83 protein-coding genes, 1 tRNA gene and 1 pseudogene are annotated in these 82,039 nt (G+C 35.1%); 20 read left to right on the forward strand and 65 right to left on the reverse strand.

Annotated features, from left to right (window positions below):
- Positions 1-400 precede the first annotated feature (400 nt).
- The 11 genes from lysS to spoIIE all read right to left on the reverse strand — a co-directional run bounded on the left by lysS (position 401) and on the right by spoIIE (position 13,614).
- Positions 401-1,885 carry a lysine--tRNA ligase gene (gene lysS, locus WKT09_RS04915; protein ID WP_340414978.1) on the reverse strand — a complete coding sequence of 495 codons (1,485 nt, stop codon included), beginning with the start codon at positions 1,883-1,885 and terminating at the stop codon, positions 401-403.
- Positions 1,886-1,986: 101 nt separating this feature from the next.
- Positions 1,987-2,484: a 2-amino-4-hydroxy-6-hydroxymethyldihydropteridine diphosphokinase gene (gene folK, locus WKT09_RS04920; protein ID WP_340414979.1), complete on the reverse strand. Its 498-nt coding sequence runs from the start codon at positions 2,482-2,484 to the stop codon at positions 1,987-1,989.
- Entirely contained in the window at positions 2,481-2,846 is a 366-nt protein-coding gene (gene folB / locus WKT09_RS04925) for a dihydroneopterin aldolase (protein WP_340414980.1), read from the reverse strand. Before folB ends, folK begins: the two co-directional genes overlap by 4 nt.
- Positions 2,839-3,669, reverse strand: a complete 831-nt coding sequence (gene folP / locus WKT09_RS04930) for a dihydropteroate synthase (protein WP_340414981.1) — start codon at positions 3,667-3,669, stop codon at positions 2,839-2,841. The genes folB and folP overlap by 8 nt, the downstream gene beginning before the upstream one ends.
- Before the next feature lie 156 nt (positions 3,670-3,825).
- Positions 3,826-4,746, reverse strand: coding sequence for a cysteine synthase A (cysK, locus tag WKT09_RS04935; protein ID WP_340414982.1), 921 nt, complete (start codon positions 4,744-4,746; stop codon positions 3,826-3,828).
- Between the two features lie 146 nt (positions 4,747-4,892).
- Entirely contained in the window at positions 4,893-5,759 is an 867-nt protein-coding gene (gene hslO, locus WKT09_RS04940; RefSeq protein WP_340414983.1) for an Hsp33 family molecular chaperone HslO, read from the reverse strand.
- Positions 5,760-6,539: a type III pantothenate kinase gene (locus tag WKT09_RS04945; RefSeq protein WP_340414984.1), complete on the reverse strand. Its 780-nt coding sequence runs from the start codon at positions 6,537-6,539 to the stop codon at positions 5,760-5,762.
- Positions 6,540-6,895: 356 nt separating this feature from the next.
- Complete coding sequence (gene ftsH, locus WKT09_RS04950) at positions 6,896-8,911, reverse strand: ATP-dependent zinc metalloprotease FtsH (protein WP_340414985.1); 2,016 nt, start codon at positions 8,909-8,911, stop codon at positions 6,896-6,898.
- Positions 8,912-9,037: 126 nt separating this feature from the next.
- The gene (hpt, locus tag WKT09_RS04955; RefSeq protein ID WP_340414986.1) at positions 9,038-9,589 is read right to left on the reverse strand and encodes a hypoxanthine phosphoribosyltransferase; all 552 of its coding nucleotides are present in this window, start codon (positions 9,587-9,589) and stop codon (positions 9,038-9,040) included.
- A complete protein-coding gene (tilS, locus tag WKT09_RS04960) occupies positions 9,582-11,009 on the reverse strand; it encodes a tRNA lysidine(34) synthetase TilS (protein WP_340414987.1) in 1,428 nt (475 codons plus the stop codon). The genes hpt and tilS overlap by 8 nt, the downstream gene beginning before the upstream one ends.
- 190 nt (positions 11,010-11,199) lie before the next feature.
- A complete protein-coding gene (gene spoIIE, locus WKT09_RS04965; RefSeq protein WP_340414988.1) occupies positions 11,200-13,614 on the reverse strand; it encodes a stage II sporulation protein E in 2,415 nt (804 codons plus the stop codon).
- A 232-nt stretch (positions 13,615-13,846) separates the two neighbouring features.
- Here spoIIE and WKT09_RS04970 point away from each other — a divergent pair.
- Positions 13,847-13,920: transfer RNA gene (locus WKT09_RS04970), tRNA-Met, on the forward strand.
- Positions 13,921-14,174: 254 nt separating this feature from the next.
- Here WKT09_RS04970 and WKT09_RS04975 read toward each other — a convergent pair.
- The 24 genes from WKT09_RS04975 to metG all read right to left on the reverse strand — a co-directional run bounded on the left by WKT09_RS04975 (position 14,175) and on the right by metG (position 38,978).
- Positions 14,175-14,558: a S1 domain-containing RNA-binding protein gene (locus WKT09_RS04975; RefSeq protein ID WP_336267963.1), complete on the reverse strand. Its 384-nt coding sequence runs from the start codon at positions 14,556-14,558 to the stop codon at positions 14,175-14,177.
- A gap of 74 nt (positions 14,559-14,632) precedes the next feature.
- Positions 14,633-15,016, reverse strand: coding sequence for an FtsB family cell division protein (locus tag WKT09_RS04980; protein ID WP_340414989.1), 384 nt, complete (start codon positions 15,014-15,016; stop codon positions 14,633-14,635).
- Positions 15,017-15,037: 21 nt separating this feature from the next.
- Complete coding sequence (gene yabQ / locus WKT09_RS13790; protein WP_445323984.1) at positions 15,038-15,598, reverse strand: spore cortex biosynthesis protein YabQ; 561 nt, start codon at positions 15,596-15,598, stop codon at positions 15,038-15,040.
- Positions 15,595-15,894 carry a sporulation protein YabP gene (yabP, locus tag WKT09_RS04985; RefSeq protein WP_340414990.1) on the reverse strand — a complete coding sequence of 100 codons (300 nt, stop codon included), beginning with the start codon at positions 15,892-15,894 and terminating at the stop codon, positions 15,595-15,597. Before yabP ends, yabQ begins: the two co-directional genes overlap by 4 nt.
- Before the next feature lie 53 nt (positions 15,895-15,947).
- Positions 15,948-16,214, reverse strand: coding sequence for an RNA-binding S4 domain-containing protein (locus tag WKT09_RS04990; protein WP_340414991.1), 267 nt, complete (start codon positions 16,212-16,214; stop codon positions 15,948-15,950).
- 5 nt (positions 16,215-16,219) lie between these two features.
- Positions 16,220-17,644, reverse strand: coding sequence for a nucleoside triphosphate pyrophosphohydrolase (mazG, locus tag WKT09_RS04995; protein WP_340414992.1), 1,425 nt, complete (start codon positions 17,642-17,644; stop codon positions 16,220-16,222).
- A 1-nt stretch (position 17,645) separates the two neighbouring features.
- Positions 17,646-19,253 carry a putative polysaccharide biosynthesis protein gene (locus WKT09_RS05000; RefSeq protein WP_340414993.1) on the reverse strand — a complete coding sequence of 536 codons (1,608 nt, stop codon included), beginning with the start codon at positions 19,251-19,253 and terminating at the stop codon, positions 17,646-17,648.
- Positions 19,254-19,395: 142 nt separating this feature from the next.
- Positions 19,396-19,932 (reverse strand): stage V sporulation protein T, encoded by a 537-nt coding sequence (spoVT, locus tag WKT09_RS05005; RefSeq protein ID WP_340414994.1) that lies wholly within the window; start codon positions 19,930-19,932, stop codon positions 19,396-19,398.
- A 161-nt stretch (positions 19,933-20,093) separates the two neighbouring features.
- Entirely contained in the window at positions 20,094-23,636 is a 3,543-nt protein-coding gene (gene mfd / locus WKT09_RS05010; RefSeq protein WP_340414995.1) for a transcription-repair coupling factor, read from the reverse strand.
- A gap of 147 nt (positions 23,637-23,783) precedes the next feature.
- Positions 23,784-24,014 carry an anti-sigma-F factor Fin family protein gene (locus tag WKT09_RS05015; protein WP_336267955.1) on the reverse strand — a complete coding sequence of 77 codons (231 nt, stop codon included), beginning with the start codon at positions 24,012-24,014 and terminating at the stop codon, positions 23,784-23,786.
- 76 nt (positions 24,015-24,090) lie between these two features.
- Positions 24,091-24,654, reverse strand: coding sequence for an aminoacyl-tRNA hydrolase (gene pth, locus WKT09_RS05020; RefSeq protein WP_340414996.1), 564 nt, complete (start codon positions 24,652-24,654; stop codon positions 24,091-24,093).
- 184 nt (positions 24,655-24,838) lie between these two features.
- Complete coding sequence (locus WKT09_RS05025; protein ID WP_340414997.1) at positions 24,839-25,465, reverse strand: 50S ribosomal protein L25/general stress protein Ctc; 627 nt, start codon at positions 25,463-25,465, stop codon at positions 24,839-24,841.
- Between the two features lie 20 nt (positions 25,466-25,485).
- A complete protein-coding gene (locus WKT09_RS05030) occupies positions 25,486-26,439 on the reverse strand; it encodes a ribose-phosphate diphosphokinase (protein WP_340414998.1) in 954 nt (317 codons plus the stop codon).
- A 45-nt stretch (positions 26,440-26,484) separates the two neighbouring features.
- The gene (gene glmU, locus WKT09_RS05035) at positions 26,485-27,849 is read right to left on the reverse strand and encodes a bifunctional UDP-N-acetylglucosamine diphosphorylase/glucosamine-1-phosphate N-acetyltransferase GlmU (protein ID WP_340414999.1); all 1,365 of its coding nucleotides are present in this window, start codon (positions 27,847-27,849) and stop codon (positions 26,485-26,487) included.
- Positions 27,850-28,085: 236 nt separating this feature from the next.
- Complete coding sequence (gene spoVG / locus WKT09_RS05040; RefSeq protein ID WP_336267950.1) at positions 28,086-28,382, reverse strand: septation regulator SpoVG; 297 nt, start codon at positions 28,380-28,382, stop codon at positions 28,086-28,088.
- Positions 28,383-28,494: 112 nt separating this feature from the next.
- Positions 28,495-29,307, reverse strand: a complete 813-nt coding sequence (purR, locus tag WKT09_RS05045) for a pur operon repressor (RefSeq protein ID WP_340415000.1) — start codon at positions 29,305-29,307, stop codon at positions 28,495-28,497.
- 209 nt (positions 29,308-29,516) lie between these two features.
- Complete coding sequence (locus WKT09_RS05050; protein WP_340415001.1) at positions 29,517-32,294, reverse strand: UPF0182 family membrane protein; 2,778 nt, start codon at positions 32,292-32,294, stop codon at positions 29,517-29,519.
- Positions 32,295-32,393: 99 nt separating this feature from the next.
- Positions 32,394-32,636, reverse strand: coding sequence for a hypothetical protein (locus tag WKT09_RS05055; protein ID WP_340415002.1), 243 nt, complete (start codon positions 32,634-32,636; stop codon positions 32,394-32,396).
- 129 nt (positions 32,637-32,765) lie between these two features.
- Positions 32,766-33,011 carry a biofilm formation stimulator Veg gene (gene veg / locus WKT09_RS05060; protein ID WP_340415036.1) on the reverse strand — a complete coding sequence of 82 codons (246 nt, stop codon included), beginning with the start codon at positions 33,009-33,011 and terminating at the stop codon, positions 32,766-32,768.
- Positions 33,012-33,158: 147 nt separating this feature from the next.
- Positions 33,159-34,034: a 16S rRNA (adenine(1518)-N(6)/adenine(1519)-N(6))-dimethyltransferase RsmA gene (gene rsmA, locus WKT09_RS05065; RefSeq protein ID WP_340415003.1), complete on the reverse strand. Its 876-nt coding sequence runs from the start codon at positions 34,032-34,034 to the stop codon at positions 33,159-33,161.
- A gap of 9 nt (positions 34,035-34,043) precedes the next feature.
- A complete protein-coding gene (rnmV, locus tag WKT09_RS05070; protein ID WP_340415004.1) occupies positions 34,044-34,592 on the reverse strand; it encodes a ribonuclease M5 in 549 nt (182 codons plus the stop codon).
- 87 nt (positions 34,593-34,679) lie between these two features.
- Positions 34,680-35,876: a ubiquitin-like domain-containing protein gene (locus tag WKT09_RS05075; protein ID WP_340415005.1), complete on the reverse strand. Its 1,197-nt coding sequence runs from the start codon at positions 35,874-35,876 to the stop codon at positions 34,680-34,682.
- A gap of 231 nt (positions 35,877-36,107) precedes the next feature.
- Positions 36,108-36,875: a TatD family hydrolase gene (locus WKT09_RS05080; RefSeq protein ID WP_340415006.1), complete on the reverse strand. Its 768-nt coding sequence runs from the start codon at positions 36,873-36,875 to the stop codon at positions 36,108-36,110.
- A 165-nt stretch (positions 36,876-37,040) separates the two neighbouring features.
- Positions 37,041-38,978: a methionine--tRNA ligase gene (gene metG / locus WKT09_RS05085; RefSeq protein WP_340415007.1), complete on the reverse strand. Its 1,938-nt coding sequence runs from the start codon at positions 38,976-38,978 to the stop codon at positions 37,041-37,043.
- A gap of 340 nt (positions 38,979-39,318) precedes the next feature.
- Here metG and WKT09_RS05090 point away from each other — a divergent pair, with 340 nt between their 5' ends.
- A complete protein-coding gene (locus WKT09_RS05090) occupies positions 39,319-39,600 on the forward strand; it encodes an AbrB/MazE/SpoVT family DNA-binding domain-containing protein (RefSeq protein ID WP_340415008.1) in 282 nt (93 codons plus the stop codon).
- Between the two features lie 165 nt (positions 39,601-39,765).
- Here the strand turns inward: WKT09_RS05090 and rsmI are convergent, their stop codons facing one another.
- The 15 genes from rsmI to hprK form a co-directional block, all read right to left on the reverse strand.
- Positions 39,766-40,638, reverse strand: a complete 873-nt coding sequence (rsmI, locus tag WKT09_RS05095; protein WP_340415009.1) for a 16S rRNA (cytidine(1402)-2'-O)-methyltransferase — start codon at positions 40,636-40,638, stop codon at positions 39,766-39,768.
- Positions 40,638-40,907, reverse strand: a complete 270-nt coding sequence (locus WKT09_RS05100; protein WP_340415010.1) for a GIY-YIG nuclease family protein — start codon at positions 40,905-40,907, stop codon at positions 40,638-40,640. The genes rsmI and WKT09_RS05100 overlap by 1 nt, the downstream gene beginning before the upstream one ends.
- Positions 40,897-41,640, reverse strand: coding sequence for a tRNA1(Val) (adenine(37)-N6)-methyltransferase (locus WKT09_RS05105; RefSeq protein ID WP_340415011.1), 744 nt, complete (start codon positions 41,638-41,640; stop codon positions 40,897-40,899). Before WKT09_RS05105 ends, WKT09_RS05100 begins: the two co-directional genes overlap by 11 nt.
- A gap of 248 nt (positions 41,641-41,888) precedes the next feature.
- Complete coding sequence (gene yabA / locus WKT09_RS05110; RefSeq protein WP_340415012.1) at positions 41,889-42,227, reverse strand: DNA replication initiation control protein YabA; 339 nt, start codon at positions 42,225-42,227, stop codon at positions 41,889-41,891.
- 15 nt (positions 42,228-42,242) lie between these two features.
- The gene (locus WKT09_RS05115) at positions 42,243-43,070 is read right to left on the reverse strand and encodes a PSP1 domain-containing protein (RefSeq protein ID WP_340415013.1); all 828 of its coding nucleotides are present in this window, start codon (positions 43,068-43,070) and stop codon (positions 42,243-42,245) included.
- 12 nt (positions 43,071-43,082) lie between these two features.
- Positions 43,083-44,075, reverse strand: coding sequence for a DNA polymerase III subunit delta' (holB, locus tag WKT09_RS05120; protein ID WP_340415014.1), 993 nt, complete (start codon positions 44,073-44,075; stop codon positions 43,083-43,085).
- A gap of 20 nt (positions 44,076-44,095) precedes the next feature.
- The gene (locus WKT09_RS05125; RefSeq protein WP_340415015.1) at positions 44,096-44,530 is read right to left on the reverse strand and encodes a YaaR family protein; all 435 of its coding nucleotides are present in this window, start codon (positions 44,528-44,530) and stop codon (positions 44,096-44,098) included.
- Between the two features lie 12 nt (positions 44,531-44,542).
- A complete protein-coding gene (locus WKT09_RS05130; protein ID WP_340415016.1) occupies positions 44,543-44,872 on the reverse strand; it encodes a cyclic-di-AMP receptor in 330 nt (109 codons plus the stop codon).
- Entirely contained in the window at positions 44,869-45,510 is a 642-nt protein-coding gene (tmk, locus tag WKT09_RS05135; protein ID WP_340415017.1) for a dTMP kinase, read from the reverse strand. The genes WKT09_RS05130 and tmk overlap by 4 nt, the downstream gene beginning before the upstream one ends.
- Positions 45,511-45,680: 170 nt before the next feature.
- On the reverse strand, positions 45,681-45,947 hold the full coding sequence (locus tag WKT09_RS05140) for a pro-sigmaK processing inhibitor BofA family protein (protein WP_340415018.1): 267 nt from the start codon (positions 45,945-45,947) through the stop codon (positions 45,681-45,683).
- Positions 45,948-46,013: 66 nt separating this feature from the next.
- Positions 46,014-46,226 (reverse strand): YaaL family protein, encoded by a 213-nt coding sequence (locus WKT09_RS05145; protein ID WP_340415019.1) that lies wholly within the window; start codon positions 46,224-46,226, stop codon positions 46,014-46,016.
- A gap of 116 nt (positions 46,227-46,342) precedes the next feature.
- Complete coding sequence (gene recR, locus WKT09_RS05150) at positions 46,343-46,939, reverse strand: recombination mediator RecR (protein WP_340415020.1); 597 nt, start codon at positions 46,937-46,939, stop codon at positions 46,343-46,345.
- A 30-nt stretch (positions 46,940-46,969) separates the two neighbouring features.
- The gene (locus WKT09_RS05155) at positions 46,970-47,284 is read right to left on the reverse strand and encodes a YbaB/EbfC family nucleoid-associated protein (RefSeq protein WP_340415021.1); all 315 of its coding nucleotides are present in this window, start codon (positions 47,282-47,284) and stop codon (positions 46,970-46,972) included.
- Positions 47,285-47,311: 27 nt separating this feature from the next.
- Positions 47,312-49,012, reverse strand: coding sequence for a DNA polymerase III subunit gamma/tau (dnaX, locus tag WKT09_RS05160; protein WP_340415022.1), 1,701 nt, complete (start codon positions 49,010-49,012; stop codon positions 47,312-47,314).
- 223 nt (positions 49,013-49,235) lie between these two features.
- The gene (hprK, locus tag WKT09_RS05165) at positions 49,236-50,159 is read right to left on the reverse strand and encodes an HPr(Ser) kinase/phosphatase (protein ID WP_340415023.1); all 924 of its coding nucleotides are present in this window, start codon (positions 50,157-50,159) and stop codon (positions 49,236-49,238) included.
- A gap of 271 nt (positions 50,160-50,430) precedes the next feature.
- Between hprK and rlmH the strand changes: the two genes are divergently transcribed.
- On the forward strand, positions 50,431-50,910 hold the full coding sequence (gene rlmH / locus WKT09_RS05170) for a 23S rRNA (pseudouridine(1915)-N(3))-methyltransferase RlmH (RefSeq protein ID WP_340415024.1): 480 nt from the start codon (positions 50,431-50,433) through the stop codon (positions 50,908-50,910).
- On the opposite strand, the gene WKT09_RS05175 is transcribed toward rlmH, so the two are convergent.
- Positions 50,854-52,554, reverse strand: a complete 1,701-nt coding sequence (locus WKT09_RS05175) for a recombinase family protein (protein WP_340415025.1) — start codon at positions 52,552-52,554, stop codon at positions 50,854-50,856. The genes rlmH and WKT09_RS05175 overlap by 57 nt on opposite strands.
- A gap of 212 nt (positions 52,555-52,766) precedes the next feature.
- On the opposite strand from WKT09_RS05175, the gene WKT09_RS05180 reads away from it, so the two are divergent.
- From WKT09_RS05180 to WKT09_RS05190, 3 genes are all read left to right on the forward strand, one after another.
- Entirely contained in the window at positions 52,767-53,135 is a 369-nt protein-coding gene (locus WKT09_RS05180) for an ArsR/SmtB family transcription factor (RefSeq protein ID WP_040047916.1), read from the forward strand.
- Positions 53,128-55,524, forward strand: a complete 2,397-nt coding sequence (locus tag WKT09_RS05185; RefSeq protein WP_340415026.1) for a heavy metal translocating P-type ATPase — start codon at positions 53,128-53,130, stop codon at positions 55,522-55,524. Before WKT09_RS05180 ends, WKT09_RS05185 begins: the two co-directional genes overlap by 8 nt.
- 70 nt (positions 55,525-55,594) lie before the next feature.
- Complete coding sequence (locus tag WKT09_RS05190) at positions 55,595-56,212, forward strand: CadD family cadmium resistance transporter (RefSeq protein WP_040036845.1); 618 nt, start codon at positions 55,595-55,597, stop codon at positions 56,210-56,212.
- A 409-nt stretch (positions 56,213-56,621) separates the two neighbouring features.
- Here WKT09_RS05190 and WKT09_RS05195 read toward each other — a convergent pair whose 3' ends face one another.
- Positions 56,622-56,861, reverse strand: coding sequence for a hypothetical protein (locus tag WKT09_RS05195; protein WP_040036846.1), 240 nt, complete (start codon positions 56,859-56,861; stop codon positions 56,622-56,624).
- Between the two features lie 457 nt (positions 56,862-57,318).
- On the opposite strand from WKT09_RS05195, the gene WKT09_RS05200 reads away from it, so the two are divergent.
- Together WKT09_RS05200 and WKT09_RS05205 are read left to right on the forward strand one after the other, a co-directional pair.
- Positions 57,319-57,504: a hypothetical protein gene (locus tag WKT09_RS05200; RefSeq protein ID WP_146937149.1), complete on the forward strand. Its 186-nt coding sequence runs from the start codon at positions 57,319-57,321 to the stop codon at positions 57,502-57,504.
- A 29-nt stretch (positions 57,505-57,533) separates the two neighbouring features.
- Positions 57,534-57,761 carry a hypothetical protein gene (locus WKT09_RS05205; protein ID WP_340415027.1) on the forward strand — a complete coding sequence of 76 codons (228 nt, stop codon included), beginning with the start codon at positions 57,534-57,536 and terminating at the stop codon, positions 57,759-57,761.
- Between the two features lie 146 nt (positions 57,762-57,907).
- Here the strand turns inward: WKT09_RS05205 and WKT09_RS05210 are convergent, their stop codons facing one another.
- The 7 genes from WKT09_RS05210 to WKT09_RS05240 all read right to left on the reverse strand — a co-directional run bounded on the left by WKT09_RS05210 (position 57,908) and on the right by WKT09_RS05240 (position 65,257).
- The gene (locus tag WKT09_RS05210; RefSeq protein ID WP_040037828.1) at positions 57,908-58,435 is read right to left on the reverse strand and encodes a CueP family metal-binding protein; all 528 of its coding nucleotides are present in this window, start codon (positions 58,433-58,435) and stop codon (positions 57,908-57,910) included.
- Between the two features lie 155 nt (positions 58,436-58,590).
- Positions 58,591-59,295: a cytochrome c biogenesis CcdA family protein gene (locus WKT09_RS05215; RefSeq protein WP_340415028.1), complete on the reverse strand. Its 705-nt coding sequence runs from the start codon at positions 59,293-59,295 to the stop codon at positions 58,591-58,593.
- A gap of 33 nt (positions 59,296-59,328) precedes the next feature.
- Positions 59,329-59,904 carry a thiol-disulfide oxidoreductase ResA gene (gene resA, locus WKT09_RS05220; protein ID WP_040047918.1) on the reverse strand — a complete coding sequence of 192 codons (576 nt, stop codon included), beginning with the start codon at positions 59,902-59,904 and terminating at the stop codon, positions 59,329-59,331.
- 196 nt (positions 59,905-60,100) lie between these two features.
- The gene (locus tag WKT09_RS05225; protein WP_340415029.1) at positions 60,101-62,284 is read right to left on the reverse strand and encodes a copper-translocating P-type ATPase; all 2,184 of its coding nucleotides are present in this window, start codon (positions 62,282-62,284) and stop codon (positions 60,101-60,103) included.
- Between the two features lie 173 nt (positions 62,285-62,457).
- Positions 62,458-63,138, reverse strand: a complete 681-nt coding sequence (locus tag WKT09_RS05230) for a response regulator transcription factor (protein ID WP_147666865.1) — start codon at positions 63,136-63,138, stop codon at positions 62,458-62,460.
- The gene (locus WKT09_RS05235) at positions 63,131-64,519 is read right to left on the reverse strand and encodes a sensor histidine kinase (protein WP_226370782.1); all 1,389 of its coding nucleotides are present in this window, start codon (positions 64,517-64,519) and stop codon (positions 63,131-63,133) included. Before WKT09_RS05235 ends, WKT09_RS05230 begins: the two co-directional genes overlap by 8 nt.
- A gap of 12 nt (positions 64,520-64,531) precedes the next feature.
- On the reverse strand, positions 64,532-65,257 hold the full coding sequence (locus tag WKT09_RS05240) for a cytochrome c biogenesis CcdA family protein (protein WP_226370783.1): 726 nt from the start codon (positions 65,255-65,257) through the stop codon (positions 64,532-64,534).
- A 312-nt stretch (positions 65,258-65,569) separates the two neighbouring features.
- Between WKT09_RS05240 and WKT09_RS05245 the strand changes: the two genes are divergently transcribed.
- The 3 genes from WKT09_RS05245 to copZ are packed head-to-tail and all read left to right on the forward strand — an operon-like array spanning position 65,570 to position 68,455.
- Positions 65,570-65,821, forward strand: a complete 252-nt coding sequence (locus tag WKT09_RS05245) for a metal-sensing transcriptional repressor (RefSeq protein WP_046128617.1) — start codon at positions 65,570-65,572, stop codon at positions 65,819-65,821.
- Positions 65,822-65,834: 13 nt separating this feature from the next.
- Positions 65,835-68,219, forward strand: a complete 2,385-nt coding sequence (locus tag WKT09_RS05250; RefSeq protein ID WP_340415030.1) for a heavy metal translocating P-type ATPase — start codon at positions 65,835-65,837, stop codon at positions 68,217-68,219.
- Positions 68,220-68,248: 29 nt separating this feature from the next.
- Positions 68,249-68,455, forward strand: a complete 207-nt coding sequence (copZ, locus tag WKT09_RS05255; RefSeq protein ID WP_340415031.1) for a copper chaperone CopZ — start codon at positions 68,249-68,251, stop codon at positions 68,453-68,455.
- A 144-nt stretch (positions 68,456-68,599) separates the two neighbouring features.
- Here the strand turns inward: copZ and WKT09_RS05260 are convergent, their stop codons facing one another.
- Together WKT09_RS05260 and WKT09_RS05265 are read right to left on the reverse strand one after the other, a co-directional pair.
- Entirely contained in the window at positions 68,600-68,989 is a 390-nt protein-coding gene (locus tag WKT09_RS05260) for a hypothetical protein (protein ID WP_040037995.1), read from the reverse strand.
- Between the two features lie 282 nt (positions 68,990-69,271).
- Positions 69,272-70,786 carry a multicopper oxidase domain-containing protein gene (locus WKT09_RS05265; RefSeq protein WP_204798080.1) on the reverse strand — a complete coding sequence of 505 codons (1,515 nt, stop codon included), beginning with the start codon at positions 70,784-70,786 and terminating at the stop codon, positions 69,272-69,274.
- A gap of 439 nt (positions 70,787-71,225) precedes the next feature.
- Between WKT09_RS05265 and WKT09_RS05270 the strand changes: the two genes are divergently transcribed.
- Positions 71,226-71,858: a YdhK family protein gene (locus WKT09_RS05270; protein ID WP_340415032.1), complete on the forward strand. Its 633-nt coding sequence runs from the start codon at positions 71,226-71,228 to the stop codon at positions 71,856-71,858.
- 271 nt (positions 71,859-72,129) lie between these two features.
- Positions 72,130-72,481, forward strand: a pseudogene (locus WKT09_RS05275) (P-type ATPase); the annotation flags it as partial.
- A 166-nt stretch (positions 72,482-72,647) separates the two neighbouring features.
- Here WKT09_RS05275 and WKT09_RS05280 read toward each other — a convergent pair.
- Complete coding sequence (locus tag WKT09_RS05280; protein ID WP_040037801.1) at positions 72,648-73,601, reverse strand: arsenic resistance protein; 954 nt, start codon at positions 73,599-73,601, stop codon at positions 72,648-72,650.
- 296 nt (positions 73,602-73,897) lie between these two features.
- On the opposite strand from WKT09_RS05280, the gene WKT09_RS05285 reads away from it, so the two are divergent.
- From WKT09_RS05285 to WKT09_RS05315, 7 genes are all read left to right on the forward strand, one after another.
- Positions 73,898-74,242, forward strand: a complete 345-nt coding sequence (locus tag WKT09_RS05285) for an ArsR/SmtB family transcription factor (RefSeq protein ID WP_087941717.1) — start codon at positions 73,898-73,900, stop codon at positions 74,240-74,242.
- Between the two features lie 15 nt (positions 74,243-74,257).
- Complete coding sequence (locus tag WKT09_RS05290) at positions 74,258-75,556, forward strand: arsenic transporter (RefSeq protein WP_040037802.1); 1,299 nt, start codon at positions 74,258-74,260, stop codon at positions 75,554-75,556.
- Between the two features lie 15 nt (positions 75,557-75,571).
- Positions 75,572-75,991 (forward strand): arsenate reductase (thioredoxin), encoded by a 420-nt coding sequence (gene arsC, locus WKT09_RS05295; protein WP_340415033.1) that lies wholly within the window; start codon positions 75,572-75,574, stop codon positions 75,989-75,991.
- 89 nt (positions 75,992-76,080) lie between these two features.
- Positions 76,081-76,314 (forward strand): arsenic metallochaperone ArsD family protein, encoded by a 234-nt coding sequence (locus tag WKT09_RS13795; protein WP_438819050.1) that lies wholly within the window; start codon positions 76,081-76,083, stop codon positions 76,312-76,314.
- Positions 76,315-76,523: 209 nt separating this feature from the next.
- Positions 76,524-76,916 (forward strand): Hg(II)-responsive transcriptional regulator, encoded by a 393-nt coding sequence (merR, locus tag WKT09_RS05305; protein WP_040037804.1) that lies wholly within the window; start codon positions 76,524-76,526, stop codon positions 76,914-76,916.
- 24 nt (positions 76,917-76,940) lie between these two features.
- Entirely contained in the window at positions 76,941-78,581 is a 1,641-nt protein-coding gene (merA, locus tag WKT09_RS05310; protein WP_040037805.1) for a mercury(II) reductase, read from the forward strand.
- Between the two features lie 209 nt (positions 78,582-78,790).
- On the forward strand, positions 78,791-79,099 hold the full coding sequence (locus WKT09_RS05315) for a nucleotidyltransferase family protein (RefSeq protein WP_062351127.1): 309 nt from the start codon (positions 78,791-78,793) through the stop codon (positions 79,097-79,099).
- A 100-nt stretch (positions 79,100-79,199) separates the two neighbouring features.
- Here WKT09_RS05315 and WKT09_RS05320 read toward each other — a convergent pair whose 3' ends face one another.
- The 3 genes from WKT09_RS05320 to WKT09_RS05330 all read right to left on the reverse strand — a co-directional run bounded on the left by WKT09_RS05320 (position 79,200) and on the right by WKT09_RS05330 (position 81,378).
- Entirely contained in the window at positions 79,200-80,696 is a 1,497-nt protein-coding gene (locus WKT09_RS05320; protein WP_340415034.1) for a recombinase family protein, read from the reverse strand.
- Complete coding sequence (locus WKT09_RS05325; protein WP_157796311.1) at positions 80,693-80,857, reverse strand: hypothetical protein; 165 nt, start codon at positions 80,855-80,857, stop codon at positions 80,693-80,695. The genes WKT09_RS05320 and WKT09_RS05325 overlap by 4 nt, the downstream gene beginning before the upstream one ends.
- Positions 80,858-81,120: 263 nt before the next feature.
- Entirely contained in the window at positions 81,121-81,378 is a 258-nt protein-coding gene (locus WKT09_RS05330) for a hypothetical protein (protein ID WP_340415035.1), read from the reverse strand.
- Positions 81,379-82,039: the final 661 nt, after the last annotated feature.

The following is an 82,039-nucleotide window of genomic DNA, read 5'->3' on the forward strand; positions in this document are numbered from 1 at the left end:
TTTCTTTGACATTTATTGTCTTTGTTCAGTTTTCAAGGAACAAATGTTCGCCTCTCTTGAGGCAACTTCTATACTATATCATGCTGATATTTCTTTGTCAACAGTTTTGATGAAGTTTTTTAACTCGTTTTTCGTTCGCTAAAATAGCGACCTTTATAATATAGCATACATGCCATGTTGATGTCAACAACTTTGTTGAATCTTTTTTTCGAAAAAGTTTTCAAAATGAATACCTCTCTCGAACGGCATAAATAAATATAACAAATTCCAAAAATGTTTGCAAACAATATGATAACAAAAATGAAAAACACAAGGCGTAAATTACAGAAACATTGATATATCAACGATTCACCTAATCGTGATAGAGGTTTCTGTTCGCCTTGTGTTTGATCTACTATTATTATTTAGTTTTCATTTGCGGGAATAATAATACGTCTCTAATAGACGGTGCGTTTGTTAATAGCATAACTAAGCGATCGATTCCGATTCCTAGTCCTCCTGTTGGTGGCATTCCATATTCTAATGCTTCTAAGAAATCTTCGTCCATTAAATGTGCTTCGTCATTTCCAGCTTCACGTTCTGCAACTTGTGCTTCAAAACGTTGACGTTGATCAATTGGGTCATTTAACTCTGTAAATGCATTTGCATGTTCTCTTCTTACAATAAACAATTCAAAACGATCTGTAAATCTCTCATCTTCTCTGTTCTTCTTGGCTAATGGAGAAATTTCTACAGGATGTCCATAAATAAATGTTGGTTGTACAAGTTGTTCTTCCACCTTTTGCTCAAAGAACTCATTTACGATATGTCCATATGTCATAGCATCGGTGATTTCCACACCATGCTCTTTTGCTAATGAGCGTGCTTCTTCATCTGAAATATTTCCCCATAAATCTACACCGACATATTCCTTAATAGCATCTACCATATGAAGTCTTGTCCATTCTGGTTTTAAATCAATCGTATCCTCGCCATATTGAATGGTTGTCGTTCCTAATACTTCCTCTGCTATATGTGCAACCATATTTTCTGTTAGCGACATAATATCTTTATAATCTGCATAAGCCTCATATAACTCAATCATCGTAAATTCTGGATTATGTCTTGTAGATACCCCTTCATTTCTAAACACACGGCCAATTTCATATACTTTTTCTAATCCACCGATAATTAGTCGCTTTAAATGTAATTCAATTGCGATTCGCATATATAATTCCATATCTAAAGCATTATGATGTGTTTCAAATGGACGTGCAGCAGCTCCACCTGGAATAGAGTGAAGCATTGGTGTTTCTACTTCTAAAAATCCTGCATTATTTAAATAATTTCTCATCGATTGAATAATTTTACTTCGCATGACAAACGTTTTGCGACTCTCTTCATTTGTAATTAAATCTAAATAACGTTTGCGATAGCGTAATTCAATATCTTGTAAACCATGGTATTTATCTGGTAACGGACGTAATGATTTGGTTAGTAATGTAAATTCCTTCGCGTGAATCGATAATTCCCCAACATTCGTTTTAAAAACAACACCTGTTACACCGATAATATCACCAATATCTACCGACTTAAAGATTTCGTAAGCCTCTTCTCCGATATCATCTTTTCTTACATATAGTTGAATTTGATCTGTCGCATCTTGAATATGCGTAAATCCTACTTTTCCTTTTCCACGTTTGGTCATTACTCGACCAGCTATTGTAACTGAAATGTCCTTTTCAGCTAATGCTTCTTTTGAAAATTCCTCATATAAATCATGCAATTCCTTTGCGTTGCTCGTTCGTTCAAACTTACCACCAAAAGGGTCTAGTCCTTCATTATAGTAGGTCGCTAATTTTTCGCGACGCACTCTCATATGTTCATTTAGTTCTTCCGACAACATAATCACTCCATTTAATCATATTCAAGTTCATTCGAATCTGTTCTATATTTTACGAATCATCGTTCTATAAAGCAAGTCAATTTACATATTTTGTTTAAAAATTATACCTTTTCCCATTTTACAACTGTCGCCTTTTCTTTGTCCGATATTTTTTGCAATAAATCTTCAATTAATACACCAGAAGTTGGTAATGCTAATTCAGGTGCAATTTCAAATAACGGAATTAGAACAAAAGCTCTTTCATGTAATCTTGGGTGAGGAATTCGCAATCCTTCAATTTCTCTATTCTCAGAATTGAAGAGCAATATGTCTAAATCCATTGTACGTGGTCCTTTATCTATCGTACGTTCTCTTCCTAGTTCATTTTCAATTTGTTGGCATACACGTAATAACTCGATATTTTTTAATGAAGTTTCTACTTCAATCACCATATTTAAAAATTGGTCTTGGTCTAAATAATCAACCGGAGCAGTTTCATAGATTGTTGATTTTGTCACAATAGTTATTTCTTTATGTGCTTCCAACTTTTTCAAAGCATCCTCCATATATTGTTCACGAGGCTCGATATTAGAACCTAAACTTATATATGCTACATTCATTTTTCTCGCTCCCTATAAATTTCTACCGCAACAGACTCATACTGCCCATGAATTGGTGGATTTGGTTTCACTACTCTAACCATACACGCATGTAACATTGGAAACTGATCAAATAATGATTTTGCAATTGTTTCTGCTACTGCTTCGATTAATTTTTTTGGTTTACCTTCGACGATATCACGAATAAGTTCATAAGCATGACCATAATGAATTGATGCATTCATTTCGTCTGTCATCCCAGCTTCTTTTAAAGAAGTATACAGCTCACAATCAACTGAAAAGCGTTGCCCTAATTTATTCTCTTCTTCAAATAAACCATGATATCCATAAAATTGCAGATCTTTTAAAATTATTTTATCCATGTAATCCAACCCCATGTACCATCGCATCCATCATTGTCGTTAGCTCTTTCGTCTTTTTCACTTCATGTACACGAACGATATGAGCACCTTGTGCAATGCCATAACAAGTTGTAGCACCTGTTGCATTATCCCGTTCTTCTGCCGGTAAATCTAACACTTCATTTATAAATCTTTTTCTTGAGGCACCTAGTAAAAGTGGGTACGGTAACTTTGCTACAATTTCATGTAAATGCCTCATAACAAAAAAGTTATCTTGTACCTCTTTACCAAAACCGATTCCAGGATCGACAATAATTTGTTTGTCTTGAACACCAGCCTGTTTCGCAATATCAATACTTTCTTGTAGTTCTGTTACTATATCCTCTATCATGTCATGGTAAGATGTATGATTTCGATTATGCATTAACACAATCGGAACATTATAAGTTGCTGCAACCTTTGCAATTGCTGGTTCCTTTTTTGCACCCCATACATCATTTATAATGTCTGCTCCTGCCTTCACAGCCGCTTCTGCTGTTTTTGCTTTATACGTATCAATCGATATCGGAATATTTATATGTTCTTTCAATGCTTGAATAACAGGAATAACGCGCTCTATTTCTTCCTCTTCTGAAACAGGATCATGACCTGGTCTCGTCGATTCTCCACCGATGTCTATAATATCTGCCCCATCTTCGACCATCTGTTTTGCTCTCGCAATGGCAAGATCCACCGATGTATAGGAACCTCCGTCCGAAAAAGAATCAGGTGTGACATTTAAAATCCCCATAATTAATGTTCGTTTGGATACATCTATTTTTTTTGAAGGTGTATGTATATACATAAAATCTTCCTCTACATGTAAAAATTCAACTATTTCCCCATTTAGTTTACCATAAATAAATAGCGATGTAAGATAATTCGTACGATAAATAGACAAAAAAAGACCATGATTCAATATTTGTTCAAATTGAATCACGATCTATTTTTATTTCTTCTATTATTCCTCGAACTGATATAATGCTGTTGATAAGTAACGCTCACCATTATCAGGTAAAATAGCAACTACTTTTTTGCCTGCACCTAATTCTTTTGCGACTTTTTTAGCGGCAGCAATTGCAGCTCCAGAAGAAATACCACCTAAAATTCCTGTTGTTCTAGCCGTTGTACGTGCAGCATCAAACGCTTCTTCGTTTTTCACTTTAATAACTTCATCATAAATTTCCGTATCTAGTACATCCGGAACAAAACCAGCACCGATTCCTTGAATTTTATGTGGACCTGGTGAACCTCCTGATAATACCGGTGAATCTTCTGGTTCTACTGCATATACTTTTACACCGTCAAAATTTTCCTTTAATACTTTTCCAGCACCTGTAATCGTTCCACCTGTACCGATTCCAGATATAAACCCATCTACTCCATCAGGGAATTGTTTTACAAGCTCTTGCCCTGTTGTACGAGCGTGTACTTCTGGGTTTGCTACATTTTTAAATTGCTGAGGCATGAAATAACCGTTTTCTTCTTTTAATTCTTCTGCTTTTGCGATTGCACCCTTCATCCCGTCTGCACCAGGTGTTAAATATAATTTAGCACCGTAAGCTTTTAATAAGTTACGACGTTCTTGACTCATCGTGTCTGGCATCACTACGACTAAATTGTACCCTTTTGCAGCAGCGACCAATGCTAAACCAATACCAGTATTTCCACTCGTCGGTTCAACCAATGTATCTCCAGGCTTAATAAGTCCTTCTTCTTCCGCTCTTTCAACCATTGCTAATGCAATACGGTCTTTCACAGAGCTTCCTGGGTTAAAGTATTCTAATTTCACATATATTTCTGCACTATTTTCATCTGCTTGTGGTAATTTAACGACTGGTGTTTCTCCAATTAACTGAGCAATATTTTCTGTCACTTTCATATTCGATCCCTCTCAATTCATAGTATTTTTATAGGATTTATTTATAATATACCTTTCCGTTCAGTGTTTGTCAACTATAAACAACAAAAAAGTAGAAGTTTTCCATATTCTCATATGTTACTTCTACTTTTTCTCTTTCTAATACTTTATAATAATGCACGTAATTCGTCTTCTGTTAAATGATACACCTCATTACAAAAATGACAGGTCGCTTCTGCACCATGATCCTCTTCTATCATCTTTGTAATTTCCTCCGACCCTAATCCTTTAACAGCATTCTTCATTCGCTCTTTGGAACATTTACATTTATATTGGACATCCATTTTTTCTAATACTTCAATTGCTTCATCATCAAATAACTGTTGTAAAATTTCTTCCGGGCTATTTCCTGCTTCAATTAAGGAAGAAATAGGGGGGAAATTTTCTAATTTTTGTTCAAGTTTTGTCACTACTTCTTCTGTTGCACCTGGCATTAATTGTACGATAAAACCACCTGCCGCTTTAATCGTATAATCAGTATCCACTAATACCCCTGCTCCAACTGCCGATGGTGTTTGTTCCGATGTTGCAAAATAATAAGTGAAATCTTCACTAATTTCTCCAGATACAATTGGGACTTGTCCTGTAAAATAATCTTTTAAACCAAGATCTTTTACAATGCTTAATGTCCCTTCTGTTCCAACAGCTGCTCGAACATCTAATTTCCCGTATTCATTTGATGGGAAATCAACATGTGGATGAATCACATATCCACGTACATCTCCATGCGCATTTGCATCGACAATAATTGCGCCGATTGGTCCACTTCCTTCTACTTTTACCGTTAAGGAATCTTCTCCTTTTAACATTGCTCCCATCATGCTCGTAATCGTAAGTGTTCTACCTAATGCTGCAGATGGTGTCGCCCATGTATCTTGTCTACGTCTAGCTTCTTCTACCATATTCGTTGTAACAGAAGCATATGCACGAACCATTCCGTCGTACAGTGTTGTTTTCACTAAATAATCTTGCATTTACATGTTCCTCTTTTCTTCATGTTGATATATATAATATAACCCTTTTAATGTTAAGTGTTGTTCAATATGTTGAATGGTTTCAGATCCTTTTGCAATTAAGGAAGCAAAGCCTCCTGTTGCAATAACTGTTGGATTAACACCAAGCTCCCTTTTCATTCGGCGAACAATCCCATCAATTTGTGATACATATCCATAATATACTCCTGATTGCATCGCTTCGACCGTCGACGATCCAACGACTTTTTCTGGTGGCGCAATTTCAATTTTTGGTAACTTCGATGCTTTATCGTACAAAGCATCCATGGAAATTTTTATACCTGGTGTAATAATTCCTCCGTGATATCGTTTCTGACCATCCACATAACAAAATGTTGTGGCTGTACCAAAATCAATAATAATCATCGGTTCATCATATAGATGAATGGCTCCAACAGCATTTACAATTCGATCTGCTCCAATCTCTTTCGGGTTTGGATAGGCTATTTCTAATGGTGCCGTCAATGTATCCTTTCCAACTACATATGGTGTAAGGTGGAAATATTCTACACACATCGTTTCTAATGAACGCATAATTGGTGGTACAACAGAAGATATAATAATACCTTCTACTTCTGAAAAAGATAATTTTTTAAACTGAAATAGGGATTGAATGAGCATCGCAAACTCATCTTTCGTTTTATGGATGTCGGTTTGGATACGCCACTCATATATTAGTTTGTCCTCTTCAAAAATTCCTAGTACTGTATTTGTATTCCCGATATCAATAACAAAAATCATACGTCTGCTCACTCCTCCATCATTTTGCTCCCATTTATAAACGAACTTCATCTTGATTTATTATGACGGAACTACACACTTTTTACAAAAATTTAGTCTCATTAAAATACTCTTTAAAAATCGTTCCCGAAAAGATGTGGCTAGACTGACTTCGCTTTTACAATGACGCCACTTCGGAAATGTCCTCCGCTTTCCGCGTACGGCTTTCTAAGCCAAGTTCAGGATTTGCCTTCCCTTGCCTTATCTAGGCATTTTTTACACCAACACCATCTATTGTAGAGCCATTTATATCCTTTTACTCTCCATTAAAAAAACACAAGAATCCATACGATATGGACTCTTGTGCTTTTATATACTTACTTATCTTTTTCGTCCTCTTCCGATTTCACGTCTGTGGACGTTGTGTCTTCTTGCGAGTCAGAAGCATTTGTATCCATCTGTTCTTCTGATTCTTCGAGCTTTTTCGCTACTTTTTCTTTCGTCTCTTCGTACGTTTCAAGTTTTACGTCTTCTTCTTCTACTTCAGAAGTCGTATTTTCCGCAGGCATTTCACCTGTATCAAATAAAGACTTAATTTCGTTTGCATTTAATGTTTCTACTTCTAATAATTTTTCAGCAATTAACTCTAGTTGTTCACGGTGCTCTGTTAAAATATCTTTCGCTCGTTCATAACAACTATTAATGAAACTCTGTGTTTCTATATCTATTTCATGTGCAATTGCTTCACTATAGTTTTTCTCAGATGATAAATCTCTTCCTAAGAACGGATCTTTTCCACCATCCGCAAATTGAGTAGGTCCGATTTTTTCACTCATTCCATACTCTGTGATCATTTGTTTTGCAATCGCTGTTGCACGTTGGAAGTCATTTGACGCACCAGTACTTACGTGATCACGTCCAAATATGATTTCCTCTGCGACTCGACCTCCAAGTAATCCTGTAATACGATCGAATAACTCTGGACGAGTTGCTAAGAAGCGATCTTCTTTTGGTAACATAACTGCATATCCACCAGCTTGCCCACGCGGAACAATGGTTACTTTATGAACGGTGTCTGCATCATCTAACACCATACCAATAATTGTATGCCCACTTTCGTGGTATGCAACGATTTGTCTTTCTTTTTCTGAAATGACACGGCTCTTTTTCGCTGGTCCAGCGATGACACGGTCAATAGCTTCATCTACTTCTTTCATTGTAATGACTTTTTTATCATGACGTGCAGCAACTAATGCCGCTTCGTTTAATACGTTCTCTAAGTCTGCCCCAGCAAACCCTGGTGTACGAGCTGCGATCGTCTTTAAATCTACATCTTCAGCTAAAGGTTTATTACGTGCGTGTACCTTTAATACAGCTACACGGCCTTTTAAGTCTGGTCTATTTACAGGAATCTGTCTATCAAAACGACCTGGACGTAGTAATGCAGGGTCTAAAATGTCTGGACGGTTCGTTGCAGCAATCATAATGATTCCTTCATTTCCTTCAAATCCATCCATCTCTACTAATAACTGGTTTAATGTCTGTTCACGTTCATCGTGACCACCACCAAGACCAGCACCACGTTGTCTACCTACTGCATCAATCTCATCAATGAAAATGATACAAGGTGCATTCTTTTTCGCATTTTCGAATAAGTCTCTTACACGGGAAGCCCCAACTCCGACAAACATTTCAACGAAATCTGAACCACTAATAGAAAAGAATGGCGTTCCAGCTTCTCCCGCAACCGCACGAGCAAGTAATGTTTTACCTGTACCTGGAGGTCCGACTAATAGTACCCCTTTAGGAATTCGTGCTCCTAATTCAGAGAATTTACGTGGATCTTTTAAGAACTCTACTACTTCTATAAGCTCTTGCTTCTCTTCATCTGCTCCTGCTACGTCTGTGAAGCGTACTTTCGTTTGTTCTTCTGTATATAGTTTCGCTTTACTTTTACCAAAGTTCATTACACGGCCACCGCCGCCTCCACCTTGAGCTCGCGTAAAAATAAAGAAGAAAATTAATCCAATTAATAAAAATGGTAACATCATCGTCAGAAAACTAACGAACGCACTCGGCTGTTCTTCCTGTTCAATCTTCAGCACACTTTTCTCATTCGCTGTTTCTGTAATATTAGCGATAATATCGTTATTATCTGGTACTTGTACGACGAATGGTTTATCGTCTTTCTTTAATTCACCAGTAATTCTAATAATTTTATTCTTTGGCTGCATCGTCATTTCCGCAATCTTATCATCTTCTAAAGCACTTATGAATTCTTTTACATTCATTTCTTCTGACGGTTCATTTTGTCCTTTAAAAAGACTGATCACTCCGATTAACACGACGAATATTAATGCATATGTTAGTACATTCCGAAAAATTCGGTCCATTTACAAACCTCCCCCCCTCAACGGGAAAACTCCATAACATAGTATCATATTAAATTTATCCAATACAACTAAATGCTCTTTATTTTACTTATTTTCAAGAAAAGAAAATAAAAATTTGTTCACATTTTATTTTTCAATCTCATCTTGATATATTTCAGGCTTTAATATACCGATATACGGTAAATTACGATATCGCTCATTATAATCTAAACCATACCCAACAACGAACTCATCTGGTACTTCAAAACCAACCATATCAGCTTTAATTTTTGCCGTTCTTCCAGAAGGTTTGTCTAATAATGTCACAATTTTTACTGATTTAGCTTTTCGATATTTAAATAGGTCGACTAAGTAACTTAACGTTAATCCACTATCAATAATATCTTCTACAACGAGTACATCTCTTCCTTCTACCTTCGCATCTAAATCTTTGACAATTTTTACTTCTCCAGATGAACGCATACCACTTCCATAGCTCGATACGTCCATAAAATCCATTTCGACATGTGTATCGATATGACGTATAAGATCAGCCATAAATGGGGTTGCTCCTTTTAACACACCGATTACAAGCGGAAATTTCTCTTTGTATTCTTTTGTTAAGCTTTCCCCTAATTCTTCACATTTCGCTTTTATATCTTCTTCCGTTATTAATACTTCTAATATTTCATCACGCATAATTGTCCTCCTCATTTCCTTTTCCATGCTGCTCATAGGTGAGCATGATACATAGGCCTTGTTTCTTTTTGTTTATTTTTTCATTTTTTCTAATGCCAATTAACCATAAAATCTCACCAGTATGATCTGTTACAATGAATTTGTCATCGCGTAAATGACGTGGCACTTTTTCGTCCATAAAAATATCTTTTATCTTTTTTGTACCGTCTAGTCCATTATACGTCATTCTATCTCCATCACGTCTCGTTCGAATATGTAGTGGGAAGACAATCTCGTCTTTCCTACAAAGGTATGTAAACTTACTACGAGGTATAGCATCTATATGATCTATATAGGCTAAGCTTACACGAGCACCATTCGGTAAGGTGCATATTTGTTCTTTATCTTCCAGTAACCATTCTTGTTGTGCCTTTTCTACTGCACATTCCTTGTATACATATACTGTACGATACGCTTTTTCAACGTATACATTTTCAGGAAACTGTATACGTTTATTTGGAATATCAGATTGTAATAATTCCATAAATAGACCTTCATGTACATGGGATAAATTTTGTGACGGTTGTTTATATAGATAGTCTAATGTTAGTCGATAACAACGCCTTTGTAAAGAGACGGGGTATGACATAAATAGGTCGAGTTGGATGGCAATTTCTGCTTTTTCCTCTCGGATTGTACACACATCACGGAACATCTTTTTTGCTTCTGCTTGTAAAAAACGTTCATCATCTTGAACACTTTCCGTATAACGTTGTACCGTCCGATGTAATTGATCATACCGTTCTTTCAACGGAGGAACGATTGTTTTTCTTATGTAATTTCGTTCATAAGAAGGATCAAAATTCGATAAATCAATTTGGGCATGAATGTCTTCATTTTTACAATATTGTTCAATCATTGTTTTAGTGACACATAATAACGGGCGAATAATATGCCCTTCATGAAAAGGACGTTTCACTGGAATGCCTAGCATACCATTTAAAGTGGTTGCACGTGTTAAGCTCATTAACATCGTTTCAATTTGGTCATCTCCATGATGGCCCATCGCGACAGATGATGCACGATACTTTTCCATCATTCGGTGTAATGCTTCATAGCGTAATGTACGGGCAGCGACTTGTGTACTTAATTTATTTTGTGCCGCATAAGAACGTACATCGATACGCACCGATTCATGGGTGACTCTCCAATCGTTACAAACAGATGCAACATATGCTACATCTTCTTCTGACGCTTTTCCACGTAATTGATGATCTACTGTCACAGCAATAAGGGTTAAAGCTAATTCTTCTCGCATTTGGCATAATAGATGTAATAATGCCATAGAATCAGGCCCACCCGATGTTGCTACAATAATCGTTTCATTTTCGTTTACCATATGATGTTGTTTCATAAAATTACGTACCATTTGCTTCATCATAAATCCAATCTCATCCTTTTCTTTATTATAACGATGATTGATCCTAAATGTCATTTAATAGGACGTTATTTTTGAAAAAAGGTATGATTCTCGACATATTTCCGTTGCACATACCAAATTGGTGAAAAAAAAACGAATAAAGTAGGTATGATATGTTATCCATTCCTCCCTTTATTCGTTTACAAACCTTTTAGGATGTAGCGATTTGTTCCATCACCGGTATTGGTTTCCATTTTGGGCGATATTTATCGATTTTAAAAACGACGACCGTCATATCATCTCTTATCGTTCCCCCGTTATCACGAACCACATCTTCTAAAAGTAAATCTGCGATATGTTGGGGATCATCAGTTTCGATTTGTGCAATTTTTTGTTGTAATTGTTTTTCATCATGTGCCACATGTACAATCCCATCATACAGTCCATCACTCATCATAATAACGATATCTCCCTGTTTTAATGTTTGTTGAATCATATCTACTTCTACTTGTTGGATAATCCCTATCGGCAAACTACTTCCGTCAACTTGGATAACCTCCTTACCACGTTTTAAAAAACTAGGGACAGAACCAATTTTTACAAATCTTAATGATGCATTTTGTAAATTCACAATTGCTAAATCTAATGTTGCAAAAATTTCATCCGAAGTTCGCAACGCTAAGATTGAGTTAATCGATTCAATTGCGACGCTTTCTGATATACCTGTTTGCAATAACTGTTTTAATAAACGTAATGTTTCACTACTTTCCTCCCGTGCACGTAGTCCATTCCCCATGCCATCACTAATGGCCAAAGCATATTTACCCTTTCCTACCTCTGTTAATAGATGGCAATCACCAGAAATGAGTCCACCGCCTTTTGCTGCTGTTGCAACACCTGTTTCAATCGTATATTGCTTTGCCGAACGAAAGGTTAAAAAGCTAACCCCATTTGGAAAAGGAGATATTTCTTCTTTTTCTACGACAATCGTTTCATTTAACACATGAGACAATAGGGGAGCAATGACTTTCGCACCTTCACCATGATAATCGTGAAAAATAAGGGCTAATTCCATATCGATATTCCCTTTTTCTAATTGGTAAATATCAATTTTCTCTAATGAAATATGCATTTGTTGCAGAGCTCGTACAATTTCGATTTCCTTTTGCTCATGTCGATGGCGCTCTTTCACAATTTCTTTTGCAAAATTATCCATCATTTGGGACACACCTTGTAGTTGATCTGCGACGATCTTTTTACTTTCTGCGACTTGTTCTTTTAATTGCTTATTTAAAGATAATAATGATATTTCGTTTTTCATCACTTCAATGACTTCTGTTGATTTTACACAATGCCTATCAAATTTTGCCCGCTGCATATCGTGTATATTTCCACCGTGCAATAGGACGTCCTTCATGTTTTCCATTAATACGTACGTATCTTCAAATTCCCGTACCCAACAACGTTGCTTCATAAAACAATTTTGACAAGTCTTTTCCGTAACGAAACTTAAAAAATAATCTGTTTCATTTAGGGATGCTGGTTGCTGCTCTTTCATACTTGAGGATAAAAAACTTTCCGATAACGCTTCAAACACATCAGAATATTGTTCTACTCGCTTCGCTGTCACGTCGCGCATTTTTTGCAGATGTTTTCTTTCTTCATACGTATAAGCTGCTGTACCCGGAATATATTTGGATAAAGTATAGAGTAATTGTTTTGGCATCATATAAAATAGACAAACTGCGACAATAGATGCCATCATATTTGACCCAATTGCCCCTATTTCTCCATACGCACTTACGAGTAAGGTGCCAATTAAAAGTCCTGAACTTGTTCCAAATTTCTTCCCTTCATACAATAACCCACCTAACAAACCTGCAAATGCGAGTAAACTCATTTCATATAAATTAGTTATATTAGATAAGGCCAATATTAATCCTGTTACCACCCCAACTGTAGCACCAATCGCCGCCCCTCCCACACAGGCGATGACTAACACAATCCATCTAGCAAAAACAGAGGCTAAAGATACGTCGTATATATTCCAACCAATAAAACCAGTTAAAACAGAAGCTAGTAATATAATAATGGAAATAACTTCTTCATTTTTCAATGTCACTGTATATGATTTAAAAGAGAATAAAGCCATACTTTGTGTAAAAATCATCCATAATATAAGTGCCAAACATGCTTCTACGATAAAACTTACCCCATGATAAATCGTCAATTTCATTTGTACCGTATGTATTAGGAATCTCGTTGTAACCATTGCAATAAATAAACAGGTCATGACCCACTTTGTTTGCCGTTGTTGTGGAAGAAGCTTCATTAAAAAAACGAACAAGCTAAGGGATAGAACGATAAATATTGCTTGTTCTATAGAATACGTACATGCACCAAGGATCATCCAAAACGATAGGATCGATAATCGTTTCTGACCATATACCATGCATGCAGCAAAAAATGGTAGAGCAAAAGGGGATAATTCAAATAAAATGACTGCTCGTCCCAATAATAATGCAGTAGCCCATAGAAAAATATTTTTCTCCATTAAAAATGTATAGAACATCATGTAGAGGTTTCTATCTTTTAACGCCATATTGGATTGTACTGTTTCACTCACAATATTCCTCCTCCTATCATAGTACGTTCATTACACCACATATATGTCGTTTATTTTGTCAAAATAGAGAAAGGGAAAGGAAGAACTTTTCGACGGATTATACGAACATGTACATATATAAGCAAAACTTCTACAAAACTACTCTATTTTTTGGAATAAGGACATTTGTTGACTTCATTTTAAAAGTGTTGTATTATATTTCATGTTGGTTGAAAAACTACTAGGCTTATATGGCGGTGTAGCTCAGCTGGCGAGAGCGTTCGGTTCATACCCGAAAGGTCGTGGGTTCGACTCCCTCCGCCGCTATCGATGAAAAACGGTCATGTTTATCTTATTCTGATAAACATGACCGTTTTAGTTTTATTATGACGCTTTGTCCAATAGGGTTGTCGCCGACACTTCTAAGCTATTTTGCACGCTGTTTTGTTCGCAACTCTTTTGATGATTGGGATCAAGCTTTTCCGCCCTTTATATAGAAAAAGACAAGTGTATAAAATACACTTGTCTTGGATCGCCTTATATTCATTATAATAAGAGCATTATTACGTAAACAGCAATTGCTATCCTCTTTTAGCACCTCTTCCGCCACGTCGAGATTCAGTGTGCTTCTTTAATGATGCTAAACGGTCCTCTGAATCTTTTAAAAAACGATTCATTTTAGATTCGAAGTTTTCCGTTCTCTCTCGAGTTTGTTTTTGACGTACAGGTCTTTCTTTCGCCTTTTTAATAGATAATCCAATTTTACCATCATCTTCTACATTAATTACTTTTACTTGTACTTCGTCTCCGACAGTTAAATGTTCATTGATATCCTTTACGTAATTGTCAGCGACCTCACTAATATGAACAAGTCCTGTCTTACCTTTTTCTAATTCTACGAAAGCACCAAAATTTGTAATTCCAGTTACTTTCCCTTGCAATTTGCTGCCTACTTCAATTGACATTAAAAAATGCTCCTCCTTGATAATTTTAAAAATGTTTCCATTTGTTCATAGTATACGAATTATCCAAAAATATGTCAATAAGAGAGACTATCGTCATCATCTAATTGAAAAATTAACTCTCCCTCTTTAGATAAAAAGTAATTGGTTCTAGCAATTTCTAAAATATAATCATCATCTTTTAGTAGATTCACTTCTTCTACTAACTTTTCCTTTTCATGCTGTAATGTTTCCTTTTCTTCCAAGAGCTTTTCATGCTCATTTAACTTATCTGCATATGTAGCTCGCTGTGACATATGATACCAAAATAATGAGCCTGAAATAACGACCATCACAATAGCGGAAAGTATGAGTCTTTTCATTAATCGTCTCTTTTTACGTTGTTCCCGCTTCATTTGTTTTTCATATTGTTCTACGTAATTTGATTTAATTTTTGCGATTGAACTACCTTGCCTTTGCATGAGAGACTTCCCTCCTCTAATTTACCGCTTCCATTTATCCATCAATTTAGTATATATTGTACTATAAAAGCGACATAAAATGGTAATTATATTACTATTTTTTCGTAAAATGAATCTCTTTAACCGTCGCAAACGTTGACCAAATAATTTAAACCATACTTTATACATGCATTTCTTCATAAAATTATATACATAGAGCAAACACCTCATACAAAAGTACAGTATATAGGTAATTGGTTTCACGATCAACAGGTATAGAACACGCCAAACAAATCGAACCATGTGCATTATACATTGTAAACATTTCATATAAAAGGTTTGAATAAAAACGATATACGCACTATACCCAAGCAAAACTGCTAATAAAAAGTAAAACCGCAATATACCGTTATTCATTTTATATAAAATGTAATAAACGATTGCGGTTTGACAAAGCCAGTACAATACGAACAAAAGACGATAAAGAAGTGCGTTTCGTAATAGTGGCATGATCGTGTGGCGTAAAGTGTCTGTCGATATTCCGATATAGACACCCGTACAAATCATCACACTTAAAAAGACCCACTCTTGGTGGACGGTCATTTAAAGAGCTTGCTAAATAAACTTTTAGCTGACTCCGGTTGTGTATCATCCATATACGAAAAGTCATCGATCTTTCCGTGAATGATGACAAGTCCTTCTTGTACATTTAATGTTTTTAATTGAAGCTTTTCTCCACGCACAATCACGTATCCCATCACCGTTTGTAATAAAAATTCCTCTTGGTCAAAACTATCGATTTCCTTTACACCGGTTACTTCAATTTCTTTGCGGTTTTTAATTTTTATGTCGTGTGTTCCTGTCGTTATTTCTTTTTCAACTTTTAATGTATCTTTCATTCCTCTCACCCCTTATTCATAACGTATGTGTAAAGGGACAAGTTTAGAACGAATTATTCTGCAGATGTCACTTTCTCTTCACGAACAACTTCATACAATGTCGTTGCCTCGTCTTTTTTCACATGTTCTTTTACATGTAACACTTTTACTGTTAATGTTGTTTGTCCAAAGTATATTGTAATCAAATCCCCCACATCGATAATGACAGAAGGTTTTGCTACTTGGTCATTTACTTTAATTCTTCCTTGTTCGGCAATTTCCTTTGCTAATGGGCGACGTTTTATGATTCGTGATACTTTTAAAAATTTGTCTAAACGCATATTCATCATTCCTCTTTCTTTGCTTCATTCCAAAAATGATCTAGCTGTGATAACGTAAAATCACGGAATTCCTTATTGGATTCTTTCACACATTGTTCCACATAACGAAATCGGCGGATAAATTTTTCGTTCGTTTGTTGTAATGCATGTTCTGGATATATGTCATAAAAGCGCGCAATATTTACCAGAACGAACAACATATCTCCAAACTCCTTTTCCATCTCTTTTCCATCATTCGCTTCCACTGCCTCTTTAAATTCCTGTAATTCTTCCTCCCATTTCAACCATACGTCTGCTACTTCATCCCAATCAAATCCTACTTTTGCTGCTTTCTGCTGGACTTCCTCAGCTACTTGTAATGCTGGAGCAAAAGTGATGATATCTTCTAGGATAGAATGGTTCGGTTTCCTTTTTTCCTCCCGCTTTAATTCATCCCAAGATTTATTATTTTCTCCATCTCCAAACACATGTGGATGACGGTGGATCATTTTTTCTGTAATCGAACGAATGACATCATCTACTGAAAAATAACCGTTGTCTTCCCCAATTTGGCTATGAAGCATCACTTGCAACAATACATCCCCGAGCTCTTCTATAATTCCTTCATCATCTTCTCTTTGAATCGCATCAATTAATTCATATACTTCTTCTTGTACATATTTTCTTAAAGAAGCATGTGTCTGTTTTCGATCCCACGGACACCCATTTGGTCCCCGTAAAATTTGAATCGTTTCACGCAATGTTTGGAATTGATGTGGTAAAGCTTTTTTTATCGGCGGAACATAAACAGATGTTAAATTGCTCATTTCCATGACTCTATCTAATTCTTCTAATGGAACAGTGACCAATTTTTCATCCTCCGCTCCTGCCGCTTCGACAATCGTTACCTCATAATGAGCTGGTAAATCTTCTAGTAGCGCAAGTTTTACCTCTGATGCTATAAATGCATCATATACTTGGCAAAAAATAATATGCTGTTTATATTGTAATGATGTACGATCAAATGATGTTCCATCCACAAATTGAAAACCTTCAATCGGATCCATTTTCAACGCTGTAAATAAATCATCTAAATAACTTTGCCCACCTAAAAGATGTACATCTGCTGTCGGATCGTCTAATAATAACTGAACGGTGCGTTCCGCTAGCATCGGGTGACCAGGTACCGCATATAATATATCTCCTGTTTCCGCTTGTTGTACTAATATGTCTACAATTTCTTCATATACGGCATCAAATTGGTTATGTTTTTCATATATCGTATCAAAACTTTCAAAATGTACCCCTTCATCTTGTAAATAAGTTATAACAGGGTGGTCTAACGTTCTCGCATAAATAGTCGTAGGAGCATTTTTTAATGTTTGATACAATCCAAACGGCAATTGCTCGATATTTCCTGCCCCTAGACCTATTACTTCAATTTTACCCACTTCATTTCCTCCCAATTTCTTCATCTTTTTTTCGGACAATTTTCTCCAAACGTAAAAATAATCGTGAAAAAGGTAATGCTTCATATTGATGTTTCGACAATACATGATGTCGAATAAGACAAATCATATATGTAAGTGCACCAATAACTACTGTCCCTAGTACATATACCGCTAAAGTGAAACGTGTAAACGGAAGGAAGAAAGCAATGCCTTTTAATAGCCCGACAACCATCGTCATCGTTACCGTAGCAATTAGAAGCCCTTTCCATTTTACGTGATGCATCATGCGTAAATTTGGCAATAATTTTCGTAGTAAACGTGCCACGATGATACATAAAAATAATAAGCTACTTGATGTTGCTAGTGCACTCCCCATTATCCCAAACCGAGGAATTAATAATATATTCAGCCCTGTTTTTAAGATAACCGTGACCAAAATATAGACCGCCGTTACATTTGTTTTTCCTGTCGTTTGTAGAATCGCAATCATCGTAATCGTCATTGCTGCCATTAATATCGATAAAGATAATACCCGTAAACTGTTTGTCCCTAGTTCATTTGTAAATAATACGATGTTTACTTCTTTCATTAATAAAATGAGCCCTACAGTTGCTCCGACAGCAATATACATACTAAATAAGACAGCTTCTCTTACATAAACAAGATGTGCGGTATTTTCTTTCACATCTTTCGTAATGACGGATGGGATTAATGCTAATGCAAAAGAAGAACCAAATACGATGCCGAATTGTATCAATGGTTGCCCACGATCAAAAACTCCCTTTTGTTGCATTGCTTCTTCTAAGGATAAGTTATGTTGCAATAATCCCGGAATCAATGTAAATACATCGACAAACTGTAATAGTAATAAAATCATATGATTCAATGCTGCGATAAATCCTAACATGAATATAGTCGAAAAATAATCTTTCCACGGAATATGACGAGGTTGTATGTCGAGGTGATCTACTTCCAAACGAAAAGATATTCGTAAAGTAAGCAAACCAAAAAACATCCCCATCATCGTCGCCAACACCGCAAAGATACCAATATCATATAATTGCAATGTACCGGTGTAAACGAAATAAGCCGCTACAATAATAATCGTTACACGAGTGAATTGTTCTACTATCTGCGAATATGCGGTTGGCTGCATACGTTCATACCCTTGTGATACCCCTCTAAAAAGAGCTACAAAAGGAACGAGTAAAAATAAAAATGCCGCAAAGAAAAATGTACGTTCTAATTGTACATCCCCAATCCATGATGCAATATATGGTGCGAAACAAATGGTAACCCCGAATAATATCCCATTCATAAAGAGCAAAACAACAAAAATCGGCAAATAAAAATGTTTATATGTCATGGGGATATTATTGGCCCGCTGCTTCGCCGTCAATGTTGATACAGCTGCCGGAAAACCATATAAAGATAACATCATCACCATTCCAATTAATGGGTATATTTGTTGATATACATAAAAGCCAATATCACCTGTTAAATTTTGCAGTGGAACACGGTATATCGCACTTAATACTTTCCCGAATAAACCTGCAATCGTTAATAAAAGTGCCCCTTGGACAACTTGATTTGTATCCGTTTGTTTCATGGTAAACCTGCCTATATATTATAGTAAATATATGTATTATATCATAACTCATCTGTCCACTACGATTGGTGTATTCTGATTCACACAAAAAGGCTGTTCAAATAAAACAATGTTTATTTGAACAGCCTATAGTATGACATAATTATTCCATTTGTTTTCCTAAAAAACTGGCAGCCGCTGCGACTACTTTTTGTTCGGCTTCCGTTACTTTCATATCATCTGTTGCAATCATTAATACCGCTCCAATTGGATCACCATTCGCCACAATCGTACTAATGGCATAATTACCAACAGTCTCTTCTTTTCCACGAATAATTTCTAGCGATTCCATCGTTTCCTCTAGCGAAGATATTCTTTCTGTAATTGCCTCTTCTATATGTAATCCAATTGGGGCTTGTAAGTATCCCTTTTTCGCACGCCCACTTACAGCGATGACCTCATCTCGATCTGTAATAAATACAGGTAAATGAACGACATCAAAAATAGCTTCCGCGTACATTTCAGCAAAATGCCCTAACTCGTTGATTGGAGAATATTTTTTTAAAATAACTTCTCCTTCACGTTGTACGAAAATTTCTAATGGATCTCCTTCGCGAATACGAAGATTTCTTCTTATTTCTTTCGGTATAACGACACGTCCTAAATCATCTATACGTCTTACGATTCCTGTTGCTTTCATACGATGAACAACCTCACTTTATGTCTACTTAAAACGTTATTGTTCATAGTATGTTACAATTTAGCAGAACTATACATGATTCATCATTGGCCTATACGTACTTGGAAATTTAATTTTTTTATCGATCACGAAAGAATAGAAGTTCCATGCATTTGTATATATTATACCGATGTTTCTGCTATCTTTTCTTGATGGACACCTGATAATTTATCGATAAACTTTGCAACAAGATCATATCGCTGTTGTCTCGTTTCATTTTTCCACTTCATTTTTACTTTTAATTTATTTCCTACTGTCCCTAACTGAACGTTATTACCGAACTCCATCGCAACTTCAAATAATTTGGATCCATCGATGTTTTGACTACGTTCTTCTTCTACTATAAACTCTATCAAATTCGGCTTCTCTTGGACCGATTCCACACGTTCACGTTTCGCAAACATTTTTATATGGGAGACTAAAAACAATTCTTCTACCTCTTTTGGATAATCACCAAAACGATCGATCATCTCATCTTTTAAATCACGTAATTCCTCGATCGTCTCAATCGTTTGGAATCGTTTGTACATATCGATTTTTTGTTTTTCGTCTTCAATATATGTTGCTGGAATATAAGCATCAACCGTTAATAATAATTCTGGGTTAAATGGTTGTACCGCTTCTACTGGCTTACCTAATTTTCTTGAATCAATTGCTTCTTTTAACATTTGCGAATATAAATCAAATCCAACCGAATCAATAAATCCATGTTGTTCTGCTCCAAGTAAGTTACCTGCACCACGAATCGATAAGTCACGCATTGCAATTTTAAATCCAGAACCTAATTCTGTAAACTCTTTGATTGCTTGTAATCTTTTTTCAGCTACTTCGGTTAAAATTTTATCTTTTCGATACGTGAAATAAGCATATGCAATTCGATTCGATCTACCAACACGTCCACGTAATTGATATAACTGGCTTAATCCCATATGGTCAGCATCATATACGATGAGTGTGTTTACATTCGGAATATCCACCCCTGTTTCGATGATGGTCGTACTTACGAGCACATCGCTTTCCCCTTCTAAAAAGCGCATCATGACATCTTCTAGTTCATTTTCCGACATGCGTCCATGTGCGACAGAGACTTTTGCTCCTTCTACAAGATTCTCTACTTCTCTAGCGACCTTTTCTATACTTTCAACACGGTTATATAACAAGAACACTTGACCACCACGAGCCATTTCTCGTTCAATAGCTTCCCGTACGAATACAGGATTATGTTCCATCACATATGTTTGTACTGGAAAACGATTTTCTGGTGGTGTTTCAATGACAGACAAATCACGAATTCCTAACATCGACATGTGCAATGTACGAGGAATTGGGGTTGCCGTTAATGTTAATACGTCTACATTTGCTTTTAGTTGTTTAATTTTCTCTTTATGTTTTACACCGAAACGTTGCTCTTCATCTACTACGAGCAATCCTAAATCTTTATATTGCACATCTTTTGATAATAAACGATGAGTCCCGATGACAATGTCAATGGTTCCTTCTTTGATTCCTGCAATGGTTTCGTTTTGCTGTTTCCGAGTTCTAAAACGACTTAATAATCCAATATTGATCGGATAGTCTTGGAATCTTTCTACCATCGTCTGATAATGCTGTTGCGCTAAAATAGTTGTTGGCACAAGGACAGCTGCTTGTTTTCCTTCCGCGACAGCTTTAAAAATAGCACGAATAGCTACTTCCGTTTTTCCATATCCTACATCTCCACATAAAAGACGATCCATCGGTCTTTCTCTTTCCATATCTCGTTTTATTTCTTCAATCGATTGTAACTGATCTGCCGTTTCTTGGTATGGAAAGGCATTTTCAAAATCATGTTGTAAAGATGAATCTTTTTCAAAGGCAAATCCTTTTTGTGCTTCTCTTTCAGCATATAATTTAATTAATTCATCTGCAATATCCTCTACAGAAGACTGTACTTTACGCTTTACCTTCGTCCATTCTGTGCCACCCAATTTATATAAACGTGGCTCTTTCCCTTCAGACCCAACATACTTTTGCACTAAATCAATTTGATCAATCGGAACATACAGCTTGTCGTCTCCCGAATATTGAATGAGTAAATAATCTTTATGCAAGTTATTTACTTTCAATGTATCAATCCCGACATATTTCCCGATTCCATGATTTCGGTGTACAACATAATCGCCAATTTTTAATTCTTGGTAATTTTTAATTCGTTCCGCATTAGATATATGTTGGTTTTTACTCCGACGTTTTTGTTGTTTTTTAAACAATTCATTTTCTGTAATAATTGCTAATTTATGCATCGGAAATTCTATTCCCTTGCTAATGAACCCTTCCATAATAACAGGTTCTAATGCCGGTAAGGTAATATCCTTTTGGATGACGGCATCCATATGATAATCACGTAAAATAGCCTGTACTTTTTCAGCTCTCTTATCATTCATCGTCATAATAATGACAGAGTAATCTTGCTTCTTCCAACGTTCTAGTTCCGTTTGGAATAAGTTCATTTGGCCATGGAATTCTTGCATCGTTCGCGTCGATAAATTAACGATGTTCGATGGCTTTGTATTCGCAATATGACGCATAAATACAGACATATAAATCTTTTGTCCGTTCATTTTATTCGTTAACGTCGTCCAATCAAGCGAGAATTCGACATCAGGTAATAGTTCATGCTGTTCTATTAATGCCTTTCGAAACTCGGCTTCTTCTTTATCTAAATAATCTGCTGCTTCCTGCACTCTACCAATTTCATCGAACAAGAGCACATGATCATCTTCTATATAATCTAGTAAACTAGACGGCTCTTCATAAAATAGCCCACTATATTTATATATTCCTGGAAAAAGTTCCCCGTTATCTAGTTTCTCTATTTCCTCGTTCATCGATTGTAATAATGCTTCTCGATGTTCAGAGGCTTTCATTTTCTTTAGTACTTTTGCCAATTCTTTTTCAAGTCGCTCTTTTGCGCGCAACATATCTTCTTTTTTCAACAATAATTCTGTCGCAGGACCAACCGTTATATGCGTCACTTTATCTAAGGAACGTTGCGAGTCCGCATCAAAATATCGAATAGAGTCTACTTCGTCATCAAATAATTCAATACGAATTGGATTTTGTTCGGTGACAGGATAAATATCGATGATTCCACCACGTATACTAAACTCTGCAGGTGCCGTTACCATATCAACACGTTCATATCCCATCTCAAATAAGTTTTTCGTATAATTATCTACATCAATCGTCCCTAATTCTTCAAAATACAGTTTATATTGATCCCAATAATGTTTCGGTGGCAATATTCTTTTCAATGCTGCAACAGGTGCAATTAATAAGCCCTCATCTTTATGCAACCACTCTGTTAGTGCTTTAATACGATCTGCTCGTAGCTCTGGACTAGAAATAGCCATCTCCGAAGCGATGAGCTCATTGACAGGATATAGAAAAACGTTTTGCTCGTCTGAATATTCTATCAAATCGTCATATAACTGTTGGGCATGTAAGAGTTGATGTGTAATGATAATTCCTTTTTTCTTTGTTGCATCTTGAATTGCCGCGACAAATAAACTTCTTGCGGAATTTGCAACTCCTGCAACAAGTTGTTCTTTCATTCCACCTTCTAATCCTTGAATGATGGACTGTATATCATTTGTTCGTTGTAAATATCGAATGATTTCTTTCATTTCAGTTCCCCCACACTATATCCCCTAACTTTTAAACATTCATATATTGCTATATGTATGAAGTACTACGTCAATTATTCAAACAACTTTAAGCACAAAAATGAATAAGGACTTTATGTGCACTCCTTATCTTTTTGTGCTAAGTTTTTAATGTAAAAAATAATCTAATTCATAATAGTTTGGATGTGATTGTAACGTATCTTCACAATTTTCACAAATGGCATGAATATGTACATCGCCATTTTCTTTATAATGAACCATCTTTTCTTTTTCCTTCGTTGTTAACACATCTATTCCTAGCATAGATGTCGATACAATTTGTTGTCGTAAAGTGCCTATCGTGTATTTACAATGGCGACATTTATATACAATCGACATCAGATGTCCTCCCTTCGAACAAACAATCTGTTTATATAAAGTTTGCCCGAATAACGAGTTCATATGCATTTTCTTACTAAGATTGATTAAATTGATTCATCGCATCATTAAATGATGACTGCAAAAATGTTTCAAATGCATCGGCAGACAATGTCACCGCTAATTGTACATCTTCTTCTTCCTCTTTTGCAAAAGGTTGTAACACGTAATTCACAATCGGTGTATGGTTCGTCGGACGACCAATACCAATACGAATTCGTTTAAAGTTTTTCGTTCCTAAATGATCAATTAATGATCGGATTCCATTATGTCCACCATGGCCACCCTTTTCACGCAGACGAATTTTCCCTGTTGGTAAATCGAGGTCATCATATACGACAACGATATCTTCCACGTCAATTTTATAAAAGTCTAATAATGGACGAACTCCTTCACCTGAAAGGTTCATAAAGGTTTGCGGTTTTACAAATAACACCTTTTCTGACCCAACAAAATCAAGTGCATACGCACAATTAAATTTTGTTTTATTACAATCCAAATTAAAGCGGTCCATTAATTCATCTACTACAAAAAAACCGACGTTATGTCTTGTTTTATCATATTTCTTACCTGGATTTCCTAATCCGATAATACATTTCATTCTATCTCACTCTTTATTATAAATTATTTTTTTATGGAACGATAATAATCCGTTTGGTCTTCCCGATATTACTATCGACTATCCTATTTATTATTTTCTCATTTGTTTATTTTATAAATGAAATACAAGAATCCCTCCTAAGTAACGTTACTTAGGAGGGTTTGCTTGTTGATATATACATTTATTAAGCTTCTTCGTCTTCTTCAGCGCCAACTAGTTCTGGTTCCACACTAGTATCCGCGTCTCCTTCTTCCACTTCAGCTTCTGGTGGTAATACAGAAACAATTACTGTGTCTGCATCATCTAAAAATTCGTATTCTGACTTCACTGGTAAGTCTGAAACAGAAATACTGTCACCGATTGCTAAATCAGCTACATCAATTACAATTTCGTCTGGAATATTTGCTGGTTTTACACGGATTTGTAGTTCCATTGCAGGTTGCTGTAACACGCCACCTTCTTTTGCTCCAACTGCTTCTCCTTCTAAACGCACAGATACTGCGACATCTAATTCTTCCGCCATATCAACAATGAAGAAGTCCGCATGAGTAATATTTTCTTTAATCGGGTCTACTTGATAATCATGTAACATAACATCAACTTTACTTCCACCCTCGATTGCTAAAGAAATAATTGCGTTTCTACCTTCGTCACGAACTGTTTTTAAAAGTTCAATTTCGTCTACACTTACTGTTACGGAATCTTTTCCTTTTCCGTATACAACTGAAGGAATTACCCCTTCACTTCTTAATTTGTTCGTTGCTGCTTTCGTTAGATTTTCACGTTTCTTTGCATTTAATGTAATAGCCATTTTTATTCCTCCATAAATTTTTAATCAAATAATATACTTACTGATTGGTCGTTATGAATTCTAATAATCGCTTCCCCAATTAATGGTGCAACAGAAAGTTGTGTAATCTTATCAATACGCTTCTCTTCCGGAAGGTTAATGGAATTTGTCACAACTAATTCTTTAATTTTTGAGTTTTCGATTCTTTCAATTGCTGGCCCTGATAATACTGGGTGTGTGACACATGCATATACCTCTGTTGCGCCTTTTTCAATTAGAGCGTCTGCAGCAAGTTGCATGGTTCCTGCAGTATCAATCATATCATCAACGATAATAGCAGTTCTTCCTTCTATGTCACCAATGATGTTCATCACTTCTGCAACATTCGGTTTAGGTCTACGTTTATCGATAATTCCAATTGGTGCTTTTAATAAATCTGCCATTCTACGAGCGCGAATCACGCCTCCATGGTCTGGCGATACGATGACAACATCTTTTAAATCCTTTTTCTTAATATAGTCAGCCAGTAATGGTACTGCCTGTAAATGGTCGATTGGAATATCGAAGAAACCTTGGATTTGTGGTGCGTGCAGATCTAATGTTACCACACGGTCTGCACCTGTTGTTTCTAATAAATTCGCCACTAATTTCGATGTAATTGGTTCTCTTGAACGTGCTTTACGATCTTGGCGTGCATATCCATAATATGGCATGACAATGTTGATCGATTTTGCAGATGCACGTTTTAATGCATCAATTAAGATTAAAAGTTCCATGATGTTTTCGTTTACTGGTTCAGAAGTAGATTGAATAATATACACTTCATATCCACGAACACTTTCTTCAATGTTAATCTGTGTTTCTCCATCGCTAAACTTCGTTACCGTACACTTTCCTAGTGGAACACCAATATGATCCGAAATTTCCTGTGCTAATGGGATGTTTGAATTCAAAGCGAATAGTTGCAGTTTCTCATCATTATACCCTGATGACATACGTGAAGCCCTCCATTTAATTTACTTAATAATTAATTTCTTTGTTTATTTAAATTTTTTTGCATAGCCTTCTTTGTTCACTTGAGGTGTTCGAGCAATTGCTAATGCATCTTCTGGAACATCTACGTTAATAGTCGAACCAGCTGCAATGAGTGATCCTTTCTTAACAGTGACAGGCGCAATTAAATTTGTGTTACAACCGATAAAACTATCATCTTCAATGATTGTTTCATGTTTATTCTTTCCATCATAATTTACTGTAATGGAACCACAACCAACATTGACATCTGTTCCTAAAGTTGCATCACCAATATAGCTTAAATGCGATACTTTCGAACGGTTATCAATAGTTGATTTCTTTACTTCTACAAAGTTTCCAACCCTTACTTCATCACCAATGTTTGTTTCTGGGCGAATATGTGCGAATGGACCAATATTCACATTACTTCCTATTTTACTATTAGTCACTACACTTTGTCTAATAACCGAGTTATTTGCAATATGACAATCGACAATTTCCGTATTCGGTCCGATCGTCGATGATGCTCCGATATATGTTTTTCCTGTTATAACGGTGCCAGGATAAATCGTTACATCTGATTCAATTGTTACTTCTGGTCCGATGTATGTATTGTCTATGTCCATTAAAGTAACACCATTACGTAAATGCTGTTCATTAATTCTTCGTTTCATCACATTGCTCGCTGTCGCCAATGCTACTCGATCATTGATACCGATGATTTCATCTTCATCTTCTGTCACATATGCCGTGACCATTTCTCCAGCATTTTTCATTATTTCGATCACATCTGTTAAGTAGTATTCTTCTTGTGCATTATCATTACTTACTTGCTTTAATGCTGCAAATAATGCTTCATTATCAAAACAGTATGTGCCTGTATTAATTTCATTTATACGTTGTTCTGCTTCGTTTGCATCTTTTTGTTCGACAATTTTTTCTACATGACCTGTTTCATCACGAATGATTCTACCGTATCCTACTGGATTTTCTACTTTCGTCGTTAAGATGGTCGCCTTTGCACCTTTTTCCTCGTGATAGTCAAAAATCGCCTGATACGTTTCAGCCGTAATTAACGGAGTATCTCCACAAACGACAATTGTTGTACCACGCTTATTTTCCAAAAGTGCTTCTGCTTGCATGACAGCATGTGCAGTCCCTAATTGTTCTTCCTGCATGACAAAATCTACTTCGTCATGGATTGCTTTTTTTACTTCGTCAGCACCGTGACCTACGACTGTTACAAGTTGTTCTACCTTTGTAGGTTTCAACGCTTCAATTACGTATTGAATCATTGGACGGTCTAATATTGGATGAAGTACTTTATATAGCTTTGATTTCATTCTCGTACCTTGACCTGCAGCTAAAATAACTGCATAACGATTTTTCACAAAGTTACCCTCCAATCTTATGTTCACCATTATAAGATAATATCGTAAAAAACCAATGAATTCAACTAAAAAATGTATTTTTCACAAAAAAAGACCGAGTTAAAAGAACAGCCACCTAAAAATTATTGAATGAAAAATTGGTAGAAATGGTGAAACGCTTACATTTTACCGTGTTTCTTTTTTTCAAACCACAATTTATCAAGGCTTTCTTTTCTCGGTCTTCTCTTTTTTTCATATTAGGAAACGCCCGCGTTTTCTAGCTCTAATACGTCCGCTTCTTCCCCTTTTTCTTCATATGTTTTTAATACAGCAGTCTGTATTTTTTCCCTCATCTTTGAATTGATAGGATGAGCAATATCTCTAAATTCTCCGTCTGCAGTACGTTTCGACGGCATTGCAACAAACAACCCATTATTACCATCAATTACTCGTACATCATGTACAACAAACTCATCATCAAATGTAATTGAAGCAATTGCACGCATTTTTCCTTCCGTACTAACACGACGTAATCGGACATCTGTTACTTCCAATTATTTCACCACCTTTTGCTCAAAAAAACTAGTATGTATATTATATTCTCTATATAAATTAAAAATCCTGCCTATTTTCAAAATTATTTTAAAAATAAGCAAGATTTTTCTACTATTCGTAAAAACTTCCCCGATGTACATCAATATGTTTCTTTCGATAATCTACATTTGATACTTTTATAAGCGATGTATATTGATCGATCATGCGCTCATCTTCTTCATCTTCCGCTTCTGCAAACACACCGATACCGACAACCGTCGCTTTAAATTCTTCTAATAGGTTCATCATCCCAGATACCGTACCACCATTTTTCATAAAATCATCAATAATGAGTACATTTTTTCCTTCTTGTAAGTTCCGTTTCGGTAATACCATCGTTTGAATTTTTTGTGAACGACCCGAAACATAGTTAATACTTACGGAGGATCCTTCTGTCACACGCATGTTTCGACGAATAATAACGACTGGTACTTGTAAGTAATCTGCTACCGCATATGCTAAAGGAATCCCTTTTGTTTCTACCGTGACAACTGCATCAATTTTTTCATGTTGAAATGCTGAAACAAATGCTTGACCAATTTCCTTAATAATGGCTGGATTACCTAACAAATCACTCATATATAAATAACCACCAGGTAAAATACGAGAGGCATCTTGTAAGTCTTCACATACTTTATCAATAAATGAACTGCTCGCTTCTTTCGAAAATGCCGGGACATACTCTACCCCACCAGCAGCACCAGAAACTCTATGTAATACACCTATTCCTTCGTATTGAAACATCTCATGGATCATATCTAAATCTTCACTAATCGATGATTTGGATGCATCAAATCGATCTGTAAAGTATGTTAATTGTGTCAATGTTCTTGGATGATTTAAAAAATAATTTGTCAATCCGATTAATCGATCACTACGTTTCATACAGTCACCCCAAAAGCCGAATATTTACTAATAATATAGCACTTACATACGGTTTTCATCAAGTTAATGACGTTATGAACGATAAAAAAAGCCCTTTTCTAGCTCGTTTTTGAACAAATAAAGAACAAATCCGAACAATACAAATACATGTATCATTCGGATTTTGGTAAATATGATAGAACAACTTCTCATATATATGTCATACTCAGTTATTCTACTGTCTGTAACCTTGCTTCGATTTGTTCCATAATTTCTCCTGCTTCAGCCCAGTTCCCATCTTGCATTGCTTTTTGATAATCATCAAACAAGGTACTTATTTCTTGTAATGTTTCATCTGCATTCATTATTGGAGGTACTTCTTCAGATCCATCTTGCTCTTCGTTACTTTCATCTGAACCTTCCTCTACATCTTCGTCTAATGGTTCTTCTGGAACATCTTCTGGTTTTACGCCTGATTCTACCAGTTTCAATATTTTCTCTACTGCCTTATCGAACGTTTCTTCCATCACGATATGGTCTTCATACGCCATAATCACCTGTTTTACTTCTGGTAATGATGTTTCGTTCGATGATTCGATATATACCGGTTCTACATATAACACGGTATCTTCTATCGGGATGACGAGCAAGTTCCCTCGTATCACTTTTGAGCCACCTTGTGACCATAAATTTAATTGTTGTGAAATATAACTATCTTGGTTAATTCTGTTTTCAATTTGTTGTGGTCCATATACGTTTTTCTGTTTTGGGAAACGATAGACGAACATGTCGCCGTAATTTTCTCCGTCATTTCGGACACCCATCCAAGCTATCATGTTTTGGCGTTTTTTCGGTGTATATGGCATCATCAAAATAAATTCTTCCTTATCCTCTTCCGCCATTTTCATCGTAATATAGTATGGGTCCATTTCAATATCTTCATTGAAATATTTTTCTGTTGGAAATTCCCAATAATCTTCACGATTATAAAACACTTCTAAATTCGACATATGATAGGTTCCGTACATTTTTGCTTGAATTTTAAATAAATCTACAGGATAACGGAAGTGTGCATGAACATCTTCTGGAATTTCCTCTGTAAATAAATCTGGGAACATTTTCGCATATGTTTGAACGAGTGGATCTTCTTCATCCACCATATAAAAGTTCACTTCTCCAGAGTAAGCATCTACAACAGCCTTTACAGAGTTTCGAATATAGTTTTCCTTCCCATCATATGCTTCAGAATATGGATAGCCGTCAGAACGAACATATCCATCAATAATCCATGCTAATGACCCATCTTCACGAACGATTATATATGGATCGTCATCATACGTGAAAAACGGCGCAATTTCATTTACACGATCGATAATATTTCGATGTTTCAACAACTGACTTTCCTTCGTCAACTGATCAGAGAACAGTGTTCTAAATGAACCTTCTTTTATGGCAAATAATACTTTATTAATACCTTTTAATGGAATACCTAAATCCGCTTCATAACGATTTGTCGCATTTTCATCCCCTGTTGGATAGTCAAATTCATCTACTTTCGAATTCGTAATAACAGAAGGATAGTCCTCTTCCCCAAAGTAAATTTGTGGCTGTGTTACTTCCAATGATCCTTCCACCGGAATATTTCGTAACATATATTCAGGTTGACCCTGACCTGTTACTTTGTTTACGTGACTCATCGAAACCCCATATCCATGTGTATAACGTAAATTTTTGTTGACCCATGTTTTAGCCTGATCTGGTAAATCATTCGTACTTAATTCACGAGCCCCGATAAATACTTGCTCATACTCTCCATCCACCTCATAACGGTCGATATCCATATCATTAAACTGATAATACGTTCTGAACGTTTGTAACTGATTATAAATATCCAACAGTGGTCTCGAATCATTTAAACGAACATTATGTAATGTTAAATCGTTTCGTTCCACCATTTCTTCTGTTAACGTTGCATCTCCAGGGCTTTCCTTTTGCTCAATATCATCTAGCCCATATGCTGCACGTGTTAATTGTAAATTATGTTCTAAAAACGGTTCTTCACGAGAAAATTCATTCGGCGACACCATAAAGTTTTGAACTCCGAATGATGCTAATTGACCAAGTACGATAAAAATAACGTACATCAATATCGGCCGGATTGCTGACATAATTTTTCCTTTAAATAAAACTACCATCATCCATATAGCCGCAATGATAGCGACTGCTGCTAAAACATATGCTTTCGGTATGTTTACAAATTTATCTGTAAAACTTAAACCGTGTACGACACTCTTTTGAAAAATATTTACTTGATCTGTAAGCAATGTATTATAACGGCCTAAATAATGAATACCGGCTAATAATAATCCGAGAACACCAAATGTTGTTGCTAAATGAATTTGTGCGGAGCGACTGACTCGATACATATAAAAGACCGAATAAGCTGCGATTTGCACAATTAAGAAAAAGAAAAATAAATTAACGAGCGTATATAAAATAAACTCAATAAATGGCAGTTGGAACATGTAAAAAGAAACATCTTTTCCGAAATAAGGGTCGACCTCATTAAATGGTACAAAATACAAAAACTTTAACGCCTTTTCCCAGCCGACTCCTTTAACGATGACACTACCTATCACCCCTACAATCGCTGAGGCAATGATTATGAGGCTATACGCCATTTTTCCTTTCGCAATAAACGATGGCAATTGTACGGGAGTAAATTGCCTCAAAAAACTAAAGCGAATAAAATAAAATGTAAGAAATGATAAGATGAAAAATAAAATAAACCCGGCAACAGCTAGTAATACTTTACTGGATAATATCGTCATGAAAACTTGCGAAAAACCAATAGAATCAATCCAAATATAATCTGTAAACAACTGGAATCCAATCGTCACAACGATAAAAAGAACAAATATAATTGCTAGCCAAATGAGTGGCGTTTTTATTTTTTTAATATACGCTTCCATCTGTTCTGGTGAAATTGATTGATTTTGTCGTTTCAACATTCTCCCCCCTTAATTCTGTTTATATATATTTGTTGAAATAGTTTTCACACATCTATATAGATAAGTCTATCGTTTATCATAACAGACTTGACCGCTTTATTTCATGTATTTATTCATTTTTCTTACAATGTTTGTTTTTGGTTCTTGCAACTTTGGGCTGGATTCTTGCAACTTTGGCCTGGATTCTTGCAACTTTGCCATATATTCTTGCAACTTCAGCATGTATTCTTGCAACTTTGGCACGTATTCTTGCAACTTCGACCTATATTCTTGCAACTTTGGGCTGTATTCTTGCAACTTCCACACGGATTCTTGCAACTTTGCCCCATATTCTTGCAACTTCCTATTTCCATATTTGTACGTTACATTTGTTGAAGGAGCAAAAATTCATCAAGATAGAGGCATTTTTAATACCACGCTAAAAGCTATTTAGAAACTAAAAAAGAGTAGTACAACAATAGGGTTGTACTACTCTGTTACTGCCTTACCTTTATCTTCTAAAAAATTAATTTCTACCGCTTCTGTCAACACATCCGCGTAGCTATAAGAGACTCGTTCAAATGCATTCTCTTCTTTATCAAGTTCTACTACGAAAACAGCCGGATACGTTTCAGATAAAACACCTGAACGACTTATTGTCTTACGTCTACCACCATTTGCAGTTAGTTTTAACCGCTTGCCAATCTGACCTTCAAGACCTTTTTTAATTTCCATTATTGTTTTCAATAGGACTCCACCTCTCTGTGTATCATTATAACACAATTAGGCATTATCGTCAAATAAAGGTTTAATTATACCAATTTCCTATTTATAAAGTCAACTACTTAGACAATTTATTTTATTTTTATTTTTAAAAAGGTATTATGCACTATAAATCGTATTTGCTAGTCGTGCAAATTCTTCAATTGTTAAGGATTCTCCTCTTCTCGTCCCGTCTATATCTGCTTTTCGTAAAAATGCATCGATTTGCGCTTTATCCAATGTCCCTTTAAAGTACGTTTGTAAATTGTTCCGTAATGTTTTTCGACGATGTTTAAAGCTCGCTTGCACTAATGCAAAAAACTGATCTTCATCATGCACATGTACGAGAGGTTGGTCACGGCGTACTAATCGTAATACACTAGAAATAACATTCGGTTGTGGGATGAATACCGTTTTCGGTACATCCATCACAATACTAGCCTCCGTATAGTATTGAACCGCAATCGACAATGAGCCGTATGCCTTCGTATTAGGCTTAGCAGCCATCCGCTCCGCCACTTCTTTTTGTAACATAACATTCATGCTTTCAATCGATGTACGTTGTTGTAACACTCCCATTAAAATCGGTGTCGTAATATAATATGGTAAATTAGCGACAATATGAACCGCCTGGTCTGGGCTAAAATGTTTTTCGATTATTTCCGTTAAATTTACTTGTAAAATATCTTGATTAATTACTTCTATATTATCATAAGCACTTAATGTATCTTCTAAAATAGGAATTAATCGCTGGTCGATTTCAAATGCCACAACATTTTTTGCACTAATAGCTAACTGCTCTGTTAACGAACCAATTCCTGGTCCAATTTCGATTACTCCACTCGTTTTATCAATATGTGCATATTCAATAATTTTGCGCAATATATTGCTATCAATTATAAAATTTTGCCCTAAACTTTTCTTAAAGGAGAAATCATATGTTTGTAAAATTTCCTTCGTTCTTTTCGGTGTTGCGATATAATCGTTTTTCGTCATAGTATCCCCCTATAATAGTATACGTTTCATTGCCTCATCTAATTCTTCTTTTTGAATATGAAACATATGTAATCGATATAATAATTGTTTTCCGTTCGTATATCCTATATGCAATAATTTTCCTATTTGTTCTCTACGCTCTTTTGCTCCGCTTCCGCCAATTAACCCGTAACGAATTAAATCTGCTTTCGTTATCGAAGATTCTACAGTATCTTCGAGCTCATACACATGACGTAATGCTTTTTGAATGGCCGGAATGGAAGCATGTTCAATTCCGATGCTTTTGATCGAAGACTTTGCCTTTGCCTCTTCTCGTTGCAAAAATGCATGTTTGCATCCAGGCACAGCTTGATCGATGATATGACGTATTCTTTCTCCTGGATAATCAGGATCCGTAAATATAATGACTCCTCTTTTTTCCTTCGCATGTGCAATGAGTGCTAATGTTTCCTCATTAATCGCCGAGCCATTCGTCTCTATCGTATCTGCATCCACAGCTAGTTTTATTTTTGTCGTATCACTTTTTCCCTCCACGACGATTATTTCCTTTATCCTCATAAAGCGCCTCTTTCTTATTTCATTCTTATTTCTATTATAATAGAAAATGCTCTCGTCATGTTAATAATGACAAGAGCATATTAAAAATTAGTCTAAAATCTTCACTTTTACCGTACGACGGCCCCAATTATCAGCAGCATATGCTTCCGATTCTACTAAAACATCAATAATATTTCCTTTAATGGCGCCACCAGTATCTGCCGCAATTGCTTCTCCGTATCCTTCTACCCACACTCGTGAGCCTAATGGGATCACATTCGGGTCAACAGCAATTACTTTAGGTGTCGGACTACCTCGTAAATCCATTCCAGTAGCAGAAATTCCTGAACATCCAGCACAATCAGCTCCATATGCCGTAGCTTCCATCGTTAATTCTTTTCCACCTGATGGTTCTTGTGAATTGGAAGTGGAGACTGTTTCAACTTCTTCTTTCGTTCCAATCGCAACTTTCTTATTTTTCGGCTTTTGTACTACATTTTCTTCTAATAATGTGCGATCTACTTCTTCACCATTTTCATAGACGATTTCATACGTTCTTTCTACTTTACCTTCTTCCCCTTCAGAAATCGTACGTGATTTGCCTTTTTCTAGTTCACTATCTTTCTCTTCATCTGTGTTGAAAGAAAGTGTTTCTGTTACTTCTTTCGTTTCTGTTTTCACTTTTGTTACCGTAACAGTCATGCCTTCTTTTAAATCTTTATCTAAAGCTGGTTCAATTTTATCTTGTTTATTATATGCTATATCTTCATCTTGTAACAGCTCTTTTACCGTACTAGCAGTAGCCCATACATCTTCTTTGTCGCCACCATTATTTAAAGTAACTTTAAATGCTCGATCTATATCTATGAACATATCATCTTGTAAAACTGCCATATCATTATACGATACAACATCATGCTTTTTCACTTCAATGTTCTCTTCTTCTAGGAATTCTCCTACTGTTTCCGCAGTAGAATTGTATACTTCTTCTTCTCCATCTATATTTACAGTTACTTTATTCGCTGATTCCACTACAATTTCCATTCCGTCAACAACCTCTGTTGTTGCTTCATGTGATAATTCATCGTGTTGCTCAAAATCTACTCCAACGTCGTCAAGTAATTCTCCAACTGTATCAGAGGATGTTTTTACTTTTTGTACATCTCCGTCAGCCGCAATTACCACTTCTGCTTTTGCCTCATCCAGAAAAACCCATACTGAAAATAAAGCTACCACTACTGCCGTTAAAATCGAATATCCTACTTTCGTTTTAAGTGCACGTAATGGATTTAACAAATTTTGCATTTTTTTTCCTCCTTAATTACGATACTCATTATAGAAACGATTCAAAATGTAGTCAAAATCAATCTAGTAACAAAAACGTTACAATTCCATTACATGGAAACTCTATTTTCTGACTATTTTGAATGTAAGCGAATTTACGGCTTTTTCTTGTTTTCACGTTACTTTATCGTTATAACGTTGCAACAATTCCGTAACATTTGCCCGTTTTTATAAAGTATCGACGAAGGAAGATTATTTTAAACGGAAAATTTTTAAGGCGTTTTCTGTCGTAATCCGGGAAATATCTTCCAAGGACATTTCTCGTAATCGTGCAATTTCTTCCGCAACAAGTTTTACATATGCAGGTTCATTTCGTTTTCCACGATATGGATGTGGTGCTAAATAAGGTGCATCTGTTTCAATTAATAATCGATCTAATGGAACTACTTTCGCAACTTCTTTTACTTCTTTGGCATTCTTAAATGTGACCGGCCCTGCCAATGAAATATAAAAATTCATCTCTAAACAGGCTTGTAATTCTTCTCTTGTCGCACTATAACAATGCATAATGCCGCCTACTTCCGCAGCGTTTTCCTCTTGTAAAATTTTTATAATATCTGCGGTCGCCTCACGATTATGAATAATAATTGGCATATGTACCTTTTTCGCTAAGCGAATTTGTTTACGAAACACATCCGCTTGTACATCTTTTGGAGAAGTGTCCCAATAATAATCAAGTCCCATCTCACCTAATGCAACTACCTTTTCGTGTTTCGTTAGTTCTTCTAACCATTCCAAATGTGCTTCTTTATAATCAATCGCATCAACAGGATGCCAACCAACTGCCGCATAAATAAAATCATACGTTTCAGCAATTTCAATTGCTAAACGAATCGTTTCTTCATCAAATCCGACAACGACCATTTTTGTCACACCCGCTTCTAATGCACGGGCGATCGTTTCATCTCGATCTTCCAAAAATTGATCTGCATTTAAATGAACATGTGTATCAAATAACATTCTATGCACTCCTTTTTTTAATCTCATGGAACTATATTAGATAAATTCGTATATTTCTCCATCTACTATCGACATTCATAGAAAGAAAAAAGGAAGGTGAGAATGGAATGATTCGCTAAGTTGTAGCATCATTTTCCATTCCCCCATCCTTTCCTCTATTTATTATTATTTTACGACAGAACCATTTGGTAATGCATCACTGACTGTTGCAAGTGATAATGTACCATCTTCATCTTCTCCAGAAAGAATCATGCCTTCTGACATCTCGCCACGAAGTTTTACTGGTTTTAAATTCGCTACCACAATTACTTTGCGACCAACTAAAGCTTCCGGTTCATAATATTGTGCAATACCTGAAATAATTTGACGTTGTTCGCTTCCTAAGTCGATTTGTAGTTTCAGTAATTTATCAGCATTTTTCATTTTTTCTGCTTGTAACACTTCACCAACACGTAAATCAACTTTCGTAAATTCATCAAATGTAATTTCATTTGACGCTTCTTCTACTTTTTCTTCCGGTTTACTCATTTTCGCTTTAATAGAGGCAACTTCTTCCTCCATTTCTAAACGAGGGAAAATCGGCTTCCCTTTTTGTACTTTCGTACCAGCTGGAACAATGCCATGTTCTGTGAGAGACTCCCAAGTTTGATATGCCTCATCTGTGATGCCTAATTGTTCAAACATTTTAACGGGCGTTTCCGTTAAAAATGGACGTATCATAATAGCAACCACACGTAATGCTTCTACTAAGTGTGCCATCACATTCCCTAAACGATCATACTTTGTCTCATCTTTTATTAATTTCCAAGGCTCTGTTTCATCAATATACTTATTCGTACGGCTAACTAAATGCCAAATAGTACTTAATGCAACAGAGAATTCCATTTTATCCATCGATGATTGAACTTTTTCGATCGTCTCATCCATTAATGTTTCTAATGATTCATCTACCGCTTCTTCTTTGGAACGGAATGCTGGAATTTCTCCATCAAAATATTTCCCAATCATTGCGACCGTACGATTTAGTAAGTTCCCTAAATCATTCGCTAAATCAAAGTTAATCCGCTCTACAAATCCTTCTGGCGTGAACACTCCATCGGATCCGAACGGAACTTCACGTAATAAATAATAACGTAATGCGTCTAATCCGTAATCATCAATTAAAGTAACAGGATCAACGACATTCCCCTTCGATTTAGACATTTTTCCATCTTTCATTAAAAGCCAACCATGTGCAAATACCTTTTTCGGTAAAGGTAAATCTAACGCCATTAACATAATTGGCCAATAGATCGTATGGAAACGGACAATTTCCTTTCCAACTAAATGGACATCCGCCGGCCAATACTTTTTATACTTCTCTTCATTATCTGATCCATACCCTAGTGCCGTAATATAGTTCGTTAATGCATCAATCCATACATAAATAACATGTTTTGGATTTTCAGGCACTTGTATTCCCCAATCAAATGTTGTTCGAGATACTGCTAAGTCCTCTAACCCAGGCTTAATAAAGTTATTAATCATTTCATTTTTACGTGATTCTGGTTGAATAAAGTCCGGATTCTCTTCGTAAAACTGCAATAAACGATCTGCATATTTACTCATTCTAAAAAAGTATGACTCCTCTTTTACTTTTTCAACCGGACGATGACAGTCTGGACATTTTCCATCATCTAACTGTCTTTCTGTAAAAAATGATTCACATGGTGTACAATACCAACCTTCATAAATATCTAAATATATATCATCTTGGTCCACTAACTGTTGGAAAATCTTTTGCACAACATCTTTATGTCTTGTCTCTGTCGTTCGAATAAAATCATCATAAGAGATATCAAGCTTTTTCCATAAGTCTTTAATGCCCGCAATCATTTCATCTAAATAAACTTGAGGGGTTTTCCCAACCTCTTTTGCCGCCTTTTGGATTTTCTGACCATGTTCATCTGTTCCTGTTAAATACATTACATCATAGCCACGTAATCGTTTATATCTTGCCATCGCATCTCCAGCAACCGTTGTATATGCGTGACCGATATGTAAATTACCACTCGGATAATAAATCGGCGTTGTTAGATAAAACGTTTTGTTTTCATTTGCCATGTCTCAATCTCCTCTTTTATAACAATTATCTACATTTTACTATACTGATTAGCTATATTGTAGCGATTTTTCAATCATTTATAAAGTATATTACATTATTTCTCAAATAAAATATTCGTTTTTCTTATATAAGTATTTTTACCTAGTTTTGTTGAGCGGAAATTGCCATTTAAGACTCAATACAATAATATATATTGGTTAATCTGAATTATTTCTGAAATTTTTGCTATTATTTAAGTTTTTTATAAGTATTTTCCTTCTCATATATATAAATTCATGTATAATATGTATATAATAAATTCTTATAATGAATATTTTGGAAAGGAGATTGAAGATTACAATGAAATCTACTGGTATGGTTAGAAAAGTAGATGAGCTAGGTAGAGTCGTTATTCCAATTGAATTAAGAAGATCATTGGATATTAAAGAAAAAGATGCGATTGAAATCTATGTAGATGGGGACCAAATCGTTCTGAAAAAATACGTACCTAATATGGCTTGTCACATTACAGGTGAGAGTACATCTGATAACATCGCTCTTGCAAACGGCAAACTAGTTTTAAGTCCGAACGGTGCTAAACAGTTAATGGAAGAACTAAGCGACATTTTTCAACTAGTATAACTAACATACTAGATAGGTAGAATATTGCACATGCTATAAAGTCTATAAATATAAATATTTTATCTATCTTCAATCAAAAACATGGATACAAGCTGAGATTTCGTACAAAACGTCCTATCAATGCACGTGTTACTTATCTCAGCTTAAATTTTAACCGTTTACACACTATTTAACATGGATATGTTGATACACTTCTCTTTTGGAAATACGACGATCTTTTGCCACTCGTTTCATGGCTTCTTTATTTGATAATCCTTCTTTTGCTTCATAAGCTTGTACATGTGCTTCTATCGAAAGACTTTCCCACCATATATTTTCATCTTCCAACATTTCTTCTTTTACACCTTCTATAAGGATACAACATTCGCCTTTTATTTCATTTGTGTCTAACCAATTGATTACTTCTTCCATCGATCCTCGAACAAATTGTTCATACAGCTTCGTTAATTCCCTTGCTAACACCATATTACGATTGCCAAGTATTTTCTTCATCATTTTCATCGTATCTTTTATTCGATATGGCGATTCATATACAATAATGGTAGCTGGTAATTTCCCTATAAAGGATATAGCATCTTCTTTTTCTTGTTTTTTACGTGGTAAAAATCCATAAAAATAAAACGCATCTGTCGGTAATCCCGATGCAATTAATGCCGTTGTAGCAGCATTTGCTCCCGGAAGTGGAATAACATGTATCTGTTTTTCCGTCGCCGCGCGAACTAATTCATACCCTGGATCAGAAATAGCCGGCATCCCAGCATCACTTACTAATGCAATCGTTTCTTTCGCCTCAAGCCGTTGTAATAATTGTGGTATTCTTTCCATCCGATTATGTTCATGGTAACTAATCAATTCTTTTTGAATTTGAAAGTGATTCAATAACTTCTGTGTATGCCGTGTATCTTCCGCTGCAATAACATCTACTTTTTTCAATGTCTCTAGTGCACGAAATGTAATATCTTCTAAATTTCCAATTGGTGTGGGTACTAAATATAAAATACCTTCTGCTTCTTTTTCAAAACTATTTTGTACGAACATTATGTTTTCTCCCCTTTTTCATATTGTTGGATCATCATATCCTTCTCCTCACGACGCATTTTTTTAATGTCATATTCTCTTTTTAATGCGGCCGATTTAGAAGAACATTGCTCCACATAAACGACTTCAAAAGGGCCTCGACCTCTCGTATATTTTGCACCTTTTCCACTTTCATGCACTTTTAACCGTTTCTCAACATCTACTGCATAACCAGTATATAACGTATCATCTTTACATTGTAATATGTAAACGAAATGATCATTTCCCATAGATAATCTTCCTAGCCTCTTCTGTATATGTTTCGTCATTTTCATAAATATATAATGGGGATAAAATATGTAAACCAGGTTTTCCATCTCTAACCCCTTCTATTAACAACGTATTTGCAGGTTTTCCCATCTTTGGATAAACGAGCTGCATTCTTTTCGGTTCTATTTTATATTGTCTAAACAATGTTATTAAATCTGTTAAACGCTCCGGTCTATGAACGATCGATATTTTTCCACCCGGTTTTACATACAGTTTACACGCTTTAATCACATCTTCTAACGTACATAATACTTCATGTCGTGCAATCGTTAAATGTTCGTTTACATTATGTTCTGTATCTTTCGGTGTCGCGAAATAAGGTGGATTACAAGTAACCACATCATAAAAGCTTTGCTTCATTGCTGCATGTCGCTCCTTTAAATCTCCTTCCACGATATGAATGCGATCCTCCAAATGATTTAAAGCGACACTTCTTCTTGCCATATGTGCTAAACGTGGTTGAATTTCTAATCCAGTGATCGTTCCTTTTGTACGTTTTGATAGTAATAGAGGGATAGCACCATTCCCTGTACATAAGTCTAAAATATCGCCACGATTAATTGGCATGTATGCAAATTGTGCTAATAATACTGCATCTAAAGAATAAGAAAAAACGGTAGGACTCTGAATTATTTTCATTGATTCATCCATCAATAAATAGTCTACACGTTCATCCCCAATTAATGTTTCCATTCTGTCCCTCCTAACAAGCATAAAAATGACTCATAAAGGTTCCTACGTGCAACATCTCCTGACAAACTTTCCATTGCACGTTTATTTCCTTGTAATCATACGAGCGAGTGTAACGTTATATGTACACTTCCTATACGTATGTACTATTATATTTCATTCTCATATGTACTTCTAGCGATTATCCGCTTCTACATTATCATATAAAAAACACTGCTTTCCGTATATAGAGAGCAGTGTTTCGTGTACAATTAGCCAAATAATTCGAGGCAAAACAAACAATCTTCATCTGTTCTGGGACTACCGAATTGCATATGACAAATATGAAAACCTTCTTTATAAATTCGCGCTAAATTATCGAATCCCTCACCCGGTAACGCTGTGCCATTTCCAGATTCTGACGTATCTGTTTCTGGCTCCCCATTTTCTTTATTTAAATACTGTCGTAAATGGTTATTTTCGATTTCTAGACGGTGATTTTCCTCAATAATATCGCTTAAATCTTTTTTTAAGTTTCCTAACTGTTCATATAGTTCACCAATTTGTGTTTCCATATGTGAAACTTGATCAAAAATTTGCCTCTTATTCAATCCTACCCACCTCTTTTACTCCGTTACTGGTATTGAAATAAGTTCTTCACTAATTAATTCGTTCAATGTATAATCGATGATTGCTTCATTTTCAAACAATTGAATTTGCACAATGTTTTCCAATAAATTTATTCCTACGACCTTCCCAGTTCCTTCCGTCGTATGAATTTTTTCACCAACGTCTGGTAACTGTTGCTTCGCCGTTTCATAATGGTCATTTTCATATTTCAAACAACACATGAGACGACCACATAGGCCTGATATTTTGGCAGGATTTAAGGATAAACTTTGGTCTTTCGCCATTTTTATCGATACAGGATCAAAGTCTCCTAGAAATGTGGAACAACATAACATTCGACCACAAGGACCTATACCACCTAATAACTTCGCTTCATCTCTTACACCAATTTGACGTAATTCAATACGTGTTTTAAACTTCGCAGCTAGGTCTTTTACTAAATCACGAAAATCGATTCTACCTTCTGCAGTAAAGTAAAATATAACTTTATTTCGATCAAACGTATATTCCACATCGACAATATTCATATCTAATTTATGTGTTTGTACTTTACGAATACATAAAGATAATGCTTCACTTGCCAATCGTTCGTTTTCTAGAACATTTTCTTTATCTTCTGTCGTTGCAATACGTAATACCTTTTTCAACGGTAATACGACATCCTCTTCTTCTACACCTTTATTTACGAGAACAACTTCTCCAAACTCTATGCCTCTTGCTGTCTCAACAATTACGTAGTCATCTATATCAACTTGAAAGTCATTCGGATCAAAATAGTAAATCTTTCCCGCCTTTTTAAAACGGACTCCGATTACTTCTATCATCATAACCCACCCCTAAAAACGTAATACGAGCTGCTCCATTACTAATGTTGGATGAACATTTTGATTTAATTTTTGCTTCGCTTCTAATATAGCTTGTAATATATGAAGTAATCTTTGCTCTGAAAATCGCTCGATTGCTCTATTTAACAATCCATCATTTGATTGGAAAAATAATAATTGCTCTACTCGTTGATTACGAAAATTCAATATATCTTTAAAAGCTAGTAGCATTAAATCTAAACCTAGTTCTTGGTCTTGTTTATCTTTTACTTTAGGCAAATATGATTGGTGCATAAATAAATAACGATCTTCATAATTAGCAATTAATTGATAAATGAGCTGATATACTACATCTTTTATGTCATATACTTTTTCTTCTTCATGTAATATTCTAGCTTCACTTATGTTATTCGTTAACGCACTAATAAGTCGCGACTGTGATTCGTTCATCGCGATATCATTATCTGCCATTAATCTATGAATAAAAGCCTTCTGTTGTAACGGCTTAAGCTCCAATATTTGGCACCTGGACTGAATCGTCGGAATAATGCTTTGACCGTTATCTGTTAACAAAAGTGCTGTTGTTTCTACTTCCGGTTCTTCTAAAAACTTTAAAATACGATTGGACGCATTCACTGTCAATGCTTCTGCATTCATAATAATATATACCTTCTTGGCACTTTCCATCCCACGATATCCAAACTCATGTTGTAAAGCACGTATTTGTTCGGTTTTAATTGATTTCCCTTCTGGCTCAATCCAATGAACATCTGGATGGTTTCCCGATAAAATACGTTTACACGTATGACAAGACTGACAAGGTTCTATTTTATTTACATTCGGGCAAAAAATCGTCATTGCAATCATCGTTGCAAATGTCTTTTTCCCCGTCCCTCTCGTCCCTTGAATTAAATAAGCATGAGACACGCGATTTTTTAAAAAGCTATTCATCATAATTTTCCCTGCAAGTGGTTGTACCTCCCGCAATTGTTCCCATGATTTCATGCTAATTACTTCCTTTATTGTTAAGTATATACATTAATTAAAAGTCCTTCAATTTCCCCTATTAGTCCTAACAAGTCAACGCTTTTCTTTTCTTGGTCCATGACTTCTTCTGTTAATTGGACTAATTTCTCATCAATTTGATTCACCGTCGTTAGCTTATGATGAAAACGATTTACATGGAAGCTTCTCGATTCATGCAAAGAAAGCCCGTCATAAACAGTTTTTTGTAAAAACTCTTTCACCATTCGCTTAAATTTCGCCAAATCTTTAAACGAACGAAAACGGGCTATTTTTTTTCCTTGTTCTGTAATATCGTCTATTAATTTCTTTAGTTCTTTTTCTTCTAAATGCTGTGTTTGTGTTTGAATGAGTTGCTGGAAATCCTTTTTTCCTTCTTGTACTCTTTTTGGCGTAACTTGTTCCACTTTCGAACGTATTTCCTGCCCAATTTTCATGTTATAGCTCCTTTAAAAACGATAAAAAGATTCAATTGGTAAAATAAACACCGTCGCCCCGCCTACTTCTACTTTTACAGGCTTCGGTATGTAAGAATCCGCATTACCGCCCATCGGTGAAATTGGTGCTACCATTTGTTCGCGTTGTGAACAATTTTCTTTAATAATACGTAATGCATCATCAATATGTTCATCTTGGCATCCGATCATTAAAGTCGTGTTACCTTCTTTTAGAAATCCACCTGTCGTTGCTAATTTTGTCGTTTGGAAGTTTTCTTCCGCTAACGCGTTAATTAGTCTATTCGAATCTTTATCTTGGACTACGGCAATAATTAATTTCATCTTGAAGCCACTCCTTTCAAATGAGTAATAATTTTTGTATATACTTCATCTGTCACTTCTTCGATTGTCTTCATCGCATCCACTGATTGGATACGGTCTGAAAATTGCTGTAATAACAACTGATAACCATCATATACCCTTTGATGAAAATCTATTTTTTCCAAGTCTAAACGATTTACTTCTCGTTTCTCATTCGCATGGATCCTTTTTAACCCTTCTTCGGGTGTAATATCAAAGAAGATCGTTAATGCTGGCATATATGTGTCAATTGCAAATTCATTTATTTTATATACTTCGTCTATGCCAATACCACGTGCATACCCTTGATAAGCAAGACTACTATCAAGGAACCGGTCACATAGAACAATTTTTCCAGCTTCAATGGCTGGCTTTACCTTCTGTACTAAATGTTGGCGTCGGGCCGCTGCAAACAATAACGCCTCGGTCCTTTCTTCCATCTCGTTTGGTGGAGAATGTAATATGATCTCCCTTATTTTTTCAGATGTACTTATTCCACCTGGCTCTCTCGTTACTAACACTTCATATCCAGCTTGCTTAAGTCTTTCCTCTACAAGCTTTATAACAGTTGTTTTCCCTGCTCCTTCGCCACCTTCAATAGTAATAAAGTTATGTTCCACAACCTTAGCTCCCTTTACATCCATCATCTTACACGTATTGGTTACAGACGATTATATTTCTATAAAAATACTTCCTTTCCTTCCTTCTATTGTACCATGATTTCTTCATATATTTAAATAATCAAGGACGTTTTCCTGCTTTCTCTATAAATATTTTCTATGAAAAATTCTTACAAGACAAAAATATGAACCGCAGCAATAGATATAATGCCTAAAGGACCTAGTACCGTCGTAACTACAACGGTAAATATGTTAATAGGAATATGTAGCCCTAATTGACCACCAAATACATTAAAGAAAAACAACAGCAACAAACCAATCGTTAAGCGAACAGCTCCCTTTCCTACAAACGACATTGCCCCTTTTGGTGCTCGTACAATCATATAAAATAAGATAAAAATAAAAAGCCCTACAATGGTAACGGTAATCGTATTCATGCTTCTCTCCCTCTTCCCTTTTTCATCAATATATGAAAGAGAGAGAAGAAATAGAACAAATACCCGCTAATACTGTAGGACACTCACTTTTCTTCTTTTTGCTTCTTTTAATAAAAACATATATTTTGCTTCTGCTAATTTCATATGTTGCTCTGTTTCTAACAACGGATCGATACTATTTTCCACGATACGGCGTAAATGTTTCCATTCTTTTTCCGCATTAAAAATTGCATCTAATAACGCTTGGTCGGCAATTACTTTATACTTTTTTCTTCTCATGTAACATCACCTGTCGTTTTGAATATAATATATATTGCAAAATTCGGTCGTAACGACTGAGATAAAGAAAGGTTTTACTCAGTCGTTTCCACCTTATAAAATTTACTTTTGTCTCGTTATAACTCGCGTCGACCTTCTAATGATTTTGCTAATGTTACTTCATCTGCATATTCTAAGTCTCCACCAACCGGCAAACCATGCGCAATACGAGAAGCTTTAATTCCCGACGGTTTCACGAGACGCGAAATATACATTGCCGTTGCTTCCCCTTCAATATTTGGATTTGTCGCCAAAATAATTTCTTCCACATTATTATCTTTTAATCGTTGGATTAAGCTAGGAACATTGATATCTTCCGGCCCAATTCCATCCATCGGGGAAATAGATCCATGTAAAACGTGGTACCTTCCATTAAATTCACGCATTTTTTCCATCGCGATCACATCACGTGAATCTTCCACTACACAAATAATGCTATCATCTCTTGAAGGATCTGTGCAGATAGCACATGTTTCTTTATCTGTTATATGGCCACAAATCGCACAGTGAGATAATTCCCGCTTTGCACTTACTAAAGCTTTAGCAAAATCTACTACATCATCGTCATTCATATCGATGACGAAAAAAGCCAGACGGACAGCTGTTTTCGGACCGATACCTGGCAATTTAGTGAAACTATCAATTAAATTCGATATTGGTTCTGGATAATACATGATGATGCCTCCTAAAGGCGATAAAATAAATTAGAACATTCCTGGCATGTTTAAGCCTTTTGTAAATTTACCCATCGTTTGTTCTGTTTCTGTTTCAATTTGTTTCATCACATCATTAATTGCTGCTAAAACTAAGTCTTCTAACATTTCTACGTCGTCTGGGTCTACTGCTTCTTCATTTATACTAATTCCAGTAACATTTCTACTTCCATCAGCTGTCACTGTTACCATTCCACCACCAACAGATGCAGTAAATTCCTTCACTAATAACTCCTCTTGAGCCTTTAACATTTGTTTTTGCATTTTCTGCATTTGTTTCATCATATTTCCCATATTACCTTTCATAAATAACTCCTCCTAAAAATATATAATTTATTCTTGTATTTCCACCACATCTTCCCCAAAGAGCTGCTGTGCTTGCTCTATATGAGGTTCTACTTCTTGTTCTTCTTGCTCTTCCTTCGAATTAGCATCTGTATGATTGGCTCCCTTATTTTGAATATATTCTTCACGTACTTGTAGCCAATTTTCCTCTGGTATTGGAATGATACGTACATGGTTAGAAAGTACATTCGCTAAAATAGATTCAGCCAATCCTTTATGATCCATAAATAAAGAACAATGAATTTCATATCTAAATGCAACAATAATCGCATCTGTTGATGCTGCAGCAGGATTTGTATTCTGTATTGTCGCATGTGCTTGTGGATTTGCTGCCTTTAATTGATCTAAGAAATTCGCCCATTCATTACGAATTTTCACGATATCTGCTTTACTAGCATTATCTAATACAGAACGAATTTGCTCATGTGGCACTTTAAATGTGCTTGGTTGTTTTGCCATCGGTTTTCGTCGTTCTTTCGGTGGCGCCTGTTGCACACCTTCATGTTTCATATTTGCCAACTGTTCTTCTAACGCGTGTAATCGTTCTGTTAGCTGTTTTATTTCATGTGATGGCACTGCTTGCTGAACAACTTCAGGCTCTTTTTTTTGTTCATTTGCAATCATTAATAATGTTACTTCTACAAACACTTTTGGACTTGTCGTCCACTTAATTTGTTGTTCACATTCTGTTAACTGTACGATGGCATGCTGTATCCACCCTACATCAACTTGATCTGTTAACTGCTGAAATGATTCTGTCACAATCGCTCGCTCTAAATGATCTTGTAGCTTAGGTGTTGCTTTATAAAACAAGACGTCACGCAAGAAATAAATAAAGTCAAATACGAAACGACCTGGATCCTTTCCATGCTCAACCATCTCATCAAATAAACGTAATGTCTCTTCCGAATTTCGTTCATACATCGTATGTGCAATATTCGTTAGTACATCTTGCGATACGCCACCTGTTACGGTTAAAACATCTTTTATTTCAATTTGCCCATCGCTATATGAAATGGCCTGATCTAGTAAGCTTAACGCATCACGCATTCCACCTTCTGCGGCAAGTGCGATTTGCTCTAACGCTTCATCTGTAATATTTACAGCCTCTTTCTCCATAATAGTTCTCATACGTTCTATGATTACTTTATTATGAATTGGTTTAAAATCAAAGCGTTGGCATCTTGAGATAATGGTCAGTGGAATTTTATGCGGTTCTGTCGTCGCTAAAATGAATACGACATGTGCAGGTGGTTCTTCTAACGTTTTTAAAAGGGCGTTAAATGCGTTAACCGAAATCATATGCACTTCATCAATAATATATACTTTATATGGTACGACACTTGAAGCATATTTTACTTTCTCTCGAATATCACGAATATCATCGACACTTGTATTAGATGCAGCATCGATTTCGATGACATCTTGAATCGAACCATCTAAAATCCCTTTACAACTAGCACATTCATTACAAGGTTCTGTTGTAGGCATTTTCTCACAGTTAATCGTTTGTGCAAAAATCTTCGCTGCACTCGTTTTTCCCGTTCCACGAGGGCCTGAAAACAAATAAGCATGTGAAAACTTACCAGTTGAAATAGCATTTTGCAATGTTTGTGTAATATGCGATTGTCCAACAACATCTTCAAATGTTCTCGGTCGGTACGTGCGGTACAGTGCTTGATAGCTCATTTGGCGTTAAATCCCTTCGTTAGATTTCCTATCTATTATATCGCATATCGTCTATGTTTTGAACTGTTTAGAGAGGTTTTCTTATTTAGCATTACAATGGTGTACATTTCTTCCTTTTCATGTAAAAAATAAAAAAGAAACTTCCATAAACCACCTTTTATAGAAGTTTCATTTCATTTATTTGTTCATTCCATCACGCTGCTGTATAACGGTCTTTCCTATTTTATTCGGCATCAATTTCTTCTTCGATTCGCTTAATAAATTCATCTTTTGCACTATATCCTTGTTGTTTTAAGTACCAATTATTGACGGCCGCTTCAATAAGTCCAACAACATCACGTCCAGGTTTCAATTGGATTTCAATCGATGGAATTTTTACATCTAAATACTCTGTATATTTCGTTTCTACTTCCAAATCATTATACAATTCGTCTTCTTTCCACTTCGTCAATTCGATATCTAATGCAATTCTCGACTCATCTTGAAACGCACTACGTCCATACATGCGCACAACATTCAACAATCCAATACTACGTAAAGATAGTAGTTCCTTATTCGTCCCGTTATGTGTGCCAAGTAATGTACGTGGGCTTAATTTTTTTAAGACGACAATGTCATCTGCGACTAAGCGGTGGCCTCTACCGACTAATGAATGGGCTGTTTCACTTTTTCCTACACCCGAAGCACCTCGGACTAACACGCCAATACCAAATACATTGACACATACCCCATGAATAGCGATCTCCGGTGCCAATTCTTTAATTAAGAAATTATCAATTTTTCGAATGAACTCATAGTTTGTATCTTCTGTAACGAGAAGCGGAATATGGTGTCGTTTACAATATTTCGGTAAATACTCCAAATCATCTCTTCCATCCGTGACGATAATGCTAGGTGGTCCATATTTCACTAATGTTGCTACCTGTTCATCTCGTTCTTCCTCTGGTAATGATTTTAAATAATGAATTTCATTTTCTCCTAGTACAAATACATGCCCAGTCGGAAAATATTCCATAAACTTTGTAAATTCAAGTCCAGGTCTTCTTGCATTAGCCCTTGTCACTTCTCTATCTAAATAGTTGGCCTCCGTTAATACTTTTAATTTAAAAACACGAACAAGCCTTTCTACACTAATTGTTTTATCCATCTTATTATCACCCTATTGTCTCTCTTCATCCAAATCGTATCCTTTTCTTATCATACAACTTTTATACATCTTTTTACATTAATTGTATTCGTTTTCAAAAACTCGTCACAATTATATGCAAAAATTTTATTTCTATGCTTATTCTTCCCTTTTTTATCCATTAACAATCAAGATAATTTGTAAAAAATATGCACATCAATTCCTCCCTTTTTTAAGATACCTTTTGTATAATGATGTTATGTGATAAAGTACGTTGAAATGAGGAATAAAAGTGAATATATCAATAATTTCAGTAGGAAAAGTACGTGAAAAATATTTAAAATTAGGGATAGAGGAATTTACTAAAAGGTTGCAAGCGTATTGTAAATTAACATTTCATGAAATTGCAGATGAACAAGCCCCTGAACATTTAAGTGAAAAACAACTCTTAGAAGTAAAACATAAGGAAGGTACGAAAATTTTATCCAAAATAAAAGATGGCCAATATGTGATTGCATTAGATGTTTTAGGGAAACAATTTTCTTCCGAGCAACTTGCAAAAGAAATAGAGACATTGGGCATCCACGGAAAAAGTTCGATCGCGTTCGTGATTGGTGGTTCCAACGGTTTAAGTGACGATGTCCTAAAACGAGCGAATATGAGACTTTCGTTTTCCAAAATGACCTTCCCACATCAATTGATGAAACTTATTTTATTAGAGCAAGTGTATAGAGGGTTTAAGATTATGAGGGGGGAACCGTACCACAAATAGAGGCAAAAACTGTTGTAGATAAGGTGGTAATTCTTTATCGGAAGCGGGTATTGAAAATGTATGTTCATTATCCGTTTCTCGATACAACAAGTGGATTAGTATAAAGGTTTTCGATATATTCAGTTCAGTAAAATCAAATTCAAGTTCTATGTTTTTTATGGTTCTAGATTTATCTATTTGCTTGATTGAGATATTATCGATTAACAACTGAAGTAATTGTTTTTTATTTTCCCTAGATGTCTTCCTATATACTGATAAGAATTTTTTCAGTAAATTTTCAATCAAATCTGGTTGGATTACTTTTGAATCGATAGATCCTAATTGTATTATAATCTCATTTTTCTTTTGTTCTAACCCCCTTTTATCATTCGAGACCTTTTGTAACCGTTCTTGTAGAATATCAACAGGGAGAGTGTTTTTCTCAAAGGTATCCATATACTTTGCCTGTAATTGTTCAATCTCTTTTAATCGTATTTCAATCTTTTCTAATTCTTTGTTAAGCTTACTTATCGAATGAGCAGAACTTGAACTTATGTCAGTGATCGTCTTATATAATCTCTTCTTATTAGAACTAAAATGTTCAATTTTCTTGATAACCGTATCTTCTGCTTCATATGCCTTAATAGAATTAGCTTTACAAGCAGCAGATCCTTTATTATGAAAATCGCTACAGACGTAATAACGATGTATTCGTTTCGTTCCATCTTTACGTGTATATGTTGTAATCGAGGGAACCATCCCTTGGCCACAATCAGGACAGCGTAAAAGGCCACTAAGTAAAAATGGCTCGTTTGATTGACGCTGTTTAAACGATTTACTTTTTCTTCTTGCTCGTACAACGCTCCATAGTTCGTCCGAAATAATAGGTTCATGTTTTCCTTCTACAAGGATGGGATTCGGGTTTTTCCCTTTTCTTCGTTTGGACTCCCAATTTTCAAATTTTAGCCAACTGATTTTACCGTTATATATCACATTGTCTAAGATTTGTGCTACTCCATTGATGGAGAAATAACGATTACGCTTGGTTTTATACCCAGCTTTATTTAAGTGGTTAGAAATCGCTCTAAGCCCTTTGCCATTTGCATACATATGATAGATTAACTGTACTACTTCAGCTTCCTTTTCATTGATAACTAGCTCCTTCTTAACAGTGTCATATCCAAATACAACCCCGCCGTTCCATCTCCCTTCCAAAGCTCTCTGTTTCATCCCAAGCTTAACGTTTTCCGCTAATGTATTTCGCTCCATTTCAGCGATTGAGGCCATAATTTGAAGTACTAAACGACCTATAGGACTACTGGTATCAAAGTTTTCTGAGTAGGATATAAATTTCACGTTGTATTTTTCAAACTTATCTAGAATCATGAGTGTTTCTAGCATATTTCTTGAAAGTCGGGAAATTTTCCAAACTATTACAGCATCAAATCTCTCATTCTCTACATCTTTAATTAGTCTTTTCATTTCAGGCCGTCCTTTTACGGATTTACCACTAATTCCTTCATCGACATATTCATCAATCACCTCCCAGTTATAAATTTGAGCATATTGCCGAAGTGTTTGAAGTTGCGCGGCTATACTAAAACCTTCTTTTGCCTGTTCTTCTGTGCTTACACGAGCATAAATTGCAACTCTTGATATATCCATATCTAATCCTCCTTCATACTGATATTACAATGAAATACTAGATAAGAGAAATGGGACCTTATGTGATTGTTTGACTTAAATGGGAAATTGAAGAAGTACTTTTTAGAATTGGAAATACCCATTTCTTTTTTATTTCATTCAAGTATATGCTTGAATGTTGCGCTGGAAAAAGTTATTATATAATCAAGCGAATACTTGAATGAGGTGATGAATTGAATAAGAAAGATACTTGTGAAATTTTTTGTTATGACGAGGAAAAGGTTAATCGAATACAGGGTGATCTACAAACAGTAGATATTTCAGGTGTTTCTCAAATGTTAAAAGCAATTGCCGACGAAAATAGAGCAAAAATCACCTATGCTTTGTGTCAGGAAGATGAACTATGTGTTTGTGATATAGCTAATATCTTAGGCGTTACAGTTGCTAATGCTTCTCATCATTTACGAACACTTTATAAGCAAAGGATTGTCAACTATAGAAAAGAAGGAAAGCTTTCCTTTTACTCATTAAACGACGAACATATCAAACAAATTATGATGATTGCATTAACACATAAGAAAGAGGTGGAGGTAAATGTCTGAACAGGCCGAACGATCAGAAATGGAAATGACTTCCTATCGAGTACAAGGCTTTTCATGTGCTAATTGTGCAGAGAAATTTGAAAGAAATGTTAAGAAACTACCCAATGTTCAAGACGCAAAAGTAAATTTCGGCGCATCTAAAATAACCGTGTATGGTGATGCAACTGTTGAAGAATTAGAGAAAGCAGGAGCTTTTGAAAATCTTAAAGTAATGCCTGAAAAACCAAAACGGCAAACACCAATTGTTGTTCATCAGGATAAAAATGTGTATCGGGTTGAAGGCTTTTCGTGTGCCAATTGTGCGGGTAAATTCGAAGAGAATGTAAAAAAATTATCAGGGGTTCATGATGCAAAAGTAAATTTTGGTGCATCTAAAATTGAGGTATATGGGAATACAACTATCGAGGAATTAGAAAAAGCTGGTGCTTTTGAAAACCTTAAAGTCGCTCCAGATAAACCATTAAGGGAAGAGAAACAAGAGGTTAAAGAAGAGAAAGAGCCATTTTATAAAAAACACAGCACATTACTATACGCTTCTTTATTAATCGTTTTTGGTTATATCTCTCAGTTTGTTAATGGGGAAGAAAATATTATTACTTCCCTATTGTTTGCAGCAGCCATCGTTATTGGGGGATATTCACTCTTTAAAGTCGGGTTTCAAAACTTACTACATTTTGAATTTGACATGAAAACTCTTATGACAGTGGCTATTATTGGAGCAGCTATTATTGGAGAATGGGCAGAAGGTGCAATTGTTGTTATTCTCTTTGCAATTAGTGAAGCTTTAGAACGTTTCTCTATGGACCGAGCAAGACAATCAATTCGATCTTTAATGGATATTGCTCCGAAAGAGGCGCTTGTTAGAAGAAATGGGCAAGAAATGATGATTCATGTTGATGATATTGCTGTTGGCGATATTATGATTGTGAAACCCGGTCAAAAGCTTGCTATGGATGGTGTAGTAGTACATGGTTACTCGGCTGTTAATCAAGCAACTATTACAGGCGAGTCAGTCCCAGTTGAGAAAACAGTGGATGATGAAGTTTTTGCAGGTACATTAAACGAAGAGGGAATACTTGAAGTTAAAGTAACAAAGCTTGTTGAAGATACAACAATTTCCAAAATCATTCACCTTGTTGAAGAAGCTCAAGGGGAACGCGCGCCTTCTCAAGCGTTTGTAGATAAATTTGCAAAATATTATACGCCTATTATTATGATTATCGCAGGGCTGGTAGCTGTAGTACCACCATTATTATTTGGTGGCAGCTGGGGAACTTGGGTTTATCAAGGGCTAGCAGTATTGGTCGTTGGTTGTCCCTGTGCATTAGTTATTTCAACTCCTATTTCTATTGTTTCAGCAATTGGAAATGCAGCTAAAAAAGGTGTGCTTATCAAAGGCGGAATTTATCTAGAAGAAATGGGTGCTTTAAAAGCAATAGCTTTTGATAAAACGGGTACACTTACAAAAGGAGTTCCAGTTGTAACAGATTTTAAAATGTTGAACAATCAGGTAAATGCAGAAGATATGTTGTCTATCATTACTGCATTAGAATATCGTTCCGGGCATCCTCTAGCTTCAGCTATTATGAAAAAAGCAGATGAGGAGAACATTTCCTACACTCATGTAATCGTGGATGATTTCTCTTCTATCACAGGAAAAGGAATTAAGGGGACTATCAACGGTACGACTTACTACATTGGAAATCCGAAATTATTTGAGAATCTGTCAGTTGACTTTAATAATAAACAAGAGCAAATTGTTAAGAACCTACAAAATCAAGGTAAAACCGCAATGATGGTTGGAACTGAAAAAGAAATACTTGCTGTCATTGCAGTAGCCGATGAAGTACGTGAATCCAGCAAGGAAATCATTCAAAAGTTACATCAACTTGGAATCAAAAAAACCATCATGCTTACAGGTGACAACAAAGGTACAGCCAATGCAATTGGAGGTCATGTTGGGGTAACGGATATTCAAGCAGAACTATTGCCTCAAGATAAATTAGAATTTATTAAACAATTGAGATCTAAATATGGCAACGTAGCGATGGTTGGGGATGGTGTCAATGATGCCCCTGCGTTAGCTGCCTCTACAGTTGGAATTGCAATGGGTGGAGCAGGGACAGATACTGCCCTTGAAACAGCAGATGTAGCTTTAATGGGAGATGATTTAAGAAAACTTCCATTTTCTGTGAAACTAAGCCGAAAAGCACTTACTATAATTAAGCAAAACATCACCTTCGCATTAGCAATTAAATTCATTGCCTTATTATTGGTTATCCCCGGTTGGCTAACACTTTGGATTGCCATCCTTTCAGATATGGGAGCAACTCTTTTAGTAGCATTGAATGGTTTAAGACTAATGCGAGTGGAAGAAGATAAATATTAACTAAATTTGCAATCTCAGGGCTTTTCTTCTTATTGAAAAGCCCAATCCTGAAATATTGGAGATGAAAAAAATGATTACAACGGCACTTACTGCGGCTGCAGTTTATGTAGCAACAGGGATTGATTATCTTATTATTTTAATCCTTTTGTTTTCACAAATAAAAAAAGGACAAGCGAAACATATATGGATTGGACAATACATAGGTACGGCAATTATTATAGCTGCCAGTCTTTTAGTAGCTCTAGGTATTACATGGTTAATCCCTCAGCAATGGGTTTTAGGTCTTCTAGGGCTTATTCCACTTTATCTGGGGATTAAGATTTGGATCAAGGGAGAGGAGGATGAAGATGAAAGCAATATATTATCTTTATTTTCCTCAAATCGGTTTAATAAATTGTATATAACAGTCATATTTATTGTGCTGTCTTCCAGTGCAGATGACTTTTCTATTTATATACCTTATTTCACGGCATTAAACACGGTTGAAATACTTATTGCTAGTATTGTCTTCTTCATTATGGTTGGGGTTCTATGTTATGTCAGCTATCGCTTAGCTTCTTTGGATTTTGTATCAGAAAAAATTGAGAAATATGAACGTTGGATTGTCCCTATTGTATTTATAGGGCTAGGGATTTATATCATGTTTGAGAATGGTACATTCAACGCTTTATTTTCATTCCTAATTTAACAAATGGGGCAAATTTTAATCCTAGAAATCAAACATCTTAAAAATACCGAGAATGCTGCTGGCATTTTTAGTTAGCATGATAATGTTGTTCTGAATGAATTATTTCTGGATAAACAAAAATGTATTTACTTTGCATAGCGAACCGTCACCCTTATTTTGATTTAGCAGATCAAAGGGTGGCGGCTTCTTTATTATTATCTAAATGGTCAATTAGTTGTCGTCCAACTAAGGGGACATTTACCACTTAAAAGGGATTGTAAGTTACTATTAATTTTTATGATTATTTTTCAATGCTAATTTGATGGCATAATACACAACAATACCGATGGATGCAAGGTTAAGTATCCATCCCAGTAACCCATGAACCTTCATACTCATCATCCCAACCATACGGGAACACCTCTTTAAACTATAAATCATGCATCGTATCACGGAATTCAGTATTGTTTTGCATCATACCATTTTCGCCATGACAGTTGTTGAACATTTCTTCCTGCTGTTCTGGTGATAAATTAGGATGCATTTCTTCAATATGTGGTTTCATCTCCTCAAAGTTTAAGATTCCACTTCCATTTGATTCGGCCGCAACAAATGAAGCACTTCCTAATAGTACGGCTCCGGTTAAAATACCTATTAATAATTTTTTCATTTATTACATCTCCTTTCTTAAATAAATCATACCTAAAAATTATCGAGATTTTATGGAGAACATTTAGAAGTTGTGATTTTAAATTTAACAGGATAATAGGAAGCTAATCTAACTTAAAGTATAATATTTCATCTGAAATATTTACCCGATCTAAAAATGACCTAAAACTGATCATGGTGTTTGTTCTGCTAATTAGGAACTAGGCTTGGCTAACTAAATCAAACCTTCTATATACTGTTTCATAAGGTTAATCCTTCTACCCTATAGGGGTATATCATATTGCAATCCAACAGTGAATACAATAAAAGTGGACATACATACTATGATTGGAGTTGTAATAATGTCAATTTCTTTACTTTTTATACTTTTGTTGTGTACCACCCAAGTTGTAACAACCATAATATATGTGACGAATCACCGAAAATGGCTAACAAAAATGAACGGGATGTTGATTTCTATGTCATTAGGGATGTCGGTGGGGATTTTAATAGGAACCATTCTAGGAGTGGCTTTTCATGGTGATTTGTTTCAATCAACAGTTTACTCTATATTAATTGGAGTGGTTGTTGGGTTTCTTGCAGGAATACCTATTGGTCTACCTGCTGTCATTGACGGAATACTATCTGGACTAATGGGGGAATGATGGGAGCAATGCTAGGAGACATGGTAGCTATGACAAGGCCAAATGCAATCATCAATATAATGGCTTTGATGATAACAATGATTTTATTACTTGTTTTATATACAGCAGAAGAATCAATTCGTAAACAAGCTAACCAAGAAACCTTTTCCTTTTTTAAACATCCATTCTTATTGATTTTTACCATTGCAATATTATTTCTGATATTAAGTTATATTGATCCACTTGATTTTAATATTCAATATTTAATTAGACATTAAATAGTAAATTAAGAAAACAGAACCGAGTGGCTTATCTTTGATAAGACTCGGTTCTGTTAGAAATATTATTATAAAAGTTTATATCCATTTTCCTATTTGCTTTAAATGATTATATTTTGTGTTAAAAGGATTTGTGAGGAACCAGACTAAATTAACTGCATTGTTGTTATGCAAGTATTGTCCCCTTCAAATGTAGAAATCTCAGATTCAGCTGTTTTTCCATCATATTGAATCTTCACGTTATATGTTTTGTCACGTGGTAACCAAAAATCAATAAATCCATTTTTTAATGAAGTCATGGTTTCATCAACAACAACATTGCCTTCTTCGTCTTCAATATAAACATCAAATTCCTTTTCTACTAATTCTCCTTGGCAACCAGTTAAGCTATGATTAGTACAAGGGTGTGTTGTCTCAACAAATGGTGCGATGGAAACAAAGAACTCGTCTTCGGGAAGATTGTAGGTAGTCTCTTTATTATCACTATCAGTTACAATAAGCTCGTCAGAAGTAATAGAAGCAGACACATCATCAGTATCCCCGATGCTGTATTCTTGGACCACTTTCTTGATATCTTGTGGTTCGTTTTCGTTTGATGTACTTTCACTTTCGCTACAAGCAGCAACTATTAAAATAAGTAATAATCCAATTACTGCCAATAATCCTTTTTTCATATTATTCGACTCCTCTTTCATCTAATTAGTTAAATGCTATTATCAATTACTATGTTAAACGATTTTCTACATTATAACAAAATCTATAAAACGTATTATAATACTCAAATGTGCATTATTGTGCAAATGTAATAGAGAAATTATGGAAAGTATATTTAAAATCCATAAAAACCAAACCAACCAGCCAAAAATGAAGTTAATTTAGTCATCCAGTTAAAGAACAGTGCTACACCCATAAAGATCATAACGTATCCGCCTATTTTAACTAATTTAAGGTTATGTTTTCTAATCCACTTTAATTTACCAATAAAGAATGCCAATAAAAGAAACGGAATAGAGAAGCCTAAAACATAGCTAATCATCATAATCATACCAACATCGGGGTTGGTTGCAGCTAATGATAACACAATAGCTAATATTGGACCGGTACAAGGAGTCCATCCAAGAGAGAATGCCATTCCTATTATAAAAGAACCAACATAACCTCCGGGGCGATTTTTGAATGTTATTTTTTTGTCCTTCATTAGAAATTTAAAATTAAATACTCCAACAATTACTAGTCCAAAGAAAATGATTAAAATAGCCCCAATTTGTCTAATGGCATCTTGGTAGGTTAATAGGAATTCCGATATATAAGAGGTGGTAAAACCAATCATAATAAAAATGCTTGAGAACCCTAGTAAAAATAGAACGGTATGTAAAAGAGCTTTTTTATTCATTTTTTTATTTTCTTCATTTATCTCACTTACGCTCATTCCGGTAATATAAGATAAAAATGCCGGATATAGTGGTAATACACACGGTGAAATAAAAGAAAGGAAACCAGCACCAAAAGCTAGAAATATATTTATTTCATTCAAAAATTTTATCCCCCTTTATTAGAAAATCGTAGTCTATTGTTTTGGTAATATTTCTTTAAAGTAACTCTCCAAACTTTCTAATGATAAGGCCCCATTTACAATCCTTTGAATTTCCCCATCCGGATTAATGAATATGGAACTTGGAATTGGTCCTATTTTGTATAAATCCCTGACTTCTCCTGTTTTATCATGGGGAATTGGAAAGGTTAGATCATATTTATCAATAAATCGATCTACAACCAATTCTGTATTATCCAAACTAACTGCAATGATTTCAATTCCTTTTTCTTTATATACGGGATAAAGCTCTTGCATGTAAGGCATTTCTTCTTCACACGGTTTACACCAAGTACCCCAAAAGTTCAGCATAATACCTTGCCCTTTAAAATCACTTAGTCGTATAGTTTCTAATTCATTATTTTTATTAATTTGCTTTAATTCAAAGTCAGGTGCTTCATCTCCGACTTGATAAATGGTTTTATCCGCTTGTATATTGGACACTAATGCAAATATAATAGCTCCAACCATTACAATTAATATAGAAGTTCTAAAAATTAATCTGTTTTTCCTTTTATTTTTCTTCTTCTTTTTTGTTTCCTCCAAACTCATAAGTATGTATCACTCCTTATAGAAATATAGTATAACGGTGGTATTATCTAAAGACACTCTCTGTTAGATTACGTTACAAGTTTGCAGAAATTAAGCAGATTCTTTGTACTATTTATGAACAGAAATTTACCTACAGAAAAATAAAAGGCTAAGCAATACCATACATGCTTAGCCAAACATAAACTATTTGTTTCTATTAATCGATTTTTAATAATTGAGCGTTTATTGCACAAATAATGGTACTGAGTGACATAACTGCGGCTCCGACGGCAGGGGTTATGACAAACCCAACATTGTACAATACACCTGCAGCTAAAGGAATAGCAACAATGTTATACCCAGCAGCCCATCCTAAATTTTGAACCATTTTCCTGCGACTTGCCTTAGACAATTTAATGATATTTAAAATGTCTACTGGATTACTGTTAACTAGTATGACATCAGCTGTTTCAATCGCAACGTCTGTACCTGCACCAATAGCAATTCCCAAATCAGCTTCCGCTAAGGCGGGGGCATCATTAATTCCATCTCCAATCATCGCCACTTTTTTTCCATTTTGTTTTAAATACTTCACATTATTTGATTTCTCATGGGGAAGTACTTCAGCGATGACTTTGGAAATACCTAATTTTTCTCCTACATAATTTGCTACACGTGTGTTGTCACCAGTCATCATAACCGTCTCTATGCCACGGTCATTTAATTCTTTAATAACTTTATAAGAAGATTCACGGATGATATCAGCTAGGGCTATCATTCCTTGTAAGACATTATCTTTAAGAACAAATACGACTGTTTTCCCTTGTAAAGCCAGTTGGTCATAAATTTTTTCATCAAAAGAAATTTTATTTGCTTTCATAGCACCGGGACTAATAACAGCAATTTCTGCATCACCGATTTTAGCTACTAACCCTTTCCCAGTTAAATTCTGATAATCCTTTACATCAAGGGGTTTTAAATTACGATCATTTCCTTCTTTCACAATTCCTTTAGCAATTGGATGGTCTGATTGTGTTTCAACAGAATAAGCTAATTTCAATAATTCTTCTTCACTAACTCCCTTGCTTGGAAGAATATCTGTTACACCGAAGTTTCCTTCCGTAAGGGTTCCCGTTTTGTCAAACACTATTCGGTCTAATCTGAATGCACTTTCAAATGCTACTCTATTTCGAATTAACAAACCATTTTTGGCTGCAATGGAAGTAGATCTAGATGTTACTAATGGTGTTGCCAAGCCAAGTGCGTGTGGACAAGCAATTATTAAAACGGTTACCATTCGTTCTAGAGCAAAATCTAGGTTTCCGTTTGTCCACCAGACAGCAAAGGTTATAATCCCTACTACAAGAGCAACATAGAATAACCATTTAGCAGCAATATCTGCAAAACCTTGAGCCTTTGATTTCGACTTTTCTGCATCGCTTACTAATTTAATAACTTGGGAAAGATAGGTATCGTTTCCTGTTTTACTAACCTTAATTTTTAAAACTCCGTCACCATTTACTGCACCGCCAATTGCTTGCATTCCGGGTCCTTTTTCAACAGGGACTGATTCTCCTGTAAGCATTGACTCATCGACGGTAGATTCTCCTTCGTAAATTTCACCATCAATTGGAATCTTTTCACCAGATTTAACTAAGATCTGATCGCCCGGTTTTAAATCTTCGACTGTTACTTCAACCAAATTTCCAGACTCATCTAATTTGTGTGCTTCTTTTGGCATTAATTTGATCAGCTCTTCCAACGCCTTTGAAGCACCCATAAGAGATTTCATTTCTATCCAATGCCCTAGCAACATAATTACAATAAGAGTGGCTAGTTCAAAGAAGAAATCACTACCTTCGATAAAGAATGCTGTTAGTGTGCTATATACATAAGCGGCGATGATAGCTAAAGAAATTAACATCATCATTGCAGGAGATTTCTCTTTTAACTCATCCCACGCACCAAGTAAAAATGGTTTCCCACCATAGAAAAAGACAATCGTGGAAAGCAAGAACAGTAAGAAAGTATCACCTGTAAAATTCACTTCATATCCAATTAGCATTTGTATCATTGGAGATAAGTATAAAATAGGAATTGATAAAACTAAGGATATCCAAAAACGTTTCTTAAAATCTTCTACCATATGTTCGTGATGTCCGCCATGTCCACCATGCCCATGATGTCCACTATGTTCATGATGTTGATTACTATGATCATGACTGTGGTCGTGATTTTTGTGTTCTTCATGTCCATGTTTGTGATGACCATGCATATCTTCATGTTCATGATTATGATGTTGATGACTGTGATGTTTTTGTTCCTCATGTTGATTATGATGGTCATGTTCTCTATGCTTATTGTGGTTGTGTTGATTCTCTTCATTTCCTTTGTTATTCATTATTACTCCTCCTTTGGTATGGATATTTATTATTTTCTGTATTATTCATCCTTCTATCCATATTATATCATACTATACCCCTGTATCGTATAATAAGGCTATGATTTTATATAAAAGATTTGTGTCAAAACAAAAGGTCTTCTTTTATAAATGTATTAAAGACCTTTTTATACCTATAATGAAGGCTTGTTTACCCATTTATATCCAATACCCCAAACAGTTATTAAATAATCATCTATGGGAAATCCAGATTGACGAATTTTATCTCGCATGTTCCGTACATGGGAATCAACTGTTCTTCCTTCTGTGTGTGAATCGTATCCCCAAATTAATTCAATTAATTGTTCTCTAGTAAACACTTGGTTTGGTTTTCTCATAAAATAACCTAGCATGGTAAATTCCTTTGGCGTTAACTTTAATGTATTATTTTTATATGATAACTCAAACTCATCTTCATTCCATAAGAGACCATGTACTTCAATCTTCCTCGCAGGTTTCATTCTACGTAATACCGCTTCTATTCTTGCTAATAGCTCATCTTCGTCAAAGGGTTTCGTCACATAATCATCTGCACCTAATTTTAACCCTTTTATAATATCCTCTTTCTGTTCACGAGCCGATACCATAATGATAGGGATGTCCGAATCTTTTCTAATCTCTTGGCATAATTCCCAGCCGTTCATTTCAGGCATCATAATATCTATAAGTACTATGTCAAAAGTTTCTTCTTTTAAAAAAGATAATGCTTCTTTAGCACTAATAGCTTTTTTACATATAAAACTATGTGGTCTCAAATATAATGCTAATAAATCTAACATTCGTTTTTCATCATCTACTAATAAAGCTTTAACCATTATATTCACCTCTTGTTAAATGAACAATAACCCTTGTACCCTTGCCAAGTTCACTTTCGATTTCAATCGTACCTCCGTGAGATTCTATAATTTCTTTTGCAATAGCTAACCCTAATCCCGTTCCACCACTTTCTCTGGAACGCGATTTTTCTACACGGTATAACCGTTCAAATAGATATGGTAATTCCTCTTTTGGAATTCCTTCCCCTTCATCTGAAATAGCTATAGTAATTTCCCTATCATTCTGGGTTACCTCTAATGATATAGACTTTCCATCGGGTGTATGTTTTCTGGCATTATCCAGTATATTTAATAAAACCTGTTGGATTCTATCGGGATCAATATTACCTATGATATTTACTTGGCATGAAGTAGAAAGTGTAATATTTTTTTCTTCCATTACTGGAGCAATTCGTTCTTCAATCGTTTGGATTAGTTGTCTTAAACTAACACTTTTTCGATTAATTACAAACTTATTCTCATCCATTTTAGCTAGGTCAAATAAATTCTTAACTAGAACTGTCAAATGCTCCGTTTCTTCCCGTATGATATCCAGATATTCTTTTCTATCTTCGTCCGTTATGTCTTGCTTACTGATGATATCCGCATACCCTTTTATGTAGGTTAATGGCGTTCTAAGTTCGTGAGAGATACTTGCCAAAAATTCATTTCTGTCATTTTTTAATCGTTCTAGATCACTAGATAACCTCATGATAGAACCAGCTAATTCACCTAGTTCATCTTTTCGTTCCATATGTAATTGCACCTTATTTTTCCCCTTGCTTAGTTGTTCTGTGGCTTCTTTCATTTTCATTAATGGTAACGTAATAAAACGAGAAAGAATAAAAACGGTAAAGATGGTTAGAACAATGGTGATTAGTCCTACTATGACAAATTGATCACTCAAATGATTAACCATATTTTTTACAATATTGGTATTAGCAAACATAAAGACATGCCCTTGATGTTCCTCATCAATAGTAATGGGGCTATCAACCGCTATATATTGTTTTTCCGACCAACGTTGTTCTACTACTTTTCCTACACGGGGTATATCCTTATAATCCGTATGATCAATTACTTCAAACATTTCCTTTTCAACAGGATCGGAATTAATGATGATGTTACCATTGGCATCGGTAATAATAACAGCAAATTCCGACTCTGACTCCATGATAGCAACATGCTCCAACGTTGATGAATCAAGATTATTTTCCAAGACAGCACTATGTGTATTGGCACGAGCTAATAAACTATCCATCACTTCATCAATACGTTCATTTGCTATATTTGTATATAGAATAAAATAAACAAAAACCTCGATAATTAACATGAACACAAAGAATAATAGTCCAATTTTTAAGGATAATTTATTAAACATAATTGACCTCTTTTACCAGTAAGTTAAAGTATCCAGAATACCTATAACAAGAATGATAACTCCTGCAAGTTTTTGTACTAGTGACCCTATTTTTCTGCTTCTCTTTAATATAATGCCACTTGCCCCAAAATACCAAATAAGAAAAATAATTAATAAAAGTGGAAGTGAGGTTCCAATTCCAAATACGGAAGGTAATACAAATCCATATGATGTTTCTAATACAACTGGCATTAAGGTTAGTATAAATAATACAAACATAGTAGGGCAAAATGCTAACGTAAAACTCGCACCCATTAAAAAGCTTCCTAGATAACTATCTTTAAATTTAGTGGGTATTTTAAACATTTTTCCTGTTTTTCTCCAGCCAAATAAACCTATCATAAATAAACCAACCAGTATAAGTAATGGCCCAATTGCTTTTCTTAGAATCGGGAACATTTGTGTTAAAGTACTGTGTATTTCCTTCCCAAGTAACCAGATTACTAAACCAATTATTGAAAAAACAACTATTTTACCTAAAACAAATAGAAATATGTGTAACCAAGGGACTTTTTCAACTAATGATCTGTTTCCATAAATAGTCATTGCACTGATATTGCCTGTTAGCTGACAAGGAGCAACAGCGCCAATTAACCCAAGAAAAAATGCAAATAACAGCGGTATGTGTTCATATCCATATGCAATTTGTTGAAGTGGCCCATTTAGCATAATGCCTATTTCATTAAAAAGTTCGAACATATCAATTCACTCGCTTTGACTTTAATAGTTTTATCCACTAAATAACATATAAAAAATATGTCCATTTTTTGTGCAGATTTCAGCAAATATTAATCAAAGGTAATAATGAAGAAAGAGAATCTCAAAATATTAATAGAAAGTGCGTTTTAATGTGATTGTTAAATAATAGGGGAAATATAACAAAATATAAAGTTTATCCATTGACAATAATACTATACGGGGGTATCGTAAATATATAAAGATAAGGAAGTGATTCATTTGGAGGAAAAATTCTTACATGATCATCCGAGTAAACCAAGAACAAAAGATGAAATGCAAAAAATAATTAATCGTTTAAAACGAATTGAGGGTCAAGTTCGTGGAATACAGAAAATGGTGGAAGATGATCGTTATTGTGTAGATATTTTAGTACAAATAAGTGCCATTCAATCGGCATTAAAAAATGTAGGATTTTCTATCACGGAACGACATATTAAACATTGTGTTAGTGATGCTATCAAACAAGGTGAAGGTAAGGAAACCATTGAAGAATTATTGAATGTCATGAAGCAGTTTTCTAAGTAAGGAGGGAATTGTTATGAGTGAAACAAATCATACTACACTTGGTGTAACAGGGATGACCTGTGCAGCTTGTTCTAATCGTGTTGAAAAGGTTTTGAATAAAACGGATGGGGTCAAGGCCCAAGTTAATTTAACAACAGAAAAGGCAACGATAGATTATGATCCAGAAAAAACCTCTATTGAGGATATATCGGAAAAAATAGAGAATGTTGGTTACGGTGTTCTAACGGAGAAAACAGAACTAGATGTCTTTCGGATGACTTGTGCAGCTTGCTCTAACCGTATTGAAAAGGTATTAAATAAACAAGAAGGAGTGAAACTTGCAACTGTAAACTTAACGACAGAAAGTGCGGCTATTGAATATAATCCCGGAATCGTTGATGTAAAAGACCTAATTGATAAAATTAAAAATATTGGTTATGATGCAAAACCAAAGGCAAAAGCCGAAGACAAACAAACATATAAAGAAAAAGAATTAAAAAATATGAAGAAGAAATTAATTATTTCTGCTGTCCTATCTGCACCATTATTATTAACGATGCTTGTTCATTTATTAGGAATGAGTATACCAGATATATTCATGAATCCTTGGTTCCAATTTGCTTTAGCAACACCCGTTCAATTTATCATCGGATGGCAATTTTATGAAGGAGCATATAAGAACCTACGTAATGGTGGAGCAAACATGGATGTACTTGTTGCATTAGGTACAAGTGCGGCTTATTTCTTTAGCTTATACGAAGCATTCAAGACTATTGGCAATCCAGAATATATGCCACATCTATACTTTGAAACGAGTGCCGTTTTGATTACGTTAATTTTGTTTGGTAAATATTTAGAAACGAGAGCCAAAAGTCAAACAACAAATGCTTTATCAAAATTGCTTAATTTACAAGCAAAAGAAGCTCGTGTAATTAGAGATGGTAAAGAATTAATGATTCCTGTAGAAGAAGTTGTCGTTGGAGATCGCTTAATTGTCAAACCGGGAGAAAAGATACCGGTAGATGGTATGGTTGTAAAAGGTAGAACTTCGGTAGATGAATCCATGCTTACAGGAGAATCAATTCCAATTGAAAAGGATTCAGGGGCAAAATTAATTGGATCTACTATTAATAAAAATGGCTCCATTGAAATGGAAGCAACAAAAGTAGGAAAAGATACGGCCCTTGCATCTATTGTCAAGGTCGTGGAAGAAGCTCAAGGATCAAAGGCGCCAATTCAACGATTAGCGGATGTTATTTCAGGTTATTTCGTTCCAATAGTGGTCGGTATTGCTATCCTTACTTTTATTATATGGATTACTTTAGTCGAGCCGGGTCAGTTAGAACCTGCTTTAGTTGCAGCAATTGCTGTACTTGTTATTGCCTGTCCATGTGCTTTAGGACTTGCAACACCAACATCAATTATGGTTGGAACAGGAAAAGCAGCAGAAAGTGGAATTTTATTTAAAGGTGGAGAACATCTGGAAGGGACACATAAATTAGAAGCAATTGTGCTTGATAAGACTGGTACAATCACAAAAGGAAAGCCGGAAGTAACAGATTTTTCAGGTGACGAAGAAACATTACAATTATTGGCTAGTGCAGAAAAAGGATCCGAACATCCACTTGCAGAAGCTATTGTGGCATACGCTACAGAGAATAGCATCGACTTCTTGGATGTAGATCATTTCTCAGCGATACCCGGTCATGGTATTGAAGCAACAATTTCTGAAAAAAACATTCTTGTTGGTAATAGAAAGTTAATGAATGATCATCAAATTGATACAACAGGTTATGAAGAAAAATTAATAAATTATGAAACAGATGGTAAGACAGCGATGTTGATTGCCATTGATGGTGAGTACCGGGGAACAGTTGCTGTTGCAGATACTATAAAAGAAACGGCTCCAGAGGCTATTAAGCAATTGAAAGATTTAGGAATAGAAGTGTTTATGTTAACAGGTGATAATGAAAGAACAGCCAAAGCAATAGCAAAACAAGTTGGAATTGATCAGGTAATCGCTGAAGTATTACCCGAAGAAAAAGCAGCTAAAGTAAAAGCAATCCAAGAACAAGGTAAGAAAGTTGCAATGGTTGGGGATGGTGTTAATGATGCACCTGCACTTGTTACAGCGGATATTGGGATTGCCATTGGAACTGGTACAGAAGTAGCAATTGAGGCTGCTGATGTTACGATTCTTGGTGGTGAGCTATTGCTTATACCGAAGGCAATTAAAATCAGTCATGCAACGATTAGAAATATCCGACAAAATCTATTCTGGGCATTCGGATATAATACAGCCGGAATACCAGTTGCAGCAATTGGATTACTTGCGCCGTGGATTGCTGGTGCAGCAATGGCATTAAGTTCTGTAAGTGTAGTTACTAACTCACTCCGTCTAAAACGAGTGAAGTTATAAAAACATCCTTTAAAGGAGGTGAAAACAGTATGGAAAATAAATCAATAGATGTACAAGGTATGACTTGTGGTCATTGCAAAATGTCAGTTGAAGGTGCATTGAAAAAATTAGATGGCGTATCAGCAGCTGAGGTTAATTTAGAAGCTGGAAAAGTAGATGTTACTTTTGATGAATCAAAGGTAAATGTTGATGCCATGAAAGATGCAATTGAAGAACAAGGCTATGATGTTGCCTAAATATACGAAATAGGCTGGTTTTCATAGAGAAGACCAGCCTTTTAATATACATTTAATAAGGTGTGAGGGTGGTTTCAAATTTGGATAAATAATGTTACTTTCACTAAGGGAACCAATATGTTAACCATTAGAAATTAGATAGTATTAAAGAACAAACTTTACCAACACTGACATCAACGTAAAAAATACTAAAATCCCAACAATAAAAATTGTAATCCAAAGAGCATTCCCTTTCTTTTGAAGAATTTTATACTCTTTATAAGTGATTTCTCCTTTTGCAAATCTTACCCCATTGTCATTCGGTTCAATAGAATAATGCTTTCCTTCTAAGTCCTCCAAAATAACTTTTGTAATTAAAGCGGACTTGTTCCCCATTTCCGTTTCAAGACTTACCCAATCATTTAATCTACTTTGGACTTCAAAACAGTTGCCACCTGCAAAGTCAACCCTAATTAATTTGTATAAGGAGCTTTCCCATATCTTTTTGGACATTTCATGAGTTTGTTGTTCAATAAAACTATAGGAAAAACACAAAATATCTCACCTCGACTTCACTTTTTCTCTGAACCAAAAAAGTGATTTAAGTACCAATTTACTTTTACTATATCATATGAAAATATTATAAACGGTTAATTAAAATTGTTATATAAATATTTTTAGTGGAACTTTTCGAAGGCAACAGTAGATTATTTCAAGGATACCTAAAATCTCTTGGCATTAACCAACGTTTTAGGATGAATTGTCAGCAAAATAAAAAGGGGCTGTACGTAATCCAAAACAATCGGTACAGCCCTTCTTAATGTTTATTCCGTAAAATTAGTATACTTCTACTTGCCCCATCATACCGTTATCCTCATGCTCTAGAATATGGCAATGGTACATATAGATTCCCTCTTCTGGAAAGGTGACGAGCAGTCTTACTCGTTCGCCCGGTTCAATAAGAACACTATCTTTCAGCCCTTGTTCATTCGGAGCTGGTTCCCTTCCATCACGCGATATGATTTTGAACTGAGTACCATGAATATGGAATGGATGTATCATTCCCCCCATTTCGTCTGGCTTGTTATAAACTTCCCAAACTTCCGAAACTCCTTTCTTTTGCCGCAAGTCAATCCGTTCAGGATCGAATTTCTTGCCGTTTATGGTGACCTTATCCATCATTCCAAACAGTTCGATCTTCTTGGAGACCGGTAAGGATTTTTCTTCTTCTTTAAGGAAGGTAGTGTCATCGGTCCAAGATATGGATTCCATTTCTTCCGTTCCGCCGTCGATATCCAAATCAAAAGGCAACAGAGCATTACCTTCTTCATCAGTAATGGCAATTGGCTCATCGGATTCCATCGCTGAAAAATCAATTAGGATTTCAGCGCGCTCCGATGGGGACAGCGTAATCTCATCCATTTCAACCGGTTCATGCAATAACCCGCCATCTGAAGCAATCTGAGTAAATGTGGCCCCATTGCTTAAACGGAACGTGTAATTTCGGGCGTTCGCGCCGTTTAGGATTCGAAAACGCATCAGCGGTTTTGTCACAGTCAGTTTCGGATTAATCGTACCGTTAACGAGCGATACATCTCCGATTGTTCCATCACTGTTCATCAGATTTTTATAATCCAGTTGCTTGTTTTCGTCAAAGAGACGATCCTGAAAAATGAGAGGGATATCATCTACACCATAAGTATGTGGCAAAGCAGGAGCTTCTTCATCCGTCTCCTCCACGTAGAGCATTCCTGCAAGCCCTTTGAAAACTTGTTCAGCAGTCGATTTGTGTGGATGTGGGTGATACCACAATGTCGCTGCCGGCTGATCGGCTTTTAAGGTGACGATTTTACTTTCCCCCGGCTGAATTACATCACTCGGACCACCATCCTCAGTTCCCGGTACTTCAAGACCGTGCCAGTGAAAGGTTGTTGGTTCGTTTAATTCATTCCGGACCTTCACTTTAACGGTTTCCCCCTCTTTCAACTGTAAAGTCGGACCCAACAAATTCCCATTATATCCGTAAGTATTGGTTGGAGAGCCATCAAAGAATTGCGTCGTGCCTTCTTGTGCGACCACCTCATAATCGAAATCTGATTCCTTCTGTTTTTCTAGCAGGGGTGGTATTACTAACTCCTGAGTTCCTTTGGAGGCTTGAAGAGGGGGGATATTATCATGGTCCATGTGTTCTTCCATACCTTCCATGTCCCCGTGGTTCATATCCATATTTTCTTCATGTTGCATTTCTCCAGATTCCATAGTTTGTTCTACAGACTGTTGTTCTGTTGTGATGTTTGTGCAACCCGTCAATATTAGTAACAAGCCTGCACCTGTCAATATACTTTTTTTCATTTGTTCGCTCCTTTATTCGTCAAGTATAAGTTGTTGAAAATATCATTTCGGTTTTTGCATTTTAGATTTCTGATGAGTTATTTAGTTGTAATCACCACGAGTTAGAAAATTACCTTTAATACATTTTCCTCCTTCCCTTGCCATTCAATCTATCGTCGCAATTATCATACCGAACAAATATCGAGAAATAATGCATAATTGGAGTAAAAACTAATCACTATTAAATTTAGATGTTGAGTATAAATGGATTATTCTACTGAAATGTCATTGATATTAAATGACATTGTATTTTTATAACCTTTTGTAATCCACTTGGAAAAGGAATGGAGATTTATTTTGGAAATATTCGTAATTTACGTTTTGCAAGGTCTGCATATAATCTGCAAATTTACTGGTTAGAATATAAGCAAGCTTTATTTTATTAGGAGGGATTGTTTAAATGCAAAGTAGAAAAATCGTAATAGGGATAATTACTATATTCACAGTACTTATCTTATCTGCATGTGCAGGTGCAAATGAAGAGGAGAATACAGAAACCGAATCTAATACGGAAGAAAATGTGGCTAATAATAATGAAATGGATATGGAGGAATCTGATACCAATGAAGATATGGAAGGCATGGATCATTCTGGTATGAACCATTCTAGCACTGGCGAAATTCCCGAAGGCTTACAAGAAGCGGACAACCCTTCTTATGAGGTTGGCAGCCAAGCAATTATTGAATCCGATCATATGCCGGGAATGAAAGGTGCAGAGGCAACAATCGTTGGAGCATATGATACCACGGTATATACTGTTTCCTACACGCCAACGACTGGTGGAGAACCAGTAGAAAATCATAAATGGGTTATTCATGAAGAGATTGAAGAAGCAGGAGATGAACCTTTTGAACCGGGTACTGAGGTGACCTTAAATACGGATCATATGGAAGGAATGAACGGGGCTGATGCAGTTATTGATTCTGCCGAAGAAACAACGGTATATATGGTTGATTTTGTAACAACTGATACAGGAGATGAAGTAAAAAACCACAAGTGGGTAACGGAAAGTGAATTGTCATCAGTAGAATAATTATTAAATTAGGGACTTATCCAAATCGGGTAGGTTCTTTTTTAGTAGTTGAATTGGGAGAGGTACTTGCTATTATTTACATATATATAGGTAAGTTGTATAACTCTATCTGACACAATAAACATTCGTTGCTACTACTATGGAATAATCACCAAGATTAATGCACTTCTGAAATTTTAATGAAAAGGGAAGGAGAACTACAAAGTTGACCTAGAAGGAGAGAGTAGAGAATAAAAGAAAGAATACAAAAAGAATTTAAGTAACAGAGCTAGTTAGAAATACAACAAACTCCAAAATTATTCACCTTGTAGAAGAAACACAAGATGAACGCACACCATCTCAAGCGTTTGTAGATAAATTTGCAAAATATTATACACCTATTATTATTTGGTGGGAGCTGGGGAACTTGGGCTTATCAAGGGCAAGCTGTTCTTGTCGTTGGTTGTCCTTGTGCATTAGTTATTTCAATTGTTTCAGCAATTGGAAATGCAGCTAAAAAAGGTGTGCTTATCAAAGGCGGAATTTATCTAGGAGAAATGGGTGCCTTAAAAGCGATTGCTTTTGACAAAACTGGTGCATTAACAAAAGGGATTCCTGTTGTAACAGATTTTAATGTGTTGAACAGTTAATGGTACATTCAACGACTTATTTTCACTTCTTTAAAATATATCCGATAATTAAAGGGAGAATCTTTAAAGAAGATGTAAACCAATTTATTTAATATGGAGACACAGGATAGAATAGAAAGAACGCATCATAAGCTAAAATTTGATGTGTTCTTTTTTTCTCTTATGTGGTCTTACCTTTAGAGATAAACAATAAAATCTGAGTGATAATAGCAAGTATAGGTAATTCCAATAATGGACCTATAACTAATGTTAAAGCAATTAAAGGTTGATCCGGAAATGCTGTCATAGCAATTGCTAAAGCTATAGGTGAATTTCTAGCTAAAGTGGTCATATTCAAACTGACTTTATCAGATTGCGAGAATTTCAGAAGCTGCCCAATTTTCCGGCCAACGATAAAGTTTATTACAAAATATAGAAGAATAGGGATTGTTAACTTCCACAATAAATTTAGGTTATCAAGTAGTAATTGTCCTTGAGAAGCAAACATTGCAACGATTGCAAGGCTTAGAGAAATAATTGGTAGCGCACTTAATTTCGATAATAGATTTTTAGCGAACTGTTGTTTACTTTTCAATAATGCTTTTGTTAAGACTGATAAAGCTAATGGGATGAATAATACAATCAGTATACTTTCAACCAAAAAGGAAAGTTCAATAAATCCTGTAGTTCCACCGAAAATTAGAAGATAAACGGGTAGTAAGAAAACCTGTAATAGTAAATTTAAAGGCAAAATAGCAGTTGATAAAGCAACATTTCCCTTTGCTAAACCTGTAAAGATTATGTACCAATCAGTACAAGGAGTAACCATTAACATGATAAAACCAATATATAATGCAGGGTTATCACCTAAAAATAGTAAAGCTAATAGCCACGCTAAAAGAGGTGTCCAAAGAAAATTCATGATGACTGTAGTAGATGTGAACTTTAAGTTTTTAAAAGACTTTCTTATTTCTTCAAAAGGAATTTGTAAGAAGGTAATATAAAGCATTGATATTAATAACGGTACAATAAAACTCTCTGCACTCGTTCTTATTGGTTCTAATTGTCCTAGACTTATGCCTATGATTACTGCTAAGAAAATAATAAATGTATACATCTTTTCGAATAAACCCATTTCATAATCACCCCAACGACAAGATAACTGTTATTCACGCCATTTTACCACAGAGTAACGACTTTAAGTTTTTTAGTAACTGAGAAATATTATTGGTTTGTAACTTTAATACATAAAGTAAAATAGACATCAATAATTATACATGCATTATTGCTAAACGTGCTTTATGTATTATTGATACAGGTTGTTGAATAAAACATCATTTTAAATGTCACATTTTAATGAAATATTTTATTGTATATATAAGCAAATAGTTATATACTAATGTTGTAATGAAATTATAAGGAGGAGATGATGTGCTGCAAACAACCATTGAAATGGAAAAGGCTGCAGTTATTTTAAAATTATTGGGTGATAAAACAAGATTAACGATTATGAAATTAATTGATAATCAAGCTTGTTGTGTCTGTGAATTTGTTGAAATATTTCAAGTCAGTCAGCCATCGATTAGTCAGCATTTACGTAAGTTGAAAGACTTAGGATTGGTTAAGGAAGAAAGAAAAGGGCAATGGATATTTTACTCCGTAGATAAGGAAAATGAATATTATTCATTTATTAAACCTATTCTTGATCAATTACCTAATCAAGATTACAAATTAAAAGAACTTGAAGAAAATGGTACACGAATTTCTTGTTGTTAAATTGGAGGTATTATTTTGTCTACAACGCTTATACTCGCAATATTAATTTTTATTGCAACCCTAGTACTAGTAATATGGCAGCCAAAGGGCTTAAACATTGGCTGGTCCGCAATGGGTGGAGCTGTAATTGCCTTATTAGTAGGGGTAGTAGGATTCAGTGATGTTCTTGAAGTAATTGACATCACATGGAATGCAACGCTATCCTTTGTCGCAATTATCCTTATTTCTTTAATACTAGATGAGATTGGATTATTCGAATGGGCAGCACTGCACATGGCACGGGTAGCAAAAGGTCATGGAATAAAAATGTTTGTTTACATTAGTATTTTAGGTGCAGTTGTTGCAGCATTATTTGCGAATGACGGAGCGGCACTTATCCTAACACCGATTGTTCTTGCAATGGTGCGAAATTTGAATTTTAAAGAAAAAATGATATTCCCTTTCATTATGGCAAGTGGATTTATTGCGGATACAACTTCATTACCATTTATTGTAAGTAACTTAGTAAATATCGTTTCTGCAGACTTCTTTGGCATTGGATTTGTTGAATATGCTTCGCGGATGATTATTCCGAACTTATTTTCACTAATTGCAACCATTTCGGTATTACTAATCTACTTTAGAAAAAGTATCCCTAAGAATTATGATTTATCGAAACTTAGGGAACCGAAAGAAGCAATAAACGATATAAAGATGTTTCGCCTTTCTTGGTATGTTCTCGGATTATTAGTAATTGGCTATTTTAGTAGCGAATTCATAAATTTACCAGTATCTATTATTGCTGGGGCCATAGCTATATTCTTTATCATAATGGCCAGACGTAGTGCCGCTGTTAATACGAAAAAAGTTATTAAAGGCGCTCCGTGGAATATCGTTATTTTTTCAATTGGAATGTATGTCGTCGTATATGGATTGGGAAATGCCGGGCTGACCTCTGCGCTCGCAAGTGTTCTTCAAACTGTGGCTGAACAAGGATTATTCGTTGCTACAGTTGGAATGGGTTTTATAGCTGCTTTCCTGTCATCGATTATGAATAATATGCCAACCGTAATGATTGATGCATTAGCCATTGCTGAAACGAATACTTCTGGTGTATTAAGAGAAGCGCTTGTTTATGCTAACGTAGTTGGTTCGGATTTAGGACCAAAAATTACGCCAATTGGTTCACTAGCAACCTTAGTGTGGCTCCATGTACTTTCCCAAAAAGGAATTAAAATTTCATGGGGAACCTATTTTAAAACCGGGATTGTTTTAACTATCCCAATACTTTTTATTACTTTAGTAGGTCTTTATCTAACACTTCTACTATTTTAAAAAGGAGAATGAATTATGGCTAAAAAAACAATTTATTTCTTATGTACAGGGAACTCATGCCGTAGTCAAATGGCAGAGGGATGGGCGAAAAAATATCTCGGAGATGAATGGAAAGTTAGAAGTGCAGGGATTGAGGCACATGGACTAAACCCAAATGCGGTAAAAGCAATGAATGAAGTTAAAATTGACATTTCTAACCAAAAATCAGAGAAAATTGACGTAGAATTTTTGAATACCGCAACATTGGCGGTAACGTTATGTGGAGATGCCAAAGACCGCTGTCCAGTGACACCACCTCACGTAAAACGTGAACATTGGGGCTTTGACGATCCAGCCAAAGCAGAAGGTACGGAAGAAGAAGTTTGGAAAGTGTTTCAGCGCGTTCGGGATGAAATAGGAGAACGGATTAAGCGATTTGCTGAAACAGGTGAATAATAGGGAATGATGAGGCATGTTGATACGCAAGCCTTATCTTTTCGGTTTCTATATAAGTATATAACTATACATCAATAAAGAAGTTGTTCATGATGAAAAAGGTAGAAATGTTTGACCCAGCAAAATGTTGTTCTACAGGTGTTTGTGGACCGAGTGTCGATCCAGATTTAACTAGAGTTGCATCAGCTGTTTATTCCCTTGAACAAAAGGGTGTTACTGGTAATGCGGCTCAGAATGTATTAATTAATATGAGTTTTAAAGAGGTATTTAACCTGTCTGGTGGGAATAAGAATTATCAGAGTTTTAAAAAGGGAAAACAATAATCATAAAACGACTGATAAGTGAAATAAAAGGTAGGGAGAACTTCCAACCTTTTTAAATTTATCTTAACCATTTACTAGTGGGGGCAATTTTATAATAAAAAACCACTTTTCATTGAAGGAGAATACTTTAGTAGGGAAATTTTAATAATATATATCTACTTGACCATGTACTGTAGTACATGGTTTATAATTTTATTGAGGTGAAAATAGTGATTTATCGCATTGGTGAGTTTGCAGATAAATGTGGAGTTAACAAAGAGACGATTAGATATTACGAACGAAAAAATTTACTAAAGGAACCTTCCCGAACAAAAACTGGTTATCGTTTATATTCAGATTATGACGTTAAGCGTGTAGGATTCATCAAGCGAATACAAGAGCTTGGTTTTTCTTTAGGTGAAATCTACAAGTTACTTGGAGTTGTAGATAAAGATGAAGTCCGTTGCCAAGATATGTTTGAATTTGTTTCTAGAAAACAAGAGGAAGTTCAAAAGCAAATAGAGGATTTAAAACGAATTGAAACTATGTTAGGTGACTTGAAACAACGATGTCCTGATGAAAAGCAATTACATGCGTGTCCAATAATAGAAACTTTAACATGAGAGATTAATGAAAGGAGCTTTATTATGAATAAATATAAGGTAAATATTGAAGGAATGACTTGTACAGGCTGTGAAAAACACGTAGAGTCAGCACTTGAAAGTATAGGTGCTAAAAATACTGAAGCAAATTTCCGTCGCGGTGAAGTAGTATTTGAATTGCCTAATGGTATAGAGGTTGAAAGTGCAAAAAGGGCAATTAACGAAGCAAATTATCAAACTGGAGAAATTGAAGAGTTACTACAACAAGAAAATGTGGTGTTAGGTACTAAAGGTAATTATGATCTTCTTATTATTGGTTCTGGTGGTGCAGCTTTTTCTGCTGCAATTAAAGCTATTGAATACGGTGCAAAAGTTGGAATGATTGAGCGTGGAACGATTGGAGGGACCTGTGTGAATATTGGCTGTGTTCCATCCAAGACCCTTCTTAGAGCAGGGGAAATCAATCATTTAGCTAAGATAAATCCGTTTATAGGTTTACAAACATCTGCTGGAGAAGTGGAATTGGCTCCTTTAATCAAGCAAAAGAACGAATTAGTGAGTGAACTTCGGAATCAAAAATATGTCGATTTAATAGACGAATATGGATTTGATTTAATTGAGGGAGAAGCAAGCTTTGTTGATGAAAATACAATTGAGGTAAATGGAACAAAACTTTCTGCAAAACGCTTTTTAATTGCAACAGGGGCCTCTCCTTCTATCCCATCGATTTCTGGACTTAATAAAGTTGATTATTTAACAAGTACAACGCTATTTGAATTAAAGAAAGTTCCAAAACGTTTAACGGTGATAGGTTCAGGATATATTGGGATTGAGCTTGGGCAACTCTTCCATCATTTAGGTTCAGAAGTAACACTTATACAAAGAAGTGAGCGATTATTAAAAGAGTATGACCCGGAAATTTCTGAAACAGTAGAAAAAATGTTAATCGAACAGGGTATACACCTTATCAAAGGAGCAACATATGAGTGTGTCGAACAAGATGGGGAGATAAAAAAGGTTTATCTAACTGTAAACAGTAAGAAAAAAGTCGTTGAATCAGAGCAGTTACTTATTGCAACAGGAAGAAAACCAAATACGGATTCTTTAAATTTACGTGCTGCAGGTGTTGATGTTGGAAAACAAAAGGAAATACTGATAAATGAATTTGCTCAAACAAGTAATGAAAAGATTTATGCAGCAGGAGATGTGACATTAGGACCGCAATTTGTGTATGTAGCAGCCTATGAAGGTGGAGTTGTTGCAGATAATGCAGATGGTGGATTAAATAAAAAAATAGATTTATCCGTTGTTCCAAGCGTTATATTTACAAATCCATCGATTGCAACAGTTGGTTTAACGGAAGAACAAGCAAAAGAAAAAGGCTATGAAGTAAAAACATCAGTATTACCGTTAGATGCAGTCCCAAGAGCGATAGTAAATAGGGAAACAACAGGTGTATTTAAACTTGTAGCTGATGCAAAAACGTTAAAAGTATTAGGGGTTCATATCGTAGCTGAAAATGCAGGAGATGTGATTTATGCAGCGACATTAGCCGTTAAATTTGGCTTAACCGTAGAGGATTTAAAAGAAAGCTTTGCTCCATATTTAACATCGGCAGAGGGAATAAAATTAGCTGCCCTTACATTTGATAAGGATGTATCAAAATTATCTTGTTGTGCAGGATAAAGCTCCTTATTTATAGGAGCTTTAATTAATACACTTAAACTATCTCACCCTTTACAGGAATAACAGCAATTTAATAGTAATTTGGCTGGTTGCGGTTCAGTAGAATGTGTAATTAATGGTAGAGTATTATTAGGACTTATATCATTTGTTAATGGGTTCGGAATTATAACGAAAATAAAAAACCAATGTCGGAAAATGGTGATGATAATATGTTATCGAAACAAGCAATCCTTGATGAATTATCAAAAAACCTAAATACTTGGAGAGATAAACACGGTGTTAAGCGAGTTGGTTTGTTTGGTTCTTACAGCCGCGATGAACAAAAAGAATCCAGTGATATTGATGTAATAGTAGAATTTAACGACTCGGATTTATCTTTTGATAATTACATGGACTTAAAAATAAGCCTAGAAGATCACTTTCAGAAGCCGATAGATTTAGTCATATTAAATGATATTAAACCTGCTTTAAAGTCAGAGTTTCTATTGACTACTACATTTGTAGAAGAGGGAAAATAATAAGATTATAATTTTAGCAGTCTATTTGCTAGAAAATAGACTGCTAATTGAGCTTCCTACTAAAAATTGTTCAAATCTACAGTAAAATGCCAGCAAGTTGTCAAACAAGTTCATTATTTATCTCTTTAAATAACTTCTGATCAAACTCGTAGACTATTTTTTTGATGGTTCGATCTTTAGGCTTTTCTCCAGTATTTACTTGAATTTCTTTGATAAGCAACCGAAGTAATTCTTTCTTATCAAAGTCGTCTAATAAGTTAAAAAATGAATTAAAATCATTAGCAATGCGGTTAATTACTGGTAATAAGTCATTGTTATTCTTTAATTCTATCTGATTTGTTAGTAGTATTTTAAATTCCTTATGTTCACTTTCTTGATTCTGAACTCTTTTCATTTCATCACTAAGTGTATCAATGTCGATTATTTTCTTCGTATAAAGTTGTATGAGATCCTGCTTCTCTCTTTTTAGTTCTCTTAAATTTTTTTCTAGTAATTTAAGTTCCTCTTCAATTGGTTCAAGTTCACTTTTTAGGTTATCCATAACAACTGTTTGTAATGGTACAGAGAGGTTTAAATCGTTAAGGTAATTCATAACCTGTGATAAAACCTCTTGCTCTGCATACTCCTTTTTTACAAGATTCGACTTACATGCTTTAGAGCCACTGTTTTTAAAACGGCTACACACGTAATATTTGTATTTTTTGTTTGCATTTCCTTGTACCATCGCTCCTCCGCAAGTAGGACATTTTAATAGACCTGATAACGGAAAAGAGCCGTTGTGTTTTTTTTCTTGGGTATAACTACGTAGTGATAAAAGCTTTTGGGTTTTTTCCCAAAGCTCTTCACTAATAATAGGATAATGATTCCCTTTTTTATATTTACCTTTCCATTTAACATAACCATTGTAGATTTTATTATTGAGAATAGTTCTAACAGCAGTAATAGACCAATAATTATCCTTTTTGGTTTTGATACCTTGCATATTTAAACTACTAGCTATTTTTCGATAACCCCACATTTTGTTAGAGTAACAATCAAAAATGTATTTCACTACTCTTGCTTCATCTTCGTTAATAACTAATTTCTTATTTACTAAATTATATCCAAATACCCTTCCACCGTTGAAGTCTCCATTTTCAAAGGTTTTTTCCATACCTAGTGATGTACGAAAAGCGATTAGATCTTTTTCGACTTCTGCAATAATACCTAATATCTGATAAATAAGCTTTGAGTTAGGATCGTTTGTGTCGATATTATCAGCTATTGAAATTAGGTTCTTGTTAGCCTTTTTTAAACGGTTAAAGATATATTGAGAATCTAAAGAATTGCGTGATATGCGGTCTTGTTTAAATACGATGAGGGAATCAATATTATTCTCCTCTTGGAAAACATTATAAAACATCTCTTTAAACTCAGGTCTATTTGAAAAACTCTCCCCGGATGCTGGTTCCTCTACATATGTTTTTACAAGAATAATATTATTTTCCTTACAATACTTTTCTATTGCTTCAATTTGTTGTTCAATAGATGTGTTATCTAGTTGTTTATTTGTGCTAATACGAACATAGGCGTATGCTCTTGTATATTTAGTTATCATCTTTCATCCTCCAATTCAGTAATAAAAGTATCCGAGTATTTAATCATTAAGTCTGTTAGGAAGTTTAGAAAGTCATAGCCTTTTATTTTTGTTAACTCTTTATTTGTTGCGAGTTTAAGTTTGTAATGCTTATCAAAATCTAAAATTTCGTTTTTTATCATAATGAATGAACTCTCCCCTTATCTATTTGTGGATTAAACACACAAATAACAGCCGGCTAGTCATTTGCTGAAATATGATAACCGCGAAAAAATGATATTTTAAGAGGAAATAAAAACTTTTTTTGCAACTTGAAATTTTATATCGATCATTTAGAGTAGCTATATCATTTACAGTTTTTAATTACACAAAAAAGCTTGAGGTATGTTCAAACTCCTCAAGCTTTGAATAATTGTAGTATTTTGGTCTTTAATTAATATTCCTGTTACGGAAGATCAGGAAATAATACTGTTCCCTCTTCGGTAAAAAAGAGATGGGGTTTTTTATATCCAAGAAAGTGGACATAAAGTGATTTTCCTTCATAAAGATTATCTATATTGGTTACTAAGTTACAATATGGTATGAAACCTAATTTACCATCTTTCGAATAGGTATATACCTCTATTCCTTTGTCTAAGAACTTACGTATTCTTATCTTTGTTGTCTGGTGGATAAAAAAGCCCGTTCTATCAAATGCTCTCACTAATAAAATCTCCTTTTATATTCTTTTCATATATACTTCTATATTTTGGGCATTTCTGCAGTATTATGTAAAGAAAAATTTTTGTTATTTCCATTTCTATACCATTTGTCCCATAACTCATGAAATACGAAGTTGTATTTAATCATTGTCTGATGTGATGTTTCAGTTGATTTAGATTTTAAATATACGATTACGGACCTCCCTTTAATCTAATGAAACTATTATAGCGATACTCATGTAAGAAATATACACTTTGTCTATAACCGGGTAGATAATAGTCATAAACGGTCAATTTAGAGTCATGTTTATATTTAGGATTTTTAAAGTTATATATCAATCTAATCAAATCACAGATCAAATGAAAAAAGAGACTATTATCTTTTTGACAAACTTAAATAACGTTCATTTAAAAGGTATTACTGGGCTTCAGTAGTGATCTTTTTAAATTTATAAAAAAATTTTATCTAACCTATTAAAATACGAAAAACACCACTTTATAATATTTAGGCTTTATCGTTGATAAAGCAACAGGACTAAAAATTATTCAATTAAAACGGAGAGGAAGGTGATAGAAATTAAAAAGAAACTAAAAAGAGCTGTAATTAAAGAGGAGTACGTCAAATTAACAGGCAGCACAGAAGAAGCAATCATACTAAATCAG

Origin of the sequence: Pseudogracilibacillus sp. ICA-222130, from assembly GCF_037892545.1 — a bacterium.
Taxonomy (GTDB): Bacteria; Bacillota; Bacilli; order Bacillales; family Amphibacillaceae; genus Pseudogracilibacillus.

Excerpts from the sequence above, each read along its gene's own strand:
- WKT09_RS05265 (WP_204798080.1), bottom strand. The coding sequence starts at position 70,786 with ATGAAAAAAAGTATATTGACAGGTGCAGGCTTGTTACTAATATTGACG.
- WKT09_RS05000 (WP_340414993.1), bottom strand. The coding sequence starts at position 19,253 with ATGAAACAAACGGATACAAATCAAGTTGTCCAAGGGGCACTTTTATTA.
- WKT09_RS05080 (WP_340415006.1), bottom strand. The coding sequence starts at position 36,875 with ATGTTATTTGATACACATGTTCATTTAAATGCAGATCAATTTTTGGAA.
- yabP (WP_340414990.1), bottom strand. The coding sequence starts at position 15,894 with ATGAAAGATACATTAAAAGTTGAAAAAGAAATAACGACAGGAACACAC.
- WKT09_RS04945 (WP_340414984.1), bottom strand. The coding sequence starts at position 6,539 with ATGATTTTTGTTATTGATATCGGGAATACAAATACAGTACTAGGAATT.
- WKT09_RS05250 (WP_340415030.1), top strand. The coding sequence starts at position 65,835 with ATGAGTGAAACAAATCATACTACACTTGGTGTAACAGGGATGACCTGT.
- lysS (WP_340414978.1), bottom strand. The coding sequence starts at position 1,885 with ATGTTGTCGGAAGAACTAAATGAACATATGAGAGTGCGTCGCGAAAAA.
- WKT09_RS05175 (WP_340415025.1), bottom strand. The coding sequence starts at position 52,554 with ATGGATATATCAAGAGTTGCAATTTATGCTCGTGTAAGCACAGAAGAA.
- folK (WP_340414979.1), bottom strand. The coding sequence starts at position 2,484 with ATGAATGTAGCATATATAAGTTTAGGTTCTAATATCGAGCCTCGTGAA.
- WKT09_RS05115 (WP_340415013.1), bottom strand. The coding sequence starts at position 43,070 with ATGATAGAAGTAATCGGAGTCCGTTTTAAAAAGGCGGGAAAGATTTAC.
- cysK (WP_340414982.1), bottom strand. The coding sequence starts at position 4,746 with ATGAAAGTGACAGAAAATATTGCTCAGTTAATTGGAGAAACACCAGTC.
- folB (WP_340414980.1), bottom strand. The coding sequence starts at position 2,846 with ATGGATAAAATAATTTTAAAAGATCTGCAATTTTATGGATATCATGGT.
- WKT09_RS05225 (WP_340415029.1), bottom strand. The coding sequence starts at position 62,284 with ATGAATAACAAAGGAAATGAAGAGAATCAACACAACCACAATAAGCAT.
- resA (WP_040047918.1), bottom strand. The coding sequence starts at position 59,904 with ATGAGTTTGGAGGAAACAAAAAAGAAGAAGAAAAATAAAAGGAAAAAC.
- hprK (WP_340415023.1), bottom strand. The coding sequence starts at position 50,159 with ATGGATAAAACAATTAGTGTAGAAAGGCTTGTTCGTGTTTTTAAATTA.
- WKT09_RS05230 (WP_147666865.1), bottom strand. The coding sequence starts at position 63,138 with ATGGTTAAAGCTTTATTAGTAGATGATGAAAAACGAATGTTAGATTTA.
- purR (WP_340415000.1), bottom strand. The coding sequence starts at position 29,307 with ATGAAACGTAGTGATCGATTAATCGGATTGACAAATTATTTTTTAAAT.
- WKT09_RS04980 (WP_340414989.1), bottom strand. The coding sequence starts at position 15,016 with ATGCAAAGGCAAGGTAGTTCAATCGCAAAAATTAAATCAAATTACGTA.
- WKT09_RS05090 (WP_340415008.1), top strand. The coding sequence starts at position 39,319 with ATGAAATCTACTGGTATGGTTAGAAAAGTAGATGAGCTAGGTAGAGTC.
- WKT09_RS13795 (WP_438819050.1), top strand. The coding sequence starts at position 76,081 with ATGATGAAAAAGGTAGAAATGTTTGACCCAGCAAAATGTTGTTCTACA.
- arsC (WP_340415033.1), top strand. The coding sequence starts at position 75,572 with ATGGCTAAAAAAACAATTTATTTCTTATGTACAGGGAACTCATGCCGT.
- WKT09_RS05200 (WP_146937149.1), top strand. The coding sequence starts at position 57,319 with ATGTCATTAGGGATGTCGGTGGGGATTTTAATAGGAACCATTCTAGGA.
- recR (WP_340415020.1), bottom strand. The coding sequence starts at position 46,939 with ATGTATTATCCAGAACCAATATCGAATTTAATTGATAGTTTCACTAAA.
- hpt (WP_340414986.1), bottom strand. The coding sequence starts at position 9,589 with ATGCGTGATGAAATATTAGAAGTATTAATAACGGAAGAAGATATAAAA.
- WKT09_RS05270 (WP_340415032.1), top strand. The coding sequence starts at position 71,226 with ATGCAAAGTAGAAAAATCGTAATAGGGATAATTACTATATTCACAGTA.
- yabQ (WP_445323984.1), bottom strand. The coding sequence starts at position 15,598 with ATGACCGTCCACCAAGAGTGGGTCTTTTTAAGTGTGATGATTTGTACG.
- rsmA (WP_340415003.1), bottom strand. The coding sequence starts at position 34,034 with ATGACGAAAAACGATTATATCGCAACACCGAAAAGAACGAAGGAAATT.
- pth (WP_340414996.1), bottom strand. The coding sequence starts at position 24,654 with ATGAAATGTATTATCGGATTAGGAAATCCAGGTAAGAAATATGATAAA.
- WKT09_RS05140 (WP_340415018.1), bottom strand. The coding sequence starts at position 45,947 with ATGAATACGATTACCGTTACCATTGTAGGGCTTTTTATTTTTATCTTA.
- WKT09_RS05240 (WP_226370783.1), bottom strand. The coding sequence starts at position 65,257 with ATGTTCGAACTTTTTAATGAAATAGGCATTATGCTAAATGGGCCACTT.
- mfd (WP_340414995.1), bottom strand. The coding sequence starts at position 23,636 with ATGAAAGAAATCATTCGATATTTACAACGAACAAATGATATACAGTCC.
- WKT09_RS05155 (WP_340415021.1), bottom strand. The coding sequence starts at position 47,284 with ATGAAAGGTAATATGGGAAATATGATGAAACAAATGCAGAAAATGCAA.
- WKT09_RS05235 (WP_226370782.1), bottom strand. The coding sequence starts at position 64,519 with ATGTTTAATAAATTATCCTTAAAAATTGGACTATTATTCTTTGTGTTC.
- WKT09_RS05245 (WP_046128617.1), top strand. The coding sequence starts at position 65,570 with ATGCAAAAAATAATTAATCGTTTAAAACGAATTGAGGGTCAAGTTCGT.
- hslO (WP_340414983.1), bottom strand. The coding sequence starts at position 5,759 with ATGCAAGATTATTTAGTGAAAACAACACTGTACGACGGAATGGTTCGT.
- folP (WP_340414981.1), bottom strand. The coding sequence starts at position 3,669 with ATGTATATACATACACCTTCAAAAAAAATAGATGTATCCAAACGAACA.
- WKT09_RS05025 (WP_340414997.1), bottom strand. The coding sequence starts at position 25,465 with ATGGCTATTACATTAAATGCAAAGAAACGTGAAAATCTAACGAAAGCA.
- WKT09_RS05075 (WP_340415005.1), bottom strand. The coding sequence starts at position 35,876 with ATGCAAAATTTGTTAAATCCATTACGTGCACTTAAAACGAAAGTAGGA.
- veg (WP_340415036.1), bottom strand. The coding sequence starts at position 33,011 with ATGGAAATTAAAAAAGGTCTTGAAGGTCAGATTGGCAAGCGGTTAAAA.
- WKT09_RS05280 (WP_040037801.1), bottom strand. The coding sequence starts at position 73,601 with ATGGGTTTATTCGAAAAGATGTATACATTTATTATTTTCTTAGCAGTA.
- rnmV (WP_340415004.1), bottom strand. The coding sequence starts at position 34,592 with ATGAGGATAAAGGAAATAATCGTCGTGGAGGGAAAAAGTGATACGACA.
- metG (WP_340415007.1), bottom strand. The coding sequence starts at position 38,978 with ATGGCAAATGAAAACAAAACGTTTTATCTAACAACGCCGATTTATTAT.
- rsmI (WP_340415009.1), bottom strand. The coding sequence starts at position 40,638 with ATGTTCGTACAAAATAGTTTTGAAAAAGAAGCAGAAGGTATTTTATAT.
- WKT09_RS05190 (WP_040036845.1), top strand. The coding sequence starts at position 55,595 with ATGATTACAACGGCACTTACTGCGGCTGCAGTTTATGTAGCAACAGGG.
- merA (WP_040037805.1), top strand. The coding sequence starts at position 76,941 with ATGAATAAATATAAGGTAAATATTGAAGGAATGACTTGTACAGGCTGT.
- WKT09_RS05145 (WP_340415019.1), bottom strand. The coding sequence starts at position 46,226 with ATGAGAAGAAAAAAGTATAAAGTAATTGCCGACCAAGCGTTATTAGAT.
- copZ (WP_340415031.1), top strand. The coding sequence starts at position 68,249 with ATGGAAAATAAATCAATAGATGTACAAGGTATGACTTGTGGTCATTGC.
- WKT09_RS05130 (WP_340415016.1), bottom strand. The coding sequence starts at position 44,872 with ATGAAATTAATTATTGCCGTAGTCCAAGATAAAGATTCGAATAGACTA.
- ftsH (WP_340414985.1), bottom strand. The coding sequence starts at position 8,911 with ATGGACCGAATTTTTCGGAATGTACTAACATATGCATTAATATTCGTC.
- tilS (WP_340414987.1), bottom strand. The coding sequence starts at position 11,009 with ATGATGAAGCAAATGGTACGTAATTTTATGAAACAACATCATATGGTA.
- spoVT (WP_340414994.1), bottom strand. The coding sequence starts at position 19,932 with ATGAAAGCAACAGGAATCGTAAGACGTATAGATGATTTAGGACGTGTC.
- dnaX (WP_340415022.1), bottom strand. The coding sequence starts at position 49,012 with ATGAGCTATCAAGCACTGTACCGCACGTACCGACCGAGAACATTTGAA.
- WKT09_RS05315 (WP_062351127.1), top strand. The coding sequence starts at position 78,791 with ATGTTATCGAAACAAGCAATCCTTGATGAATTATCAAAAAACCTAAAT.
- WKT09_RS05195 (WP_040036846.1), bottom strand. The coding sequence starts at position 56,861 with ATGAAAAAATTATTAATAGGTATTTTAACCGGAGCCGTACTATTAGGA.
- holB (WP_340415014.1), bottom strand. The coding sequence starts at position 44,075 with ATGAAATCATGGGAACAATTGCGGGAGGTACAACCACTTGCAGGGAAA.
- WKT09_RS05100 (WP_340415010.1), bottom strand. The coding sequence starts at position 40,907 with ATGGGAAATGATCATTTCGTTTACATATTACAATGTAAAGATGATACG.
- WKT09_RS04975 (WP_336267963.1), bottom strand. The coding sequence starts at position 14,558 with ATGTCAATTGAAGTAGGCAGCAAATTGCAAGGGAAAGTAACTGGAATT.
- WKT09_RS05320 (WP_340415034.1), bottom strand. The coding sequence starts at position 80,696 with ATGATAACTAAATATACAAGAGCATACGCCTATGTTCGTATTAGCACA.
- WKT09_RS05015 (WP_336267955.1), bottom strand. The coding sequence starts at position 24,014 with ATGTCGATTGTATATAAATGTCGCCATTGTAAATACACGATAGGCACT.
- WKT09_RS05125 (WP_340415015.1), bottom strand. The coding sequence starts at position 44,530 with ATGAAAATTGGGCAGGAAATACGTTCGAAAGTGGAACAAGTTACGCCA.
- WKT09_RS05325 (WP_157796311.1), bottom strand. The coding sequence starts at position 80,857 with ATGATAAAAAACGAAATTTTAGATTTTGATAAGCATTACAAACTTAAA.
- WKT09_RS05030 (WP_340414998.1), bottom strand. The coding sequence starts at position 26,439 with ATGTCATCAGGGTATAATGATGAGAAACTGCAACTATTCGCTTTGAAT.
- WKT09_RS05185 (WP_340415026.1), top strand. The coding sequence starts at position 53,128 with ATGTCTGAACAGGCCGAACGATCAGAAATGGAAATGACTTCCTATCGA.
- WKT09_RS05210 (WP_040037828.1), bottom strand. The coding sequence starts at position 58,435 with ATGAAAAAAGGATTATTGGCAGTAATTGGATTATTACTTATTTTAATA.
- WKT09_RS05105 (WP_340415011.1), bottom strand. The coding sequence starts at position 41,640 with ATGGAAACATTAATTGGGGATGAACGTGTAGACTATTTATTGATGGAT.
- WKT09_RS05205 (WP_340415027.1), top strand. The coding sequence starts at position 57,534 with ATGACAAGGCCAAATGCAATCATCAATATAATGGCTTTGATGATAACA.
- WKT09_RS04990 (WP_340414991.1), bottom strand. The coding sequence starts at position 16,214 with ATGCGTTTAGACAAATTTTTAAAAGTATCACGAATCATAAAACGTCGC.